Raw genomic sequence first — 90052 nt, forward strand, 5'->3', positions numbered from 1 at the left:
GACGGCAGCGGTGACGGTGCCGACGCGACGGTCTACTCGACGTCCTCGGCGGCCGACCCGGACGCGTCGGCCGACGTCACGTCGTCGAACGCCTCGGCGGCCGACGGTGCGAGCGACACCGACGACCTGCCGACCACGGACGAGGAGGCCTGAGCATGCCCGTCACCGCGAACGAGGCCACCGACGAAGGACGCTCGCTCGGCACCCGGCTCGCCACCGGCGGCACGTGGACCTGGGCGTACGTCGACGCTTCCGGGGACCGCGAGGACCCGCAGCACCTCGCCGCCCTGCAGCGCCGGAAGGCCGAGGACGCCCTCCGCGCCGCGGGTGCCGACGCGGACGTCATCGACACCGTGATGGCCGAGCTCGAGGAGACGCCCGGGGTCCCCGCGCCGGTCAGCCGCTACGTCCTGGTGCACGACGGCGAGCTCGTGCTCAGTGACCTGCTGCCCGGGCACATGCACGGACCCGAGTCCGTCGGCCACGGCGCCGTGCCCGACCTCGTGCCGCTCCTGGCGCACCGCCCGCTCGACGTCCCGTTCCTCGTCGTCGAGGTCGGCCGTGGTGGCGGTGGCTACCGCGCCTACCGGCTCGGGCACGTCGACCACCCCGACCAGCGCGAGGAGCAGGAGGTCGAGGGCCGTACCGACACGCTCCACAAGTTCCAGGGCGGTGGCTGGTCGCACCTGCGCTGGCAGCACCACACCGAGGAACTCTGGCGACAGAACGAGTCCGAGGTGGCCGCCGCCGTGCAGGACGCCGTCGACCGGCTGGCACCACGGCTGATCATCGTCGCCGGGGACATCCGGGCGCGGCAGCTCCTCGTCGCCGAACTGTCGAAGACGAAGGCGACCGCACCCCTGCTCTCCGAGGTGCCGATCGACCCGCGGGCGTCCGACGCGTCGGAGGACGGTGTCCGCGAGCACGTCGACATCGCGCTCGCCCGCGTCGTCGCCCAGCGGCGGCACGACGTCGAGGACCTCCTCCGCACACACGAGGGACGCGGTGACGGCGAGGTCGCGGCGGGGCTCGGCCCGGTCGTCGAGGCGCTGCAGCAGGCGCAGCCGTCGGTCGTCGTCCTCGACCCCGCCGGGTTCGCCGACCGCACGGTCCTGGCCCTCGACGCCGCGCCCTGGATCGCGACCGCCCCGGAGCAGGCGCTCGGTGCAGCGGTGCTCGGACCCGTCCCGGCGGCGGTCGGGCTCGTCCGCGCCGCACTGCTCACCGACGCCCAGGTCGTGTACGCCAACGCCGCGGCGCTGCCCGGCGGCGGCCCGACCGCCGCGCTGCTGCGCTGGCGCACCGGACCGGAGGTCCCCGGGGCCTGACCGGCCGCGACGACGGACGGGAGGCTCGTGGCGGCGCCGCCACGAGCCTCCCGTCCGTCCACCATCCCGACACGCGACCGGCGCGGAGGTCAGTCGTGCGACCGGTCCGCCTGCGGGACGAGGGGCAGGGCCAGCACCGGCAGTGCCGCGACCAGCAGGAACGACCCCGCGAACCCGACCAGTCCGACCAGGGCGCCGATGCCCGGGCCGACGGCGCTCGCCGCGATGAACTGCCCGGTGTTCTGCGCGCCGAGGGCCCGGCCAGACCACCGGGGACCGGCGGCCTCCGCGACCGACGTGTACGCGAGCCCGTTGTCGGCCACCGTGACGCTCGTCGCCACGACGAGCACGACCGCGGCGGCCGGCAGGTGCGCCACGTCGACGAGCGCGAGGACCGCCATCACCGCCGCCGCCGAGACGGCCACGACGCGCAACGGGCCGACGCGGGAGCCGACGCGGTCGCTCCACACCCCGACCAGGATCCGACCGACCGCCCCGACGAACTGGGAGGCGCCGACCAGGAGGCCCGCGGCAGCCGTCGACCACCCGAGCGTCACGAGCCACACCAGGCCGTACGTGGACAGCGTGAACTGCGGCACCACGAGCAGGACCGACACCGCGTGGATGCGCCAGAGGAACCCCGTCGACCGGTAGGGGTTCTCGGCGGCAGGGCCGGCGGCTGCCACAGGCGGGCGAGGTGGATCGACGATCCCGAGCGCGCAGGCCACCGCGAGGACCGCGCACAGCACCACCGGCAGGACGAGGGCCGCCCGGATGCCGGACGTCTCGGCGAGCGTCGGCACCGTGACGGCCGCCAGCGTCACACCGAGCGGCTGCGACATCTGCCGGATCCCCATCGCGAGACCGCGCCGTTCCTTCGGGAACCAGCCGACGACCACCCGCCCGCTCGCCGCGTTCGTCGACGCGCTCGTCATGCCGGCCAGGAGGAACGCCACCCCGAGCAGCACCGCGTCGTGGTCGGCGATCCACGCCCCGGCGACCGCGAGGGTGGTGAGGACGAGGCCGCCCGCGATGACGATGCGCTCGCCGATGCGGTCGGTGACCGCGCCCCAGGCGATGAGCGTGAGGACCATGCCCGCGGTGGGGGCGGCGGCCAGCAGACCGGCCTGCGTGAGGGACAGCCCCTGGGCGTGCAGGTGCGGGATGAGGAGTGCGGGCGCGGTCACGACGAGCGTGCCGGCGGCCTGCGCGGCGACCCCGAGCCCGAGCATCGTCCACGCTCGGGCGGGGGTGCGGGCCACGTGGCCTCCGTCTCGGCTGGTGTACCGGAACGGTATACCAACGGGGGCGACGCCACTACGCTGGGTGCCCGTGACCGAACCGACCGACGCCGCACCCGTGTCGCAGACGGCCCAGCTCTACGACAACCTCCGCGCCGCGATCCTGACGCTCGACATCGCTCCGGGGGAGCGGATCTCGGAGCGCGGCCTCGAAGCGCGCTTCCACGCCTCGCGCACCCCGGTCCGGGCGGCGCTGTCGCGGCTCGAGCGGGAGGGGCTCATCCTGCACGAGGGCCGCTCGTGGACGGTCACGCCGATCGACCTCGGCGAGATCGCCTCGCTCGCCGAACTCCGCGGGGTGCTCGAACCCGCCGCGGCCCGGCTCGCCGTCGCCCGCGCCCAGCCGGACGCCCTCGACGCCGTCCGAGCGCACCTCGACGCCCTCCGCCCGACGCCGGACCAGCAGGCCGGCATCCGGATGGGCTCGACGTTCCACCTCGACCTCGCGGCCCTCGGCGGCAACCGGTTCATCACCGACGCCGTCGCGGACGCCCTGACCCGGCTCGAGCGCACCCGATGGATCGAGGTCCGGACGCCGGAGGCGCGCGACGCCGCGTGGCAGGAGCACAGCGACATCCTCGACGCGGTGCAGAGCGGCGACGCGGACCGTGCGGCGGAGCTCGTGGCGGCGCACGTGGCCGGCACGAACGACCGCCTGCTCGGGTTCATCGCCCAGGAGGGACGACGCCTCCGTGGTGCCGGCATGGCGATCGTCGGTGCGCCGGAGCGGGCGGGCGTCGACGCGGGAGCCGGCCGGGCCTGACGCGGCCCGCACCGGCGGCCGCGGTCACTCGACGAGCGGGTGCTCCTCCGTCCCGTCGAGCTGCGCGGTCACCCACGTCAGGTGCGGATCGGCGTCGTGGTCGAGGAGGGCCTCCCGCACCTCGGCCTCGTCGCTGGAGAGCCGGTGCGCGTCCCTGCGCCCGGACGGTGTCGACTGTGACATCTGCTCGTCCCTTCTCCGGATGGTCGGGCCAGTGTCGTCCTGCCCGCGTCCGTCCGCAAGACCCTCCGGGCGCGTCCGGAGGAACACGGGCTGCCGAGGTGGTTCGAGCGCGACGGCTTCTGGCGGCCCCCGACGCCGCCGACTTGTTCACCCGCTACACCGAGGCCGCGCTCCCGGTCGTGCAGGACGGCGTCCGGTACGTCTGCACGATCAACGAGCCGAACATCGCGGCGATGCTCGCGGGTGGTGAGGACGCCGCGAACCTCGTCGCCTACGGCCTGCCGAACCCGGACCTGGGCGTCGCCGACGCCCTGTTGGCCAGCCACCGGCGGTCGCGAGACGTGCTGTCACAGGTGTCGGGCCTCCAGTCCGGGTGGACCGTCGCGACCCAGGCGTTCCGGGCGAACGGCGACCCCGGCTCCGAGGAGATGCTCCGCGAGTACGGGTACCCGCGTGACGACTGGTACCTCGAGGCCGCTGCGGGCGACGACTTCCTCGGCGTGCAGGCCTACACCCGCACGTTCATCGGCCCCTCCGGTCCGTTGCCCGTCGCCGACGATGTCGAGACGACGCTGACCGGGTGGGAGTTCTACCCCGAGGCCTCGGCGGACGGCCTGCGGTCGGCGTGGGCGCTCTCCGGCGGTGTCCCGCTGATGATCACCGAGAACGGCATCGCCACCGCCGACGACACCCGCCGGATCGCCTCCACGCAGGGCGCCCTCGAGGGGATCCACCGCTGCATCGAGGACGGCATCCAGGTCCTCGGCTACCAGCACTGGTCGCTGCTCGACAACTACGAGTGGGCCTCCGGGTTCCGGCCGACGTTCGGGCTCGTCGCATGGGACCGGGAGACGTTCGAGCGGACGCCGAAGCCGTCGGCGCGGTGGTACGGCGGGGTGGCGCAGGCGAACGCGCTCTGGCATCCGTACAGTATCTGATATTCTGCTCGGATGTCCGATCGCTCATCCGAGTCACGTCGCCCGGCCGATGTCGATGTCGTCATCGTCCTCTTCCACAGCGATGCCCGTCTGCTCCGAACGTGCCTGCTGTCGGTCGAGCGCGCTGCAGCGTTCGCGGACGTTGTGGCTCGCGTCGTGTTCGTCGACAACGGAGGTGGCGTCCCGGACCTGGGCGAGGACCTCGCGATCCCGTTCGTGCTCGTCGGCGACGGCCGGAACGACGGTTTCGGTCGAGCGGTCAACTCGGCCTTCGCGGTCGTGGATGCGCCGCGCGCGATCCTCCTCAACCCGGACGCAGCGTTGGAGGAGGGCGCGATCGCCGCGTTCCTCCGCGCCGCCCAGGAGCAGCCCGGGTCGCTCCTCGCCGGCACGATGCTCACCACGGGCCGGATCGACCCGGACTCGGTGCTCGACTGGGACTTCAGCATCGAGCGCCGCCTCAAGCGCCGAAGTTTCGCGACGCCCGTCGATGCGAGCGGCGTCGCCGTCCGCGTCGAGAAGGCGACCGGCGGTGCGCTTTTCGCTGAGAGCAGTCGTTTCCGTGAGCTGGGGCCCTTCGATGAACAGTTCTTCCTCTACGCCGAGGATGCCGACCTGTCCCGTCGTGCCGTTCGGCAAGGAGTGGGGGTCTTCCGTGTCGCCGATGCTCGGGTGCAGCACGTCGGGAGTGCAAGCGCGCGTTCGTTCGCGGCGCTCGTCGAGTTCGCCAGGGCGGACGCCGCAATCCGTCTCACAGCCTCCCACCGGTCCCGTGTCGTGAGTCTTGCGCAGCGTGGCGAACTCCTCGTGGTCACGCTCCTCGGGATGCTCGTCGAACGTGATCCGGACCTCCGGAAGGCGCGAGCTGCCCGACTACGTGCCCTCCGTCTTTGGGGGCTGCTGTGCCGTCGACCGGGGCTCGATGCGAGCGAACTGTCGGACCTGGCGTGATGGGGAGTGCAGACGGTCACTGAACAATCGCGTGAGTGGTCGATCGACGGCGAACCAGGTCCCGATGCTGACCAGCACTGCCACCGCCGCCGCGGCGAGACCGAGGAGCCACCACGGTGTCGTGCTCGGGAGCAGTGCGGCGAGGACGGCCACCGTTGCCGGGCCCGCGATCGGGTGTGTGAGGTACAGCGCGTACGAGGCGTCACCGAGCAGGTCGACCGACGGCACGATCCGTGGAGGGATCCATCGCTCCACCAAGAGGATCACTCCCAGGGTCACCGTCGCCACGGGCAGGAGCACGATGCCGTGCGTCGGGTTGACGAGTTCGGCGCCGGTCCAGACGACGACTGCCACGATGCCCCAGGCGAGCGTGCGCGCTGACGCTGTCCGGGTCGCGACGTGGCCGAAGACCATGCCGATCACGAACAGGAGGACGTACGGGTCGGCGTGGAACTGGAACGCGGGCCACGGGTCCGTGCGGAAGGCCGATGCACAGGCGAGAGCCGTCATGGTCGGCGCGACGACGGTCAAGGGAGTGCGACGTGCCGCGAGCGCGAGGGCGACGATGCCGTAGAAGAACAACTCGAAGGACAGCGTCCACATGACCGTGTAGAGCGGCTGGACCAGACCGTCACCACCCCGCGCGGGCAGGAAGAGGTACGACGCGAGGACGTACCAGCCGTCCGGACGGAAGCGCTCGAGGACGTCGGGGGCGAGCAGTCCGGTGACGACTTTGAGTGTCAGGACGAGCCAGGCCAAGGGGACGATGCGCGCCAGTCGTCGGTAGGCGAACCGCCTTGCTCCGTTTGGGCGGACGTGCTGCGTGGTGAGCACGGCCACGAAACCACTGATGGCGAAGAAGACCGCGACACCGAGCTGGCCGGTGGGCAAGGAGGGCGCTGTGAGTCCGCCGCGGTCCCGGATGTACGACGGGACGTGCGAGAAGACGACCAGCAGCGCAGCGATGAACCGGATCGCTTGCACGCCTGTGAAGTGGGGCCGCGGGAGGTGGGGCGGAGAATGCACGGTGGCATCATGCACGGAATCCGTTTCCGGCACTGTACATGTTGTATTTCTGGTGGATTAGTGCACTGTCGTCCTCCGAGCCCGCGAGGCCGGTCCCTCCTCGACGGGCGGCGAAGTGGATGCCGGTGGCGATGAGGACCCAGAGCAGCGGCGTTGCGAGGTCCGGAGCGGACACGGCCTTGGCAACGAGGAGGCCGAGGAGCGCTGCGGCCACCGGTGTTGCGGCGACCGTCCGTGCTGACCGGAAGAGCAGCGTGAGGGTGGCTGCCCCGAAGGTCATCACGCCGACGACGCCGGTCGTCGCGAAGAGTGTGACCAAGAACGACGAAGACCGGTCGCTGCCGAGCCCGGCGCCCATCCCGCGTGTCTCGACGAGTACCCGGTAGCCGAGCTCGTCCGCAGCGGTGCGGGAGTCGAAGGACTGGCTTCCGACCTTCTCCTCCACGATCTGCATGATCGAGTCGACGATCTGCGTGCCGGACGCAACGGAGGCGAAGGCGATCGTGAGGAACGCGACGGTGAACGCTCCGGCGTGCCGACCGCCGGACGCCACGAACCTCGCGACGAACGACCCTCCGAGCGCCACGGCCACGATGCACCCGGCTGCCACCGCGGTCCCGGAAGCAGACGCCAGGAGGTTCCCGGCAGCGACGGTGAAGAGGGTACCGGAGGTGATCCGCGTTCGAGCGTCATCCGCTCTGGCGGTCCCGACGGCTGCGAAGGCGACGATCGCGAGCGAGAAGGCGGCGAGTTCGCTCGGTTCCGCGAACACCCCGCGGAGACGAGCGTCGCCGACGCCGGAGTAATCGACGGGCAGCGTGTCGAAGAGCCAGGCAGTCCGGTCGAGGCCTGCCGTACGCAGGAGTCCTCGGGCCGCGCTGAGGCCTGAGCCGGTCCACGCGGCGACGAGCAGCGCGATGGGAGCCGTGCCCGTCCGCCACAGGAACCGAGCCGCCACGACGGACGCCAGCAGGTAGGCGACCTGCGAAGCGTTCCCGATCGAGTACTGCAGCGCCGACGGAGCGTGCACTTGAGCGTCGATGCCCTTCCCTGGCGTGAGGACCGCGATGCCTGCGAAGGTCCACGGGCCGATCGCCGTGACGACGAGCGCCCAGCACACGAAGGTGACGAGCAGTGAGACGGCAGGGTCCTGGAGTCGTGCTCCTCGTCGCGGTGCCGGCGTGCAGCCGACGACTGCCGCCACCACGACGAAGACGGACAGCGTCGCAGGCCCCACGGCGAGCCCCGCCGAAGCCGGAACACCGGCACCGAAGCCGAGCGCGGCCGCCGGGAGGGCCGGTCTCCTGAGCGCGACACCGCACAGCGTCAGGGCGATCGCGAGCGCGCCGAGCAACGTCATGGTTCTCCTACCGAGTGATATGTCGTACACTGTAACATCACATCTGGATGGAATCCGAGGAGACCCATGACACTCGCCCAGTTCTTCGCCGTCGTCCGACGCCGTCGATGGTGGATCGTCCTCACCGTCGGCATCGGCATCGGTTCCGGGGTCGTCGTCTCAGCGCTCCAGGTGCCGCAGTTCCGCGCAGAGTCCTCGGTCTTCGTCTCGGTCGGCGGCGCGACCGTCACGGACCTGACGCAGGGCGGGACCTTCTCGGAGGCCCGCGTCGCCTCCTACGTCCAGTTGGCCCAGTCGCCCCGTGTCCTCTCCGCGGCTGCACACCGAGCGGGCGTCCGCGGCGACGTCGCAGTGCTCCGGTCGAAGGTCCAGGCCGAAGCGGTCAGCGACACGGTCATCCTCTCGATCTCCGCGACCGACACCGACCAGGCCAAGGCTGCTTCGCTCGCCAACGCGGTCGCACACGAACTCGTCGAAGCAGTCGCCGGGATCGAACGGACCGATGACCACGGTCGTCCACTCGTCGAGCTCAGCGTCTTCCAGCAGGCGCAGGAGCCGTCACGGCCGATCTCCCCGCGGCCGGCCGTCAACGCGGTCCTCGGAGTCATCGGCGGTCTCGGCTCGGGGATCGCGATCGCCCTGGTGCTCGAGACGGTCGACACCAAGTTGCGCTCCGTCGAGGCCCTCCGCCAGATCGGGAAGCGGAGTGTCCTGGCCGAGATCCCGGTCGACCCGCAAGCGGCGACCTCGCCCCTCATCGACGTCGACAACCGGTACTCCGAGCGCGCCGAGCAATTCCGTCAGCTCAGGACGCACCTCACGTTCACCAACGTCGACGGTGGCAGCCAGGCGATCGTGGTGACGAGCGCCCTCCCGGGCGAGGGCAAGTCGTCGACCGCCGTGAACCTCTCGCTGATGCTCGCACAGAGCGGCCATCGGGTCGTGTTGGTCGACGCGGACCTCCGGCGTCCCTCGACGGGCGACTACCTCGGGCTCGAGAGCGGCGTCGGTCTGTCGACGGTCCTGACGCACCAGGTCGAGCTCGCTGACGCACTCCAGCGCCACGGGGCCGACGAGCTCCACGTGCTCGCCTCCGGGCGGGTCCCGCCGAACCCGAGTGAGCTCCTGGAGTCCCGGACGATGGAGGTGCTCATCGCCGATCTGCACCAGCACTTCGACTACGTCATCATCGACGCGCCTCCGGTCCTCCCGGTCACTGATCCCACGGTCCTCGCGACGCGCGTCAACGGAGTCCTCTTCGTCGCGTCGGTCGACGGCCGTGTCACCAGTCACGCCGTGCAGAGCGCACTCGGTCGGCTCGACGCGGTGGGTGCGCGTGTCGTCGGCACCGTCGCGAACCGGGTCCGGCTCGGGCGGAAGACGGCGCAGTACTACGGCTACCAGCCGACGGCTCCGAGGAGTGAGCGCCCTCGCCGCAGCCGGAAGGCAGTACGCGCGCGGATGGCTGAGCAGTGAGCCCGCCGTTCCACGTCCTCCTCGTGTGCGAGGGGAACGTGTGCCGATCGCCATGGGCAGAGATCACCTTCCGCAGCGCCTGGGGCGTGACCACCGACGCCGACCTCGTCGCGATGAGCGCAGGGACACATGCGCTCCGGGGCCACCGGGCGCATCCGCTACTCGAGTCGCTCTGTGCGCGCGATGAGGAACGCCGCCAGGTCGAGCGGCACCGCTCGCGGCGGGTCGATGCCCGGCTGCTCCGGGAACAGGACCTCGTGCTGGTGATGGAGCGGAGGCTGCGAGCCGACCTGCTGGATTCCTGGCCAGCTGCGCTCCACCGCACCTTCATCATCGGCGAGGTCGACCGCCTGGTGCGACTCGGGCCGCCGACCGTCGAGGAGCACGGGCTCCCGTTGACCGAAGTCCTCGCCCGACGCCGCCGTCCGCAGGACTCCAGCGCTGGCGACGACGTCGACGACCCGGTCCGGGGCACCGCAGAGGACTTCCACCACATGGGGGACCGGATCGGACGGATGACACGGACGATCGTGCCCTTCGTCGCCGACGTCATGGCCGCAGACACCACGAGGAGGGACCGCTGATGAGCGGCAACGGGATCATCGTCCACGAATGGATCGAACGCGTCGGCGGGGCCGAACGCGTCGTCGACGAGTTCGCGGACCTCCATCCTGACGCGGACATCCTGACACTGTGGAACGACCACCCGCAGCGGTACGGACCGGACCGTGTCCACGAAACCGTCCTCGCGCGTCTCCCGGAGCGGGGCCGGAAGGTCGTGTCGCTGCCCGCGATGTCGGCGGTGTGGCGAACCGCACCGAAGCGGCTCGGACAACGCGACTGGGCGCTCGTCAGCTCCCACCTCTTCGCGCACCACGTCCGGGTCCCTGGTGTCGCCCCGGAGCGGCTGTTCGTCTACGCGCACACCCCGGCCCGCTACATCTGGGAGTCCGGGCTCGACGACCGGGGACGCTCCCTGCCCGTCCGAGCGTGCGCACCGTTCTTCCGCTGGCTCGACCGCCGGAACGGGGCCACCCTCCAGCGTCTCGCCGTACCGAGTGCGTTCGTCCGGCGGCGAGTGGAGCGCACCTGGGGCGTGGGGGCCGAGGTGATCCATCCGCCGGTCGACCTGGCGCGGGTGCGGAACGGCGCTCGACGCTCCGCCGACCTCGACCCTCGAGAACAGGACGTCCTCGCCTCGCTGCCCCAGGACTTCGTATTGGCCGCGTCGCGGTTCGTCCCGTACAAGCGGATCGACGTCGCGATCACCGCCGGGGCCGCGACCGGACGCCCGGTGGTGATCGCCGGCTGTGGCCCGGACGAAGGGCGCCTGCGGGCGCTCGCGGCCGGATCGGGTGCAGACGTCCGCTTCGTCATCGCGCCCTCCGACGACCTGCTCGCATGTCTCCTCGACCGGGCCGCGGTGTTCGTGTTCCCTGCCGTCGAGGACTTCGGCATCGTGCCGATCGAAGCGCTCGCGGTCGGCACGCCGGTCGTCGTCGCCGATCAGGGCGGCACGCGCGAGTCCGTCTCCGCCCGGAGCGGCATCCGCATCCCCGACCACGAGCCGTCGACCCTCCGCGATGCCGTCGCACGGGCCGTCCGTCTCGACCCCGCCACATGTCGTCGCGATGCCGAGTTCTTCGACAGCGCGCGCTTCCGGAGTGAGATCACTGCGTGGATGGCGGCATGACCGCAACCCGGACACTCGGGTCGGTCCTGGGGGCAGCCACAGTGCGTCCGCCGGTCGCCTTCCTCACCCATTCTGCGCAGCTCTCGGGGTGCGAGCTCTTCCTGCTGCGCGTCACGAGCGCGATGACATCGGTGCACCCGGTCGTCATCCTCGGGGAACACGGCCCCCTCGAGCGTGCCCTCGGCGAAGCCGGCGTCGAACACCACGTGATCCCCCTGCCGATGGCGACGCGCGCGCACAGTGTCCGGTCCCGCGCCCTCTCGACGGCGACCCTGCACAAGGTGACAGGGGTCGTGACCGTTGCACGTGCGGTCGCGGAACTCTGCCGTCGACGCGGCATCCGGCTCGTGACGACGCATTCGGCGAAGGCCCATGTCTACGGCGGTATCGCCGCTCGGCTCGCCTGTTCCCGTTCCGTCGCGCACCTGCACAGCGTCATCGGAGCCAACACGGGGCGGCGTGTGAACGACGTCCTCCTGCGTCTGGTCGTGAGAGCCCTCCCCGAGGCTGTGCTCGCGAACTCCCGGACGACGGCAGCGAGCATCGGACGGTGCCGCATCCCGGTCGCGGTGGTGGGCTGCCCGGTCGATGTCCCGGCTGTCGCCCCCGAGGAGCCGGAGGACCGCGTGGTCGCCGTGATCGGACGACTCGCAGAACTCAAGGGACAGGATGTCGTGCTCCGGGCCTTCGCAGAGGCGCTCGAGTCTGGTCTGAGCCCAGCCGTGCGCCTGCGTGTGGTCGGTGACGCGCTGTTCGAGCAGGACAAGGAGTTCGCTCGATCGCTGCCGACGCTCGCGGCCGACCTCGGGATCCACGACGCCGTGGAGTTCGTCGGACACAGCACCGACGTGCAGGCGGAGATCGCACGAGCAACGGTGGTCGTGCACGGAAGCCGGCGTGCCGAGGGGTTCGGCCAGGTGGTCGTGGAGGCCATGGCGATGGGCCGAGCGGTCGTCACGACCGACGCCGGCGGACCCGCCGAGGTCGTCGACGACGGCCAGGACGGGGTGGTGGTGCCAGCGGACGACGTCTCGGCGATGGCACGTGCCCTGTGCGACCTGCTCACGGACGACGAACGGCGAGTGGCACTCGTCAGCCGGGCTCGCCGCAGGGCTGAGCGGTACGCTCTGCCCGCGGTCGTCGATGAGCTCGAGCGGGTCCTGCTCGACCACGTGCGGTGACGACGTGAGGCGGCGTCGTTCGTGAGGGCGCGCCTCCCGTCGTCGTCACGCCATCCGCAGGCCGGCCCCTGACGGAGCGCCGTTCGCTCCTCACGCCCGTCGTCGCGCCACGCGTCCGCGCGCCCGAGGGGTCCTGCCGGGGCGCGCTGGGGTCAGCGGAGTCGACGCCGGATTGCTCGACGTGCCAGGTGCCGGGTCGTGGGCATCGCGGTCATGCCCGCGCACCACACGATCGCCGCGGCGCCGACGACGAGGACGAGTTGCCGGGACCCGATCGGGAGGACGTGTCGGGCTGCTGCGGCTGTCACGGCGCATGCCAGTGCGAGGACTGCGGGGAACCAGACGGCGCTGCAGAGGTCACGTGCCCTCACCGGGGTCGATCGGGCGATGACCAGGAACCCCGGCACCGTCACGAGGACGGTCGCCGCTGACACGGCGAGGACCATCGCCTGGAATCCAGCGGTGGAGAACGCGAGGAACGCCACCACGGTCAGCGGCCGACTGATCCACAACTCCCACCGGGCCTGCCTCCCGGCAGCGCCGTCAGCGAGGGCGAGGAAGACCGTGACCGTGGCCACGACGAGGGCGAAGGCGGCGGGCAGCATCGCGAGGAACACCGGGACCGTGCCGATCCAAGCGTGGCCGAATACCAGGTCGATGAGTGGCGTGCTCACGACGCCGAGGACCGCGAAGACCGGCCAGAGCGCGCCGCATGCGAGGCGCAGGATCGCGGTGAAGGTGTGTCGGAACCGATCCGGGTCGGATCGGAGCCGGGCCAGGACCGGGACGGCAACGCGACGCATTGGACCACTGACCTGTTCGAGCGGGAGGAGCACGAGCTGGCTGGCCTGGACGTAGAAGCCGGCGGACGCCTGCCCGAAGACGAGTGCGACGAAGACCCGGTCGAGGCTGCGGGCGATCCACTCGAGTGTTTGTGTGAGGGACGCGTTGCCGGCGAACGCCAGCTCGCGCCGGAGCGCACGGAGTGGGAGGCGGGGGCCTGGTCGCCAGGGACAGAGGAGTGCGACCGCGAGTCGGAGCGTCAGTGCGTAGGAGGTCGCCTGCAGCAGGAGGGCCAGGGCGCCACCCCCGGCGGCGGCGAGGGCGACGGCGCCGGTGCACGAGACCACAGCCGCCGCCACCTCCGCCGCTCCGATCGCTCCGAAGCGCAGGTTGCGGCCGAGGACCGCGGTTGGCACGGCTCCTGATCCTGCAGTGAGGAACACGACGGCCATCGCGAGCGCCCCGGCGCCGCCGCCAGGGAGGGCGCTCGCCAGCGGCAGCGCGGCGACGAGGCACCAGAGTGCTCCGATCATCGCGCCGGCCAGCCTGCTGATCGAGTGCAGCGTGCTGGCGGCGGCTGCTGAGAGTTCGGTGTCGTGAGCGATGAGCCAGGTGACGCCACCGGAGCGGATCACCTCGGCGCCGGTGACGGCGACGAGCAGGGTCGCTGCGGAACCGTACTGGTCTGGGCCGATCGTCCTCGCGATCACGACCATCGAGCTCATCTGGATCACGAAGCGCACCCATGACGCCGCTGCGGACGTCATTCCGCCGACCGATGCCGCGGCGGCGAGGCCGCGGCCGTCCTGCCAGTCGACTTCGATCGTCCGGGTCGAGGTCGTCATGGGTGCGCTCCGTGGGACGTCGTCAGTGGTTGACGATGTTCGACGTGCCCTTGTCGCGCACGGTCGGCTTCGACGGGGTCGTGATGCGGTTGCCGTCGCCGTTGATGACGAGCTTCGCGAGTGAGGCCGCGTCGATGCCGTTGATGGCTCCGTTGACGGTGAGTAGTTCGGTCTTGCCGAGGTGGACGACGGCGTTGCTGCTGTCGATCACGACCGAAGTGCAATCAGGAACGCTGACTTCCTTGTTGTTCTGACCCTCAACGTGCGCGGTGCCGTCCTCGCAGGGGATGTCGGCCTGTTCCAGCGGCGGGCCGGTGACCTCGGAGGTCGGGTTCGGTGTTCGCTCTGCACGGGCCAACGCCGATGCCGATGCCGATGCCGATGTCGACGCCGACGCCGTTGCACCGTCGACCGGTGCGTTGCCCGCGCAGCCGACGAGAGTCGAGCATGCGACGACGGTCAGGAGCGATGCGACGAAATGCTTCCGCATGAGGTTCCTTTCGTTGGGATATATAATATAATACATGACAGGCGAAAGGGGCACCTCGGTGAGGTGCCCCTTCCGTTGTGCGAGCCGGGTCAGCGGGTGATCTCGACGGAGGTCGCAGTCAGCTTGACCTTGCCGCCCTTCGTCATCTGGCTGGCCCAGAACTGGTAGGGCCCGGCCGGGAGATCGAGCGATGCGGTGAGCGACCAGTTGTTGTCAGCGGCGGCGGTGGCGGAACCGAACAGCGAGTCGTTCGCGAAGTCGGTTCCGGTCACCGTCACCGTCGAGCCGGCTGTTGCCGTCCCGGTGAACGTCATCGAGCCGCTCCCTGCAACGGTCGGACCGGTCGGACTCGTGATCGCGACGGCTCCCTCATCGCCGTAGTCGAGGGAGACAGCGGTGTTGTCGGACTCGGTGCCGTCGATGGTCTGGGTGACGGTGAAGTCCTGCTTGCCGTACCCGACCTTCGACGGGTCGATGGGCAGGTCGAACGCCGTGCCCGTGACCTTCTGGGACGCGATGACCTTCTCGCCCTGCTTGATCGTCACCGTGGCGCCACTCGTGATGCCGTCACCCTTGATGTGCGCCCATGCGGCGACGTCCTGCGGGAAGTAGCCCTCGACGCTGGTCGGCGCGCCGGGCTTGTTGTCCGCCTCGAGCGTCGTGGTGGTCGTGCCCTCGGCGCGGTAGTCGCCCTTCGAGCTGTCGCCGGCGTAGACGAAGCCGAGCTCGTCCGTTCCCGCGGCGGCGTCGGCCGGGGTGTCGACCTTGACGGTGTAGCGGTACTCCTGGCCGGCGGGGAGCTCGGTCGCGCCGCTGTCGACGTCGAAGGTGAGCTTCTTGCCGCCGTCGGACAGGTTGCCGTTCTTCAGGTCGAGGGCCGTGTTCGGCGTCCACGAGCCGGTGTCGCCGGTGCGGACCTCGGCGGCGACGTTCGTCTGGCCGTCCGCGAAGGTGGTGCCGGCCGGAGCGGCCAGCTCGACCTTGCCCTGCATCTCAGCGCGGGCTTCCTTGTTCTCCACCGAGAACGGGACGTCGGTCGTGCCGCCACGCTCGAGGTCGACCGGGCCGTTCTGCTTCGGGACGACGGTGCCACCTTCGACGATCGTGACCTCGAGGTCCTGCGAGTCGTGCTCCTCGCCGTCGATCTTCTGCACGACGTGCAGGGTGTTCGGCCCTGCCTTGAGCCCCTCAACGGTCAGCTCCCACTTGCCTTCGGCGTCAACGGGAGTCGAGGTAGTTCCCACCCAGACCGTCGCACCCGGCGTAGCCGTCCCACTGACGGCAGCTTTCCCGCGAACATTATCCACCTTAGCAACGAGCGCTTGAAGGTCATTGAACCCGGACAAATCACTGGGGAGATCGATCAGTGGATTCGTGGCAGGCTCCTTCGAAACGAGCGTCGCGTATACATGCTGGCCGTGAGAGTCCACCACGCTTTCGGCGTGTCCCGCGAACCACACGGCATCCGCATATGCGCTACCGTACCCCGTGTTCAACCGCGCGCGAAGTTTCCCTTTGTCAAGAGTCCATTCGCGGACTTCGTTCGGGTAGGTTGTCCATTGTGAGCCTTTGCAGGAACGAATAGCGACGAAAGGACCCTTCAATGTTGAGGAAGAAACCGCTGCTTGCAAGCACATGTCCATGCTCGTTGCGGGATGCAGTCTCCAGTAACTGTGTCCATCGCTGGCGCTCTCTTGGAATTCTGCTCGGAACGCGCTTGCGTTTGATTTTGCTTCATCGAGCGTTGACGCCTTGTCTAGGTACTCGGTCCCGCTCCGGAAAAACCAATAGTCGTTTGACTCCTTCCAAACCATCTTGAAGGCGGTACCGAGTTCACCCGGCTCCGGTGCGTAATCAGCCGCAACTGCTCGGGTGCCGTCAGTGATTGCGCCAGCGAGGAAAGAGAGAGCAACGCCGGTCGCGACGGCCCTCCGGAGGAATGACTTCATGTGAAGAGATGTCTTTCGGATCGAGGCCACGCACGCGGGATCACGCCGGGCACTGGTCATAGGACATAAGAAATATCAGGCATCAGCCTGAAGACCTTCCGAGCGCGATGCCTACGCGAACCTGCGTCCGACCGACGCAACTTCCGCGCCCAGGACTTGACGCGCCTCCCGTCCTGAGTAAACTTGAGCCCATCGGACGCAAGTCCAACCCCTTACCCCTACACGAGGAGTCAACACATGGGACGTGCAGTAGGCATCGACCTCGGAACCACCAACTCCGTCGTCTCCGTACTCGAAGGTGGCGAGCCCACCGTCATCGCCAACGCCGAGGGGCTCCGCACGACGCCCTCGATCGTGGCGTTCACGAAGGACGGCGAGGTGCTCGTCGGCGAGACCGCGAAGCGCCAGGCCGTCACCAACGTCGACCGCACCATCGCGAGCGTGAAGCGCCACATCGGTACCGACTGGAAGGTCGACATCGACGGCAAGAGCTACACGCCGCAGGAGATCTCGGCCCGCACCCTCGGCAAGCTCAAGCGCGACGCCGAGCAGTACCTCGGCGAGGACGTGACCGACGCGGTCATCACCGTCCCGGCGTACTTCAACGACGCCGAGCGTCAGGCCACCAAGGACGCCGGTGAGATCGCCGGCCTCAACGTCCTCCGCATCATCAACGAGCCGACCGCTGCGGCGCTCGCGTACGGCCTCGACAAGGGCAAGGAAGACGAGCTCATCCTGGTCTTCGACCTCGGTGGCGGCACGTTCGACGTCTCCCTGCTCGAGGTGGGCAAGGACGAGGACTTCTCCACGATCCAGGTCCGCGCGACCTCGGGTGACAACCGCCTCGGCGGCGACGACTGGGACCAGCGCATCGTCGACCACCTCGTCAAGAAGTTCAAGGACGAGCACGGCGTCGACCTGTCGACCGACAAGATCGCGAAGCAGCGCCTCAAGGAGGCCGCCGAGCAGGCGAAGAAGGAGCTGTCGAGCCAGCTCAGCGCGAGCATCCAGCTCCCGTACCTGACGCTCACCGCCGACGGCCCGCTCAACCTCGACGAGACCATCTCGCGCGCGCAGTTCGAGCAGATGACCTCGGACCTGCTCGACCGCACGAAGAAGCCGTTCAACGACGTCATCAAGGAAGCGGGCGTGTCGGTCAACGACATCGCGCACGTCGTCCTCGTCGGTGGTTCGACCCGCATGCCCGCCGTGGCCGAGGTCGTCAAGTCGCTGACCGGTGGCAAGTCGCCGAACCAGGGCGTCAACCCGGACGAGGTCGTCGCCGTCGGTGCCGCCCTGCAGGCCGGTGTCTTGAAGGGCGAGCGCAAGGACGTCCTGCTCATCGACGTCACGCCGCTCTCGCTCGGCATCGAGACCAAGGGCGGCCTGATGACGAAGCTCATCGACCGCAACACCGCGATCCCGACCAAGCGCAGCGAGACCTTCACGACCGCCGACTCGAACCAGCCGTCGGTCGCGATCCAGGTCTTCCAGGGTGAGCGCGAGTTCACCCGCGACAACAAGCCGCTCGGCACCTTCGAGCTCACCGGCATCGCGCCGGCCCCGGCGGGCATCCCGCAGATCGAGGTCACGTTCGACATCGACGCCAACGGCATCGTGCACGTGTCCGCGAAGGACAAGGGCACCGGCAAGGAGCAGTCGATGGTCATCTCCGGCGGCTCGTCGCTGCCGAAGGAGGACATCGAGCGCATGGTCCGCGAAGCCGAGGAGCACGCGGCCGAGGACAAGGCCCGCCGCGAGGCGAGCGAGCGTCGCAACCAGGCCGAGCAGCTCGTCTACTCGATCGAGAAGCTCATCAAGGAGAACGACGACAAGCTCCCTGCGGACGTCAAGTCCGAGGTCCAGGGCGACGTCGACGGCCTCAAGTCCGCGCTCGCGGGTGACGACGACGAGGCCGTGAAGACCGCGTTCGACAAGCTCAACGAGTCGCAGGGCAAGCTCGGACAGGCGATCTACGCGCAGAGCAAGGCAGCCGACGCCGCCGGTGATGCGGGTGCGGGCGCCGGTGCCGAGGGCCAGACCACCGGTGACGACGAGGACATCGTCGACGCCGAGGTCGTGGACGACGACGACAACGACAAGAAGTAGGACACATGACCACCAGCAACGAGAACCCGCAGGACCCGCAGCACGACGGCGCCGACCTGCCTGGAGGCTCGGCTGACGGTGGGCAGACCGGTTCCGGCCCGGCGGATGGTTCCGCCGGGCCCGCCGGGTCCGCCCCCCAGGGTGGGCAGGCACAGGGCGGCCAGGCACAGGGCGGACGGGCGCAGGGCAACCCGGCCGAGGGCTCCGAGGACGGCGCGACGGCTGACGTCGACGGCACCGAGGACCTCATCGAGGCCGAGGGTCCGGACGTCGAGGTGTCGACGGACGCCCCGCCGGCGAACGACCTGAGCCCCGAGGACGAGGCGCTCCTGGCCGACGCAGCGACCGGCATCGCCGAGGACCGGCTCTCGCCGTCCGACCGCGACCTCGTCGGCGAGATGCGGACGGACATGCTCCGCGCCCAGGCCGAGCTCGTGAACTTCCGGAAGCGCGTCGAGCGTGACCGGGACGCCAACCGCGAAGCCGTCATCGCCGAGGTCGTGCGTGCACTGCTTCCGGCCCTCGACGACCTGAACCGCGCCGAGTCCCACGGCGACCTCGCCGAGGGACCGATGCAGGTCATCGCCCAGAAGCTCCGCAGCGGGTTCGACAAGTTCAAGCTCGTGCAGATCGGCGAGAAGGGCGAGACCTTCGACCCCAACGTGCACGAGGCGATCGTCCAGCTGCCCACGCCGGGAGCGACCGGCCAGACCGTGGCGGACGTCGTGGAGCCGGGCTACAAGCTCGGTGACCGCGTGCTCCGTGCGGCCAAGGTCGCCGTGGCGGTGCCGGCCTGAGGGTCGGCGACGGTGGAAGGGAGGTGAGCCGTGGCCAGTCAGGACTGGTTCGACAAGGACTTCTACGCAGTGCTCGGGGTGTCGAAGGACGCCTCCGAGGCTGACCTGAAGAAGACGTACCGGAAGCTCGCGCGGCAGTACCACCCGGACTCCAACCCGGGTGACGCTGCTGCCGAGTCGAAGTTCAAGGAAATCAGCGAGGCGTACTCGGTGCTCTCCGACAAGGAGCAGCGCAAGGAGTACGACCAGGTCCGCGCGATGGGCTCCGGCGCTCGCTTCACCTCGGGTGGTGCGGGCGGCCAGGGCGGCTTCGAGGACGTCTTCGGCGGCATGTTCGGCGGAGGCGGAGGCGGCGGACAGCGCGTCCGGTTCGGCCAGGGCGGTGCCGGTGGCGCCGGCGGGTTCGAGGACATCCTCGGCGGCATGTTCGGCGGAGGTGGCTTCGGCCAGAACTCCGGCGGCTTCCGGGGCTTCGGCGGGCCGACGAAGGGGCGTGACGTCACCGCGACGACCACGCTCGACTTCGCCACCGCGATCACCGGGGACACCGTCAAGCTCGCGCAGGGCAACGGCCGCCCAGTGAACGTCCGCATCCCCGCGGGCGTCGCCGACGGCCAGAAGATCCGGCTGCGTGGTCGGGGCGAACAGAGCCCCGACGGCGGCGAGGCCGGCGACCTCGTGGTCACCGTCTCGGTCCGCAAGCACCCGGTGTTCGAGCGCGACGGGCAGAACCTCCGCGTGGACGTGCCCGTGACGTTCGTCGAGGCGGCGCTCGGCGCCACGATCCAGGTGCCCACACTCGGCGGCGAACCCGTCAAGCTGCGGGTCGCCCCGGGGACACCCTCGGGCCGGGTCCTCCGGGTCAAGGGCCGGGGCGTCCCGGGCAAGAACGGCACCGGTGACCTGCTCGCCACCCTCCAGGTCGCCGTTCCGTCCCACCTCTCCGACAAGGCCCGCGCGGCGCTCGACGCCCTCGCGGACGCCCTGCCGGACGAGGACCCCCGCGAGGACCTCCTCGCGAAGGCGCGCGGCTGACCGCGCACCGAACCGCACTGCACGACCGGCCTGGAGGCTCGGCGCGGCTCCGTCAGGGACCCGCGCCGAGCCTCCAGGCCGGCAGGGTGGGCGCGCCGCCGGCGCGTCCCGTCACAACCGGTGGTGCGGGCACAGACTGGTCCCGCACCACGCGCACGACGGAAGGAGCGCTCGATGACCGAGATGGACGAGAACTCGCCCGTCTTCGCGATCGCGGTCGCGGCGGAACTCGCCGAGATGCACCCGCAGACCCTGCGGCAGTACGACCGGCTCGGCCTCGTCGTGCCCGGGCGCACCCGTGGCGGGTCGCGGCGGTACTCGATGCGCGACATCGCCCAGCTCCGCGAGATCGCGCGGCTCGGGTCCGAGGGTGTGTCCCTCGAGGGGATCCGGCGGGTGCTCGACCTCGAGAACGAGAACGCACAGCTGCGCACCCGTGTCCGGGAGCTCGAACGCGCACTCGCCGACCAGCTCATCAGCCGTCCGGGTGCACGGGTGTTCGCCGCGACGACGACCGGCGCCGCGGTGCCCCTGCGTGCCGGCATGCGGCCGCAGCGCAACACCGCGGTCGTACTCTACCGACCGCAGCGCTGAGTGGAATACCACATGTGCATCACGAAGTGATCGTCTCTACTTTGTGCCCTGGCTCGCCCGAGCCACGACACGAGGAGGGGATCCATGGGGATCAAGACCATCGCGATGGGCGTCACAGCGGTCATCGTCTCCGCCCTGATGGGTGCTGGGCCGGCGGCGGCAGCGGCTGCGCCGGAAGCGCCGCCCGGCTCGACGAGGACGATCGCGAACAAACCGACCGGCGTCGGCCTCATCCCGGTCGACGACCGGACCTACCAGGTGACCGGACAGCCGCATTGCGGTCTGTTCGACAGCACCTGCCAGATCCACGTGGGCAACGTCGGGGGTGACTACCACTGGGACGGTGGCACATCGACCGCGACCTTCGCCGGCTGGCGGTACGGGGAGACCAGGACACCGCAGTTCTGGACGTACGCATGCGCGCTCTGGTGCGCGAACTCGGCGAAGGTGAACGGGACACCGGTCACGCGGCCGTACCCGAAGCGACCGATCGCCGCGGAGGTGGCATCCCAGAGCGATGCCGGCCGGAGCGCGTACATCACGGGGACGGCGTCCGGGAAGGCGAGCATCCGCCTGAACGGGCGACAGGTCGCGACGGCGAGCGACGCCGGGACGGGGACCTGGGCGACGACGGTCACAGGGCTCTCCGTCGGACAGAACACGTTGGTGTTCCAGCAGTACGTCGACGGGCAGTACCGTGACCAGACCTCGGTGACCGTCACGATCACGGAGCCGAGCAAGCCGGGGCGGATCATCGGGAACGACGACACGGCGGAGCTGCAGCGCGGGGAGACCACCACCGTCTACGCCCGCTACACCGCCCAGTCGGCGTTCACCACCCCGACCGGCACGCTGGTGCTCACGGCACCCGAGGGCACCACGTTCGCCACCGGTCAGGACCACCAGCGCGGGCAGTACCTCGACGGGTCGACCTGGCGCGAGTTCGGCGGGGACTCGCTCGTGAGCGGGGTGCGATCCGCCGACGGGCACACGTACTCGTTCACGCTCGGCAACAGGAACTGGGACGTCGCCGCGGGGCAGCAGTTCCGCTTCGCGATGCAGGTGGAGACCCCGGTGGGCATCACGAGCACGACGGGTGCGCTGACGGGAGCCCTCACCGGGTCGGTCGCGGCCGGGTCGTTCGACACCACCGCCACGGTCACGACCACCGTGATGGGGGACGCCTTCACCGCGGCGGCGACGTTCCCGGGCGACATCACGAAACCGGTGGTCGTCGCCGGGAGGGGGCAGCCCGGGGCGCAGGTCGAGGTCCGGGACGGTGATCGCGTCCTCGCGTCGACGACCGTCGGGCAGGACGGTAATTGGTCGGTCACGGTCGCGGCGCCCGACCGCGGAGGCGTGCTCGCGGTCCGCGCCGTGCAACGCGTGCAGGGCCAGGACACAGACGCCGTCGGCGTCGACCTCGATTACGGCACGGCGGTCCGGATCACCTCCCCGGGTGACGGCTACCACACCAACCCGGTCTTCTCGAGGGTGCGGATCGTCGGTGTCGCCGAGCCCGGAAGCGTCGTGCGGGTGGGTGAGCGCGGCGGAGCTCCGGACGGTCTCGGCCGCGTCGACGTCGGCGCGGAGGGACGCTGGGCGGTCACCACGCCCGCGCTGGGTGTCGGTGAGCACGTCGTCGTCGCGACGGCGACCTCGAAGGGCGCCAACACGACGAGCTCGAGCGTCCGGGTCATCGTCGACGACGAATGAACGGAACGGGGCGGGTCCGACGGGACCCGCCCCGTTCCCGGCGACCCCGCTGGCTCGGCGTCGTGCCGACACAGTGAGGGGCGGCCCGGTCGACTGGGCTCGCGCCACTCTGTGCGCTCGCCGCCGAGTGGTGTGACGCTGCTCGTCAGGTCCCCGGTGGCGGATCCGAGAGCGCGCGCTGCGTGCTCGGTGCCGAGCTGCAGGACCGGACCGGATCCGGCCGCTCGGAGGACGGGGTGCATCGGTCGCTCACCACGCGATGAGCCCGGACGGTGCGGATGACCTGACGGATGCACTCCTGGCACACGTCAGCGCCCCGTGCGTCCTCGTACCGGGTCGTCGTCGTCGAAGTCCCGTGTGTCTGGGCGGTCTGGATCCGGCAGGAGGTGCACCGCCCAGGTCGCACGCTCGGCCAGTCGTCCGTCGCGGCCGTCCACAGCGATCCGCAGCGCCACGACACCGTTGCGGATGTGTTCCCACGGCAAGGTCTCGTGGAGTCGGTCGTTCCGCAGGCGGAAGGTCAGGCCGTCCAGCGTGCCCCCCAGTGCCGCCGAGAGCATCGGGTTCCCGCACTCGTTGATGAACGTCCGGTAGACCGGGGTCGCGGCCGCCGCAGTGGCCATCCAGCCCGGCTCCTGCATGCAGTCGAGCAGGATGCCGAGGCGCCGGAAGAGGGAGGCGCGTGTGCGGTCACGCAGCGTGGGAACGGCCATACGCACGACGCCGCCGAACAGGAGGCCCAGCGCCTGGAGCGCAGGCAGGACGTCCTCGTCCCGTGGCTGCGCGACCCGGGTGTACCGGTTGGCGCGGAGCTCGACGAGGCCGAGCCGATCGAGGTCTGCGAGGGCCTCGCGCACCGGCGTCCGGGAGCATCCGAGCCGGGCGGCGAGTTCGTCGTCGTCGAGGCGTTGGCCCGGGCGCAACCGCCCGCTGATGATCTCCGACCGCAGGCGGTCACGAGCGACGTCCCGGAGCAGGGTCCTCGTGCCGGGGGTGGGTTGCGCTGCGAACATGGGCCCCTCCCGCAGTGCCGCGGAGCCCGGGCGGTCCGGGCGTGTTCCCGAGCGTACGACCCGAGCCCGACGCTGTCGCGTGTGGTATATCGCTGACCTGTGGCGGTCAGCGGTAGCTCGGGAGCTGGACTGCCAGTGCGCCGCGGCTACTCTCGGTCCGTGCCGTCCTTCGACTTCGCCGACCACTTCCGGCGCCACGCCCGCGAGCAGGGCCCGGACCTCATCGCGATCGACGGGACCGACCGGTTCCTCCTCGACGAGGCTCCGCACGTGCACGGCGACGCCCTGCGGCACCCGGGCGCCGTCACGGTGGTGGACGACCGGTACGGGGTGCTCACCCTCGGAGTGCTCGCCCTGCACGGAGCGTCGGATGTCCGTGTGGTCCAGGACTCGCTCGTCGGTGAGCGAGCACTGGAGGCCAGCGCCGGCACGTTCGGCCGTCGCGGGTTCCACCACCCGGAGGGCTTCGAGGAGGCGTTCCGTGACGCCCGAATCGTCATCCTCCGGCTCAGCAAGTCGCACGACCGCCTGGACGAGGTCGCACGCGCGGTCGCCCGCTTCGCCGCGCCGGACGTCGTGCTGCTCTGCGGTGGACGCACGAAGTACATGACCCTGACCCAGAACGACGTGCTCCGGCGGTCGTTCGGCGAGGTCGTCGCGAGCCGTGGGCGCGGCAAGTCCCGCCTGCTCATCGCGTCGGACCCGCTCCGCGCCGCCGCCGAACGCGCCGCGGTGACCGATCCGTGGCCGCGTCAGGTGCGTCAGGACGAGCTCGACATCACCATCGCCGCCCACGGCGGCGTCTTCGCGGGCACGTCGCTCGACATCGGGACGCGGGTCCTGCTCGAGGCCGCCGAGGCGGCCATGCCGGAGGCCCGGGTCGTCGTCGACCTCGGGTGCGGCAACGGGGTGGTCGCGACCGTCGTCGCGCGCTCCCGCCCACGCGTGCGCGTGGTGGCGACGGACGTCTCCGCGGCGGCGATGGCCTCGACGCGTCTCACCGCCGACGTCAACGGCGTCGGCGACCGCGTCCGTACCGTGCGGAGCGACGCCGGCGACGAACTCGACGAGGACAGCGCCGACCTGGTGCTGTGCAACCCGCCCTTCCACGCGGACACGACCGTCTCGACGGACGCCGCCGAGGCGATGTTCCGGAACGCGGCCTCGGTGTTGCGTCCAGGTGGGGAACTCTGGACGGTGTGGAACTCGCACCTCCGGTACCGCCCGGTGCTCGAGCGCATGGTCGGACCCACGCGGCAGGTGACGCGGACGGCGAAGTTCACCGTCACGGCGTCGGTCGCCCCGCGCTGAGCTCCGGTCAGACGAGCCGACAACGTCTGCGGGCCCGGGGGAGTGGCCGGCTGCGACGGTGACGACCCCGCGCCGCGGGCGCTCACTGGGGGCGACCCCGCACGGGCCGGCTGAGACGGGGACGACCCCGCACCACGGGCGTGGAGCGGGGCCGTCCGCATCAGATCCTCGTGACGGGCCGTCGTGCCGTGCGGGTCAGATCGTGACCGTGACCTGCGTGGAGCGGTCACCCGAGACGACGGTGATGACGTGCTCGCCCGCCGTCAGCCCGGTCACCGTGAGGTGTCCGGTGCCGTCCTCGTGGATGGCGCTGTAGGCGAGGACCGTGCCGTCCGAGTCCTTCGCCTGCAGGCCGCCGATGCCCGAGGGGAGGCCCCAGACGTCGATCTCGGCGCTGCCGGTGAGTGCCGACGCGTTCACGACCGTGGCCGCGAGTTGGTCGGACGGGTGGTCGCCGTTGCCGACGACCACGTCCTGTTCGGCGGTGCGGTCGCCGTTCGTCGAGGTGACGTGCACCGTCGTCGTCAGCGCTTCCGGTGCAGGCAGGACGACACTCGCGACGCCGCCGTCGCCGATCGTCGCCTGCTTCGTGACGCCGTTCGCGGTGGCCGTCACCTCGGTGCCCTCCGCGCCCGAGAAGTGCGCGACGATCTCGGAGGCGGTGAGGCGGCTGGTGGTCACGGCGACCTCGGCCGGAGCGGGGGTCTCCTCACCGTCGCCCTCGCCCGGGTCCGTGGTGCCGCTGCCGTCGCCCTGGCCGGGGTCGGTGGTGCCGCTGCCGTCGCCCTCGCCGGGGTCGGTGGTGCCGTCGCCGTCGCCCTCACCGGGGTTCGGGGTCCCACCGTCGGCGTCGTAGCGGAGGGAGTACGGCTCCGACTTCCAGCGTCCGTGCTCGTCCTGGTACTGCACGGTGAGGTCGTTCAGGCCCACCTCGAGGTCCTCCGAGAATGCGATCCGGAAGTCGCCGTCGGCGTTGGTCGTGCCGTGCGCGGCCGTGGACCCGGTGTGGTCCGTGACCAGGACCTGTCGGTACGAGCCGACGGTCGACCCCTCGATGGTCGGACGGGCCTCCGTCACGGTGGAGCCGTCGGCGGGCGTCGCGATGGTGAAGCTGGTGGTCTTCGGGGCCCAGGTGACGCTCTGGGAGACCCGCTTCTGCCAGCTGCCGTCCGGCTGCTCGAACGCGACGACGATGCCGTTGTCACCGAGGTGCAGCGCGCCCTCGATCGTGACCGACCAGTTGCCGTCGGCGTCGGCGGTCGTGCTCCCGAGGGGGTCGACGCCCATCGCGAGGATGCTGACGCGGCCGTTCGGACGGCCGTGCCCGGTGAAGGTCGGCTGTGCGGTGTCCACCGTGGCGCCGTCGGAGGGGCTCGTCACGTCGTACACCGGCTCGGTCGACTCGCCGGGGCCCGGGTTCTCCGAGCCGGAGCCGGAGCCGGAGCCGGAGCCTTCGCCGGAGTCCTCCCCACCCGAGCCGGAGCCCGAGCCGTCCCCGGCGTCCGCGCCGACCTCCGCCAGCACCCAGCCGCTCGCCGCGAACCGGTCGTGGTCGGGCGTGGTCGCCGGGACGGCGTCGTTCACGGTCTGGACGAAGGCGTGCTCGGCGTCGGCACCGCCCGGGATCCGGACGCTGAAGTCGCCGTTCGACCCGGTCTCGGCGGTGGCCAGGACGGTCTCGCGGTCGGTCGACGTCTGGACCTCGGCGCGGAGGTTCGTGTGACCCGTGACCACGAGGTCGTCACCGTCGCGGGTGACGGAGTCGATCGTCGGGGTCGCCGCGTAGGCGTCGAGCTCGGCCTGACCCGGCGTGCTGTACGTGCCGTTCTTCTTGACGACCGACGCCGTGATGGTCTGCGGACCGGACACGAGCGGCTCGAGCGTGCAGGAGTACAGGTTCGGACGCGCCTGGGTCGCGGTGCCGGTGCACAGGACGTGGCCGTCCGCGTCGACGATCTTCAGCGTGCCGCCGGTGACGGAGCTCGTGACCTGGGCCTCCGGGGTGGCCTGCCCGGTGACGAACAGGCGGTTGCCGTCCCGCTCGCCCTGGGCGGTGGCGCCCTGCACCGTGTAGACGTTCGTGGTGCTGCCGACGATCGGCCGTGAAGCCGTCGCCCCCGGGATCGACGGGGTGTCCGCAGGGCTCGTCGCGGCGGAGGCGGCCGACGGGACGAGGGTTGCGGCGAGGACGAGGCCGAAGGCGGCCCCGGCTGTTGCTCGGTGGATCGTGCGCATGGTTCCCTTCCTGTCCGCGCGGAGCACGCGGACCTGGGAATACTGCATGTGGGATACGGAGAAGATTCCGAGTGTGATGATGAGGTTCCTCCACCAGAACGAGGAAAGCCCCGACCAGATGGCCGGGGCTTTCCTCGTGGGAGCGTGGACTACGCGGGGACGTAGTCGAACGTGTCCGGGTCGGGGCCGGTGCGGTGGCCCTTGTCGAGCGTCGTGATGTCCGTCATGTCCTCGTCCGAGAGCTCGAAGTCGAAGATCTGGAAGTTCTCCTCGACGCGCGAGCGGGTCACCGACTTCGGGAAGACGATGTCGCCGCGCTGGATGTGCCAGCGGAGGACGACCTGGGCCGGGGTCTTGCCCGTGCTGCGGGCGATGCGGGTGATCGTCTCGTCGTCGAGCACGAGACCCTGGGCGATCGGGGACCAGGCCTCGGTCGCGATGCCGTGCTCCGAGCCGTACGCGCGGAGCTCGTCCTGCACGAGGTACGGGTGCACCTCGATCTGGTTCACGGCCGGCGTGATCGTGGTCTCGGCAGCGAGACGGTTCAGGTGGTGCGCCTGGAAGTTGCTGACGCCGATCGAGCGCGCGGTGCCGGCGTGGTAGAGCTCCTCGAGCGCCTTCCAGGTCGGGACGAAGTCGCTCACGGTCGGGAGCGGCCAGTGGATGAGGAAGAGGTCCGTGTAGCCACCGAGCAGGTCGGCCGACTTCTTGCCGTTCTCGGCTGCTGCTTCCGGGGCGTGGAAGCCGTTGTTGAGCTTCGAGGTGACGAAGACCTCCTCGCGGGGGATGCCCGACTCGGCGATCGCCTCACCGACCTCCTTCTCGTTGCCGTACATCTCGGCGGTGTCGATGTGGCGGTAGCCGACCTCGAGCGCCGTGAGGGTTGCGGCCTTCGTCTCGGCGGGGTCGATCTGGAAGACGCCGAAGCCGAGCTGCGGGATCGTGCGTCCGTCGTTGAGCGTGATGTTCGGAACGGTGGTCATGCGTCGATCCAACTCCCGACGTCGCGCACGGCTTCCCGGGGACGGTCAGGCGGGCGTGTCCCCCTCCCGCCGGTCCGGGTGGGTCAGGCGAGTGCGGCCGCGATGTACGCGGCGAGCGCCTCGCCGTAGGCCACCGCCGGGTCGGCCGAGGCGAAGGTCCGGTCGGTGCCGGCGATGCGGGCGGTGACCGTCCACAGCACCTGGTCGTCCTGGCCGACCAGCCGCGTCAGTCCGACGAACGCCGGCCCGAGCAGGTCCCGCAGTTGGTCCTCGCGCGGCAGCCACAGGGAGTCGGCCGCGGCGACCGAGTCGAGCGCCCACTCGGTCGTGCCGTTGAAGCCGAGTTCGACGCCCGTGGGGTGGTCGTGCCGCTCGACCGTCATCTCGGAGACGGTGTACACGTCCTCGTAGACCCCCGGCTTGTCGATGACGAACCGGTCGCCGGTGTCCGGGTGCCAGCGGAGTCCCGCGGTGCGGAGGGCACGGGCGAGTTCCACGGTGATCATGCGCCCACACTGGCACGCACCGGACCGGCCGGCACCGAGCGCACGACCAGGTTGCGGACCGGACCCGCGAGGCCGCGCTCCCGGGACGGCAGGACGGCCCTCCGGAGAACTCGTCGGGCGGTCGTACTACCATCGCGACGCACCCGCGCGTCACGCCCGTCGTGACGCGCGCGCGACGCGACGACGCCCGGCCACCGGTGCCGCGCCTCCCGGTCGGACCACCGACCACGGGGCGGGCCGAGGGCCGGCGTCCCGAACCGCAGGGCCGACCGGCCCGCTCAGCAAAGGACCCGTATGACCCTCGACCGTGAGGAACTCCGCGACGGTTGGACCGTGTCGCTCGTCGAGGACGGCGCCTCCGGCGTCGCTGCCGACCTGCCGACCGGCGTCCGCGGTGTCACGTTGCCGGCGACCGTGCCCGGACAGGTGCACACCGACCTGGAGCGTGCCGGGCTGCTGCCCGATCCCACCTTCGACCGCAACGAGACCCGGACGCAGTGGGTCGGGCAGTCGGACTGGGCGTACCGACGGCAGCTCGACGTCGACCCCCGCGGCCACGAACGGGTCGACCTCGTCTGCGACGGCCTGGACACCGTGGCCGAGCTGTCCCTCGACGGAGTCCCGATCGCGACCACGCGGAACATGCACCGGCGCTACCGGTTCGACCTCCGGCAGGTCGAGACGTCGGGTCCGGTCGACGGCAAGGAACTCGAGATCGCGTTCGAGTCGCCCTACCGCGAGGCCGAGCGCGTCGCCGCGCGCGCGGGCAGCATGCCCGGCCCGTACGACGAGCCGTTCCCGTACGTGCGGAAGATGGCGTCGAACTTCGGGTGGGACTGGGGGCTGACCGCGGTCACGAGCGGACCGTGGCGACCGGTCGCGATCGAGCGGTGGTCGACCGCCCGTCTCGCCGACATCCGGCCCCTCGTCGACGTCGAGGCCGGTGAGGGCGTGCTCGACACCCACATCGCCCTCGAGCGCTCCGGCCCGACGCTCCACGGCACGAGCACCGGCGACCTCGACCTGGACGGCGAGGACGACGACCTCGTGCTCGTCGTGACCGTCTCGGGTCCCACGGTCGACGGGCGGACGACCAAGCAGCGGTCCCGCGCCCAGGTCACCCCGAAGGAGGACGGTGCGGTCGTCACGGTCCGTGTCCCGGACGCGGCGCTGTGGTGGCCGCGCGGGTACGGCGAGCAGGCCCTCCACGACGTGGTCGTGGAGCTGCAGACCGTCGACGGCGCGGTGCTCGACCGGCGCTCGTTCCGCACCGGGTTCCGGTCCGCCGGGGTGCGGACGGCGCTCGACTCCGCCGGTCGCCCGTTCGAGGTCGTCGTCAACGGCACCGTCATCGACGTCCGCGGCGTGAACTGGATCCCCGACGACGTCATCGTGTCGCGGGTCGACCGAGCGCGGTACGCCGCCCGGCTCGACGCGGCGGTCGACCTGCGCGCGAACCTCGTCCGCGTCTGGGGTGGCGGGGTCTACGAGTCGCACGACTTCTACGAGCTGTGCGACGAGCGCGGTCTGCTCGTCTGGCAGGACTTCCCCTTCGCGTGCGCCGCGTACCCGGAGGACGAACCGCTGCGCGGCGAGGTCATCGCCGAGGCGCAGGACAACGTCGCCCGGCTGTCGCGGCACCCGTCCCTCGTGGTGTGGAACGGCAACAACGAGAACATCTGGCTGCACGACGTCGACGGCTGGGGGGACGAGCTCGGCGACCGCCCGTGGGGCCTCGGCTACTACCTCGACCTGCTGCCGACGATCGTCGACGCGGTCGACCCGTCCCGCTTCTACACGGTGGCGTCGCCGTGGTCGGGGTCCGAGTCGATCGAGCCGAACCACGTCGACCACGAGACGCACCACTCGTGGGACGTCTGGAACCGGGTGTCCGACGACCACTACCGCGACTCGGTGCCCCGGTTCGTCTCCGAGTTCGGGTGGCAGGCGCCGCCGGCCTGGCGCACGCTCCGCGACGCGGTGACCGACGAGCCGATGACGCCGACGTCCCCCGGGGTGGTGCACCACCAGAAGGCCGCCGACGGGATGGCGAAGCTCGCGCGGGGGATCGAACCGCGGTTCGGCAGCGCCGGGGACGACCTCGACCGCTGGCACTACCTGACCCAGCTCCAGCAGGCCCGCGCGATCGCGACCGGCGTCGAGCACTGGCGGACGCACTGGCCCCGCAACACGGGCGTCGTGGTCTGGCAGCTCAACGACCTGTGGCCGGTCTCGTCGTGGTCCGCGATCGACTCAGCCGGTCGCCGCAAACCGCTCGCGCACGAGCTCCGCCGGCTCTACGACGACGTCCTCGTCGCGATCCGCCCGGTGTCGACCGTGGACACCGCCGTCCGCGCGGTGCCCACCGAGGTCGACGACCGGACGGGAGGCCCGGCTCCGCGCACCGCGTCCCTGCCGGTCACCGACTCGGCCGGGTCCGGCACCGTCCCCGGCGACGACGGGCGTGACGACCCGTCGCGGGCCTCCGACGCCTCGCCGGTCGAGGTCGCGGTCCGCTCCGCCCGCACCGGGCTCGACACCGTCATCCGGGTCCGCCGGATCGACCTGTCCGGACGGATCCTGGCGGAGGAGACCCTGCCCGTCGTGCTCGACCGTCCGGGGGTCGCCGTCGTGCGGCTGCCCGCGAGCGTCGGTGTCGTGGACGACGCCCGGGACGAGGTCGTCGTCGCGGACATGGACTGGCGCCGGGCCGTGTGGACGCCGGCACCGGACCGGGAGATGCGCTGGCAGCCCGCGCGGTACCGGGCGACGTTCTCGGCGACGCCGGAGGGCGACGGGCTCGACCTCGTCGTCGAGGCCGACTCCCTCGTCCGCGACCTGCTCGTGCAGCCGGACCGGGTGGCCGCGACGGGCACGGTCGACCGCGGGTTCATGACGCTGCTGCCGGGGGAGCGCGTGCGGTACCGCCTGACCGGCGTCGGGGAGGCGGACATCGCGGCCCTGACGAGTGAGCCGGCGCTGCTGACGCTCGACCGGGTCCTGCTGGAGGCATCCGACATACTGGATTGATGTACCATGGCCGGGTGAGAGCGGGAGACCGCCTCTGCGTATCCGCACGCCCCTCGCCTGATCAGGAGCCCACATGTCGCTTGCGCCTGGTCCCGTCCGGCGTCCGTCGACACACACCGATCGGTCGTGCCGGGACGTCCCCGATCCCGTCGACGTGACCGAGGACCGGTCGCACGTGCCCGTGACGACGACGGAGCCCGGCCGGAGGACCGCGTCCACCGGAACGTCTGCGCCCGCCGGAACCTCTGCGCCCGCCGGAACGTCTGCGCCCGCCGGAACCTCTGCGCCCGCCACGGGGACGACGCTGCCCAGCAGCACGACGGCGCCCGACGTTCCGACGGGCTCGTCGCCACGACCGCTGTGCGGGACCCGGGTGCGCGGGACGCTCGTCGTGCTGGACCTGCTGTTCCTCGCCGTCGCGTTCCTCGTCGCCCACGTGACCCGGTTCCCGTGGGAGTCGCCACTGCCGCGGCCCGATGCCGGGCTGCTCGAGTTCACCGTCGCCCCGGTCGTCGTCGTGCTCTGGCACGCGATGCTCGGCGCGGCGCGTTCGCGTGACCCGCGCGTGGTCGGGTTCGGCAACGAGGAGTACCGACGTGTCCTCACCGCGAGCCTGGTCACCGGAGCGACGGTCGCCGTCGTCGCCTACGCAGTGGGCATCGACCTGGCACGCGGGTACGTCGCGGTCGCGTTCCCGGTCGGCCTCGGGCTCGTCGCCGCCGGACGCAAGGCGGTCCGGACGGTGCTCGCGCGGCGACGGTCCCGGGGTGTGGGGCTGGTCGACGTGTTGGTCGTCGGTGACGCTGACGACGTCCGGTACGTGGGGCGGCGCCTGGTGGCCACCCCCGCGGCGGGCTACCGGGTCGTCGGGCTGCTCACCGACTGCCTCCCAGCAGGGCGGGCGATCGGACTCGGTGACACCACGGTCCCGGTCATCGGCGGCATCGACGACGTGCTCGACGTCGCTCGGCGCCGGCGGGTGGCGGCCGTGCTCGTGGCCGGGGCCGTGCCCGGCGGACGGGAGCGCATCCGTCGGCTCGGCTGGCAGCTCGAGGCGGACGGGATCGAGCTCGTCGTGTCCTCGCCGCTCGCCGACGTCACGTCCGCCCGGGTGCACGAACGCCCCGTCGACGGGTTGCCGCTCATGCACGTCGAGATGCCCGACTACTCCCGTCGCGCGGGCAAGCGGGCGTTCGACCTGGCGGGCGCGGCGCTCGGGATCGTGCTCCTCGCCCCGGTGTTCGGCCTGGTCGCGCTGGCGATCCGGGTCGACGACGGGGGTCCCGTCCTGTTCCGGCAGACCCGCGTCGGCCGCGGTGGTGCGCCGTTCTCCATCTGCAAGTTCCGCACCATGTGCGTGGACGCCGAGCAGCGTCTCGCCGACCTCCGGACGCGCAACGACGGCGCCGGGCCGCTCTTCAAGCTGCACGACGACCCGCGTGTGACCCGGGTGGGGCGGTTCCTCCGCCGGACTTCCCTCGACGAGCTGCCCCAGCTGTGGAACGTGCTCGTCGGGACGATGAGCCTGGTCGGACCACGTCCGGCGCTGCCGAGCGAGGTCGAGCGGTACCGGGACTTCGACGACCGTCGCCTCCTCGTGACGCCGGGCATCACGGGGCTCTGGCAGGTGAGCGGCCGTTCGGACCTCGACTGGGCCGAGGGTGTGCGGCTCGACCAGTACTACGTCGAGAACTGGTCCTTCCTGCACGACGTCGTCATCCTGGCCCGGACCATCCCGTCGGTGCTGCGGTCGCGCGGCGCCTACTGAAGCCGATCGCCGGGGCAGAGGCGTGAGCCGAGGAGGCGCGGGGCACCCTCTGCTCGGCCGTCCCTGGACGAACGGTGACCATCGGGCTCCTCGCCTGGGCTTCTCACGCGGTGCGAGTTACGATGGTGGGACAGCGGGACACCGCCGGACCGGTCGACGGTGACCGGACGGGACGACCAGGGACACTGGTCGGACGGCGGCCAGTTCCAGTACCGAAGGAGTCGACATGTTGCAAGGCCTCACCGGAATCCACCTGGTGATCATCCTCGGCATCGTGCTGCTGTTGTTCGGTGCGACGAAGCTCCCGGCGCTCGCGAAGGGCCTCGGCCAGTCGATCAACGTCTTCAAGAAGGAGATGGGGACCGACGACGGCAAGAAGACCGGCGCCGCCTCGACCGATGGGACCGCGAACGCCGCACCCGTCCAGCAGCCGACGGCGCAGTACCCGAGCAGCAACGGCGTCCAGGAGCCGGTCGTGAACCCCGGCCCGTCCACGCAGCCGAACAGCGACTCCCGCTCCCTCTAGACCGCCGACCCATCGGCATCCCGGCCCCGGGACCGACGACAGCCCTCGTGCACCAGCACGGGGGCTGTCGCCGTTGCACGGCGCGACCGGGCGCATGATGGCCTCATGACGACCAGCGCCCCAGCCGCAGCCGCCGACCGGCCGGGAGGCACGGCCCCCCTCCACGACGACCGACGCCTGGTGCTCGTGGTCGCGGTCCTCGCGTCCTTCGTCGTGGGGCTCGACTCCAGCGTCGTGAACGTCGCACTCCCCGCGATCCGGACCGAGCTCGGCGGTGGCCTCGTCGTCCAGCAGTGGACGGTGGACGCCTACCTCGTCACGCTGGGGTCGCTGGTCCTGGTCGCCGGGTCGCTTTCCGACCTCTTCGGCCGGGTCCGCATCATCACGTGGGGTCTCGTCGTGTTCGGCGTCGCCTCGGTCCTGTGCGCCGCTGCACCGAGCGGCGAGGTGCTCGTCGTCGCGCGCGCGGTGCAGGGGGTCGGTGGAGCGCTGGTCACCCCGAGTGCGCTCGCGCTGATCGTCGCCGCCTACCGCGGGGCAGCCCAGGCGAAGGCGATCGGGACGTGGACGGCCTGGTCGAGCGCAGCGATGATCCTCGGCCCCGTCGTCGGCGGGCTCGTCGTGGACGGCATCGGGTGGCGCTGGATCTTCGTGCTGACCGCGGTGCCGATCGTGGTGATGATCCCGCTCGTCCGCCGCATCGGGTCCGAGGTGCGCGGCGGCCCGCACGCGCGGGTGGACGTCGTCGGCGCGGTGCTGGCGGTCGTCGGGGTCGGTGGCGTCGTGCTCGGGCTCATCGAGCAGGAGCGGCTCGGGTGGGGCTCGCCCGTGGTCGTCGGCGCGCTGGTCATCGGCGGGGTCGCGCTCGGGGCGTTCGTGCCGTGGGAGCTCCGGGTGACCCGGACGTCCGGGGCGCCGCTCGTCCCGCTCGGGCTCTTCCGGGCGCGGAACTTCACCGTCGGGAACCTCGCGACGCTCTCGATCTACGGCGCACTCGGGATGGTCTTCTTCGTCGTCACGCTGTTCCTCCAGGAGGTCTGGGGTTTCCCGGCGTGGGTGGCGGGCCTCGCGACGCTGCCGCCGACGCTGATGCTCCTCGCGCTGTCCACCACGGTCGGTGCGCTGGCCGGTCGGTTCGGACCGCGGTGGTTCATGACGGCCGGGCCGGCGATCGCCGCGGTCGGTGCGCTGCTCATGCTCCTCGCCGGCGACGACCCGGCCGGGTACTGGTGGTCGGTCCTGCCGGGATTGGTCCTCGTCGGTGCCGGCATCGCGACGATGGTGACCCCGTTGACGAGCGCCGTCCTCGGCTCCGTCCCGCAGCCCCAGGCGGGTGCGGGGTCGGCCGTGAACAACGCCGTGGCGCGCATCGCGGGCCTCGTGACGGTGGCGCTCGCCGGGGTCGTCCTGGGCGGCGAGATCGGCGTCGCCGGCCTGCACCGGGCGATGGTCGTGATGGCGGTGCTGCTGCTGGCCGGAGCCGTCGTCAGTGCGGTCGGGATCGTGGACCCGGACCGTCGAGACTCCGACTCGTCCGCCTGACCAGCCCTTCGAGCGGCCCGGTGCCGATCCACCGCCGCCACGGGGTCGCCACCAGACCGGCGCCGACGACCACCAGGAGGGTCGCCGTCCACCCGGTGTGCCAGTGTCCGTCACCGGTTGCGTCGAGTGCGGCGTACACGACGATGTGGGCGGCGTAGACGGTCAGGGCGAGTGCCCCGACGGCACGCACCGGGGCGAGGAGGACGCCGGCGCGACGTGCGGTGAGGAGGCTGAGCGCGAGGACCGCGAGCGCGACGCCGAGTGCGCCGAGCAGCTCCGGCGTCGACCCGGCGTGCGGCTGCACCGAGGTCAACCCGGCCCAGTCGACACCGGGGTGCTCGACCGTGCCGCCACCCTGTGGGACGAGGTGTGGTCCGGCGTCGGCCGGGCTGGTCCCCGCCGACCCGGCCCCGGCGGAACCCGCGCCGGCCGTACCGGAGCCGGTGGACGTCGACCCGCTCGCGCTCGTGTCGCCGGGTGGGAGTCCCAGGGCCGCCCGGACGAGGACACCGCCGCCGTAGCCGACCACCCCGGCGGCGATGCCGGCGGCGAGCAGGAGCAGGTGCACCCGGATCCGCCGGAGCGGGAGCCGTCCGACCACGAGCCCGACGAGGACGACGCCCCACCAGGTGATGCCCGGGTAGGCACCGAGCAGGACGCCGTGCACGAGTGGGTCGCTGGCGTCGTGCAGCACCGACCGGCCGACCGCGGTGCAGACCGGCCCCGTCACGAGCGCTGCGGCCGCGACCCCCGCGACCGTGCGGGTGCGGGCCCGCAGGAGCGGGATCGTCGCCACGAAGCACACCGCGTACGTGGGCAGGATGACCTGGACCGGGGTGTCGAGGACGGTCAGGAGGGAGCCGAGGACGAACAGGGCGACCGCGCGCACGAGCACCCGCCGTCGGTGCACCACGAGGCCCTCCGGTGCCGATGGGTTCGACGGGTCCGACGGGTCCGACGGGTCCGACGCCGGCCGAGGTCGGGTCATCAGCGTGAGCGAGACGCCGGCGCAGAGGGCGAAGAGGACCGCCGAGCGCCCGTCGACCACCGCCGCCCAGGTGTCCGGCCGGGCCCAGTCGAAGTCGGGGTGCGGTGGACCGAGGTGCGCCACGACCATGCCGAGCACGGCCAGACCGCGGGCGAGGTCGAGGCCGTCCAGCCGGGACGGTCGCGCACTCGACGCCGGGGCCGGCCCGGCGGACGGCCCGTCGGCGGACGGCCGGTCGGCGGATGGGCCTGCGACCGGGCCCGGGGACCGGCCGGGGGATCGGCGGGTGGAGCGGCGGAGGGACGCGAGCGGACCCGGGGTCCGGCGAGCTGTCGAGGTGGTCATGTCCCCAGCACAGCGCGCGGGGTGTTTCGTCGGAGTTGCCCGCAGGTGGCGGGAATGCCGTCGCCCGCCGTAAACTTGAGTCAAGTGGACTCAGGAAGGCGCTGACGGGATCGGCCCCGCGCCGGACGGTCCGAGGACTCCGGTCCGGCTGGCGGTCGCCGGCCGACCACACGGCAACGCAACGGAAGGACGGAACGCATGGCGAACCTCCAGGGCGCTCCTGACTCGCAGGAGAAGCAGAAGACCGCCCTCCAGCAGTACGGCGTCGACCTCACGGCGATCGCGCGGAGCGGCAAGCTCGACCCGGTGATCGGGCGGGACGCCGAGATCCGGCGGGTGTCGCAGGTGCTCACCCGCCGCACGAAGAACAACCCGGTGCTCATCGGCGAGCCCGGCGTCGGCAAGACCGCCGTCGTCGAGGGGCTCGCGCAGCGCATCGTCGCCGGTGACGTCGCCGACTCGCTCAAGGACAAGCGGCTCGTCTCGCTCGACATGTCCGCCCTCATCGCCGGTGCGAAGTACCGCGGCGAGTTCGAGGAGCGGCTCAAGGCCGTGCTCAAGGAGATCGACGACTCCGACGGGCAGGTCATCACGTTCATCGACGAGCTGCACACGCTCATGGGCGCAGGCGGCGGCGAGGGGTCCGTCGCCGCGTCGAACATGCTCAAGCCGATGCTGGCGCGCGGCGAGCTCCGGCTCATCGGGGCGACGACGCTCGACGAGTACCGCGAGTACATCGAGAAGGACGCCGCCCTCGAGCGACGCTTCCAGCAGGTGTACGTCGGGGAGCCGAGCGTCGAGGACACCGTCGCGATCCTCCGCGGACTCAAGGAGCGCTACGAGGCGCACCACAAGGTGACGATCAACGACTCCGCCCTCGTGGCTGCGTCGGCGCTGTCCGACCGGTACATCTCCGGCCGTCAGCTGCCGGACAAGGCGATCGACCTCATCGACGAGGCGGCGAGCCGACTGCGGATGGAGATCGACTCCAGCCCCGTCGAGATCGACGAGCTCAAGCGCACCGTCGACCGGCTGCGCGTCGAGGAGTTCGCGCTCAAGCAGGAGAAGGACGACGCCTCGAAGGCCCGGCTCGAGACCCTGCGGGACGAACTCCGCACCCGCGGCGAGCTGCTCGCCGGACTGGAGGCGCGGTGGCAGGCCGAGCGCGCCACCCTGAACCGGATCGGTGAGCTGAAGCAGCAGCTCGACGACCTCAACATGCGGTCGCAGCGTGCCCAGCGGGAAGCCGACTACGAGACCGTGTCCCGCCTGGAGTACGGCGAGAAGCCCCGCATCGAGGCCGAACTCGCCGCAGCCGAGCAGGCCGGGTCCACCGACCGCATGGTGAACGACAGCGTCACCGACGAGGACATCGCCGCCGTCATCGCGCAGTGGACCGGCATCCCCGTCGGGCGCCTGCTGCAGGGCGAGACCGAGAAGCTCCTGCACCTGGAGAGCGAACTCGGTCGTCGGATCATCGGGCAGCGGACCGCCGTGTCGGCCGTGTCGGAAGCGGTCCGTCGGACCCGCGCCGGCATCTCCGACCCGGACCGTCCGACCGGCTCGTTCCTGTTCCTCGGCCCCACCGGCGTCGGCAAGACCGAGCTCGCGAAGGCGCTCGCCGAGTTCCTGTTCGACGACGAGAAGGCCCTCGTCCGCATCGACATGAGCGAGTACGGCGAGAAGCACTCGGTCGCGCGGCTCATCGGCGCCCCGCCCGGGTACGTCGGCTACGAGGCCGGCGGGCAGCTCACCGAGGCCGTCCGCCGTCGGCCGTACTCGGTGATCCTGCTCGACGAGATCGAGAAGGCGCACCCCGAGGTGTTCGACGTCCTGCTCCAGGTCCTCGACGACGGCCGGCTCACCGACGGGCAGGGCCGCACGGTCGACTTCCGGAACACGATCCTCGTGCTGACGTCGAACCTCGGGTCACAGTTCCTCACCGACCCGGCGCTCTCCGCCGAGCAGCGTGAGGCGGCGGTCCGCGAACTGGTGCAGCAGGCGTTCCGTCCGGAGTTCCTCAACCGGCTCGACGACATGGTCGTCTTCCAGGCGCTCACCCCGGACGACCTCAGCCAGATCGTCTCGCTCTACGTCGACCGACTCGCGCGTCGACTGTCCGGTCGCCGCCTCGAGCTCGCCGTGACGCCGGACGCCCGCACCTGGCTCGCCGAGGGCGGGTACGACCCGGCCTACGGCGCTCGGCCCCTCCGCCGGCTCATGCAGCGGCAGATCGACGACCAGCTCGCTCGCGCCATCCTCGCCGGCGACGTCCGAGACGGCGACACCGTCCGCGTCGACGTCTCGCCTGGTGGCGAGCAGCTCACCGTCGAACCGTTCGAGGTCGGCGAGCTGGTCGAGGAGTGACCGGCCCGGCCCACACCACGGCACCACGGCGGGCGCGGGCGTGACGGCCGCGCGGTGACGGACGGGAGGCCCGGTGCCGGTCCCAGGGACCAGTGCCGGGCCTCCCGTCCTGCGGTGCCGGCCGTCGTCGGTGTCGCCTGGCGGACAGTGGCGGCGTGCTGTGAACCCGATCCCCGACGGCGGTCTACCGTCGGCGGCATGCCGGAGATTGCAGCACTGCGACGCGTGACCGATTCCATTGAGCAGGCGAGTGTGCTCGACAAGGCCGTCGACCTGGACCGCAAGGTCGTCAACGCCCTCATCCGACCGCGGGCGCTCCGGCAGATCCTGCACGGGGTGCCGTTCGGGCACCCGATCCACCCGCTCATGGTGCAGGTGCCGCTCGGTGCCTGGATCTCCGCGGCCGTCCTCGACCTCGTCGGCGGGAAGGGCAACGAGAACGCCGCGAAGACCCTCGTCGGGCTCGGCGTCGCCTCGGCCGGGAGCGCGAGCGTCGCCGGCTACACCGACTGGTCGGAGATGAACCGCGAGCAGCTGCGCACGGGTTGGGTGCACCAGGCGGTGAACTGGGTCGGCATCACGTTCTACGGCCTCTCGTGGCTGCAGCGGAAGCGCGGCAACCACGCAGCCGGGCGGACGCTGGGGTTCATCGGACTCGCGACCGTCTCGGTCGGCGGGTACCTCGGTGGGCACCTGTCCTACCGGCAGCGTGGCGGCGTCAGCACCTCGGGTGAGGTCCCCTTCGACGCGTAGGACTCCCAGCCACCGCATACCGTACTGGTACATCATGTTCCGGTGCGTGTGTTGGTGGTGGACGACGAAACGGCGCTGGCCGACCTCGTCGCGAGGGGGTTGCAGCGGCAGGACATGGCCGTCGACGTCGCGTACCGCGGCGACACCGCCGACGAGCTCCTCGCCGTCAACGACTACGACGTCGTCGTGCTCGACCGGGACGTCCCGGGCCTGCACGGCGATGCGGTCGCGCGTCGGTTGGCAGCGCGGGGCTCGCTCACCAGGATCCTCATGCTCACGGCGGCGACGTCGCTGGCCGACCGGGTCCAGGGCCTGGAGATCGGCGCCGACGACTACCTGACGAAGCCGTTCGAGTACCCGGAACTCGTCGCCCGGGTCCGTGCCCTCGGTCGGCGCTGCCTCGCGCCCGTCGCGCCCGTGCTCGAACGCGGCGGGATCGTGGTCGACACGAACCGGCGGATGGCCACCCGGGACGGCCGACCGCTCGACCTGACGAGCAAGGAGCTCGGCGTCCTCGAGGAACTGCTGCGCGCGGACGGTCGGGTCGTTCCCGCAGAGGAGCTGCTCGAGAAGGTCTGGGACATGAACGTCGACCCGTTCACCACGGCGGTGCGGGTGACGATGTCGAAGCTCCGGCGGAAGCTCGGCGACCCCGATCCGATCACGACCGTCCCCGGGCGGGGTTACGCGCTGTGACGCGGACGTGGAGCATCCGGGCGCGGACGGCCCTCGCGTTCGCGCTGACGGCGATGGCGCTCGCGGCCGGCACCGTCGCCGTCGTCAACCTCGGGTCGCAGGCCTCGCTGCAGCGTGCGGTGCTCGATCGGCAGCCCGGCGCCGAGCATGTCGACGGTGTCCCCGCGGTCCGCCCGGACAGCGGTCCTGCGACAGCGGTCACCCTGGACGGCAGCGGTGGCGTGCAGGTGGTGGCGGTCGTCGCCGGGCTGCAGTGGCAGTGGTCCGTGCTCGGGGTGACCGGCGCGGGCGTCCTCGCCGGTGGGATCGGGTGGGCGGTGAGCCGGCGGATGCTCGCGCCCGTGGACCGCATCACCGCGACCGCCCGCCGGATCTCGGCGTCGACCCTGCACGAGCGGATCGCGCTCGACGGCCCGGACGACGAACTCCGGCGGCTCGCGCACACGATCGACGACCTGCTCGACCGGCTCGAGGACGCCTTCGCGAGCCAGCGGCGGTTCGTCGCGCAGGCGTCGCACGAGCTCCGGACGCCGCTCGCCGTGCAGCGCGCGGCCCTCCAGATCGGGTTGCCGGACGACGCCGGACCGGCCGACGTGGCCCGCACGCGGGAGGAGCTGCTCGAGCAGAACCGGCGGACCGAGCACCTCGTCGAGTCGTTGCTCGTCCTCGCCGAGGCGGACCGGGGTCTGGACGGGCGGACCGTGGCGGTCGACCTGGTGGCGCTCGTGGACGATGTGGCCGCGGAACACCGCGCCCGGGCGGAGACCGCCGGCCTGACGCTGACCTGCCGGACGGAGGGCGGGCCTCCAGGGCGGGTGCCCCCGGTGCAGGGTGAGCCGGTGCTCCTGCGGCAGGCGCTGCGGAACCTCGTCGACAACGCGATCGAGTACAACGTGCCGGGCGGGAGCGTCCGGGTGACGGTCGACGCTGCCGGGGTGCTCGTCGAGAACGACGGGCCGGAGGTCCGTGCAACGGAGGTCGCCCGGTTGACCGAGCCGTTCCGGCGGGGCGGGACGACCGCCGAGCCGCCGAGGACGACCACCGGTCGGCGGCACAGCGGGCTCGGGCTGTCCATCGTGGCGGCCGTGGTGCGCGCGCACGGGTGGGTCCTCGCCGTCGACCCGCGGGACCGCGGTGGACTCGTGGTGCGCATCGGTGTTTCGTCGGTGTGACCTCGGCGGTACCGCTGCCGCAACGTGCCGACCGCTCTGCTCGGAGCATGACGACGACACCGAGATCATCCTCCCCACCACTCCTCGCCGGTCTGCTCGCCCTCGGGTTGGCCGCCGGCCTGTCCGCCTGTACCGGGGCGCCGAGTTCCGCTGCCGGGACCGCGGACGCCGACGCCGGCCTCGGGTCCCGATGGGGCGCGTGCATGCGCTCCGCGGGGTTCTCCGTCGAGGACCCGAGCGACGACCAGATCCGCTCCGGGACCATCACGTCGCCGTCCGGCGTCGACCAGGACCGCTTCCGGTCCGCGGCCGACCAGTGTGCGGAGGACCTCGGCGTGCACGGGGCCGACTCCGCCTCGAAGGAGAAGTGGATCCGCGAGTACGACCAGGTCGCGTCCTGCATCCGTGACGCGTACCCGGACTTCCCGGAGCAGCGGCCCGGCGTGATCGAGTGGGACCGCGAGGAGTACCCGCCCGCCGGTGACCCGGCGTTCCAGCAGCGGGCCGACGAGTGCACGAGGAAGTACTCGCCCGACACGAAGACGCAGAGCGTCGGATGAGGCGCGTCGACGACGCCCTCCGGCGGGCTGTCGGCACGGAACGGTGTTGCGTCGATGTGACCTCGGCGGTACCGCTGCGGCAACGCCTGGGCCGCTGTGCTGGAGGCATGACGACGACCACGAGACCACGCACACGACTCTTCCTCGCCGGTCTGCTCGCCCTCGGGCTGACGACCGGCGTCACGGCATGCTCGGGCGCGACGGACCCCACCGCCGGACCGACCCACGCGAGCACGGGCATCGGAGCCCAGTGGGGTGACTGCATGCGCTCCGCCGGGTTCGACATCGAGGACCCGAGCGACGACCAGGTCAGCTCCGGGACGATCCTCTCGCCCGCGGGTGTCGACCAGGAACGCTTCCACAGCGCGGCCGACGAGTGTGCGGAGGACCTGGGTGTGCACCGCGCCGACTCGGCAGAGCAGGACAAGTGGGTGCGCCAGTACCAGCAGGTCGCCTCGTGCGTCCGCGAGGAGTACCCGGACTTCCCGGAGGACGGGTCGGACGGTGGCATCTCCTTCGACCCGGACGGGTACCCGCCCGCCCGCGAGCCGGCGTTCCAGGAACTGGCGCAGAAGTGCATGCAGCAGTACGCACCGGACACGCAGACGCAGGAGGTCGGCTGATGCGGATCGACGCGCGAGCCGTGCTCGCCTCCTTGCTCGTGCCGGCGCTGCTCACCGGGTGCTCGTCGGCGCCCGACGACGAGTCCCGTCCTCCGGCCACCGGCACACCCTCGGCATCCACTGCGTCAGCCGCAGAGGTGGGGGCGTGCATGCGGGACCGCGGCCACGACGTGGACGACTCGCAGTTCGCCGAGAGCGGGGGCTCCCGAGCCCGCGTGAGCGTCCCGCCGGGGGTCGACGCAGACCGCTGGGTCGCCGATCTGGACGCCTGCTCCGGCGGTGCCGCCGACGCACCCGCTGCCCAGCCGGTACCCGGCTGGGACGCGCTGAGGAGGAAGGCGGCGGCCTGCATCCGGGACGGCGGGTTCCCGGACTACCCGGACGGGACGGAGGACCAGCGCCGGTGGAAGCCGTCGGACACCGACGCGTTCGACCGCGTCGCGGAGGACTGCGACGCTGAGGTGTACGGCGCCGTGGGGACGGAGGCCGGGCGATGAGCATGACTCGCAGGGCCAGGACCGTGACCACGGCCGTCTGCCTGGTGGCCGCCCTCGGAGCAGGGACCGCCACGTGGGCACTCGTCGCCGCACCCTCGACCGAGGCCGCCGAGCACGTCGCCGAGCACCACGGGCCGACAGCGGAGGTGACGCGCGGTGACCTCGTCGAGTCCCGGACGGCCGCCGGCACCCTCGGGTACGGTGCACCGACCCCGGTGGAGGGTGCCGGCGGTGGGACGCTCACGTGGCTGCCACGGCCCGGACAGGTCGTGCACCGTGACGAACCGCTGTACGCCGTCGACGAGCGGCCGGTCCGGGCGTTCACCGGCACCACCCCGCTCTGGCGGCCCCTCTCCCGAGGGCTGCACGGCGCCGACGTCCAGCAGCTCAACGAGAACCTCGCGGCGCTCGGCTACGACGTCGCCGAGGACGACGTGTTCGGTCCGCGGACCGCCGCTGCCGTCCGGGCGTGGCAACGGGACCGCGGGCTCGAGGTCACCGGCACGATCGACTCGGGACAGATCGCGTTCGTCGACGGGACGGTCCGTGTGGCGTCCGTGCCCGGACGACTCGGACAACCGGCCGGTGGCGACGTCCTGCAGGTGACGAGCACGAAGCGGGTGGTCACGGCGACGGTCGCACAGCGTGACGCCGAGCCCTTCGCGGTCGGCACCGCGGTCCGGGTGCTCGTCAACGGCGGCGGGGATGCGATGGCCGGCGAGGTCGTCGACGCCGTCCCGGCCGAGTCGGACGACGGCAAGGAGACCGTCACCGTCACGGTGTCGTTCGACGCCGGTGACCGGGAGTTGCCCGACGCAGCCTCCGCACAGGTCGTGGCCGACGGGCACACCGAGCGGAACGTCCTGTCGGTCCCGGTGTCGGCGCTGGTCGCACACGGCTCATCCGGGTACGCCGTCGACGTCGTGGGGAAGGGCGGTCACACCCGGCGCGTCCCCGTCGAGGTCGGTTTCGTGGCCGACGGCCGCGCCGCGGTGACGGGCGACGTCGCCGAGGGCACCCGCGTGGTGGTGCCCTCGTGACCGCCGGCACCCCCGGGACCGTGGGCACCGCCGGGACCGCCGGGACCGCCGGGACCGCCGGGACCGCCGGGACCGCCGGGACCGCCGGGACCGCCGGGACCGGCACGACCACGGGAGCAGGGCGGTCCGCGGGGGAGGGCACCGTCCTCGTCCTCGCCGACGTCACCCGGTCGTACGGCGAGGTGCAGGCCCTGCGCGGGGTCTCGCTCGAGGTCCGGCGCGGGGAGCTCGTCGCCGTCGTCGGCCCCTCCGGGTCGGGCAAGTCGACCATGCTCAACACCATCGGCACGCTCGACCGGCCCACGACCGGGACGGTGACGATCGCGGGCGCGGACGTCGGGTCGCTGTCCGACGACGCGCTCTCCGCCCTCCGCGCCGAGCACATCGGGTTCGTGTTCCAGCACTTCCACCTGCAGGCGGGGGCCACGGCGACCGAGAACGTCGCGGACGGACTGCTCTACACGGGGACGCCGCGGCACGAGCGGCTCGATCGGGCGGTGGCAGCGCTCGAGCGCGTCGGACTCGGGCACCGGGTCGACCACCGGCCGCACCAGCTCTCGGGCGGCGAGAAGCAACGCGTCGCCATCGCCCGCGCGATCGTCGGCGAGCCCACCGTGCTGCTCGCCGACGAACCCACCGGTGCGCTCGACACCGTGGCGGGGGCGGCGATCCTCGGTGTGCTCCGCGAACTGCACGCCGCCGGCACCACGGTGCTCGTCATCACGCACGACCTGGAACTCGCCGCGTCGCTGCCCCGACAGGTGCGCATGCGGGACGGCCGGATCGAGGACGACAGCAGGAGCGACGCAGCGCGCCTCGCAGCGGCGATCGGCGCGGTCCCGGCCGTCTCCACCGAGGCCGCGCGGTGAGCGCCCGCCGCACGCTCGGCACGGGCGACCTGCTCCGGCTCGGGGTGTTCGGCCTGCGGACCCGACCGACCCGCGTCGTGCTCTCCGCCCTCGGCATCGCGATCGGGATCGCCGCCATGATCGCGGTCGTGGGCATCTCGTCCTCGAGCAAGGCCGCGCTCGACCGGGTCCTCGACGCCCTCGGGACGAACGTCCTGACGGTCACGCAGGCGGAGTCGTTCGCGGAGCAGGTGCCGCTGCCCGCCACCGCCGTCGAGTCCGTCCAGCGGCAGGACGACGTGCTCGAGGCCGCCGGGGTGGGCAAGGTCGAGGACGCGCGGGTCTACCGGACCCCGTACGTGCCGACGGCGGAGACGAAGGGCATCGGCGTCCTCGGGGCCGAGGGGGACGTCCCCGAGGTCCTCGGCGGCTCGGTCGCGGCCGGCCGGTGGCTCGACCCGGGATCGGCAGCGCCGGCACAGGTCGTGCTCGGCGCGACGGCGGCACGCGCCCTCGGCATCGACCGCGTGACGGCGGACACCCGCGTGTGGCTCGGCGGTCGCTGGGTGCAGGTCGTCGGCGTCCTCGGGCCGCTGCAGCTCGCCGAGGACCTCGACAACCAGGTCTTCGTGCCCCGTGGCCTCGCCGCCGACCTCGGCTGGGACGGGCATCCGTCCGCGGTCTACACCAGGGCCGACCCCGACCGGGTCGCCGCCGTCCGCGACCAGCTCCCGCGCACGGTCAGCCCGGCGTCCCCGGCGGACGTGGCGGTGACCCGCCCGTCCGATGCACTCGCGGCGAAGAACGCGACCGACGACTCGTTCACCGGGCTGCTCGTCGGCATCGGTGGCGTGGCGCTCCTGGTCGGCGGGATCGGCGTCGCGAACACGATGGTGATCACGGTGCTCGAGCGACGGGCGGAGGTCGGTGTCCGCCGAGCGCTGGGAGCGCGGCGACGGGACGTCCGGGACCAGTTCCTCGTCGAGTCGCTGCTGCTGTCGTTCCTCGGCGGCGTCGCGGGGGTGGTGATCGGCGTGGTCGTCACGCTCGTGTTCGCGCTCGGGCAGGGGTGGCCGGTCGCGATCCCGCTCTGGGCCGTCGCCGGCGGGCTCGGGGCGACCGTGCTCATCGGCGGGCTGTCGGGACTGTCGCCGGCTGCGAAGGCGGCGCGGATCCCGCCGACGTCGGCGCTCGCCGCGGCCTGAGGCGGGCGGGCAGGACCGAGCCGGGAGGCACGGGGCCGGGTCGGACGGACCGGTCCCGTGCCTTCCTCCGCGTTGGCGATGTTGGTTCTCCTGTGGAACGGTTGCGTTCGTGTTGGTTCAGCACGTACAGTGCTCAGAACCAACGGGAACGAAGGAGTCCGGGCATGTACGCAACGGAGCGGCACGAGGCCATCGCCGCGGCCCTGCAGTCCGCGGGCCGGGTGTCCGTCGCCGGGCTCGCCGAGCACTTCGACGTCACCACGGAGACCGTCCGCCGCGACCTGGACGCCCTCGAGACCGCCGGGGTGCTGCGCCGTGTGCACGGCGGAGCGGTCCCGGTCGAGCGGTCGAGCCTCGTCGAGCTCAGCGTCGCCGAGCGGGAGGGGCAGCACGGCCCGGAGAAGACCGTGATCGCCCGGGCCGCCATGCGCCTGGTCCCGCCGACGTTCACCGGGTCGATCGCGCTCGACGCCGGTACGACGAGCGGTGCGGTCGCCGCCGAGCTCGCCCGCTGGGAGCCCGCCACCCCCGGCGCGACGATCACGGTCATCACGAACTCCGTCCCGATCGCGGGCGTCCTCCAGCACAGCGCACACGTCGAGCTCCACCTCCTCGGCGGCCGGGTGCGCGGGGTGACGAGCGCCGCCGTCGGCACCGCGACCGTCGAGCAGATCGGCGCGCTCCGCCCCGACGTCGCCTTCGTCGGGACGAACGGCCTGTCCGCCGGCTTCGGCCTGAGCACGCCCGACGAGCACGAGGCCGCGGTGAAGGCCGCCTACGTCCTCGCCGCCCGACGGAGCGTGGTCCTCGCGGACGCGGCGAAGCACGGCGTCGAGGCTCTCATGCGCTTCGCCCGACTCGACGAGATCGACACGCTCGTCACCGATCAGGAGCCGCCGGCCGACCTCGCCGGGGCCCTCGCCGACGCCGACGTCGAGGTGGTCGTCGCATGAGCGCCCGCATCGTCACCGTGACGCCGAACCCCTCGCTCGACCGCACGATCGAACTGTCCGGGGAACTCCAGCGCGGCGCCGTGCAACGAGCCGTGCGGTCCACGGCCGAGCCCGGCGGCAAGGGCGTCAACGTCTCGCGGGTCGTCGTCGCGAGCGGCGGGGACACCGTCGCGGTCCTGCCCGGCGACGAGACCGACCCCGTGCTGCTCGGCCTCGCCACCCGCGGGATCCCCACCGCAGCCCTGCCGATCGGCGCCGCGCTCCGCTCGAACGTCACGGTCACGGAGCCGACCGGCGCGACGACGAAGCTCAACGAGCCGGGCCCGTCGCTCGCCGGCCGGCTCGACGACCTCGCGGAGCTCGTCGCCACCACCGCCGGGCCCACCGCGACCGGACCGGCCGCACGCTGGGTCGTGCTCGCCGGGTCCCTCCCGCCGGGGCTGCCGGACGACGCACTCGCCGTGCTCGTCCGCGCGGTCCGGCAGCGACACGGCGACGACGTCAAGGTCGCGGTCGACTCGTCCGGCGTCCCGTTCACCGCGCTGCTGCAGTCGGGGGAGCGGATCGACCTGGTGAAGCCGAACGCCGAGGAACTCGCCGAGGTCGTCGGCGGCGACCCGGAGGCGTACGAGCAGGAGCCGGGACTCGCCGCCGCCGCAGCCGCACGGCTCCGGGAGCGCGGCGTCGGCACCGTCCTGCTCACCCTCGGCAGCGCCGGCGCCGTCCTCGTCGACGGCACCGGCTCGTGGTCGGCAGCGGCACCACGGATCACGGCACGCTCGACCGTCGGAGCGGGTGACTCCGCGCTCGCCGGGTACCTGCTCGCGGAGGTCGCCGGAGCTCCGCAGGAGCGTCGACTCGCCCAGGCCGTCGCCACCGGGGCAGCCGCCGCGGGCCTCCCGGGCAGTGACGTCCCCGCGCTCGACGCCACCGATCCCGACGCCGTCGTCGTCCGTCGCCTCGACCCGTCGGCGGTCAGCTCCCCAGCGGAGCACGCCACCGATCAACCCGTCCCGCACGTCGTCTGACCTCCCCGGCCCGTCGTCCGCCTCCCGGCCCGCCCCGCCGCCGGAGCACCACCAGCACACCGTCCCACCAGCACACCCGTCCCACCAGCACAGCCCCCCGGCGCACCGCGCCACTGCGAAGGAGCAACCCATGTCCGCTGCGCACAGCACCGGCGCCGGCGACGGTGCCGGCCTGATCGGCGTCGACCTCGTCGGCCTCGACGAGGACCTCGGCGCCACGTCGTCCGACGTCATCCGCGTCCTGGCCGACCGCATCGCCGCGACCGGCCGCGCCGCCTCCGGCGAGACCCTCGCCACGGACGCGATCGCCCGCGAGGCGAGCGTCGGCACCGGCGTCCCCGGCGGCATCGCCATCCCGCACGCCCGGTCGACCTCGGTCACGGCCCCGACGCTCGCCTTCACCCGCCTCGCGCGGACGGTGCCGTTCGGTGCGCCCGACGGCGACGCCGACGTCGTGTTCATGATCGCGGTGCCCGACGGCGCGGACAAGGACCACCTCACCGTCCTGTCGACCCTCGCACGTGCGCTCATCCGCGAGGACTTCACCGCAGCCCTCCGCGCCGCGACCACCCCGCAGGAGATCGTCGACCTGGTCGACCGCGAGGTGAGCGGCGAGGTCGCCGCAGCCGGTGTCGGTGCCGCTGGTGTCGGTGCCGCTGGTCGGGCCTCCACCGCGACCAGCCGGGAGGCCCGTCCCACCCCGGCAGCGGACACGCACGTCGTCGACAGCGACACGACCGGCACCGCCGGTCGCCGGAAGGTCATCGTCGGCGTCACCGCCTGCCCGACCGGCATCGCGCACACCTACATGGCCGCCGACGCCCTCGTCGCGGCCGCCCAGCGGGCCGGTGCCGAGATGCACGTCGAGACGCAGGGGTCCTCGCAGGTCGAGCCGCTCGACCCCGCCCTCATCGCCCGTGCCGACGCCGTCGTCTTCGCGGTCGACGTCGACGTCCGGGACCGCTCGCGGTTCGCCGGCAAGCCGCTCGTCTCCGGCCCGGTCAAGCGCGGCGTCGACGAGCCGGACGCGATGATCGCCGAGGCGCTCCGCGCGGCCGACGACCCCGCGGCCACCCGGGTCTCCGGCTCCGCGGCCGAGGCGGGCACGAGCACCGCGAAGGACGAGCACTTCGGGCAGGCGCTCAAGCGCTGGCTGCTCACGGGTGTGTCGTACATGATCCCGTTCGTCGCGGGCGGCGGGCTCCTCATCGCCCTCGGCTTCCTGCTGTCGGGCTACGGCATCGCGCTGGCGCACGGTGACGACGGCGTCAACAACGCGGTCTGGACGCTGCAGCACTCCACCCTCCTCGACCTGCCGTCGCAGGGGCTCGGGTACTACCTCGGTGCCGCGGCCTTCCAGATCGGCTCCGTGTCGCTCGGGTTCCTGGTGGCAGCGCTCGCCGGGTACATCGCCTACGCGATCGCCGACCGGCCGGGCATCGCGCCGGGCTTCGTCGCGGGGTCCATCGCCGTGTTCATGAACGCCGGGTTCCTCGGCGGGCTCGTCGGTGGTCTCATCGCCGGTGCCGCCGCCTACTGGATCGGCCGCATCCCGACCTGGCGCTGGCTGCGCGGGCTCATGCCGGTCGTGATCATCCCGCTGTTCGCGTCGATCATCGCCTCGGGCCTCATGCTCCTCGTGCTCGGCGGCCCGATCGCCTGGCTGATGACGCAGCTCACCGGCTTCCTCAACTCGCTCTCCGGTGCCTCGGCGGTCCTGCTCGGCATCATCCTCGGCCTGATGATGGCGTTCGACCTCGGCGGTCCGGTGAACAAGGTGGCGTACGCGTTCGCCGTCGCCGGGCTCGGTGCCGGCAGCGCGTCCAACGTCGTGCCGTTCGAGACCATGGCCGCGGTGATGGCCGCCGGCATGGTGCCGCCGCTGGCCCTCGCGCTCGCGTCGACCGTCCTGTACCGCAAGGGGTTCACGAAGCCCGAGCGCGAGAACGGCAAGGCCGCGTGGTTGCTCGGCGCGTCGTTCATCTCCGAGGGCGCGATCCCGTTCGCCGCCGCCGACCCGCTGCGGGTGATCCCGGCGTCGATGGTCGGTGCGGCCGTCACGGGTGCGATCTCGATGGCGGCGGACGTCACCTCGCGGGCACCGCACGGCGGGTTCTTCGTGTTCTTCGCGATCGGGAACCTGCTCATGTTCACCGTCGCGATCCTGGCCGGCACGGTCGTGTCCGCGCTCGTGCTCGTCGCGCTGAAGAAGTGGGTGCGCCGGGCGCCGGCCGCGACCGACGCGGCTGCCGGCGAGGCAGCGTCCGCCGGCGAGACGGTGGGGCAGCGCGCGCCGGTCGCCGCGTAGCGCGTCCGAGCCCTGCGACACGCCGCCGGGCTGCCGACACGCCGCCGGGCTGCCGAGACGCCGCCGAGCACACGAGACGCCACCGGATCCGGCGGCGTCTCGCGCGTCTGGCGGCGTCTCGTGCAGACGCCCCCGTCCCGCACGGGACTGACGGGAGGCTCCCCACCGGTGGGCCCGGCGGCGTGGGCTCGGGTGCCAGCTGGCTCCGGGCCTCCCGTCCGTCGCGACGCGCGCGAGCGGTGCGCCGAGGTTCCGCGATCACGGCATCTCGGGGCGCGAGGCGCGCGTATCACGGAACCTCGACGGGAGCCGGCGGGGTGTTGCGGAACCGCGGGCAGGACCCGGGGCGGGGACGCACCCCGGAGTCTGTCAGGCCACTCAGGCAAGGTGGCGGGATGACGACCGCCGTACCCTCGACCGTCGCCCACGTCGGCGCCACCACCGCGTCCTCCGGATCGGGAGGCGGCCCGGACCCCGACATCGGCGGGCTGACCGGCCTCGTCCTGCAGGTGATCGACACGATGGGGGAGTGGGGCGTCGCCCTCATGCTCTTCATCGAGACGGTGTTCCCGCCGATCCCGTCCGAGGTGATCCTGCCGCTCGCGGGCTTCCTCGGCGGTGCCGGGCGCATGGACCTGACGCTCGTGCTCGTCCTCGCGACCGTCGGCTCGTACGTCGGGGCGCTCGTGCTCTACTGGCTCGGCGCGGTGATCGGCTTCGAGCGAACCGTCCGGTGGTTCGGCAAGCTCCCGCTCGTCGACGAGGACGACTTCCGCAAGGCGGCGTCGTGGTTCCACCGGCACGGGAAGAGCGCGGTGTTCTTCGGGCGTCTCGTCCCCGTCGTCCGCAGCCTCATCTCACTGCCGGCGGGTGCGGACAGGATGCACCTCGCCACGTTCTCGGTCTTCACGATCCTCGGCAGCGGGCTGTGGAACTCGGTGCTCGTGCTCGGTGGCGCGGCGCTCGGGACGCAGTACGAGCGCATCGAGGGGTACACCGAGTGGATCGACCGCGCGGTGTACCTCGCCGTCGTGGTGGTCGTCGTCGCGTTCGTCGTCCGGCGCATCCGCCGGGGCCGCGCGGCTGCCCGGAACTGACCCCGGCTGCCCGGAACTGACCCCGGCGGTCCCGCAACCCCGGCGACCACGCCGAGCGCGCTCGTCACTTCGCGGTGAGCGCCGACTCCTTGTGCGCGGCCTGCTTGCCCGACTTCTCCGACTCGATGATCCAGTACGGGTCGTCGTCCGTCGGCTTGAAGGTCTGCCCGTCGAACTCGAAGTCCTCCGTCTTCTTCTCGACGAGCTTGCCCGTCGTCTTCCCCTGCGACGTGTTCCACTGGACTTCGTCACCCTTGCGCATGTCGGCCTCCCGCCGTCCTCCGGAGGACACTCCGTCCGGGACGTGGACGGTACGCGCGGCCGCTGGATCATCCCTGGTGCGCAGTTCCGGCCCTTGCGCCGGTCACATTCGGGTAACCGCGGCTCGGATCGGCGGGGCCGCGGGTACCGTGGCCGGGGAGTCACACCGCGAACACCCGACGCGGATCCGGACTCCCGAGGGATCGACGTGCACCATGAGCCTGGCCACCGACAGCGCGCGGGCGGAGACCGTCCTGGCAGGACGGTACCGTCTCGTGAAACTGATCGGCACCGGCGGCATGGGTTCGGTGTACGAGGCCCGCGACGAACACACGTACCGCGCGGTCGCCGTGAAGATGTTCGCCACGCCGGAGCGCATGACCACCGCGGACCGGGTGCGCCAGGAGCGTGAGATCCGCCTGCTCAGCATGCTCTCGCACCCCGGGCTCATCCCGCTCTACGACGCCGGCACGCACGACTTCGAGGACGGCCCGCACCGCTACATCGTGATGGAGCTCATCGCCGACGCGACGCTGCTCCGCCGCCTGGCCGAGGGGCCGCTGCACAACTACGAGGTCGCGGACCTCGGCGCCCAGCTCGCCGACGCCCTGGCGTACGTGCACTCCCGCGGGATCGTGCACCGCGACGTGAAGCCGGCGAACATCCTGCTGAGCGACGAGGGCGCCTCCGGGTTCGTCCGCACGGTCAAGCTCACCGACTTCGGCGTCGCGCACTTCGTCGACGGTTCCCGCCTGACGAACGACGGCACGATCATCGGCACCGCCGCCTACCTGTCGCCGGAGCAGGTCGCCGGGGAGCCGATCAGCTACGCCACCGACGTCTACTCGCTCGGACTCGTGCTGCTCGAGGCGCTGACCGGCGTGCAGGAGTACTCCGGCACCGTCATCGAGGCCGCGCTCGCCCGGCTCCGCCGCAACCCGTCGGTGCCCGACTCGGTCGCCTCGGAGTGGCGTGACCTGCTCACCAAGATGACCGCCCGCGACCCCGCGAAGCGCCCGACCGCGGTCGCGGTCGCGCGCGCTCTCCGCGGCGGGTCGACCCAGGTGACCGGACCGGTTCCGCTCGGTCCCGGTCGCGAGGTGCATCGACGCGAACACCGGATGCACCGTGCCGCCCACCGTCACGCACGACGTGGCACCTTCGACGCCGCCCGCCGCTGGCGCCGACGGAACGTCATCGCGGCGTCGGTCACCGCGCTCGCGGTCGCCGCCGCCTGCGTCGGGTCGTACGTCGTGGGCGCGCTGCACTGACCTGCACCGCATCGCCCGGCACCGCACCGACCGGCACTGCACCGCACCGCACCGCACCGCCAAGCCCGGCCGGCAGCGTTCGCTGAGCGCGCCGCTCCCGACCCGTCCGCGCGCGGAGCGATCGGGCAGGATGGGTGCATGAGCGACCAGCGCTGGATCAAGATCTGTGGCCTCTCGACGCCGGAGACCCTGGACGCCGCCGTCGACGCCGGTGCGGACGCGGTCGGCTTCGTCTTCGCCGCGGGCAGCCCCCGCACGGTGACCGCCGACGCCGCGAAGGCACTCGTGGAGCGGCTGCCGGACGGCATCGACGCCGTCGGGGTCTTCCGCGACCAGGCGATCGACGAGGTCGTCGGCATCGCCTCCGAGGTCGGCCTCACCACCCTGCAGCTGCACGGCCGGGAGTCCGCGTCGGACTTCGCCCGCGCCCGCGACGCCGGGTTCTTCACCATCCGGGCCGTCGCCGCCGCCGACTACCTGCGCGAGACGCCCGAGCAGCGCGCTTCCTTCGACCACGACCTCCTGCTGCTCGACGCGGCCGAGCCCGGGAGTGGACACCTCGTCGACCCCGCCACGCTCACGGGGTCGGTGGACGAAGCCTGGATCCTGGCCGGCGGCCTCACCCCCGCGAACGTCGCCGACCTCGTGCAGCGGCTCGACCCGGACGGCGTGGACGTCTCGAGCGGCGTCGAGTCGTCGCGCGGCGTCAAGGACGTGGCACGGATCCGCGCCTTCGTCGAGGCGGTCCGCAGCATCCCCTGAGCCGCACGCGCGCGGACGACGGACGGGAGGCTCCCCACCCGCCGGTGGGGAGCCTCCCGTCCGTCCCGTGGTCCGCCGTCAGGCGGTGCGGAGCGTGGGCACCAACTCGCGGAGGAACGCGTCGGTGTCCTCCCAGCCCTCGACCGCGTGGCAGGGGACGCCGAGCGCCTTGACCGGGTAGTCGTTGCCCTCCGGGTCGAGCCGGTCCCCGACGAAGAGCATGTCGTCGAGCGCGATGCCGGTCAGCTCCGCGAGGCGCTGCATGCCGTACGCCTTGTCGATGCCCTTGCGGGTGATGTCGATGCTCGTGGAGCCGCCGGAGCGGACCTCCAGGTCGGGGAGCTCGGCCTGCACGCGGCGACGGAGGTCGTCCTTCTTCGCACCGGTCGGGTCCCACAGCTTCTTGACGTCCACCGGAGCCGTCTGGCCCAGCGCGGAGAACGTGATCTGCGAACCGCGGTCCTCGAGGATGGCGCCCCACGTCTCGGACTCCCAGTACCCGGCGGCCTTGGCCTGGGCCTCGACCGCTGCGAGGGCACGCGTCTTCTCGTCGTCGGTCAGGTCTTCGGCGTACTGCAGCGCCCAGTCCCCGGCGTCCCACCGGTAGTACCGCGTCCCACACGTCGGCATGAGGTGCAGCGCGTCGAGTGCCAGGCCGTCCCGGTCTCGGAGCGGGGACACGAGCTGCTGTTCGAACTGCTGGAAGTTGCCGCCGCTGATCACGGCGACGGGGACGACCTCGAGCAGGGACGCGAAGGTGTCGAGCATGCGGGGGTCGAGCGGCGACTTCGACGGGGCGAGCGTGTCGTCGAGGTCGAACGCGACGAGGCGGGGTGTGGACATGCCCTCGATCATGCCAGGACCCGGTGTCCGGACCGAGTGGGGCGGGCCCGGAGGCGTGCCGGGCCCGCCCGTCGGGTCACTCCTTGACGAGCACGACCTCGTCGAGCGGGAGGCGTGTGCGCTCCGCGGTCTCCCGGGCGGCGGCCTTCTCGTCGAGCTGCGACGGGTCGGCGACGTGCCCGATCGCGGTGACCGTCACGGGCACGAGGTGCTCCGGCAGGGCGAACGCCGAGCGGATGGCGTCGACCTCGAAGCCGCCCATCTGGTGCAGGTGCAGGCCCTCGGCGTGCGCCTGGACGGCGAGCGCGGCGACCGACTGGCCGAGGTCGTACTCCGCCCAGCGACGCGGCTCGCCGTCCGCGGTCACCGGCTCGGCGATCGCGACGAGCAACGCACCGGCGCGGTGCGCCCAGGCACCGTTGAAGCCCATCAGCGTCGCGTGGATCGCGTCGAAGGTCGGGGTGCCACGGCGACCGACGACGAAGCGGCGGGGCTGCGTGTTCGCGGCGGACGGCGCCCAGCGAGCGGCCTCGAGGAGCGCGTCGAGCTGGTCGTCCGAGATGGTGGCGGACTCGTCGAACGAGCGGGGGCTCCAGCGCTCCTCGAGGAGCGGCACGAGGGGCTGGCTGGAGTCGGTGGTGCGGGAGAGCGTCGTCGTCATGCTCGCTGGAACAACCCTCCGGGCGCGCACGATTCCCGATCCGCCTGCGAGGATGGGCACGATGAGTGGTGTCCTGGTCGGCTTCGCGATCATCGGCGTCGTCATCGCGACCGGCTACGGCGTCGGGCGGGCGGGGTCGCTCGGGCCGCACGCGCAGTTCGTGATGAGTCGGCTGGCCTTCTTCGTGCTCATGCCGTGCCTGCTGTTCCACACGATCGCCACGGCCGACGTCGCGACGCTGTTCTCCCCGATGCTCGCCGTGTCGGCGCTCTCCGCGCTGTCGGTGGCCGTCGTCACCGCGACCGTGTTCGCGCTCGTGCTGCGGCGCCCGCTCACCACGACCACGGTCGGTGCGTTGGCGGCGTCGTACTCGAACGCGAACAACATCGGCCTGCCGGTCGCGGTCTACGTCCTCGGGCAGGCGACCGCCGTCGTGCCGGTCATCATGCTGCAGCTCGTCGTGATGGCGCCGATCGCGCTGACCGTCCTCGACGCGGCCACGGCCTCCGGGGGCGGCTGGCGACGCCGGGTGCTCGGCCCGGTGTCCAACCCGCTCATCATCGCGTCGCTGCTCGGGCTCGTCTGCTCGATCACCGGGCTGACGCTGCCGGACCCGGTCCTCGAACCGTTCGTGCTCGTCGGCGGTGCCGCGGTACCGGTCGTGCTGCTCTCGTTCGGCATGAGCCTGCACGGCTCGGCTCCGCTGCGGGACCCCGCGATCCGGCCCGACGTGCTGCTCGCGACCGGCGGGAAGCTCCTGGTGATGCCGGTGGTGGCGTTCCTGCTGGCCCGGTACGCGTTCGGCCTGGACCCCGCGCACGTGTTCGTCCTGACGGTCCTCGCCGGGTTGCCGTCGGCGCAGAACGTGTTCAACTACGCCCAGCGGTACGACGCCGCGGTCCCGGTCGCGCGGGACGTGGTGCTCCTGTCGACGGTCGGCTCGGTGCCGGTCCTGGTCGCGATCGCGGCGCTGCTGCACCCGTAGGCGGGCGCTCGGCGCGTCAGAAGATCATCGGGCGGTCGTCGTCCAGGACCGTGTCGAGGTCCAGGTCGACCGACACCGGCACGTGGTCGCTCGGGGCGTCGCCCTTCCGCTCGTCCCGGTGGATCGTCGCGCCGACCGTGACGTCCGCGAACGCCTGCGACCCCATCACGAAGTCGATGCGCATGCCCTCGTTGCGGGGGAAGCGGAGCTGCTTGTAGTCCCAGTACGTGTACCCGGTGGGGACGAGCGGCCGGACGACGTCCTGCAGCCCGCGCTCCTCGAACGTGCGGAACGCGGCGCGCTCCGGCTCGCTGACGTGTGTCGACCCCTCGAAGACGCGCATGTCCCACACGTCCTCGTCCAGCGGGGCCACGTTCCAGTCGCCCATCAGCGCGAGCGGCAGGTCGGGCTCGGCCGCCAGCCACTCGGATGTCCGGTCGGCCAGCTGGGCGAGCCAGTCGAGCTTGTACGTGTAGTGCGGGTCACCGAGCTCGCGGCCGTTCGGGACGTACAGGCTCCAGAGGCGGACACCCTCGACGGTGACCCCGATCGCGCGGGCCTCGACGGGCAGGCCCGGTCCCTCCTGGCCCTTGAGGAAGCCGGGCTGGCCGGGGAAGTCGCGGGTGACGTCCTCCATCGGCAGGCGGCTGGCGAAGGCGACGCCGTTCCACTGGTTCAGGCCGTGCGCCTCGACCGTGTAGCCGGCGGCCTCGAACGCCTCGACCGGGAACTGCTCGGGCTTGCACTTGATCTCCTGCATGCCGAGGACGTCCACGTCCTCCCGCACGAGCCAGTCGACGACCCGACCGACTCGGGTCCGGACGGAGTTGACGTTCCAGGTCGCGACACGCATGCACCGAACCTACCGGGATCGACCGACCGGGCGGACGTGCACCGGGGTCAGGGTGTTCCCTGGACGGACACATCACGACCAGGACCGCTGGAGGCACTCATGGCGACGACGACGAACTCCGACCGGGTGGACGGCACGACCACCGGCAGCACCACCACCCAGGTCACCTCGGCCGGGCGCACGATCATCGACGACGCCGTGGTCGCGAAGGTCGCCGGCATCGCGGCCCGCGACGTCCCCGGCGTCCACGCACTCGGCGGGAACACCGCGCGGGCGTTCGGTGCCATCCGGGACGCCATCGGGTCGAGCGACCTCGGCCAGGGCGTCCGGGTCGAGGTCGGTGAGACCCAGGCGGCCGTCGACCTGACGATCGTGGTCGAGTACCCGACGCCGATGCAGCAGGTGGCGGCCGGCGTCCGGCAGGCCGTCACCGACGCGATCACCGACCTCGTCGGCCTGCAGGTCACCGAGGTGAACATCGCGATCGTCGACGTGGACATCCCCGCACTCGACGCTCCCGTCGTCCCCGAGACGCGCGTCCGGTGAACGCCACCGTCGTCGGCATGGCCGTCGGAGCGGTCCTGGCGGTCGTCGCCCTGACGCTCGGGTTCTGGGCGTTCGTCGTGGTGGCCGTCGCGATCGCGGTCGGCGGACTGGTCGGCCGCATCGTCAGCGGCGACGTCGACGTGCGTCGACTGCTCGACGTGCTCCGCGGACGACGGAGCTCCTCGTGAGCCACGTGCCGGTGCCCGGCACCGACCGGATCGCGTCCCCGGCCCTGGTGCACACCGCGCAGGCGGTCGCCGCCGAGGTGCTCCGGGCACCGTTCCGGGAGGTCCGTGCCCGGGTCGTCGACGACGGTCGCGGTGCCCTGGCGGTCGAGGTGACGAGCCCGCTGGCTCTGCCGGTCCTCGGCACGCACGCCGTTCCGCACGAGCCCGTCCTCGCGACCGCGCACCGCGCGCGCACCTCGATCGCGGAACGGCTCCGGACGATCACCGGGCGGAAGGTCGCGCGCGTCTCGCTGACGTTCTCGTCCGCCGTCCTCGCCCGGCCGCGGAGGGTCCGGTGAGCACGAGTCCCGCGAAGGGGACCCCGTCCGCTGACGACGACCGCTCCGTGCGCCGCCTCGTCCGTCGGGAGACGTCCGCGTCCCGGTCGGTGTCCGTCGTCGTCGCGATGACGTTCCTCGTCCTCGTCGCGGTCACGGTGGCCGTCGCCGCCGTGGTCGTCCTGCTCGGGCAGCGCATCGCCGGGGTCGACCCCCGGGACGTGGTGGACGCCGCCGTCCGTGCGCCCACCGGGCTGGTCGACGCGGTGGTCGTCGCCGTCGGTGCCGTCCTCGCGCTGCTCGGTCTCTGGTCCCTGCTGCACGGCCTCCTGCCGGCGCGACGTCCCCGACACGTCGTCCGCTCCGACCGGCTCGGCGTGGTCGTCGACGACGAGGTGCTCGCGTCCGCCGCCGCGCGCGCCGCCCGGTCCGCGACCCGGCTGGGACCGGACGCCGCCGTCGGGTCCGTCGGTCGCCGCGCCCTGGACGTCGTGCTCCTGCCCGCCTCCGGTGTGGACGTCGACGAGGCGTCTGCCGCAGCGGCTGTGGACCGTGAGCTCGCCGCCGTGGACGTCGTGCCGCCCCTCACCGCCCGTGTCCGGGTGCGCACCACCGGCAGGATCGACGGATGAACGGCACGAACCGCACGGTCGGTCGGATCGTCCTCGTGGTGGTCGGGCTCGTGCTGCTCGCCCTCGGGGTCGCCGTCGTCCTCGTGCAGACACTGCCCGACGCGGCCGACCGCTGGCACGTCGTCGCCGACACCGCACTCGGCGGCCTCGGCTCGGGAGCGGCACGGGAAGCCGCCGTACGCGCGTGGTCGGAGGTGCTCGCGGGCGCGGTCGCCCTCGGTGTCCTGGCGCTGCTCGTCCTCACCTCGATCCGGAGTGGCCGGACCGGCACGGTCGTGGACGACGACGGGCCCGCGGACGGCCTGCCCGGACGGGTCCGCATCGAGGCCGCGGCGATCGAGCACGCGCTCTCGTCCGCGATCGCCCCGCTGCCGCAGGTCGCGTCCCTCGCCGTCGACGTCCGCCGGGTCCGTCGTCGCACCGCGGTCCGGATCCTGGTCCGCACGCGCCGCGGAGCGCCCCCGCGTGAACTCGTCGAGCGGGTCGAGGCCGTCGTGCACGACCTCGACGCACTGCTCGGGGAGCGCCTGCCGGTGCTGCTGCGCATCGCCCGCGGCGGGTCGTCCCGGCCGGACCGGGTGCGCTGACCGATGCCCGGCGTCGGTGACGACGGCGAGCCGACGGACGACCTCGTCGGCCGCGGCGGACTGCCGGACGGTCCGGTCGAGGTCCCGGCCGCGGTCGTCGGGGTCGCCCGCGGGCGGCCGCTCGAGCCGGTGTGGGTGAACTCCGCCGGCGGACGGACCTTCCGTCTCGGCCCGACACCGGACCGTGCCGAGGGCTACGTGAAGTGGGTCCCTCCGCGCTACGCGCCGTGGATCGACGCCGAGGTTGCACGGCTTCGCTGGGCGGCCCGCTGGCTGACCGTGCCGGAGGTGCTCGAGCACGGGGCCGACGATTCCGGTGCGTGGATGGCGACGCGAACGGTGCCGGGCTGGAGCGCCGTGGACCCGCGGTGGCGGGACGACCCGCGCGCGGCGGTGATCGGTGTGGGGGAGGGGCTCCGTGCGCTGCACGACAGCCTGCCGGTGCCGTCGTGTCCGTTCACGTGGTCGACGGACGAGCGTCTCGACCGGGCACGAGCGGCCGGTCGGAACGTCGACGCGATCGGTCCGCAGCCCGCGACGGACCAGCTCGTGGTGTGCCACGGGGACGCCTGCGCCCCGAACACGCTCCTCGGAGCCGACGGCCGCTGGGTCGGGCACGTGGACCTCGGCGCGCTCGGCGTCGCGGACCGGTGGGCCGACCTCGCGGTGGCGTCGATGAGCCTGGGGTGGAACCACGGCCCGGGCTGGGACGACCTGTTCCACGAGGCGTACGGGCTGCCGCAGGACCCGGAGCGGACGGCCTGGTACCGGGCGTTGTGGGAACTCGACGTGGATGACGTGGACGACCCACGGCGTGCGGCCTGACCCGCCGAGTGGCCTGACCAGCCGGGTGGTCTGACCGACCGGGCGGTCCGGTCGCGCGGGCGCTACTGCCGGGCACGGGCGCCGCGGCCGGGCCGGGGGCTGCTGCCGGGCTAGAAGCCGACGCCGCGTGCACCCATGAACGACACCGGGTCGACCGTCCCGCCGCCGACGTGGGTCTCGAAGTGCAGGTGGCACCCGGTCGAGTTGCCGGTTGATCCAACGAGGGCGACGAGGGTCCCGGCGCCGACCTGCTGGCCGGGGGAGACCCGGAAGCCGCCGGCGACGATGTGCCCGTACGCGGTCTTCACGCCGCCGCCGTGGTCGATGCGGACGTAGTTGCCGTACCCGCCGTAGGGGCCGACGTACTCCACGGTGCCCGCGGACGCCGCGACGATCGCGGTCGAGCAGCCGCTGCCCAGGTCGATGCCGTCGTGCATGGCCGTCGCGCCGGTGTACGGGTTGACGCGGACCCCGTAGCCGCTGGTGATCCAGCCGCCCGCCGGTCGGACCCAGCCGGACCCGGACGGCGCCGTGGCACCGCCGCCGCTCGGCGCGGCCGGCGCGGCCGGTGCACTGCCGCCCTGGTTCGCCGCCGCGGCCGCGGCCTGCTGGTCCCGCAACTGCTGCGCCTGACGTGCCAGCTCGGCCTCGAGGGCCTTCCGGCGACGCTCCTCGGCGGCCTTGCGGATCCGCTCGCCCTTCTCGTACTGGGCCTCGGTCGTGGCGCGACCCGACGTCAGGGAGGCGAGCTGGGCCTCCAGTCGGGACTTGTTCGCCTCCTGCTCGTCGTACGCGGCCTGCGCACGGTCGGACGCCGCCTGTGCTTCGCCCATCCGGTCCTGTGCAGCCTGTGCGAGCTCCTCGAGCGCGAGCGCGGCGCGGTCGGCCTGGTCGGTGAGCGACCGGGCGACGGACGCGTCGTTGGTGGCCGCGGTCTCGACCCGTTCGGCCTGCTCGGACAGCTTGCTGAGCGCGCCGAGGTCGTAGAGGAGGTCCCGCGCGTCCTCGCCGCCGGTGAGCACGCTCGTCGTGACGTCGGCACCGCCGGACCGGGCCATCTGCGCGGCGAAGCGGCCGGCCTGGGCGGCACTCGCCTCGGCGACCTCGGCGTGCTCCTCCGCGTCGTCCCGCAGCGCCTGTTCCCGCTCGGCGGCGCGCAGGGCCCGGCGCTGGGCGGCCTCGAACGCGGCACCGAGCCGTTCGGCCTCGGCGCGGGCGGCGTCGACCTCGTCCGAGAGACCGGAGATGATCCCGCGGATCTCGACGATCTGCGACTGCTTGGCGGACTCCTTGCCGCGGGCCGCGACCACGTCGTCCCACGAGGGGTACGTGGCGGCCTGGGCGGCGGGCGCGTCGAGGACGAGCGTGCCGATGAGACCGGCGATCGCCAGCCCGGTGGCGAGCAGACGCCGCCGAGCCGTCGGCGCGGAGCGGGGACGGGGGGCGGTGACCACGGAGCGAGACATCGCAACGGAGCCTATACATCTCAACAGGCGGTTCGCTGCGGCGACGCTCCGCTGTGGACGGATCCGTGGCGTGATCGAGCCTGTGGACGACTCCGTCGCCGGATCGGAGCCGGACGACGGCCGGTCGGAGGTCAGAACCCGCGCTCGTGCAGGATCCGCTCGGCCGACCCAACGACCGTCCTCTGCAGCACCTCGGCGCCGCGGGTCCCCGCGTAGTCGTGGACGTCGTACCCGTCGCAGTGCGTGATCGTCGCCGGGGGGCCGAGCGAGTCCTCCACGGGCGTCGTCCAGACGTCCCCGGACCCGACGACCACGTAGTCCGGTCGGGCGTCCCGGTAGGAGCCGAGGTCGACGAGCCAGGGGTAGGTGTCGAAGGTTTCCCGGACCTGGAGCAGCCGGACGTCCTGGTCCGCGTAGGCGGCGAGCGGACGGATCGTCCAGAACTGACCGACGCCGACGGGATCGCGGTCAGCGGTGCGGTGTGCGTCCACCCACCGGTCGAGGCAGGCGACCGGTCCGTACCGGGCGTCGACGACCGAGCGGACCGTGCCCGGCGTGACCGCGACGCCCGCGACCAGGACCAGGGCGGCACCCACCGCCGACAGCGTCCGGAGGGTCCGCGTGGGTCGGTACAGCCGGGTCTGCCGGACCGCGGTCCGGGCGAGTTCGCACACCGCGACGAGCGCCAGGAGCGGCATCGTCACGACCGGCTCCAGGTAGCGGGGTGTCTCCGAGCCGGCGACGACGACCCCGACGGACACCGCCACGATCGTCACGAGTGGCAGCGCGGTCGCGAGCAGCACCGCTCGGGAGGACCGCGTCCGCCAGGCCCAGACCGTGCCGCCCGCACTGAGCAGCACACCGAGCAGCATGAGCAGCAGCCCTGCGTCCCCGGAGGCCGAGGCGGCACGGTCGTCGGTGAGCGCCGCGAAGAACGCGGCCGTCGTGCCGGCCCGGTCGGGGTGCACGTACGTCGACGGGTCCAGGGAGACGAAGGGGCGGAGTGGGATCCGGACGAGGTACCCGACCACGGCGCCGACGGTGAGGGCTCCGGCGACCAGGCCCGCCGGTCGCCACGGCACCCGGCGCGCGACGACGAGCAGGGCGAGCGTGACGACGACGGGTCCGGCGGACCACGGGACGTACAGCGGGTTCGACCCCGTGCTGAGTGCCGCGACGACGCCGATCGTCCCGAGCACCGGCAGCGACGCCCGGCCGGTCCGGACGGTGCGCAGCACGAGCACCGCGGTGGCGAGCATCGCGAGCACGGCCCCGTAGTAGTAGGTCGTCGTGAGCAGCAGGGAAGCGAGTTCGAGGGACGTCGCGGTCGCCGAGGACTCGGTCAGGACGAGCATCGTCACGAGCACGACGGCGAGGACCGACACCGCGATCCGGGCCGGGCGGGCGGCGGCGACCATGAGCTCGTTCGCGGCCGCACGGACGAGCGCGTACACGGCGAGCAGCACCAGGACGCCGTTCAGCGCCAGGGCCTGCTGCGGCGTCGCGGTCACGGCGGAGACGGCCAGGTAGACCGGCAGCTCCGGGAAGAAGAACAGCGCCGGGGACATCGCCCACTCGAACGGCTGCCCGAGCGCGATCGACCGTGCCACGAGCGGCAGCAGCACGGAGTCGCCGTCGTACCAGAGCAGGGCGACCCGCTCCGTCGCGAGGACGTGGCGGAGCGCGACGACCGCCAGGGCCAGGGCGAGCAGGGCCCCCACGGCCTCGTGCCCGACCGCCCGCGCGACTGCGGAGCGGGGGCGGTGAGTGCCGGCCTCGAGCGGCCGTGCACCGTCCCGCGGTCGGACGAGGGGCATGACCGGAGCGTACCTGCGACCGCGTTCCGGGAGCCGGGCGGAGGGCTCCAGGGAGCGCGGACCGCCGGTCACCGCTGATCTCGGGTGCCGTCCCGGGAGCCGGGCGGAGGGCTCCAGGGAGCGCGGACCGCCGGTCACCGCTGATCTCGGGTGCCGTCCCGGGAGCCGGGCAGAGGGCTCCAGGGAGCGCGGACCGCCGGTCACCGCTGATCTCGGGTGCCGTCCCGGGAGCCGGGCGGAGGGCTCCAGGGAGCGCGGACCGCCGGTCACCGCTGATCTCGGGTGCCGTCCCGGGAGCCGGGCGGAGGGCTCCAGGGAGCGCGGACCGCCGGTCACCGCTGATCTCGGGTGCCGTCCCGGGAGCCGGGCGGAGGGCTCCAGGGAGCGCGGAGCGCCGGTCACCGCTAATCTTGGGCACCGTGACCCACGCGCGCGAGCAGTTGATCGAGCACATCAAGGCCGATGCGGTCTTCCACGGCGACTTCACCCTGACCAGCGGGAAGCAGGCGTCGTACTACATCGACCTCCGCAAGGTGAGCCTCGACCACCGCATCGCTCCCCTCATCGGTCAGGTGATGGCCGACCTCATCGCAGACGTCCCGGACGTCGATGCCGTCGGCGGCCTGACGATGGGCGCCGACCCGATCGCCAGCGCGGTCCTGCACCAGGCCGCTGCCCGCGGGGGCTCCTACGACGCCTTCGTCGTGCGCAAGGAACCGAAGGACCACGGTCGCGGCCGCCAGGTCGAGGGGCCGGACGTCCGTGGCAAGCGTGTGGTCGTCCTCGAGGACACCTCCACCACCGGCGGGTCGCCGCTCAAGGCGGCCGAGGCCCTCGAGCGCGAGGGCGCCGTGATCGCCGCCGTCGCCGTCGTCGTCGACCGGGACACCGGCGCGAAGGAGCGGATCGAGGCGGCGGGCTACCCGTACCTCGCTGCGATCGGGCTGGCCGACCTGGGACTGTCCGCGTGACCGAGGAGCGTCCGGACGACGCGCGCGAGCCCGACGGCCCCGTCACCCCCGACTCCGGGGACGACGGCCGGGAGGCCCGCCGTGCGCCCGCCCCGGACGCTCCGTTCTCGGGCCTCCGCAGCGCCGCGGACATCTTCGGCGCCCCGCTGACGGAGGAGGAGTGGCCCTCCCGGCGTGAGCGCCGTGAGGCCGAGCGTGCCGCCCGTCAGGCCGGTCGGCCGGAGCCCGAGCCGTTCACCGCCCCGGCGTCCGTGCCGGTCGCCCCCGCGTCGGCACCGGCTCCCGCGTCGGCACCGGCCCCCGCCTCGGCACCGGCGCCCGAGCTGGACCCCGGCGCGACCCAGGCGATCTCGATGCCCGAGGAGCTCGCGCTGCCCGGTGGCGTCGCCGGTCGGGTCCCGCCGCCCGCGGCCGTGCCGCCGGTGTCGAACGCCCCCGACCCGCGCGCGATCGTCCTGCCCACGGCCCGCTCCGACCGGGAGGCCCGCGCGGCCGAGGCCCGGGCGATCGAGGACGAGCGTCGACGCACCGACCCGGACGGCCTCGGACGGTCGGACGTGGACTGGCTCGGACGCGTGCGGCCCGGCGCCGTGCCGTCGGCCCACCCGTCGTCGTCGGGCGTGACGCCCGTGCCGCCGGCCCTCGCCGGTGGTCCGGACGCGCAGCCGCTCGGCGTCGAGGACGTCCTGCCCGCGACCGACGAACCGCCGACCTTCACCGAGCTCCTCCGGCTGCACGACGACGTGGACGGGGCCCCGCAGGCCGACCGCCCCTTCGACTGGTCGGTCCTCGGCGAGGAGACCGGCGAGGTGCAGACCACGCTGACCCAGGACGCCTTCGACACCAACCTCGTCGCCGCCGGGTCGTGGGCCACCGGGACGACCGTTCCCGACGCTGCCTCCCACGCCGACCCCGATCCGATCGACCCCGATCCGGTCGACGACGACCGGGCCGGCGAGCGGACGACGCCGTCGGGCGGGTCGAGCTGGTCGCTCAGCGACGAGGCCGCCCGGACCGGCGAGGTGTTCCCCGGTGACGTGACGGACGACGACAGCACGATGGCGATGCCCCTCGACCGCCACGGCGTCGACGACGACGGCGCGGGATCCCGCGACGGTGGCCACGACGACGGCGACCTCGACGGCGACCTCGAGGACGACCTGGACGACCCCGCCGGGACGGCTCCCACGGCCGCCTTCGCCCCGCGCTCGGCGGCTCCTGCCGTGCCGCCGTCGGTCCTCCCGTCCGTCGTGCCGCCGTCCTCCGCCACCCCGTGGTGGGAGGCGGAGGAGGACGAGTCGCCGCGGGTCGTGCCGGCGGACCACGTCCCCCCGATGGTCGAACCGGGCCCGCGCACCGCACGCCGCGCACCGGAACCGCGCACACCCTCGGACGACCGCGCGTCCGGAGCCGACGGGACGACCGGCTCGGACCGTGTGCACGACCGGGACCCCGCCCCCGAGCGGGACGGCGCCCCCTGGCGCCTCGCGCCCGAGGACATCGACCAGTCCGAGTGGCAGGGTCGCGAGACGAGCGACACCGGCGTCATCAAGGACCTGTTCGGTACCGAGGCGATCCAGCAGCTCCGTGACGCGGACGCCGCCCGTGCCGAGGACACGAGCACCCGGATGATGCCCGCCGTCGCGGCGACGCCCCCGTCCGGCCAGGCGGAGTCCCGGACGACGGACGCCGACCGTGCCAACTTCATCAACGAGGGGTTCGCCCGTCTGCAGAGCGAGGGACGGCGCGGCAAGCAGCTCCTGGTCTACGGCTCCGTCGCGATCATCGTCGTGCTCCTGCTCCTCGTTCTTGTCATCACCGCCTGGATCCGTGGGAACAGCCTCGAGGAGCAGCCGGCGTCGCCGTCGAGCAGCCCCGCCGGCGCGCTGGCGGTGCACCCGCCGACGAGCGCACTCGACTGACACGCCGACCGGCGGACCGACCGCGCCGAGCCGACACCCAGGCGCGGGGAGTGGAGTGGGACGGCCATGCCGACGCTCGCTTCGACCCTGACCGATCCCCGACCCGCCGTCCGTCTCCGGGCGGTGATGGCCGCCGGGACGACCCCGTCCGTGGACGAACTCGACGTCCTCGTCGCGCAGTGCGCGGTCGAGCCGGACCTGCAGGTGCGGGAGATGCTCACGTGGGCGCTGGTGCGCCTCCCGGCCGCGGTGGTCGTCCCGCGGCTGCTCCCGGAACTCGAGCGCCCCGAGGCGCAGGCCCGGAGCCAGGCGCTGCACACGCTCTCGAAGATCCGCGACGGCTCCGTGTACCCGCAGGTCGCGGAGCGGCTGTCCGACCTCGACCCGGGTGTCGCCAGGACCGCGTGGCGTGCTGCCGTCCTGCTCGCGCCCGAGTCGGAGCGGCCGGAGCTCGCCAAGACGCTCGCCGTGCAACTCGGCCACGGTGACGAGGAGACCCGGCTGGCGCTGAGCCGGGCGATCGCCGGGCTCGGGTCCGAGGTCGCCGGGCCGGTCCTCGCCGTCGCGGCGGAGCACCGGAACGTCGCGGTGCGGGAGCACGCGGCCGAGACGGCCCGGCTGCTCGAGGACCCGGACGCGGGGTCGGCGCTGGCGCTCGCGCGGGCGCGCCGTGAGGTCGCCCTCGGCCGGACGCGTTCCGCGAAGGGCTGACCGCAGGCGGCGGCAGTGCGGGCAGGGCAGCGCCCGGGGTTCCATGACTCGCCGTGGCCCTGCCCCCGCGGTTCCGGAATTCGCGCATCTCGGGCGCCGAGATGCGCGGATTCCGGAACCTCGGGGCGGGGGTCGGGCGCGGCGTGCCGTCAGTGCGGGGCGTCGGGCATCAGCCAGATGGCGGTCGCCGCGGCGGCTGGGAGGTCCACCAGCGCCTCCGCCCCGCCGGCGTCACGGCGCGCGACCGCCACCACCCCGGCGTAGTCGCGCACCTGTTCCACGCGGAGGTGCGTGCCGAGCCCGACCCCGAGTTCGTCGAAGTACCGCAGCAGCGCCGGGTCGTCGTCCGACACCCGGCCGACGGTCCCGCAGACGCCGGGGTCGACGGTCCCGAGCAGCGCGCCGGGCGTGTCCGGCACGACCCCCTCGGCGCTCGGGATCGGGTCGCCGTGCGGGTCGTGCGTCGGGTGGCCGAGGTCGGCGTCCACCCGGTCGAGGAACGTCTCCGACACGGCGTGCTCGAGCGCCTCCGCCTCGGTGTGCACCTCGTCCCAGGAGTACCCGAGCCGCTCGACCAGGAACGTCTCGATGAGGCGGTGCCGACGGACCATCGCCACCGCGGCCTGCCGACCGAGCGGGGTGAGCACGACGCCGCGGTACGGGGTGTGCTCGATGAGGCCGTCGCGGTCGAGCTTCCGGAGGTTGCCCGACACGGTCGACGCCGAGACGTGCAGGGCCGCCGCGATGTCCCGGGTGGCGAGGCCGTCGTCGCCGCGCTCGCCGGCCTTCCAGACGAGCTTGACGTAGTCCTCGGCCATCGTGCTGAGCGAGGGCAGGCGCATGCGCCAATGGTACGGCCGCTCCTGGTACAACCGGGAGGTGACCCCCGTCCAGCCTCCCGCCGTCCGTCGTCGCCGTCGCGGGTGGTGGCCGGTCCCGCCGTCGCTGCTGGTCGGGCTCGCCCCGCTGGTCGTGTTCGCCGTGGTGAGCATCGTGCGCTCGCGCCCGAGCGACGACTACCCGGCGCTCGGCCGCACGGTCGACAGCGTGGTGCGCGACCTCGTCGTCCCCGAGGCGGTCGTCGCGGGCATCCTGGCACTGGTCGTCACCGCCCTCGGGTGGTGGCGGATCGCGACGGTCGACCCGGCGCGGGGCGGACCGCAGTGGACGATGGTGGCGCCGCTCCTCGTCCTGGCGGTGTGCCTCGGTCGGCTCCCGCTCCTCGACTGGGGTGGGAAGAGCCTGCGGTACTTCCTGCTCCTCGCGCTCGGGGTCCTGCTGGTCGGTGTCGTCGAGGAGCTGATGACCCGCGGCGTGCTGCTCGTCGGACTCCGCCGACGCCTGCCCGAGATCTGGGTGTGGGCGCTCTCGTGCGTGCTGTTCGGGCTGCTCCACTTCCTGAACGTCCTGTCCGGCGCCCCGGTCGCCACGACCGTCCTGCAGGTGGTGTTCGCCACCTCGTTCGGGTCGGTGCTGTACCTGGCCCGGCGCCTGACCGGCAACCTGCTGGCCCCGGTGCTGCTGCACGCCTTCTGGGACTTCGGCGCGATCGGCGTCAGCGCCTCCGCACCGGGGTCGGTCGACGTCCTGCTCGTCGGACTGCTCGGCCTCGCCACGATCGCGGTGCTGCTGCTCGGTGTCGTCGCCGGCGGGCTCATCGCATGGCGGGATGACCGGGGCCGGCGCCTGCGCCGCCGGTGGCGGACCGTACCGCCCCTGGGAGCCGCCGCGGTGCGCGGTCCGGACACGGGCCTCCCGGCCGGAGCGGACGCCCCGGTCGAGCTGACGAGCTGACCGGTCTAGATCTCCACCTCGTACGGCTCGGTGTGCAGGAGCTCGTGCACGCCGGAGATGACCTCGCTCGGGCGGAACGGGTACTTGTCGATCTCGGCCTGGTCGCTGATGCCCGTCATGACGAGCACGGTGTGGAGGCCCGCCTCGATGCCGGCCTGCACGTCGGTGTCCATCCGGTCGCCGATCATGCCGGTGTTCTCCGAGTGCGCGCCGATCCGGTTCATCGCCGAGCGGAACATCATCGGGTTCGGCTTGCCCACCACGTAGGGCTGCTTGCCGGTGGCCTTCTCGATCATCGCGGCGATCGCGCCCGTGGCCGGCAGGACGCCCTCGGCGCTCGGGCCCGTCGCGTCCGGGTTCGTCACGATGAAGCGCGCCCCGTCGCGGATCAGGCGGACGGCCTTCGTGATCGCCTCGAACGAGTAGTTCCGGGTCTCGCCGACGACGACGTAGTCCGGTGCCGTCTCGGTCATGATGAACCCGGCCTCGTGCAGGGCGGTCGTCATGCCGGCCTCGCCGATGACGAACGCCGAGCCCTCCGGCATCTGCGACGCGCAGAAGTCGGCGGTGGCGAGGGCCGAGGTCCAGATCCGCTCCTCGGGGACGTGCAGCCCGGACTGGCGGAGTCGCGCGCTGAGGTCACGCGGCGTGAAGATCGAGTTGTTCGTCAGGACGAGGAACTCGGTGCCCTGGTCCTGCCACTGCCGGATCAACTCCGGGGCGCCGGGGAGCGCCTGGTTCTCGTGGACGAGCACGCCGTCCATGTCCGTCAGCCAGCACTCGACCTCGTCGCGGGATGCCATGCGGCCAGCGTAGTGCGCGGACCCGGTCGGAATCCCGAAGTGCCCTAGGCTTTCAGGGCGCGTTCCCGTACGCGTACCGGAAGCGTCAGGAGGAAGCCGTGCTCGTCGACCAGGACCCTCGTCCCAGCCCGGACGGTCTCGCAGCAGCACCTCGCCGCCGAGGCCGACCGAACGTGGTCTCACGCGACCAGGTCATCGACGCCGCCACCGTCATCGCGAACGAGGACGGCCTGGACCGCCTGTCCTTCCGAGCGCTCGGTGCGGCCCTCGGCGTCGCCCCGATGACCGTGCACCGGACGATCGGCGGCCTCGACGACCTGCACGCCGAACTCGTCCGCCGGACGGTCGACGAGTTCACCGCCACGTTCGTCTGGCCCGAGGACTGGCGCGCCGTGGTCCGGGTCTTCGCCACCACCTTCCGCGACCTGCTCGTCCGGCACCCGCTCGTCCTCGAGTCGCACAGCAGCCGGGCGCCGCTCGCCTCGTCGGAGTCGGACGCCGTCGTCGCGACCGTCGTCGGTGCCCTCCGCTCCGCAGGGCTGTCCGAGACCGAGGCGATGTACGCGTTCTTCGTCGTCTACGACTTCGTCGTGGGGCACACCGCCGTGCAGGTCGGGCGCGGCGACTCCGAGGCCGGGCGGCCCGAGCGGCACCGGCTGGTCGGAGAGGTCCTCGGCGAGCACTCGTACGAGGCGCGCTTCGCGCTCGGGCTCGACGTGCTGCTCGGCGGCATCGAGGCGCGGGTCGCGGACGCAGGGGTGCGGGCCGCGGGCTGAGCGTCGGACTGGAGGCGCGGTGCGCGCGCCGTACGCTGGTCACGTGACCCAGGGCCTCCCGTCCGGCGACCTGCCGGAGCCGTCTCCGGCGCTCCCGCCCACCCACGAGGCGACGACGCACGGGGTCGGGCCGCACCCACGGCCGTGGCCCGAGGGGCCGCAGTACGACCCGGAGCTGCTCGAACACGGGGACACCCGCAACGTCGTCGACCGCTTCCGGTACTGGTCGATGGCGGCGATCGTCGCCGACCTCGACACCCGCCGGCACGCCTTCGACGTGGCGATCGAGAACTGGCAGCACGACCTGAACATCGGGTCCATCGTGCGCAGCGCCAACGCCTTCCTGGCCGGCACCGTGCACATCATCGGTCGACGCCGCTGGAACCGCCGTGGGGCGATGGTCACCGACCGGTACCAGCACGTGCGGCACCACGAGGACGTCGCCGCGTTCCTCCGGGTGATGCGGGACGAGGGACGGCCGGTCATCGCGATCGACAACACCCCGGGGGCGGACCGCATCGAGACCGCCGACGTGCCCGAGCGCTGCGTGTTCCTGTTCGGGCAGGAGGGACCGGGGCTCACGGACGAGGCGGTCGCGGGCGCCGACGGGCACCTCGAGATCACGCAGTTCGGGTCGACGCGGAGCATCAACGCCTCGGCGGCTGCGGCGATCGTCATGCACAGCTGGGTCGTCCGGCACGCGGTGCTGCCGGGCTGAGGCGGGCGGGCCGTCCGTCGAGGGCCGTCCCGTCGAGGTTCCGGAATTCGCGCATGTCGACGTGCGAGAGCGGCGGATTGCGGAACCTGGGCGGGAGGCACGCGGCATGTCGTGCGACCTCGGCGCGGGCCCGGCGGGCGCGGGACTGGCGGGCGCGGGTCGGCGGAAGCCCGCGTGGTCGGACCGGTCTCGAGGTCGCGCGACTCGCCGTGGCCGTTCCGTCGAGGTCGCACGAACTGCGCATCGCGACGTGCGAGAGCGGCGGAGTGCGCGACCTGGACGGGAGGCGCGCGGCGTGTCGTGCGACCTCGGCGCGAGCCCGGCGGGCGCGGGCCGGCGGGCGCGGGCCCGGCGGGCCCGGGCCCGGCGAGTGCGGGCCGGCGTGCGCGGGCCCGGCGGGCGCGGCCGGCGGGAGCGAGCCGGCGTGGTCCGCGCGGTCTCGAGGTCGCGCGACTTGCCGTGGCCGTTCCGTCGAGGTCGCACGAACTGCGCATCGCGACGTGCGGGAGCGACCGATTGCGCGACCTGGGCGGGAGGCGCGCGGCGTGTCGTGCGACCCCGGCGCCGGTCGGGTGGGGGCGAGTCGGACGAGCCCGAGCCCGAGCCCGAGCCGGGCGGCCCGGGCACGCACCTGACGCGCGACCCGGACCGACCGTGGGCGGGATGACGGCACCGAGCGGGAGCCCGGCGCCGTCACCCCCGGGGGTCAGGCCCGGCGGCGGCGCACCGCAGCGAAGGCGGCGAGGGCGCCACCGAGGAGCATCGCGACCAGCGCGCCGACGCCCACGCCGAGGCCGACGGGCGAGCCGGTGAACGCGAGCTCGCCGGTGCCGTTCGAGCCCGGACCGGTGCCCGGTGCGCCGGCGGCCGTGGTGCTCGTACCGGTCGGGGTCGTGCCGGGGAGCACGGTGCCGTTCGGCGTCACGTCAGCGGTCGGGGTCGCGGGTGCACTCGGCGCCGGGGTGTTCGTCACCACGGCCGGGGTGGCCGGGGCGTTCGGCGTCGGGGTGTCCGTCGGCGTCGGCGTCGGCGTCGCGGGCGTGGTCGGGACCGCGGGCGTGCTCGGGGTGCCCGTCGGAGGGGCCGTCGGGGTCGCGGGGGTCGTCGGTGCCGGCGTGCTCGGCGTCGGCGTCGGCGTCCCGGTCGGGGTGGGGACCGGAGGTGCGACCGTGAGGCACGCGTCGGTCGACTCGCCGGCGAACGTCTTGTCGAAGGCGTGGTCGCCGTCGCCGGACGTCACCGAGACGGACCAGGTGTGCTTGCGGGTCGTGTCGAGCGGGAACGTCGTGTCGAACGCGCTCGGCCCGAAGCTCGTGGTGCCGTGGTCGGTGCCGTCGAGGACGACGTCGACCGTCGAGTTCGCCGGGTAGTTCGCGAGCGCGACGTGCAGCTGCGTGCAGGATGCCGACACCTCGGGGGTGTGTGCCGAGGCGACTCCGGTCACCGCGACGGCTGCGATGCCGCCGACGATGATCGAGGCCGCGGCGCCGCCGATGGTGCGGGTGAGGATGCGTGCCATGTTCTGTTCTCCAGGGATTCGGGTACTCCGAGGAGGGCCACCCGGGCAGGTGAGGCAGCATCGGTCAGGACACCGTGGGCAGGGACCCACGGCGAGGGCACGGGCAGGGTGACCTGTGCGTCCGACACGAGAGGGTGCTCGTGCCGCCGAAAGGATGCAGACGTCGGGATGAACTCGGGTGTTCCGTCCACGTGACCCCTCGGGTAGGGGTCGACCGAAGCCTAGTTCCGCTCAGGTACCAGCGCTGTCAGGATGTCCCGAAAGCGGGGACGGATCACCGACGCCCGCCTCAGTGCACATGTTGTCGCGGGTGCGTTCAGCGTGGGGCGGTCGTGCGGCGGGCGACGAGCCGTGGCTCGACCAGGACCTCGGTGGGGGTCAGCCCCGGGTCCGCGATGCGTTCGAGCAGCCGCACCCCGGCGCCGCGGCCGATGTCGATGCTGCGGTCGTCGATGCTCGTCAGGCCGACGTACCGGGATGCCGCGATCGGGGTGTCGTCGTACCCGATCACCGAGATGTCCTCGGGCACGCGGAGACCTCGGTCAGCGATGGCGGACATCGCGCCCAGGGCGGTCACGTCGTTCGCGGCGAACACCGCGGTCACCTCGGGGTTCTCGTCGAGGAGGCGGTGCGTCCCGGTGAAGCCGGTCTCCTCGGTGACGTCGGCGGCCAGGACCACGGCCACCCCGGTCACGCCGGATGGCCCGGTCGCGTCGGACGGCCCGGGCACGCCGTCCGACGCCGACCCGGCAGCCCGTGCACCCGCCGCGTCGATGGCGGCTCGCCACCCCTCGAGCCGGGCGTCGCTCGCCGCCGAGTGCCCTCCGACGAAGCCGAGCCGCACGTGCCCGAGGTCGATGAGGTGCTCGGCCGCCATACGCCCGCCGGCGAGGTCGTCGTTCGCAACGGTGTCCGCGCGGGCGAGCGCTGCCCGACCGCCCGCGACGACGACGGGCGTGCTCGCCGGGATCGCGAGGTCGGTGTCGGGCTCCCCGGCGATGACGAGTCCCTCGACCCGCATGGACAGGAAGCCCTCGACGGGGGAGACGTCGAGCCCGGTGTTCAGGAAGCGGTCGGCGACGACGAGTCGATGGCCCTGGTCCTGCAGCGCCTCGCGGAGGCCGGTCAGCAGGTCGACGAACCACTGGTTGCGGAAGTCATCGAGCACGACCCCGATCGTCCGGGAGCGGGTGCCGGCGAGCGACACCGCGGCGGTCGACGGCCGGTAGTCCAGCTCCTGGATCGCCGCGAGGACGGCCGCCCGACGCTGCTCACTGACCCGCGGGGAGCGCTGCAACACGAGGGACACGAGCGACTTCGACACCCCCGCACGCGCGGCGACGTCGTAGATCGTCGCGGGCTTGGTGTTCCCCATCGTCATCCTCGACCTCCGGCTGCGCACCCGCCGGATGCGTCCTCCCGATCGTAGCGCTGTCGCGCTCCACGCCCTGCCGGGCGGCGCACGGGCCGGGAGGCCCGGGTCGGTCCGGCCGCGCGCCTCCCGCCCGCCGTGGCGACCGCACCCGGGCCGGAACCAACAGCAACCGGTCCGCGCCGCGGGAGTCCGTGGTGCGGACCGGTTCTCGTCGTGCGTGTCTGGTCCGCGCCGCCCTGCCGGCCGGGAGGCCCGGGGCGGGTGCCCCCGCGCCTCCCGGCCGCCGTCGGGACCGGTCCCGTGGTCGGACACAACAGGAACCGGTCCGCACCGCCGGGTTCCGTGGTTCAAACCGGTCTTTGTTGTGCGGGTCCGGCCCGCGCCTGGCCAGGCCGCGCACGAGACGGGAGGCCCGGGCGGGCAGCCCCCGCGCCTCCCGGCCGCCGTCGGGACCGGCCCCCCAACCGACGCAACAGGAACCGCTTCGCATTGCGGGAGTCCGTGGTGCGGTCCGGATCTGGTCGTGCGGCTCCGGTCCGTGCCCTCCTGCCGGGCGGGAGGCCCGGGGCGGGCTGGCGAGGCCGCCCCGCCGGGCGGCCGGCTGCCCGCGCCTCCTGGCCGCGGTCGCGGCCGGTCCCGTGGTCAGACACAACAGGAACCGGTCCGCACTGCGGGAGTCCGTGGTGCGGACCGGTTCTCGTCGTGCGGGTCCGGTTCGCGCCCTCCTTCGGGGCGGGAGGCCCGGGGCGGGCTGGCCGCGCCGCCCTGCCGGGCGGGAGGCGCGCGGCCAGCCCGCCCCGAGCCTCCCGGCCGCCGTCAGGACCGCCCCCAACCGACGCAAGAGGAACCGGTCCGCGCCGCGGGAGTCCGTGGTGCGGACCGGTTCTTGTTGTGCGGGTCCGGCGCGCGTCGGCCCGTCCGCGCCGCGCCGCGGGCCCATTGCCGCGCGCCCGCCGCCGCGCCGCGCCGCCGCCGCGCGCCCCGCCGCCTACCCGATCAGGCTCGGCCGCAGGGCGCGCGCCCCGCCGCCTACCCGATCAGGCTCGGCCGCAGGTCGCGCAGCGTCCGCGTCCGCGTCTGCCGCGCCGTGACGAGGTACGACACCAGCAGCGCGCCGAGCAACCAGCAGAGCAGCACACCCGCGTCGCTCCACGCCGTGCCGAGCGAGCCGCCGTACATCGTCTGCCGGATGGCGTCGACGGAGTAGGTCATCGGCAGGGCGAAGTGCAGCGCGGCGAGCGGCCCGGGCAGGGTCTGCCACGGGAACGTGCCGCCCGCGGTGACGAGCTGGATGAGCATGAGCACCAGGCCGAGGAACTGCCCGACCGACCCGAGCAGCACGTTGAGCGTCATGATGATCGCCGCGAAGGTCGCCGACGCCAGGACCATGACGCCGACCGTCCCGCCGGCGTGCACGACGTCGAGGTCGAGGGCGTACCGGACGATCAGGAAGAGCGCGGCCATCTGCACGACGCCGAGGAGCGCCGGGGTGAGCCAGCCGCCGAACACGACGCGCAGGGGTCGGCGGACGGCGGTGATGGCGCGCTTCGAGATCGGCTTGAGGATGAGGAACAGCGCGTACATGCCGATCCACGCGGCGAGCGAGATGAAGAACGGCGCGAGGCCGGCTCCGTAGTTCGAGGCCGCGGCGATGTTGTCGTCGCCGACCTTGACCGGGTCCGAGATGACGGAGGCCTGCGCGTTCCGCGACGACGCGGTCGATGCGGGGATCTTCGTCCGCCCCTTGTCCAGCTGGGACGCCAGTTCCGACGAGCCGGACTCGAGGGCGTGCACGCCGCTGGCGAGCGACTTCGCACCGTCGTCCGCCGAGGTCGCGCCGGTGGCCAGCTGCGACGCTCCGGAGGACAGCTGCGGGGCGGCTGCGGCCAACCGCTTCGTCCCCGCGGCCACCTGTGCGGCACCGGTCGACAGCGTCGACGCGCCGTCCGCGGCCGTGGCGATGCCGGACGACAGCTGCGGGGCGGCGTCGGCCAGTGCTGCCGCGCCGTCGGACACCTGGCGGGCACCGGCGCTGAGCGTGTCGATCTGCTGCGTCGTCGCACCGAGCTGCTGTTTCGCGTCCGCTCCGGCGCTGTTCGCCCGGTCGACGGCCGAGGTGACGGTGGCGGTCAGGGCCTGCTGCTGCTCCGGCGTCAGGGCGACGCCCTCGGGCAGGTTCGCGGTGATGTCCTGCAGGACGGCGTCCGCGTCGACGGGCTGGATCGCCTGCACGGTCGTGTTCGCCTCGTCGACGCGGGCGGCCAGTTCGGCGTTGCCGGCCGCGACCTGCGCGGCGCCGTCGGCGAGCTGCCGCGTCTGGTCCGGCAGCGCGGCCGTCTGTTGCTGCGCCGACCGGAGGCCCGTGGCCAGGGACGCCGCGCCCGTCGCGACCTGCTGTGCGCCCGAGTCGAGCTGCGCGGTCTGTGCCGGCAGCGCGGCCGTGCTCGACGCCAGGGTCCCGGCTCCGGTGGACAGCTCCGCGGTGCCGTCCTCGAGCGCATCGGCTCCGTTCGCGGCCTTCGTCGCGCCGGACGCGAGCTCGCCCGCACCGTCGACGGCGTCCCCCAGGCTGTCCCGCACGTCGGCGAGCCCGACGAGCAGGGTGGTCGCTGCCTCCTTCCCGACGCGTTCGGCGACGGCCGTCCGCATGGTCTTGCCGGCCTGCTCCGCGATGGTGGAGGCGAGGTAGGAGTTCGTGTCCGCCGTGGTCATGACGAGTTCGGCGCGCTCCGGGTGGTCGGACTGCGCGGAGGCCAGGGACGCGGAGAAGTCGTGCGGGATCGTGACGACGAAGTCGTAGGTGCCGTCGCGCACGCCGGAGCGGGCGTCGGCCGCGGTGGTCTCGGTCCAGTCGAAGTCGTGGCCGTCGACGGCCTCCTTCGCGACGTCCTTCCCGTAGTCGACGCGCTCGCCGTCGAGGGTGGCCCCGGCGTCCTGGTCGACGATCGCGGCCGGGATCTGGTCGAGCTTGGCGTAGGGGTCGCGGTTGGCCCAGAGGTAGGCGCCGCCGTACAGCAGCGGGACGCACATGAGGGCGATGAACGCCAGGCGGGCGAGCGGGGTGGCGGTCAGGCGCGCGAGTTCGGCGCGGACGAGCGAGGGGATGGTCACGAGCGGGTCTCCAGGGGAGCGGGTGCGTCGGTGGTGTCGGTGGGTTCGGTCGGGAGGCCCGTCGGGGCGTCCTCGGTCCGGGTCGCGCCCTCGGGACCCTCGGTGGTGGTGTCCGCCGCGTCGCCGCGGTCGGTGATCGTGTCGAGCAGGGCGGTCGCCGTCTCCGCCGCGGCCTTGGACGTGACGAGCACGACGGTCACCCCGCGGCGCGCGACGTCCCGGACGACGGCGAACCAGTCGGCGACCGCACCACCGTGCCGCTCGGGCGAGGTGATGACGAGTCCGGAGACGCCGGGCCGCAGGAGCGCGAGCTCGGCGAGCAGTCGGACGCGGGCGTCGGTCGGGACCCGCTGCACCGGGGTGTCGGACCAGTGCGTCATCCCGAGCTCCTCGAGCACCGTGGCGACGTCCGCCCGGGAGGGCCGTCGGCCGGCGAACGCGAGCTCCTCGTGCACGATCTGCTTGAGCGTCATCACCGGGAACGGCTCGGCGACGCCGGGGGTGTCGACGAGGGCGAACGCGCGACGGACGGCCGCGGGGTCGTCGTGTCCGTCGAGGAGCACCTGCCCGGTGTCGGGTTTCATCCGCCCTCCGGCGACGAGCGAGGCGAGCACGGGTGCCTGTTCGGTCTCGACCGCGACGACGCCCGGGTGTCCGGGGCCGGCGACGGCGCTGACCACCGGGAGCTCGGCTCCGGGTCCGGTGCCGATGCCGACGGCGGCGAGTTCGAGCGTCATGCGTGGTCCTCCGGGACGGGCGTGTGGGTTGGGAGTGCGAGCAGTGCCGTGCGCCAGTCGACGCCCGCCATGCCGAGGGCGGAGACCACGACCATGCGGCGGCCGGCGTCGTCGGACGTGCCGGACCGTGCGGCCTCGTCGAGGACGGCCAGGCAGGCACCCTCGACGAGCCGACCGAGCGTCTCGGCGTCGACGTCGTCGCGCAGTGTGCCGTCGGCGATGCCGAGGGCGCACGCGTCCTGGACCTGCTCACGGAGCGGGGCGAACACGGTGGCGACGGTCTCGACCAGGGGGCCGCGGACGGCGATGACCGCCATCGACCGGACGTGCGAGACCTCGGTCCAGAGGGCCACGGCGATCGCGGCCAGACGGGAGGCCGGGGGCAGCCCCGCGAGGGCTGCTCGGCTCGGCATCGCGGCGAGGATGCGCTCGGCTCCGCCTGTCACGACCTCGCGCACGAGGTCGTCCCGGGAGGGGAAGTGTCCGTAGACCGCACGCCGGGACAGTCCGGCGTGCGCGGCGATCGCCTCGAGCGACGCGTCCGGATCGGCCTGCAGGAGCGTCCGCGCGGCCTGGACGAGGGCGGCGCGGTTCTCGGTCGCGTCCCGTCGTGGCGCACGTGTGGGCCGATCGGTGGTCGTCATGCACCCATCGTAATAACGTGCACACACCTGTGCAACTTCAAACGACCACAGGGTCTGTCCCCTGAACTGCCGACTCCCCGTCCTGAGAAGGACCACATAGCTTCATCGGAACTTCACCCGAACGTCGGACTCATCAGGAGTGTGCTGCGTGCCCCGAGCGACACCACCCAACAACCCCTCTCGTCGGTACCGCGCTCCGCGGTTGCTGACCTCGATCGTCGCGGTGGCGGCACTGGCCTGCGGCGGACTCGCCGTGGGTGGTGCGGCCTCGGCGGCACCGGCCAGCGTCCCCGCTGCGGCCGACCTCAAGCTCTCCGCGCCGCTGCGGAACGCGAAGCCCACGAAGACGGTCAGCGCGTTCGTCCGCACCACGGGCGCCGGCGCACTCGAGGTCGACGCCGCGGCGAAGGGCGGCGACCTCACCCGGTCGAAGCGTCCCTCGTCCGCAGCGCAGAGTCGCGTGGAGACCATCGAGTCGACCGTGGCGAAGGTGCGGGCAGCGGTGAAGGCCGCGGACCCGGAGGCCACCGAGCTGTACGCGACCGAGTACACGGTCCCGGGCATCGCCGTCGTCGCGGACGTCGCCGCCCTGGCCGAGATCGCGGAGCGCTCCGACGTCGAGAGCATCGTGGCGCTGACGCCGAAGAAGGTCGTCGAGCCGACGGTCAACGAGGACGCCGGTGCCGCCCCGTCCGGCGTCGACCCCGACACCGTCCGTCCCGGTGCGGAGGGCGTCAGCCCGAAGAACGCCGCGAGCGACCTGTACACCCGGGCCTACGACGCCTGGACCGCGACCGGCCACACCGGCGAGGGCGTCAACATCGCCGTGCTCGACACCGGTCTCGACTACACGCAGGCCGACTTCGGCGGACCCGGCACGACCGCGGCCTACCAGGACGCCCTCGCGAGCACGGGTGCGCCGGCCTCCAGCTGGTACGACCCGTCGAAGTTCCTCGGCGGCTACGACTTCGCGGGCCCCACGTACAACGCGGACCCGAGCACCGCGGCCTACCAGCCCGTCCCACAGCCGGACGCGAACCCGATCGACGGCAAGGGCGGCGACCACGGCACGCACGTCGCCGGTACTGCCGCGGGCTACGGCCTCGACGCCGACAAGACCACCTTCCGCGGCGACTACTCTTCGCTGACGCAGCAGCAGGTGCAGGACATGTGGGTGGGTCCGGGCAGCGCGCCCGAGGCCGGCCTCTACGCCCTCAAGGTCTTCGGTGACGGCGGCGGCTCGACCGACCTGACCGGTGCCGCGCTCGACTGGGTGGGCCAGGCGCTCACCGAGGGCAAGGACATCAACGTCATCAACCTGTCGCTCGGGTCGGACTACGGCGCGACCGACGACCCGGACAACGCGAAGATCGACGCCCTGACCGACCGCGGCGTGCTGCCGGTGATCGCGTCCGGCAACGCCGACGACTTCACCGACGTCGGTGGCGCACCGGGCACCGCCGAGGGGGCCCTGACGGTCGCCGCGGCCGCCGCCGGGCAGAGCCTGTACGACGGCGTCCAGGTGACCGAACCGGCCGACCTCGCCAAGACCTACCGGTCGCAGTACTCGGGTGACTACAAGGGGACGCTGCCCGTCGAGGGCGACGTGTTCGTCCCGACGGTCGACGTCGACGGGTGCGCGCCCTTCACGGGTGACGAGGCCGCTGCGCTGAAGGGCAAGGTGGCCTGGCTGAAGTGGACCGACGGCGCGCTCGAGTGCGGCTCGAAGGTCCGGTTCGACAACGTCCAGGCCGCCGGTGGTGTCGGCGTGCTCCTCGCCGGCACGATCGACATCTTCGACTCGGGCATCGCGGGCAACGCGACCATCCCGGGTGCCGAGCTGACCGCGGACAGTGCTGCGAGCCTCCAGGCCGCTGCGAAGGCGGGCACCCTGCACGTGCGCTTCGCCCACGAGCTCAAGGGCTTCGACATCGCCCGCGGGCAGGAGACCACCAACACCCTCGCGCCGTTCACCAGCCGTGGCGTCCACGGTTCGGTCGACGACATCGTCAAGCCGGACATCGCCGGCCCGGGCGTCAACGTCATCTCCGCCGCGAACGGCACCGGTGACGGTCGCATGTCGATGAGCGGGACCTCGATGGCCACGCCGCACGTCGCCGGTGTCGCCGCCCTGACGTTCGAGGCCCACCCGGGCTGGAGCGCACCGGAGGTGAAGGCCGCGCTGATGAACACCGCGACCTCCGACGTCCAGCAGAGCGCGACCGACGACCAGCTGGCCACGCTGCTCCGACAGGGCACCGGCCGTGTCGACGCCCTGCAGGCGGTCCAGGACACCACCACGGTCCGCAGCCAGGAGAACGACGACCTCGTCACGGCGTCCTTCGGGGTCGTCGAGGTGAGCGGCCCGACGACCGCGAAGCGCAGCCTGCTGGTGCGCAACACGGCCGACGTCGCACACACCTACTCGGTGGCCTACGAGTCGCGGATCGCGAAGTCCGGCGTCGCCTTCTCGCTCAGCGCGACGACGGTCACCGTCCCGGCGAACGGCACCGCCACGGTCACCCTGACCATGACGGTCGCCGACCCGACGCTGCTGCGCAAGACGATCGACCCGACGCAGGAGCAGACCCAGCAGGGCTACCCGCGTGAGTTCGTCTCGGCGGCGACCGGCCTCGTGACCTTCACGCCGGCCGCGGCCGACGTGACGCCGCTCCGCCTCGGTGTGTACGCCGCGCCGAAGCCGGTCAGCGCCGTGCACGGTGACGACGTCACCTTCACGGGCACGTCGAAGTCGAGCACCATCGCGCTCAGCGGGACCGGCCTCGCCCAGGGCACCGGTGCATCGCGGTACTCGGCCCTCGCGGCGCCGTTCGTCCTCGGTGCCACCGACCCGAAGGAGGCCTTCCCGGCCGGTTCGGCGCAGCAGTCCCTCGCGGCCGCTGACGTCCGGGCCTTCGGCGCCAGCTCGACGGCCGTCGGTCTGGCGGACAAGTCGAAGGGCGTCGTGTCCTTCGGTGTCCAGACGCAGGGTCCGGACGCCAACCCGGGTGCGGTCACCAACGTCGAGGTCCTCATCGACACGAACCGGGACGGCGAGCCGGACTTCCTGACCTACGACGCGAAGTCCTCGGTGGTCGACGCGACGTTCGTCACGACGGTCGACCTCAACGACCCGAAGCAGAAGACGGTCGACACCTGGCCGCTCAACGTCGACGAGACGCAGGACACGAACACGTTCGACTCCGCCGTCAAGGTGCTCCCCGTGTCGCTCTCCGCGCTCGGGTACACCGCGACGTCGACGAAGGCCGCGTTCGACTACCAGGTCGTCACCGAGTCGGCGTACGCGCCGGGTGCGGCGACCACCGGGTCCTCGGTCGTGGACGAGACGAAGACGGTCACCTTCGACGCCTTCGCCCCGGCGCTGTCCTTTACCCGTGACGGTGTCTCGACGCCGCTGTTCGCCGACGACTCCGCCATCCGGGTCAACCGGCCGGCGTCGACCACGAACGCCAAGGTCCTCCTGCTGCACCTGCACAACGCGGTCGGAGACCAGGCCGAGGTGCTGACGGCGAACGCCGTGCAGCCGACGCTCGCACTGCGGTCGGGCAGCAAGGCCAGCGTCGGTGGATCGTGGAAGGTCGGACGGACCATCACCGCGAAGCCGGGTGAGTGGAACGCCAGCGGCGTCACCTTCACGTACCAGTGGTCGCGGGGCGGCACGGCCATCCCGGGTGCGACCAAGGCGACCTACACGACGACGACGAAGGACGTCGGGCAGCGCCTGACGGTCACCGTCACGGCGAAGAAGTCCGGGTACACGAGCGGGACGACGACCGCACTGTCCGGGCGCATCTACAAGTAGCGCACGGCAGCACGAGGACGGAGCGGGTGGCCCACGGGCTGCCCGCTCCGTTCATCGTCGGTCCGTGTCAGCGCGCGACCAGTGCGCGTACGGGACAGGTAGTTAGACGAACTAGGTAGTTGATGGGAGTGTTGGTGCATGCGAACGAACACCCTGGTGCAGCTCCGACAGAACCCCATGGAGTGGCGTCGACGTGGGCTCACCCCGCCGGACGTCATCCGGGCGATGGTCGAGGAGCGGCTGGCCGAGCCGGGCCACACCCAGCCGATCGGTGACCCGTCCTACGCGGACTTCTTCCGGGGCTGACGCCCCGACTGCTGCGGGGCGCGTGACGCACCGCGGAACAGACGGGAGGCCCGGTACCAGCTGGTACCGGGCCTCCCGTCGTGTTCGGCGCGGGGGCGCCGACGGTGACGTGACCGGCTCAGTTGCCGATCTTGCCGTCGGCGGCGTTCTCCGCCTTGTCGATCTGGTCGCCGTGGCTCCCGCCGGTGGCCTTGTCGGCTGCGCCGGCGGCCTTGTCGAGGCCGGCGTCGGTCGCCTTCTCGCCCTTGTCGCTGTTCGCGAAGTCCTTGGCCTTGTCGCTGAGGTCGCTCATGGTGTTCCTTCCGTTCGTCGGATCACTGACCGGTCCACCGTGCTCCGGTGACCATCCGTCCACGCCCAGGCGTCGTCGCCGGTCAGGCGTCATCGCGGGTCAGGCGTCATCGCCCGTCAGGCGTCATCGCCCGTCAGGCGTCGGGGCGCTCCTCGGCGGCCTCGCGCCCGCGGTCGGTCTCGGGCATGACGTCCTGCGGCGCACCCTCGACCGAACCGATGCCGCCGTCGGTGAGGTCCTCGGCCTGCTGGCTGTCGAGCAGGCGGCTCATGTCGTCAATCGGGTCGCTCATGGTGGTTCCTCTCGTCCGTGTGGATCCTGCTTCGGATCGTGTCCGTCCCAGCGTGCTCCGTGCCCGGGGCGTCCTCCACAGGGACCGTCCGGCCGGTGACGCGGAGGTGACCAGCCGATAGACTCGGGTGGACCACCGGCCCGGACGGCCGTGTGCGGTCCTCCGCCAACGTGAGGAGAACCAGATGCCCGCAGCAGTCATCATCGGCGCCCAGTGGGGCGACGAGGGCAAGGGGAAGGCCACCGACCTCCTCGGTTCCCGCATCGACTACGTCGTCAAGTTCAACGGCGGCAACAACGCCGGGCACACGGTCGTCGTCGGCGGCGAGAAGTACGCGCTGCACCTGCTGCCCTCCGGCATCCTCACCCCGGGCGTCACCCCGATCATCGGCAACGGCGTCGTCGTCGACATCGAGGTCCTGTTCCAGGAGCTCGACGCGCTGAAGGCCCGCGGGGTCGACGTGTCGAAGCTCCGCGTCTCCGCGAACGCCCACGTCATCACGCACTACCACCGCACCATCGACAAGGTGACCGAGCGCTTCCTCGGCAAGCGCCAGATCGGCACCACCGGTCGCGGCATCGGCCCGACGTACGCGGACAAGATCAACCGCGTCGGCATCCGTATCCAGGACATCTTCGACGAGAACATCCTGCGGCAGAAGGTGGAAGCCGCCCTCGACCAGAAGAACCACCTGCTCGTGAAGGTCTTCAACCGGCGCGCGATCGACGCGGAAGAAGTCGTCGAGTCGCTGCTGTCCTACGCGGACCGCCTCCGGCCGATGGTCGCCGACACCGCGCTCGAGATCCACCGGGCGCTCGAGCGCGGCGAGACCGTCCTGTTCGAGGCCGGTCAGGCCACCATGCTCGACGTCGACCACGGCACGTACCCGTTCGTGACGTCGTCCTCCGCCACAGCCGGCGGTGCCGCGACCGGTTCCGGCATCGGCCCGGGCAAGCTCGAGCGCATCATCGGGATCGTCAAGGCGTACACGACCCGTGTCGGCGCCGGCCCGTTCCCGACCGAGCTGTTCGACGAGTCGGGGGAGTTCCTCCGCGCGAACGGCTTCGAGTTCGGCACGACGACCGGACGCCCGCGGCGCTGCGGCTGGTACGACGCTCCGATCGCCCGCTACACGGCCCGCATCAATGGCGTGACGGACTTCGTGCTCACGAAGCTCGACGTCCTGACCGGTCTCGACACCATCCCGGTGTGCGTCGCCTACGAGGTCGACGGTGTGCGCGTGGACGAGGTCCCGGTGTCCCAGTCCGACTTCCACCACGCGAAGCCGGTCTACGAGGAGTTCCCCGGCTGGTCCGAGGACATCACGGGCGCGCGCTCGTTCGAGGACCTGCCGAAGAACGCCCAGGACTACGTGCTCGCGGTCGAGGCGATGTCCGGTGCCCGGATCTCGGCGATCGGCGTCGGACCCGGTCGTGACGCGATCGTCGTCCGGCACGACCTGCTCGGCCAGGGCTGAGCGTGCGGATCCTCTTCGTCTGCAGCGGCAACATCTGCCGCTCACCGCTCGGCGCACAGGTGCTGCAGGCGCGTCTCGGGCCGGCCGCGTCGGTGCACGTCGTCGAATCGGCCGGCACCATCGCGGACGACGGCGCCGTCATGGACGGTGCGGCTGCGGCCCAGTCGCAGCGCCTCGGTGGCACCACCGAGTCGCACCGGTCCCGCTACCTGACCGAGCAGATCGCCGCGTCCGCCGACCTCGTGCTCACCGCCGAGCGCTCGCACCGGTCCGCGGTCGTGCAGCTCGCACCCCGTGCGGCGAAGCGGGCGTTCACGATCAAGCAGTTCGCTCGGGTGCTCGACGGCCTCGAGCCGGGGGACCTCGCCGACGTGCACTCGCCGGAGGCCCTGGTCGAACGGGTCGCGCGCCTCCGCGGTGCCGTCCCGCCGCCGTCCGACCCGGCGGACGACGACGTCGACGACCCCTACCGTCGCTCGGAGGCCACGCACGTGCGGGTCGCCGACGAGATCGACGCCGCACTGGCCACGATCGCCGACGCCCTCCGCGCCGTCTCCTGAGGCCGGATCGTCCGGAACGCGAGTACCCCGTTGCACCCCGTTGTACCCCGATCGGCGGATGGCGAAGCCCGTCGTTCCGGGGATCACGGATGAACATCCGGGGCTGAACCCGTGAATCGGCGGGCTCCGCTGTCGATCGGCACGCTCGGTGTCGTAGCGTTCAGGTACCGCAGCACGTACCCCGAACACGACAGGAGAGCGCGATGAACACGACCATCAACCGGACCGCCGCCGGGACCGACGTCACCCTCGACACCGACACCGTCGACATCGTCGCCGTCCTCGAAGCACAGGCCGCCACCAGCGCCCGTGCCGCGCGCGCCAAGCTCACCTGGACGCTCGAGGGCGACGACGAGTGGATCGCCAACTACGGCGGCTACTTCGGCGGCTCCGTCGACAAGCGCGACGGCCGTTACGTCGCCTCGGACACCTTCGGCCTGGTCGTCGGCGACTTCGCATCGCTCGAGGACGCACAGACCGCCCTCGCCGGTCACCTGCACGTCATGCTCCCGTCGGTCATCCGCCCGGTCGCGTAGCAACCTCCTGCCGTACGACGACGCCCCGCTGGTACAGACCAGCGGGGCGTCGTCGCGTCGGAGGGGGTGCGTCACTCCGGCAGGCGGTAGTTCCCGACCGTGATCGCGTGGGCACCCTGCCCGGCGAGGACCCGCACGACCGCGTCGGCACGGGTGCGGTTCGGCACCGAGTCCTTCGTCGCCCAGGCCGCGAGTGCGGACTGCAGCTCGTGGTCGTTCGTCACGACGCTCGTGGTGACGGTGCCGCTCCGGTCCTCCGCCTGCACGAAGGCCGTGGCCGACGGCGACGAGTAGAACACGCACGTGTCGAACCAGGTGCGGGAGACGCCGGTCCGCTCGTCGACGAAGCGGGCGAGGCGACGGGCCTGCTGTCGGACCTGTTGCGCGGGTGACGCGCCCTTCGCCTGCACCCGGACGCGCCACCAGTTCTCGGCCTCCTCCTCGGCGTTGAGCACCTTCCGGCTCTGCACCTGGACGGCGAACGGCGGGACGAGGGACGACTCGTCGACCAGGTTCCGGAACGCCGGGTGCACCTCGCTCGGCCGCCGCCCGTCGAACACGATGCCGCTCCACCGCTTGCTCTCGATCACCAGACCGCGCCCGGAGTCGGACACCAGCACGTGGTCGACCTGTGCGACGAACTTCCGCCACGACCCCTGCTCGGTCTCCCCGACGGGCACGAACACGACGTTCGTCATGAGCACGCCGTTGACGCCGGCGGCCCGGCAGGCGCGGAGGATCGCCTGTTCGGACGCCTCCTCCCACTTCATGCCGCGGCGCAGGAGTGCGCGGCTCTCCTCGGCCTCCGACGCGGCGTCCCGCCGGCGGGCCTCCGCGGCCTCGACCTGTGCGGCGCGGTCCGCCTCGATGCGGGCGGCCTCGTCGCGGTGCTCGGCTTCGCGCTGCGCGAGTTCGTCCCGGCGGGCCCGGTCGGCGGCGTCGAGCTCGGAGCGGGCAGAGGTCTGGTGTCGCCGCAGGAGGATCACCAGGACGACCACCACGACGGCGAGCCCCCCGGCGACCAACCACGGCACGAGGTCGCTGGTCATGGACCAACCACACCACGCCGGCCGGCCGGGAGGCGCGTCCTGCGTCGGCGCGTCCTCCGCACCTCCGCCGTCGGTCCGGAGTGCGTCCGACGGGTTGCGTCAGCGTAGGTGGTCGGCGAACCGGTCGGTGGTCTCGATCAACGCGTCGAGGATCCCCGGCTCGTCGAACGCGTGGCCGGCGTCCTCGATCATCCGGAACTCCGCCGACGGCAGCGCCCGGTGCAGGTCCCATGCGGTGACGGCCGGCGTGCACATGTCGTAGCGCCCCTGCACGATCACGGTCGGGATGCCCTCGAGCCGGCCGGCGTCGCGGATGAGCTGCGCGTCCTCGAACCAGCCGTCGTGCGTGAAGTAGTGGTTCTCGATCCGGGCGAACGCCAGCGCGGTCGTCGGGTCCGCGTACCGGGCGACGAGGTCGGGCCGGGGCAGGAGGGTGATCGACGCCGCCTCCCAGCTCGCCCACGCGACCGCGGCCGGCCCGTGCACGGCGGGGTCCGGGTCGGCCAGCAGTCGCTCGTAGGCGCGGACGAGTCCGCCGGGCCGCCGCTCCTCGACCGGGACGGGAGCGAGATACTGCTCCCACAGGTCGGGGAGGACGTTCGCGGCCCCGCCCTCGTAGAACCAGTCGATCTCGCTCGTCCGCAGCGTGAAGATGCCCCGGATGACGAGTTCGGTGACCCGCTCCGGGTGCGTCTCCGCGTAGGCGAGCGCGAGGGCCGAGCCCCAGGAGCCGCCGAACACCTGCCACGCGTCGATCGCCAGGTGCGCACGCAGCCGCTCGATGTCCTCGACGAGGGTCCACGTCGTGTTCGCGGACAGGTCCGTCGCCGGGTCACCGGCGTGCGGCAGGCTCCGGCCGCAGTTGCGCTGGTCGAACAGCACGATCCGGTAGCGCGCGGGGTCGAAGAGCCGTCGGTGGTCCGGGGAGCAGCCGGCACCGGGCCCGCCGTGCAGGAACACGACCGGCTTGCCGTCGGGTGACCCGCACTCCTCCCAGTACACCTGCTGGCCGTCACCGACGTCGAGCAGGCCGGATCGGTTCGGTTCGAGCGGCGGGTAGAGCTGGCGCACGGGGGTCCTTCCGGCGGAGGGGTGACGGTCGCTGCCACCGTACCGCCGGGCTGTGGTGCCGGCCTCTGCGAGGAGCGGCGCCGTCACGGGAGGCGGTCGTTCGACGGGGTGCTCGCCGACGAGGACGAGCCGTGCCGACGTCGACGGCGGACGACGGTGACGAGGACGCAGACCACGAGCACTGCCACGCTGACCACCGACAGCCACAGGCCGGCCTGCAGACCGCCGAGTACGAGGTCCGGCGTGGCGCCGGGTTCGACGCCGGCGTCCTCCTGCATCCGGTAGTCGACACCGCTCGCGACGAGGAACGCGATCGTGATGAGCGCGCCGACACCAGCTCCGATCGTTGCCGCCACGACGACGCGCTTCATGTGGTCGATCATCCGGACGGTCACCGGCGCTCCAGCTGGTGCCGACTCGCCGTGAGGACCTCGTCCGCCAACGGCCCGTCCGCTTCGGCGACGGCACGCGAGACCACGATGGCGCCGATCATCTGGGTGAACATCCTCACCGCCTGCTGCCGGGCGTCCGTGGGGGCGAGTTCCGTGCCGGTCTCCTGTGCTCGCTGCACCAGCAGCTCGGTGAGGTTCGCGAAGTACCTCTCGAGTCCGTCCCGGTAGGCGCCCTGGGGCGCAGCGCCGTGCCGCCCGGCGTCGACGGGCAGCGCTGCCGAGGGGCAGCCGGCTTCCGGGTGGTCCCGATGGGCGGCCGTCAGGTAGGTGTCGATGACGGCGTCCAGGGCGGACTGGGCACCGTCGGCGTGTTCTGCCCGGATGGCATCGACGGCCGCGAGCGACTCCGCGAAGCCCTTCCGGTAGACCTCGAGCACGAGGTCCTCCTTCGAGGCGAAGTGGTTGTAGAACCCGCCGTTGGTCATCCCCGCGGTGTTCATCAGGTCCTTGATGCCGACGCCGTCGACGCCGCGGCGCTTGAAGCCCTCGCTCGCCGCGCGGACGATCTCGTCGCGGTTGCGTTCCTTCTGGGCTTGCGTGATCCGGGGCATCGCGGTTCCTCCTCGCGGTCGGCTCGAGCGCGGATGACTGCGCTCGTGACTCTTTGATGTTAGTCGACATCATCGGGGTTGACAAGGAATGATGTCGGGCAACATCATTGATTCTGCGTCGACCGGCGCACTCGAGGGCATCGCGGAAGCCGCCCGAACCCACCTGAAGGAGCCACCCATGTCCGAGATCACTGAGACCACCGACACCACCGCAGCCCGCACCCCGGCGTACAGCATCACGGAGGTGTACGAGGTGCTCGACCCCGCTGGCGCACGGCGGTACTCCGAGGTGACCCCGGCCACGGTGGAGGCGTTCGGCGGCCGCTTCGTGGTCCTCGGTGCCCAGCCGGTCGTCGCGGAAGGCGATGCCGGCGCCGTGCTCGCCGTCGTCGAGTGGCCCGACATGGAGACCCTGCAGGCCTGGTACGAGTCGGAGGCGTACGCACCGGCTCGAGCGATCGCCGCCACCGCGATGCGTCGGCGCCTGGTCTTCCTGCCCGGCGTGCCCGCCGCGGTCTGACCGCACGTCACGACGACGCCGGACGGGCGACGGACGGGAGGCTCCCTACCGGTCGTGTCCGGACCCGCCGCTCACACGGGGCTGTCTCTTATACACATCTGACGCTGCCGACGACT

The 90052-nt window shown here is 72.5% G+C and carries 85 protein-coding genes (1 of these 85 cut by a window edge); 54 read left to right on the top strand and 31 right to left on the bottom strand.

What is annotated here, in order from left to right; translation table 11 throughout:
• Together DEJ32_RS09100 and DEJ32_RS09105 are read left to right on the top strand one after the other, a co-directional pair.
• On the top strand, nt 1-153 hold the end of the coding sequence (locus DEJ32_RS09100) for a hypothetical protein (RefSeq protein ID WP_110823303.1). Its footprint begins 261 nt before the window's first position; 153 of the gene's 414 nt are visible here — the last part of the coding sequence; the start codon falls outside the window, past its left edge; it ends in the stop codon at nt 151-153.
• 2 nt (nt 154-155) lie between these two features.
• Complete coding sequence (locus tag DEJ32_RS09105) at nt 156-1328, top strand: Vms1/Ankzf1 family peptidyl-tRNA hydrolase (RefSeq protein WP_110901028.1); 1173 nt, start codon at nt 156-158, stop codon at nt 1326-1328.
• An 89-nt stretch (nt 1329-1417) separates the two neighbouring features.
• Here DEJ32_RS09105 and DEJ32_RS09110 read toward each other — a convergent pair whose 3' ends face one another.
• Nucleotides 1418-2560: an MFS transporter gene (locus tag DEJ32_RS09110; RefSeq protein ID WP_110901029.1), complete on the bottom strand. Its 1143-nt coding sequence runs from the start codon at nt 2558-2560 to the stop codon at nt 1418-1420.
• A gap of 100 nt (nt 2561-2660) precedes the next feature.
• Here DEJ32_RS09110 and DEJ32_RS09115 point away from each other — a divergent pair, with 100 nt between their 5' ends.
• On the top strand, nt 2661-3392 hold the full coding sequence (locus tag DEJ32_RS09115) for a GntR family transcriptional regulator (protein WP_110890664.1): 732 nt from the start codon (nt 2661-2663) through the stop codon (nt 3390-3392).
• A gap of 24 nt (nt 3393-3416) precedes the next feature.
• Here DEJ32_RS09115 and DEJ32_RS16220 read toward each other — a convergent pair whose 3' ends face one another.
• On the bottom strand, nt 3417-3575 hold the full coding sequence (locus DEJ32_RS16220; protein ID WP_181419437.1) for a hypothetical protein: 159 nt from the start codon (nt 3573-3575) through the stop codon (nt 3417-3419).
• A 143-nt stretch (nt 3576-3718) separates the two neighbouring features.
• On the opposite strand from DEJ32_RS16220, the gene DEJ32_RS09125 reads away from it, so the two are divergent.
• Both DEJ32_RS09125 and DEJ32_RS16665 read left to right on the top strand, forming a co-directional pair.
• Nucleotides 3719-4513 carry a family 1 glycosylhydrolase gene (locus tag DEJ32_RS09125; RefSeq protein WP_258368961.1) on the top strand — a complete coding sequence of 265 codons (795 nt, stop codon included), beginning with the start codon at nt 3719-3721 and terminating at the stop codon, nt 4511-4513.
• Between the two features lie 12 nt (nt 4514-4525).
• The gene (locus tag DEJ32_RS16665) at nt 4526-5464 is read left to right on the top strand and encodes a glycosyltransferase (protein WP_110901032.1); all 939 of its coding nucleotides are present in this window, start codon (nt 4526-4528) and stop codon (nt 5462-5464) included.
• Here DEJ32_RS16665 and DEJ32_RS09135 read toward each other — a convergent pair.
• The gene (locus DEJ32_RS09135) at nt 5387-6448 is read right to left on the bottom strand and encodes an acyltransferase (RefSeq protein WP_181420629.1); all 1062 of its coding nucleotides are present in this window, start codon (nt 6446-6448) and stop codon (nt 5387-5389) included. The two genes, DEJ32_RS16665 and DEJ32_RS09135, sit on opposite strands and share 78 nt — an antisense overlap.
• A 49-nt stretch (nt 6449-6497) precedes the next feature.
• Nucleotides 6498-7850 carry a hypothetical protein gene (locus DEJ32_RS09140; RefSeq protein WP_110901034.1) on the bottom strand — a complete coding sequence of 451 codons (1353 nt, stop codon included), beginning with the start codon at nt 7848-7850 and terminating at the stop codon, nt 6498-6500.
• A 66-nt stretch (nt 7851-7916) separates the two neighbouring features.
• On the opposite strand from DEJ32_RS09140, the gene DEJ32_RS09145 reads away from it, so the two are divergent.
• Genes DEJ32_RS09145 through DEJ32_RS09160 form a run of 4 tightly spaced genes read left to right on the top strand, consistent with a single transcriptional unit; the run spans nt 7917 to nt 12200 of the window.
• Nucleotides 7917-9326: a polysaccharide biosynthesis tyrosine autokinase gene (locus DEJ32_RS09145; protein WP_110901035.1), complete on the top strand. Its 1410-nt coding sequence runs from the start codon at nt 7917-7919 to the stop codon at nt 9324-9326.
• 23 nt (nt 9327-9349) lie between these two features.
• Nucleotides 9350-9910: a hypothetical protein gene (locus tag DEJ32_RS09150; RefSeq protein WP_258368308.1), complete on the top strand. Its 561-nt coding sequence runs from the start codon at nt 9350-9352 to the stop codon at nt 9908-9910.
• Nucleotides 9910-11019, top strand: a complete 1110-nt coding sequence (locus tag DEJ32_RS09155; RefSeq protein WP_110901037.1) for a glycosyltransferase — start codon at nt 9910-9912, stop codon at nt 11017-11019. The genes DEJ32_RS09150 and DEJ32_RS09155 overlap by 1 nt, the downstream gene beginning before the upstream one ends.
• Nucleotides 11016-12200, top strand: a complete 1185-nt coding sequence (locus DEJ32_RS09160; protein ID WP_110901038.1) for a glycosyltransferase — start codon at nt 11016-11018, stop codon at nt 12198-12200. The genes DEJ32_RS09155 and DEJ32_RS09160 overlap by 4 nt, the downstream gene beginning before the upstream one ends.
• A 152-nt stretch (nt 12201-12352) precedes the next feature.
• Here DEJ32_RS09160 and DEJ32_RS09165 read toward each other — a convergent pair whose 3' ends face one another.
• From DEJ32_RS09165 to DEJ32_RS09175, 3 genes are all read right to left on the bottom strand, one after another.
• Nucleotides 12353-13828 (bottom strand): oligosaccharide flippase family protein, encoded by a 1476-nt coding sequence (locus DEJ32_RS09165; RefSeq protein ID WP_110901039.1) that lies wholly within the window; start codon nt 13826-13828, stop codon nt 12353-12355.
• A gap of 22 nt (nt 13829-13850) precedes the next feature.
• Nucleotides 13851-14318, bottom strand: a complete 468-nt coding sequence (locus DEJ32_RS09170) for a DUF3060 domain-containing protein (RefSeq protein WP_110901040.1) — start codon at nt 14316-14318, stop codon at nt 13851-13853.
• Nucleotides 14319-14407: 89 nt separating this feature from the next.
• Nucleotides 14408-15472: an Ig-like domain-containing protein gene (locus DEJ32_RS09175; RefSeq protein WP_110901041.1), complete on the bottom strand. Its 1065-nt coding sequence runs from the start codon at nt 15470-15472 to the stop codon at nt 14408-14410.
• 1032 nt (nt 15473-16504) lie between these two features.
• Here DEJ32_RS09175 and dnaK point away from each other — a divergent pair.
• From dnaK to DEJ32_RS09200, 5 genes are all read left to right on the top strand, one after another.
• Nucleotides 16505-18376, top strand: coding sequence for a molecular chaperone DnaK (gene dnaK / locus DEJ32_RS09180; protein WP_110901042.1), 1872 nt, complete (start codon nt 16505-16507; stop codon nt 18374-18376).
• Nucleotides 18377-18381: 5 nt separating this feature from the next.
• Nucleotides 18382-19173 carry a nucleotide exchange factor GrpE gene (locus tag DEJ32_RS16385; protein WP_110890679.1) on the top strand — a complete coding sequence of 264 codons (792 nt, stop codon included), beginning with the start codon at nt 18382-18384 and terminating at the stop codon, nt 19171-19173.
• A gap of 30 nt (nt 19174-19203) precedes the next feature.
• Nucleotides 19204-20208 (top strand): DnaJ C-terminal domain-containing protein, encoded by a 1005-nt coding sequence (locus DEJ32_RS09190; RefSeq protein WP_110901043.1) that lies wholly within the window; start codon nt 19204-19206, stop codon nt 20206-20208.
• Nucleotides 20209-20391: 183 nt separating this feature from the next.
• Entirely contained in the window at nt 20392-20802 is a 411-nt protein-coding gene (locus DEJ32_RS09195; protein ID WP_110901085.1) for a heat shock protein transcriptional repressor HspR, read from the top strand.
• Nucleotides 20803-20886: 84 nt separating this feature from the next.
• Nucleotides 20887-22518: an Ig-like domain-containing protein gene (locus DEJ32_RS09200; RefSeq protein ID WP_110901044.1), complete on the top strand. Its 1632-nt coding sequence runs from the start codon at nt 20887-20889 to the stop codon at nt 22516-22518.
• A gap of 308 nt (nt 22519-22826) precedes the next feature.
• Here DEJ32_RS09200 and DEJ32_RS09205 read toward each other — a convergent pair whose 3' ends face one another.
• Entirely contained in the window at nt 22827-23531 is a 705-nt protein-coding gene (locus DEJ32_RS09205; protein ID WP_110901045.1) for a GntR family transcriptional regulator, read from the bottom strand.
• A gap of 159 nt (nt 23532-23690) precedes the next feature.
• Between DEJ32_RS09205 and DEJ32_RS09210 the strand changes: the two genes are divergently transcribed.
• On the top strand, nt 23691-24842 hold the full coding sequence (locus DEJ32_RS09210) for a class I SAM-dependent methyltransferase (protein WP_110901086.1): 1152 nt from the start codon (nt 23691-23693) through the stop codon (nt 24840-24842).
• A gap of 195 nt (nt 24843-25037) precedes the next feature.
• Here the strand turns inward: DEJ32_RS09210 and DEJ32_RS09215 are convergent, their stop codons facing one another.
• From DEJ32_RS09215 to DEJ32_RS09225, 3 genes are all read right to left on the bottom strand, one after another.
• The gene (locus tag DEJ32_RS09215; RefSeq protein WP_110901046.1) at nt 25038-27077 is read right to left on the bottom strand and encodes a hypothetical protein; all 2040 of its coding nucleotides are present in this window, start codon (nt 27075-27077) and stop codon (nt 25038-25040) included.
• Between the two features lie 149 nt (nt 27078-27226).
• Complete coding sequence (locus DEJ32_RS09220; protein WP_110890683.1) at nt 27227-28060, bottom strand: aldo/keto reductase; 834 nt, start codon at nt 28058-28060, stop codon at nt 27227-27229.
• A gap of 83 nt (nt 28061-28143) precedes the next feature.
• Nucleotides 28144-28566, bottom strand: a complete 423-nt coding sequence (locus DEJ32_RS09225) for a pilus assembly protein CpaE (protein WP_110901047.1) — start codon at nt 28564-28566, stop codon at nt 28144-28146.
• A 294-nt stretch (nt 28567-28860) separates the two neighbouring features.
• Here DEJ32_RS09225 and DEJ32_RS09230 point away from each other — a divergent pair, with 294 nt between their 5' ends.
• From DEJ32_RS09230 to DEJ32_RS09245, 4 genes are all read left to right on the top strand, one after another.
• Nucleotides 28861-31596, top strand: coding sequence for a glycoside hydrolase family 2 protein (locus tag DEJ32_RS09230; protein WP_110901048.1), 2736 nt, complete (start codon nt 28861-28863; stop codon nt 31594-31596).
• 373 nt (nt 31597-31969) lie between these two features.
• Nucleotides 31970-33364 carry a sugar transferase gene (locus tag DEJ32_RS09235; RefSeq protein WP_181420631.1) on the top strand — a complete coding sequence of 465 codons (1395 nt, stop codon included), beginning with the start codon at nt 31970-31972 and terminating at the stop codon, nt 33362-33364.
• Nucleotides 33365-33590: 226 nt separating this feature from the next.
• Entirely contained in the window at nt 33591-33890 is a 300-nt protein-coding gene (tatA, locus tag DEJ32_RS09240) for a twin-arginine translocase TatA/TatE family subunit (RefSeq protein ID WP_110890686.1), read from the top strand.
• Nucleotides 33891-33995: 105 nt separating this feature from the next.
• Entirely contained in the window at nt 33996-35432 is a 1437-nt protein-coding gene (locus tag DEJ32_RS09245) for an MFS transporter (RefSeq protein WP_110901050.1), read from the top strand.
• Here the strand turns inward: DEJ32_RS09245 and DEJ32_RS09250 are convergent.
• Nucleotides 35377-36765: a heparan-alpha-glucosaminide N-acetyltransferase domain-containing protein gene (locus DEJ32_RS09250; protein ID WP_110901051.1), complete on the bottom strand. Its 1389-nt coding sequence runs from the start codon at nt 36763-36765 to the stop codon at nt 35377-35379. The genes DEJ32_RS09245 and DEJ32_RS09250 overlap by 56 nt on opposite strands.
• A 198-nt stretch (nt 36766-36963) precedes the next feature.
• Between DEJ32_RS09250 and DEJ32_RS09255 the strand changes: the two genes are divergently transcribed.
• The 14 genes from DEJ32_RS09255 to DEJ32_RS09320 all read left to right on the top strand — a co-directional run bounded on the left by DEJ32_RS09255 (nt 36964) and on the right by DEJ32_RS09320 (nt 51912).
• Complete coding sequence (locus DEJ32_RS09255) at nt 36964-39132, top strand: ATP-dependent Clp protease ATP-binding subunit (RefSeq protein WP_110901052.1); 2169 nt, start codon at nt 36964-36966, stop codon at nt 39130-39132.
• Nucleotides 39133-39357: 225 nt separating this feature from the next.
• A complete protein-coding gene (locus tag DEJ32_RS09260; RefSeq protein ID WP_181420632.1) occupies nt 39358-39885 on the top strand; it encodes a DUF2231 domain-containing protein in 528 nt (175 codons plus the stop codon).
• A 42-nt stretch (nt 39886-39927) separates the two neighbouring features.
• Complete coding sequence (locus tag DEJ32_RS09265) at nt 39928-40581, top strand: response regulator transcription factor (protein WP_110901054.1); 654 nt, start codon at nt 39928-39930, stop codon at nt 40579-40581.
• Nucleotides 40578-41753, top strand: coding sequence for a HAMP domain-containing sensor histidine kinase (locus tag DEJ32_RS09270; RefSeq protein ID WP_110901055.1), 1176 nt, complete (start codon nt 40578-40580; stop codon nt 41751-41753). The genes DEJ32_RS09265 and DEJ32_RS09270 overlap by 4 nt, the downstream gene beginning before the upstream one ends.
• Nucleotides 41754-41800: 47 nt before the next feature.
• A complete protein-coding gene (locus DEJ32_RS09275; RefSeq protein WP_146234118.1) occupies nt 41801-42313 on the top strand; it encodes a hypothetical protein in 513 nt (170 codons plus the stop codon).
• A gap of 107 nt (nt 42314-42420) precedes the next feature.
• Nucleotides 42421-42936 (top strand): hypothetical protein, encoded by a 516-nt coding sequence (locus tag DEJ32_RS09280; protein ID WP_110823373.1) that lies wholly within the window; start codon nt 42421-42423, stop codon nt 42934-42936.
• A gap of 149 nt (nt 42937-43085) precedes the next feature.
• Nucleotides 43086-43433, top strand: coding sequence for a hypothetical protein (locus tag DEJ32_RS09285; RefSeq protein ID WP_146234119.1), 348 nt, complete (start codon nt 43086-43088; stop codon nt 43431-43433).
• Complete coding sequence (locus DEJ32_RS09290; RefSeq protein WP_110901056.1) at nt 43430-44473, top strand: peptidoglycan-binding protein; 1044 nt, start codon at nt 43430-43432, stop codon at nt 44471-44473. Before DEJ32_RS09285 ends, DEJ32_RS09290 begins: the two co-directional genes overlap by 4 nt.
• A gap of 182 nt (nt 44474-44655) precedes the next feature.
• Nucleotides 44656-45342, top strand: a complete 687-nt coding sequence (locus DEJ32_RS09295) for an ABC transporter ATP-binding protein (protein ID WP_258368966.1) — start codon at nt 44656-44658, stop codon at nt 45340-45342.
• Complete coding sequence (locus tag DEJ32_RS09300; protein WP_110901057.1) at nt 45339-46526, top strand: ABC transporter permease; 1188 nt, start codon at nt 45339-45341, stop codon at nt 46524-46526. The genes DEJ32_RS09295 and DEJ32_RS09300 overlap by 4 nt, the downstream gene beginning before the upstream one ends.
• 164 nt (nt 46527-46690) lie before the next feature.
• Complete coding sequence (locus DEJ32_RS09305; RefSeq protein WP_110901058.1) at nt 46691-47479, top strand: DeoR/GlpR family DNA-binding transcription regulator; 789 nt, start codon at nt 46691-46693, stop codon at nt 47477-47479.
• Complete coding sequence (locus tag DEJ32_RS09310; RefSeq protein WP_110901059.1) at nt 47476-48507, top strand: 1-phosphofructokinase family hexose kinase; 1032 nt, start codon at nt 47476-47478, stop codon at nt 48505-48507. The genes DEJ32_RS09305 and DEJ32_RS09310 overlap by 4 nt, the downstream gene beginning before the upstream one ends.
• Nucleotides 48508-48637: 130 nt before the next feature.
• Nucleotides 48638-50815, top strand: coding sequence for a fructose-specific PTS transporter subunit EIIC (locus DEJ32_RS09315; RefSeq protein ID WP_110901060.1), 2178 nt, complete (start codon nt 48638-48640; stop codon nt 50813-50815).
• 395 nt (nt 50816-51210) lie between these two features.
• On the top strand, nt 51211-51912 hold the full coding sequence (locus tag DEJ32_RS09320; RefSeq protein WP_110823387.1) for a DedA family protein: 702 nt from the start codon (nt 51211-51213) through the stop codon (nt 51910-51912).
• Nucleotides 51913-51976: 64 nt separating this feature from the next.
• Here DEJ32_RS09320 and DEJ32_RS09325 read toward each other — a convergent pair whose 3' ends face one another.
• Entirely contained in the window at nt 51977-52174 is a 198-nt protein-coding gene (locus tag DEJ32_RS09325) for a DUF2945 domain-containing protein (RefSeq protein ID WP_110891495.1), read from the bottom strand.
• A 214-nt stretch (nt 52175-52388) separates the two neighbouring features.
• On the opposite strand from DEJ32_RS09325, the gene DEJ32_RS09330 reads away from it, so the two are divergent.
• Nucleotides 52389-53444: a serine/threonine-protein kinase gene (locus DEJ32_RS09330; protein ID WP_181419429.1), complete on the top strand. Its 1056-nt coding sequence runs from the start codon at nt 52389-52391 to the stop codon at nt 53442-53444.
• A 138-nt stretch (nt 53445-53582) separates the two neighbouring features.
• Nucleotides 53583-54206 carry a phosphoribosylanthranilate isomerase gene (locus DEJ32_RS09335; RefSeq protein ID WP_110823401.1) on the top strand — a complete coding sequence of 208 codons (624 nt, stop codon included), beginning with the start codon at nt 53583-53585 and terminating at the stop codon, nt 54204-54206.
• A gap of 78 nt (nt 54207-54284) precedes the next feature.
• Here the strand turns inward: DEJ32_RS09335 and DEJ32_RS09340 are convergent, their stop codons facing one another.
• Both DEJ32_RS09340 and DEJ32_RS09345 read right to left on the bottom strand, forming a co-directional pair.
• Complete coding sequence (locus DEJ32_RS09340) at nt 54285-55049, bottom strand: HAD-IIB family hydrolase (RefSeq protein ID WP_110823948.1); 765 nt, start codon at nt 55047-55049, stop codon at nt 54285-54287.
• 76 nt (nt 55050-55125) lie between these two features.
• Nucleotides 55126-55710 (bottom strand): nitroreductase family protein, encoded by a 585-nt coding sequence (locus DEJ32_RS09345; protein ID WP_110891493.1) that lies wholly within the window; start codon nt 55708-55710, stop codon nt 55126-55128.
• 61 nt (nt 55711-55771) lie between these two features.
• Between DEJ32_RS09345 and DEJ32_RS09350 the strand changes: the two genes are divergently transcribed.
• Nucleotides 55772-56695, top strand: coding sequence for an AEC family transporter (locus tag DEJ32_RS09350; protein ID WP_110901088.1), 924 nt, complete (start codon nt 55772-55774; stop codon nt 56693-56695).
• Nucleotides 56696-56711: 16 nt separating this feature from the next.
• Here DEJ32_RS09350 and DEJ32_RS09355 read toward each other — a convergent pair whose 3' ends face one another.
• A complete protein-coding gene (locus DEJ32_RS09355) occupies nt 56712-57548 on the bottom strand; it encodes an exodeoxyribonuclease III (protein ID WP_110823406.1) in 837 nt (278 codons plus the stop codon).
• Nucleotides 57549-57647: 99 nt separating this feature from the next.
• Here DEJ32_RS09355 and DEJ32_RS09360 point away from each other — a divergent pair, with 99 nt between their 5' ends.
• From DEJ32_RS09360 to DEJ32_RS09385, 6 genes are read left to right on the top strand one after another with little or no spacing between them, the layout of a single operon-like run.
• On the top strand, nt 57648-58094 hold the full coding sequence (locus DEJ32_RS09360; protein ID WP_110823407.1) for an Asp23/Gls24 family envelope stress response protein: 447 nt from the start codon (nt 57648-57650) through the stop codon (nt 58092-58094).
• Complete coding sequence (locus tag DEJ32_RS09365; RefSeq protein WP_110823409.1) at nt 58091-58282, top strand: DUF2273 domain-containing protein; 192 nt, start codon at nt 58091-58093, stop codon at nt 58280-58282. The genes DEJ32_RS09360 and DEJ32_RS09365 overlap by 4 nt, the downstream gene beginning before the upstream one ends.
• Nucleotides 58279-58620 (top strand): hypothetical protein, encoded by a 342-nt coding sequence (locus tag DEJ32_RS09370; RefSeq protein ID WP_110901061.1) that lies wholly within the window; start codon nt 58279-58281, stop codon nt 58618-58620. Before DEJ32_RS09365 ends, DEJ32_RS09370 begins: the two co-directional genes overlap by 4 nt.
• Nucleotides 58617-59231 (top strand): hypothetical protein, encoded by a 615-nt coding sequence (locus DEJ32_RS09375; RefSeq protein ID WP_110823413.1) that lies wholly within the window; start codon nt 58617-58619, stop codon nt 59229-59231. Before DEJ32_RS09370 ends, DEJ32_RS09375 begins: the two co-directional genes overlap by 4 nt.
• Nucleotides 59228-59818, top strand: coding sequence for a hypothetical protein (locus DEJ32_RS09380; RefSeq protein ID WP_110901062.1), 591 nt, complete (start codon nt 59228-59230; stop codon nt 59816-59818). The genes DEJ32_RS09375 and DEJ32_RS09380 overlap by 4 nt, the downstream gene beginning before the upstream one ends.
• Nucleotides 59819-59821: 3 nt before the next feature.
• A complete protein-coding gene (locus DEJ32_RS09385; protein ID WP_110901063.1) occupies nt 59822-60643 on the top strand; it encodes an aminoglycoside 3'-phosphotransferase in 822 nt (273 codons plus the stop codon).
• 110 nt (nt 60644-60753) lie between these two features.
• Here DEJ32_RS09385 and DEJ32_RS09390 read toward each other — a convergent pair whose 3' ends face one another.
• Nucleotides 60754-62109: a peptidoglycan DD-metalloendopeptidase family protein gene (locus tag DEJ32_RS09390; protein WP_111060108.1), complete on the bottom strand. Its 1356-nt coding sequence runs from the start codon at nt 62107-62109 to the stop codon at nt 60754-60756.
• A gap of 131 nt (nt 62110-62240) precedes the next feature.
• On the bottom strand, nt 62241-63926 hold the full coding sequence (locus DEJ32_RS09395; protein ID WP_146234120.1) for a hypothetical protein: 1686 nt from the start codon (nt 63924-63926) through the stop codon (nt 62241-62243).
• Between the two features lie 419 nt (nt 63927-64345).
• On the opposite strand from DEJ32_RS09395, the gene pyrE reads away from it, so the two are divergent.
• From pyrE to DEJ32_RS09410, 3 genes are all read left to right on the top strand, one after another.
• Entirely contained in the window at nt 64346-64897 is a 552-nt protein-coding gene (gene pyrE, locus DEJ32_RS09400) for an orotate phosphoribosyltransferase (RefSeq protein ID WP_110901089.1), read from the top strand.
• A complete protein-coding gene (locus DEJ32_RS09405; protein ID WP_110901065.1) occupies nt 64894-66819 on the top strand; it encodes a hypothetical protein in 1926 nt (641 codons plus the stop codon). Before pyrE ends, DEJ32_RS09405 begins: the two co-directional genes overlap by 4 nt.
• Nucleotides 66820-66885: 66 nt before the next feature.
• Complete coding sequence (locus DEJ32_RS09410) at nt 66886-67530, top strand: HEAT repeat domain-containing protein (protein WP_110901066.1); 645 nt, start codon at nt 66886-66888, stop codon at nt 67528-67530.
• A 149-nt stretch (nt 67531-67679) separates the two neighbouring features.
• Here DEJ32_RS09410 and DEJ32_RS09415 read toward each other — a convergent pair whose 3' ends face one another.
• On the bottom strand, nt 67680-68372 hold the full coding sequence (locus DEJ32_RS09415) for a metal-dependent transcriptional regulator (RefSeq protein WP_110901067.1): 693 nt from the start codon (nt 68370-68372) through the stop codon (nt 67680-67682).
• Between DEJ32_RS09415 and DEJ32_RS09420 the strand changes: the two genes are divergently transcribed.
• Nucleotides 68371-69324, top strand: coding sequence for a CPBP family intramembrane glutamic endopeptidase (locus DEJ32_RS09420; RefSeq protein ID WP_110901068.1), 954 nt, complete (start codon nt 68371-68373; stop codon nt 69322-69324). The genes DEJ32_RS09415 and DEJ32_RS09420 overlap by 2 nt on opposite strands.
• A 5-nt stretch (nt 69325-69329) precedes the next feature.
• Here DEJ32_RS09420 and DEJ32_RS09425 read toward each other — a convergent pair whose 3' ends face one another.
• Nucleotides 69330-70127 (bottom strand): HAD-IIA family hydrolase, encoded by a 798-nt coding sequence (locus tag DEJ32_RS09425; RefSeq protein ID WP_110823427.1) that lies wholly within the window; start codon nt 70125-70127, stop codon nt 69330-69332.
• Between the two features lie 173 nt (nt 70128-70300).
• On the opposite strand from DEJ32_RS09425, the gene DEJ32_RS09430 reads away from it, so the two are divergent.
• Complete coding sequence (locus tag DEJ32_RS09430) at nt 70301-70903, top strand: TetR/AcrR family transcriptional regulator (protein ID WP_181420493.1); 603 nt, start codon at nt 70301-70303, stop codon at nt 70901-70903.
• Nucleotides 70904-70946: 43 nt separating this feature from the next.
• Nucleotides 70947-71621 carry a TrmH family RNA methyltransferase gene (locus tag DEJ32_RS09435; RefSeq protein ID WP_375232125.1) on the top strand — a complete coding sequence of 225 codons (675 nt, stop codon included), beginning with the start codon at nt 70947-70949 and terminating at the stop codon, nt 71619-71621.
• 706 nt (nt 71622-72327) lie between these two features.
• On the opposite strand, the gene DEJ32_RS16225 is transcribed toward DEJ32_RS09435, so the two are convergent.
• The 5 genes from DEJ32_RS16225 to DEJ32_RS09460 all read right to left on the bottom strand — a co-directional run bounded on the left by DEJ32_RS16225 (nt 72328) and on the right by DEJ32_RS09460 (nt 79007).
• On the bottom strand, nt 72328-73140 hold the full coding sequence (locus DEJ32_RS16225; RefSeq protein ID WP_110901069.1) for a hypothetical protein: 813 nt from the start codon (nt 73138-73140) through the stop codon (nt 72328-72330).
• Nucleotides 73141-73456: 316 nt separating this feature from the next.
• Nucleotides 73457-74515, bottom strand: a complete 1059-nt coding sequence (locus DEJ32_RS09445) for a LacI family DNA-binding transcriptional regulator (protein WP_110901091.1) — start codon at nt 74513-74515, stop codon at nt 73457-73459.
• A 1029-nt stretch (nt 74516-75544) separates the two neighbouring features.
• Complete coding sequence (locus DEJ32_RS09450) at nt 75545-77626, bottom strand: YhgE/Pip domain-containing protein (protein ID WP_110901070.1); 2082 nt, start codon at nt 77624-77626, stop codon at nt 75545-75547.
• Nucleotides 77623-78363, bottom strand: a complete 741-nt coding sequence (locus tag DEJ32_RS09455) for a hypothetical protein (protein ID WP_110901071.1) — start codon at nt 78361-78363, stop codon at nt 77623-77625. The genes DEJ32_RS09450 and DEJ32_RS09455 overlap by 4 nt, the downstream gene beginning before the upstream one ends.
• Entirely contained in the window at nt 78360-79007 is a 648-nt protein-coding gene (locus DEJ32_RS09460; RefSeq protein ID WP_110901072.1) for a TetR/AcrR family transcriptional regulator, read from the bottom strand. The genes DEJ32_RS09455 and DEJ32_RS09460 overlap by 4 nt, the downstream gene beginning before the upstream one ends.
• Before the next feature lie 202 nt (nt 79008-79209).
• Here DEJ32_RS09460 and DEJ32_RS09465 point away from each other — a divergent pair, with 202 nt between their 5' ends.
• Both DEJ32_RS09465 and DEJ32_RS16230 read left to right on the top strand, forming a co-directional pair.
• On the top strand, nt 79210-82830 hold the full coding sequence (locus DEJ32_RS09465) for a S8 family serine peptidase (RefSeq protein WP_110901073.1): 3621 nt from the start codon (nt 79210-79212) through the stop codon (nt 82828-82830).
• A gap of 138 nt (nt 82831-82968) precedes the next feature.
• Nucleotides 82969-83136 (top strand): hypothetical protein, encoded by a 168-nt coding sequence (locus DEJ32_RS16230; protein ID WP_181419427.1) that lies wholly within the window; start codon nt 82969-82971, stop codon nt 83134-83136.
• Nucleotides 83137-83254: 118 nt separating this feature from the next.
• On the opposite strand, the gene DEJ32_RS09470 is transcribed toward DEJ32_RS16230, so the two are convergent.
• Complete coding sequence (locus DEJ32_RS09470) at nt 83255-83428, bottom strand: Rv0909 family putative TA system antitoxin (protein ID WP_110823435.1); 174 nt, start codon at nt 83426-83428, stop codon at nt 83255-83257.
• A gap of 133 nt (nt 83429-83561) precedes the next feature.
• Nucleotides 83562-83720 carry a hypothetical protein gene (locus tag DEJ32_RS16235; RefSeq protein WP_181419426.1) on the bottom strand — a complete coding sequence of 53 codons (159 nt, stop codon included), beginning with the start codon at nt 83718-83720 and terminating at the stop codon, nt 83562-83564.
• A gap of 184 nt (nt 83721-83904) precedes the next feature.
• On the opposite strand from DEJ32_RS16235, the gene DEJ32_RS09475 reads away from it, so the two are divergent.
• From DEJ32_RS09475 to DEJ32_RS09485, 3 genes are all read left to right on the top strand, one after another.
• Nucleotides 83905-85197 (top strand): adenylosuccinate synthase, encoded by a 1293-nt coding sequence (locus DEJ32_RS09475; RefSeq protein ID WP_110901074.1) that lies wholly within the window; start codon nt 83905-83907, stop codon nt 85195-85197.
• A gap of 2 nt (nt 85198-85199) precedes the next feature.
• The gene (locus tag DEJ32_RS09480) at nt 85200-85757 is read left to right on the top strand and encodes a low molecular weight phosphatase family protein (RefSeq protein ID WP_110901075.1); all 558 of its coding nucleotides are present in this window, start codon (nt 85200-85202) and stop codon (nt 85755-85757) included.
• Nucleotides 85758-85960: 203 nt separating this feature from the next.
• On the top strand, nt 85961-86293 hold the full coding sequence (locus tag DEJ32_RS09485) for a hypothetical protein (protein ID WP_110890790.1): 333 nt from the start codon (nt 85961-85963) through the stop codon (nt 86291-86293).
• A gap of 71 nt (nt 86294-86364) precedes the next feature.
• On the opposite strand, the gene DEJ32_RS09490 is transcribed toward DEJ32_RS09485, so the two are convergent.
• From DEJ32_RS09490 to DEJ32_RS09505, 4 genes are all read right to left on the bottom strand, one after another.
• Nucleotides 86365-87342, bottom strand: a complete 978-nt coding sequence (locus DEJ32_RS09490) for a nuclease-related domain-containing protein (protein WP_110901076.1) — start codon at nt 87340-87342, stop codon at nt 86365-86367.
• Between the two features lie 99 nt (nt 87343-87441).
• A complete protein-coding gene (pip, locus tag DEJ32_RS09495) occupies nt 87442-88413 on the bottom strand; it encodes a prolyl aminopeptidase (RefSeq protein WP_110901077.1) in 972 nt (323 codons plus the stop codon).
• A gap of 83 nt (nt 88414-88496) precedes the next feature.
• Nucleotides 88497-88808, bottom strand: coding sequence for a hypothetical protein (locus DEJ32_RS09500; protein WP_110901078.1), 312 nt, complete (start codon nt 88806-88808; stop codon nt 88497-88499).
• Nucleotides 88805-89416 (bottom strand): TetR/AcrR family transcriptional regulator, encoded by a 612-nt coding sequence (locus DEJ32_RS09505; RefSeq protein ID WP_110901079.1) that lies wholly within the window; start codon nt 89414-89416, stop codon nt 88805-88807. Before DEJ32_RS09505 ends, DEJ32_RS09500 begins: the two co-directional genes overlap by 4 nt.
• Before the next feature lie 178 nt (nt 89417-89594).
• Between DEJ32_RS09505 and DEJ32_RS09510 the strand changes: the two genes are divergently transcribed.
• Entirely contained in the window at nt 89595-89936 is a 342-nt protein-coding gene (locus DEJ32_RS09510) for a DUF1330 domain-containing protein (RefSeq protein ID WP_181420633.1), read from the top strand.
• Nucleotides 89937-90052 lie beyond the last annotated feature (116 nt).

Source organism: Curtobacterium sp. MCPF17_046 (assembly GCF_003224295.1).
Lineage (GTDB): Bacteria > Actinomycetota > Actinomycetes > Actinomycetales > Microbacteriaceae > Curtobacterium.

What these genes read in the sequence shown, in the direction of transcription:
- DEJ32_RS09105 (WP_110901028.1), top strand. Translation starts at nt 156, where the DNA reads ATGCCCGTCACCGCGAACGAGGCCACCGACGAAGGACGCTCGCTCGGC.
- DEJ32_RS09110 (WP_110901029.1), bottom strand. Translation starts at nt 2,560, where the DNA reads ATGCTCGGGCTCGGGGTCGCCGCGCAGGCCGCCGGCACGCTCGTCGTG.
- DEJ32_RS16220 (WP_181419437.1), bottom strand. Translation starts at nt 3,575, where the DNA reads ATGTCACAGTCGACACCGTCCGGGCGCAGGGACGCGCACCGGCTCTCC.
- DEJ32_RS16665 (WP_110901032.1), top strand. Translation starts at nt 4,526, where the DNA reads ATGTCCGATCGCTCATCCGAGTCACGTCGCCCGGCCGATGTCGATGTC.
- DEJ32_RS09140 (WP_110901034.1), bottom strand. Translation starts at nt 7,850, where the DNA reads ATGACGTTGCTCGGCGCGCTCGCGATCGCCCTGACGCTGTGCGGTGTC.
- DEJ32_RS09145 (WP_110901035.1), top strand. Translation starts at nt 7,917, where the DNA reads ATGACACTCGCCCAGTTCTTCGCCGTCGTCCGACGCCGTCGATGGTGG.
- DEJ32_RS09155 (WP_110901037.1), top strand. Translation starts at nt 9,910, where the DNA reads ATGAGCGGCAACGGGATCATCGTCCACGAATGGATCGAACGCGTCGGC.
- DEJ32_RS09160 (WP_110901038.1), top strand. Translation starts at nt 11,016, where the DNA reads ATGACCGCAACCCGGACACTCGGGTCGGTCCTGGGGGCAGCCACAGTG.
- DEJ32_RS09165 (WP_110901039.1), bottom strand. Translation starts at nt 13,828, where the DNA reads ATGACGACCTCGACCCGGACGATCGAAGTCGACTGGCAGGACGGCCGC.
- DEJ32_RS09170 (WP_110901040.1), bottom strand. Translation starts at nt 14,318, where the DNA reads ATGCGGAAGCATTTCGTCGCATCGCTCCTGACCGTCGTCGCATGCTCG.
- dnaK (WP_110901042.1), top strand. Translation starts at nt 16,505, where the DNA reads ATGGGACGTGCAGTAGGCATCGACCTCGGAACCACCAACTCCGTCGTC.
- DEJ32_RS16385 (WP_110890679.1), top strand. Translation starts at nt 18,382, where the DNA reads ATGACCACCAGCAACGAGAACCCGCAGGACCCGCAGCACGACGGCGCC.
- DEJ32_RS09195 (WP_110901085.1), top strand. Translation starts at nt 20,392, where the DNA reads ATGGACGAGAACTCGCCCGTCTTCGCGATCGCGGTCGCGGCGGAACTC.
- DEJ32_RS09200 (WP_110901044.1), top strand. Translation starts at nt 20,887, where the DNA reads ATGGGGATCAAGACCATCGCGATGGGCGTCACAGCGGTCATCGTCTCC.
- DEJ32_RS09205 (WP_110901045.1), bottom strand. Translation starts at nt 23,531, where the DNA reads ATGTTCGCAGCGCAACCCACCCCCGGCACGAGGACCCTGCTCCGGGAC.
- DEJ32_RS09215 (WP_110901046.1), bottom strand. Translation starts at nt 27,077, where the DNA reads ATGCGCACGATCCACCGAGCAACAGCCGGGGCCGCCTTCGGCCTCGTC.
- DEJ32_RS09220 (WP_110890683.1), bottom strand. Translation starts at nt 28,060, where the DNA reads ATGACCACCGTTCCGAACATCACGCTCAACGACGGACGCACGATCCCG.
- DEJ32_RS09225 (WP_110901047.1), bottom strand. Translation starts at nt 28,566, where the DNA reads ATGATCACCGTGGAACTCGCCCGTGCCCTCCGCACCGCGGGACTCCGC.
- DEJ32_RS09230 (WP_110901048.1), top strand. Translation starts at nt 28,861, where the DNA reads ATGACCCTCGACCGTGAGGAACTCCGCGACGGTTGGACCGTGTCGCTC.
- tatA (WP_110890686.1), top strand. Translation starts at nt 33,591, where the DNA reads ATGTTGCAAGGCCTCACCGGAATCCACCTGGTGATCATCCTCGGCATC.
- DEJ32_RS09245 (WP_110901050.1), top strand. Translation starts at nt 33,996, where the DNA reads ATGACGACCAGCGCCCCAGCCGCAGCCGCCGACCGGCCGGGAGGCACG.
- DEJ32_RS09250 (WP_110901051.1), bottom strand. Translation starts at nt 36,765, where the DNA reads ATGACCACCTCGACAGCTCGCCGGACCCCGGGTCCGCTCGCGTCCCTC.
- DEJ32_RS09255 (WP_110901052.1), top strand. Translation starts at nt 36,964, where the DNA reads ATGGCGAACCTCCAGGGCGCTCCTGACTCGCAGGAGAAGCAGAAGACC.
- DEJ32_RS09275 (WP_146234118.1), top strand. Translation starts at nt 41,801, where the DNA reads ATGACGACGACACCGAGATCATCCTCCCCACCACTCCTCGCCGGTCTG.
- DEJ32_RS09280 (WP_110823373.1), top strand. Translation starts at nt 42,421, where the DNA reads ATGACGACGACCACGAGACCACGCACACGACTCTTCCTCGCCGGTCTG.
- DEJ32_RS09285 (WP_146234119.1), top strand. Translation starts at nt 43,086, where the DNA reads ATGCGGGACCGCGGCCACGACGTGGACGACTCGCAGTTCGCCGAGAGC.
- DEJ32_RS09290 (WP_110901056.1), top strand. Translation starts at nt 43,430, where the DNA reads ATGAGCATGACTCGCAGGGCCAGGACCGTGACCACGGCCGTCTGCCTG.
- DEJ32_RS09305 (WP_110901058.1), top strand. Translation starts at nt 46,691, where the DNA reads ATGTACGCAACGGAGCGGCACGAGGCCATCGCCGCGGCCCTGCAGTCC.
- DEJ32_RS09310 (WP_110901059.1), top strand. Translation starts at nt 47,476, where the DNA reads ATGAGCGCCCGCATCGTCACCGTGACGCCGAACCCCTCGCTCGACCGC.
- DEJ32_RS09315 (WP_110901060.1), top strand. Translation starts at nt 48,638, where the DNA reads ATGTCCGCTGCGCACAGCACCGGCGCCGGCGACGGTGCCGGCCTGATC.
- DEJ32_RS09320 (WP_110823387.1), top strand. Translation starts at nt 51,211, where the DNA reads ATGACGACCGCCGTACCCTCGACCGTCGCCCACGTCGGCGCCACCACC.
- DEJ32_RS09325 (WP_110891495.1), bottom strand. Translation starts at nt 52,174, where the DNA reads ATGCGCAAGGGTGACGAAGTCCAGTGGAACACGTCGCAGGGGAAGACG.
- DEJ32_RS09330 (WP_181419429.1), top strand. Translation starts at nt 52,389, where the DNA reads ATGAGCCTGGCCACCGACAGCGCGCGGGCGGAGACCGTCCTGGCAGGA.
- DEJ32_RS09335 (WP_110823401.1), top strand. Translation starts at nt 53,583, where the DNA reads ATGAGCGACCAGCGCTGGATCAAGATCTGTGGCCTCTCGACGCCGGAG.
- DEJ32_RS09340 (WP_110823948.1), bottom strand. Translation starts at nt 55,049, where the DNA reads ATGTCCACACCCCGCCTCGTCGCGTTCGACCTCGACGACACGCTCGCC.
- DEJ32_RS09345 (WP_110891493.1), bottom strand. Translation starts at nt 55,710, where the DNA reads ATGACGACGACGCTCTCCCGCACCACCGACTCCAGCCAGCCCCTCGTG.
- DEJ32_RS09350 (WP_110901088.1), top strand. Translation starts at nt 55,772, where the DNA reads ATGAGTGGTGTCCTGGTCGGCTTCGCGATCATCGGCGTCGTCATCGCG.
- DEJ32_RS09355 (WP_110823406.1), bottom strand. Translation starts at nt 57,548, where the DNA reads ATGCGTGTCGCGACCTGGAACGTCAACTCCGTCCGGACCCGAGTCGGT.
- DEJ32_RS09360 (WP_110823407.1), top strand. Translation starts at nt 57,648, where the DNA reads ATGGCGACGACGACGAACTCCGACCGGGTGGACGGCACGACCACCGGC.
- DEJ32_RS09380 (WP_110901062.1), top strand. Translation starts at nt 59,228, where the DNA reads ATGAACGGCACGAACCGCACGGTCGGTCGGATCGTCCTCGTGGTGGTC.
- DEJ32_RS09385 (WP_110901063.1), top strand. Translation starts at nt 59,822, where the DNA reads ATGCCCGGCGTCGGTGACGACGGCGAGCCGACGGACGACCTCGTCGGC.
- DEJ32_RS09390 (WP_111060108.1), bottom strand. Translation starts at nt 62,109, where the DNA reads ATGTCTCGCTCCGTGGTCACCGCCCCCCGTCCCCGCTCCGCGCCGACG.
- DEJ32_RS09395 (WP_146234120.1), bottom strand. Translation starts at nt 63,926, where the DNA reads ATGCCCCTCGTCCGACCGCGGGACGGTGCACGGCCGCTCGAGGCCGGC.
- DEJ32_RS09410 (WP_110901066.1), top strand. Translation starts at nt 66,886, where the DNA reads ATGCCGACGCTCGCTTCGACCCTGACCGATCCCCGACCCGCCGTCCGT.
- DEJ32_RS09420 (WP_110901068.1), top strand. Translation starts at nt 68,371, where the DNA reads ATGCGCCAATGGTACGGCCGCTCCTGGTACAACCGGGAGGTGACCCCC.
- DEJ32_RS09415 (WP_110901067.1), bottom strand. Translation starts at nt 68,372, where the DNA reads ATGCGCCTGCCCTCGCTCAGCACGATGGCCGAGGACTACGTCAAGCTC.
- DEJ32_RS09425 (WP_110823427.1), bottom strand. Translation starts at nt 70,127, where the DNA reads ATGGCATCCCGCGACGAGGTCGAGTGCTGGCTGACGGACATGGACGGC.
- DEJ32_RS16225 (WP_110901069.1), bottom strand. Translation starts at nt 73,140, where the DNA reads ATGGCACGCATCCTCACCCGCACCATCGGCGGCGCCGCGGCCTCGATC.
- DEJ32_RS09445 (WP_110901091.1), bottom strand. Translation starts at nt 74,515, where the DNA reads ATGGGGAACACCAAGCCCGCGACGATCTACGACGTCGCCGCGCGTGCG.
- DEJ32_RS09455 (WP_110901071.1), bottom strand. Translation starts at nt 78,363, where the DNA reads ATGACGCTCGAACTCGCCGCCGTCGGCATCGGCACCGGACCCGGAGCC.
- DEJ32_RS09460 (WP_110901072.1), bottom strand. Translation starts at nt 79,007, where the DNA reads ATGACGACCACCGATCGGCCCACACGTGCGCCACGACGGGACGCGACC.
- DEJ32_RS16230 (WP_181419427.1), top strand. Translation starts at nt 82,969, where the DNA reads ATGCGAACGAACACCCTGGTGCAGCTCCGACAGAACCCCATGGAGTGG.
- DEJ32_RS09470 (WP_110823435.1), bottom strand. Translation starts at nt 83,428, where the DNA reads ATGAGCGACCTCAGCGACAAGGCCAAGGACTTCGCGAACAGCGACAAG.
- DEJ32_RS16235 (WP_181419426.1), bottom strand. Translation starts at nt 83,720, where the DNA reads ATGAGCGACCCGATTGACGACATGAGCCGCCTGCTCGACAGCCAGCAG.
- DEJ32_RS09475 (WP_110901074.1), top strand. Translation starts at nt 83,905, where the DNA reads ATGCCCGCAGCAGTCATCATCGGCGCCCAGTGGGGCGACGAGGGCAAG.
- DEJ32_RS09485 (WP_110890790.1), top strand. Translation starts at nt 85,961, where the DNA reads ATGAACACGACCATCAACCGGACCGCCGCCGGGACCGACGTCACCCTC.
- DEJ32_RS09490 (WP_110901076.1), bottom strand. Translation starts at nt 87,342, where the DNA reads ATGACCAGCGACCTCGTGCCGTGGTTGGTCGCCGGGGGGCTCGCCGTC.
- DEJ32_RS09505 (WP_110901079.1), bottom strand. Translation starts at nt 89,416, where the DNA reads ATGCCCCGGATCACGCAAGCCCAGAAGGAACGCAACCGCGACGAGATC.
- DEJ32_RS09510 (WP_181420633.1), top strand. Translation starts at nt 89,595, where the DNA reads ATGTCCGAGATCACTGAGACCACCGACACCACCGCAGCCCGCACCCCG.